The following is a 115,343-nucleotide window of genomic DNA, read 5'->3' on the forward strand; positions in this document are numbered from 1 at the left end:
GTTGAGTCGCCGGAACTTTAACCCCTCTACAGGGCATGGAAACACTGGGAAGCAGCGGAAGAAATGCCACACAATCTGTCCACTTACCCTAGAGCTAACAGGCCATCTCACCCAGCCGACACGAAAACGGGGACCACGCTAGCGCGATCCCCGTTTTTAAGTTGTTCGGCAGGTGTTTACTGACCGAAACCAGCGAAGCGCTGGTTGAACTTCTCAACACGACCAGCTGAGTCGAGAATACGCTGCTTACCGGTGTAGAACGGGTGTGAAGCGCTTGAGATTTCAACGTCGATCAGCGGGTAGGTGACACCGTCAAGCTCAATGGTCTTGTCGCTTGTCATTGTTGAACGGGTCAGGAATGTCTCACCTGAAGCGAGGTCGCGGAATACGATCGCCTGGTAATCCGGGTGGATATCAGTCTGCATAATAATCCTTATAAGTTGTGAATTGGTTTTTGCCAATGCCTAAGTCTTGCGAATACTCGCACAAACATCAACTCTAGCAGAACAACACGATAAATTGCTAACCAAACAGCCAGTGTGTTTTAATCCGCGCGAGCGAAAGCTCATCCGCCTAAGCGAAAGCCCATCTGCTACTTACTAATGTGCTGCAAAACCGCCAGCTGTCTCGCCTCGTAGATCTTCGCACTAAAGTGCACTGCGCAAAGGCAGCTGAGCACCGCAACCACCACGCTGTAAGCGCAGCCGCCGACAATCAGCGCGAGGTTCCCCGCAGACACGAGAATCAGCAGCGCTGCGGGCAGCATCACAAGCGGCATCACAATAATCGTGATCAGCATCACAATCAGGCTGTGAATACCGCCGCTGCTCCCCTTCCCAAACGGGCTATCGTCAATGCTCGGGGCGGATCCCGGAAAGATCGGGCTGAAGAACAGTCCAAGCGCGAGACCAACGGCGACGAAGGACACTATCACAATCAGCGCCGGCACAAAGTGTGCCCACTGCTGTGTCACCGCAGCGATAATCAGTGTCGCCAGCGCTGCCATCGGCAGATAGAGTGTGAGCAGAGCGAGCAGCCTACCCTGACGGTCAGTTTTGCCTTTGACACCGACAGCAATATCATACGTCAGACTCTCGCCGTCATAGGCGAACTCGAGCAGCCCTACACTGGTGACGGTCAGCACCATCAGCAGCGGGAGATAGACAAAGAAATCGTTTGCCGGAAAGATCCCGAGGAAATAGTAGAAAAGCCCGAGAGCTACCGGCAGTAGGAATGTCACAATAGCGTTTAGTCGCTGCCGGTTATCTCGCAGCTGATAGATCAGTTTCCGCGTCGCAATTGCCCCCACCGGTGTTAGCGGGAAGATCCGCTGCACAAAACTATCGTGTTTTATATCCTTGCTGGCGGCGGTGAGGCGTGGTGAGGTGAGTCTGCTCGCCACTCCCCTCGACCACAGCACGTAGGCGCCGACAATGTAGAGCCCGCTAAGCAGCAGGTGCAGCACGGCCAGTGTGAAATTACCCTCGGCAACCTGCATCACGAACGCGAACGGCGAGGCAAACGGGATCCACTGCACATAGCCAGCGGCGCTGTGCACAGCGTTCACTAGCCCCTCCGGGTCGTCCGCAAAGTTAAACACAGCGTCAGCGATAAGCTTGCTGACAAACCCCACGATCAGTCCGCCGAAGCTGAGAGTGACCATCAAAACCAGCGTAATCAGCTCTTTTTTACCGCGGTCAACGTTACCGCCGTTGAGCGCGTCAGCGACCAGCCGTGACAAAAGCACCCAGAGCAGCAGCGCAATCGGTGTCGCGATCACCGCGGCAATCAGGGTGATCACGGAGTGGCTCCAGATGATCCAGGTTGTGACGAGGGTTAGCGCGATGGTTATCCCGGTGACACTGCAAATGTTGGCGAGCAGGATCCCCGTGCTGAGCTGCCTCCTGGTGAGCGGCAGCAGCGCGAAACGTTCCGGTTCAATCGCCGAGTCGATGCCCTTAACCAGCCCGACAATAATCCAGATAATACCGATCACAGCCGCGGCAAACACGGTGATGCTCGCTGACAGCTGCAGGTCAGCGGTGATCCGCAAACCAATTGCCGCTAAAAAGAAGCTGACGATAATAAACAGCCCGTAGAGGGCGCCGAAAACGGTTCCGACAATCGCCCAGACGTTGCCGCGCAGCCGGTTAAAGAGCAGCCGCCAGCTCAGTTTCGTGATTATCCAAGCCATGACAGTTCATCACCAACCTGTGTAGCGCCGCCAACCAGCTCAACAAAACGGTTCTGCAGGCTGATACCGCCGCTCACCTCGGCAACCGAGCCCTGCGCGATAATCGTGCCCTGGTGAACAATCGCAACGCTGTCGCACAGTTTCTCAACCAGCTCCATGACGTGGCTGGAGAGCACAACGGTTCCGCCGCGCACAACCACCTGGCGCAGAATCCCGCGAATCGTCTCGGAGGAGACAGGATCCACCGCCTCAAACGGTTCATCGAGAATAATCAGTTTCGGATTGTGGATCAGGGCCGCTGCCAGCTGAATCTTCTTCTTCATACCGGCGCTGTAGTCGGTGATCAGCTTGTTGCGTGCCTCCGTTAGCCCGAGCAGGTTCAGCAGTGAATCGCTGCGTTCCTGTACCTCGTGAAGCGGCAGACCGCGCAGCTGTCCAGTGTACCTGAGCAGTTCCGCGCCAGTCAATCGGTCGAAGGTGCGGATGCCGTCGGGCAGCACCCCGATTAGAGCCTTGATGGTGAGTGGATCCGGCCAGACACTGTGCCCGAGCACCGAGATCTCGCCCGCCGTTGGCTGTAGAAGCCCCGTGATCATCGACAGTGCGGTGGTTTTACCGGCACCGTTCGGGCCAACAACGCCAAACATGCTCCCCTGCGGCACCCGCAGATTAAAGTTGTGAACGGCAGCTTTCTGACCGAATAGCTTTTGCAGCTGGTTGGTTTCAATCGCGATTGACATACTTGATCCCCCCTCTATCAAGTGTAAATAGGGCTAGATTGCTGAGGCGCTAAACCTGCCATTGAGCTGGTGCACCCCGAGACGCACGCCAAATAGATTGCTTAAGTTTTCACCGGTCACAACCTCGTTAATCGACCCCTGCGCGAGCACACTGCCGTCCTTATTGAGCAGCAGCGCGTGCGTAAACCCTGGCGGAATCTCCTCAACGTGGTGTGTCACCATCACCATCGCTGGTGAGAACGGTGACGAAGCAAACCCGGAGAGGGTTTTAACGAGCTCCTCACGCCCGCCCAGGTCGATGCTCGCTGCGGGTTCATCAAGCAGCAGCAGCTCGGGATCCGTCATCACTGCTCTTGCGATCAGGGTGCGTTTCTTCTCCCCGTCGCTGAGCGTGCCGAAACTGCGCTCTGCGAGAGAGTCAACACCCCACTCGCTCATAACCCGCAGTGCCCGTTTTTCGTCGAGCTCGTCATAGTACTCGTTCCAACGACCGGAGACACCGTAGGCCGCGGTCATCACAACGTTAAGTGCCTTCTCCCCCGCCGGGATCCGCCTCGCTGACTCGCTTGTCACAACCCCGATGCTCGGGCGGAGCTCATTAATGTCGACTCGCCCGAGGCGTTTGCCGAGCAGCTCAACCGTTCCTGAGGACGGGTAGTCAAGCAGCGCCAGCATCTTCAAGATGGTTGACTTACCAGCACCGTTTGGGCCGATAATAATCCACCGATCAGAGCTATCAACTTCCCAGTTGAGGTTCGAGATAATTGTGCGACCTGCGCGCACGTAGTTCACATCACTGCACTTAATCACCTTGACCATGCAATTTAATTTACTTGATAGCGCTGGAAAACAACAGAAGCCCCGCCAATAAACGGGTTATTATGGTTTACTATGACTGCGATTAAATCACTTGTTGTGCTTGACTGTGACTCAACAACCATTGCCGAAGAGGTTATTGAACTGATCGCCGACGCGGCGGGAACACGTGAGGAGGTTGCGCGGATCACCACACTGGCGATGGAGGGACGCTACGATTTCGCGGAGAGCCTCAACGCACGGGTTGCAACGCTTGCGGGGGTTAGTGACAGTGTGTTCCAGCGGGTTGCCTCCGCTATTACTCTCAACCCCGGTTTTGCAGAGCTGGTGGACGCTGTAAAAGCGCGCGACGGTAAGATCGGCGTTGTCTCCGGCGGCTTTATGGAGGTTTTGGATCTTTTCCTCCCCGGGACAGGTGTTGATGTTTGGCACGCAAACACCCTGGAGATCGAAGGCAACAGTCTCACCGGCAGGGTTGTGGGAGAGATTGTCGATGCCGCAGCAAAGGCTAAATACTTGCGTGCCTGGGGTGAGCAGTTTGGGATCCCGCCAGAGCACACAATCGCGATCGGCGACGGCGCAAACGATCTGGAGATGATGCGGGCCGCGCGCTTCGCGGTCGGTTTTCGGCCTAAGCCGATTGTTCGCGAGGCCGCTGACCTGGTTGCGGAGCACTCTCTCGCGGAGGCTATCAGCCTGCTCGACAAGCTCTAGGCCAAGCTCAATTCTCGACTGCGCAAGGCCACTCTGGCCTCCGCAGACGCTGGCGGAAAGCGCTCGGCGGCGTGTGCAGCAAAAACGGCCCAGACCGCTTAAACAGTCCGGGCCGTTTGTCAGCTCTTGGCTGCTAACTGCGCCCTAGTGGCCCATGCCGAGGCCACCGTCAACCGGGATCACCGCGCCGGAAATGTACGAGGCATCATCGCTTGCGAGCCAGGCAACAGTTGCGGCAATATCTGAAACACTGCCGAACTTGCCCGCTGGGATACTCGCTAGATACTGCTTCTGCTGCTCCTCCGGGAGCACCGCGGTCATATCGGTTTCAATAAAACCAGGCGCAACCACATTGGCGGTGATGTTCCTGCCGCCCAGCTCACGAGTGAGAGAACGCGCAAAACCAACGAGCGCCGCCTTAGATGACGCGTAGTTGATCTGGCCGGGTGACCCGTACAGGCCGACAACGCTGGAGATCAGAATAACGCGGCCGAAGCGCGCCTTCAAAAGACCCTTGGTTGCGCGCTTCACAACGCGGAAGGTGCCTGTCAGGTTGGTGTCAATAACCTCGGCGAAATCCTCCTCGGTCATGCGCAGCAGCAGCGTGTCCCTGGTGATGCCGGCGTTAGCCACAACAACCTCAACGTTGCCGAGCTGCTGCTCAACCTCGGTGAATGCCGCGTCAATGCTCGCGCTGTCGGTAACGTCTGCGTGTACGGTCAGAGCGCCCTTGGGTCCTTCACCGGAGCGCGCGGTAACAGCGACACGGTGACCCGCCGCGATCAGGTGCTCAGCAATGGCACGGCCAATACCGCGGTTTCCGCCGGTGACTAGCACGGTGCGCGGGGTGAATTCGGTCATATCTGCTCCTTTGATCTGTTGAGCTGGTATTGCAGCTAAAGCGGCTTAGGTTACCCGCCTATCCTACCGTTTAACCCTCTGACACAGCTATTAGCGCGCAGCAGCCAACCGCGATACGCGAGTCTAAACAGCAAGTCAGCGGCTCTGGGTTTTCAGGGTGCGGCTCTCAGCGCGGGCGCGGTAGACTAGCTGTGGAGGTTATCGGTGGCAGAAGCGTACGACATCACAAGCGCGGGGATTAACCCGGCTGAGGATCGCGCCTACCGCTTTCGCAGCTACGTAATCGCGATGTCAATGCGTGTTCTCTGCCTGCTCTCGCTGATCTGGGTGCGCGGCTGGTGGATGCTGATCCCGGTTATCGGCACTGTAGTGCTCCCCTATTTTGCGGTGATGGTCGCAAACGCTGTTGCTCCAAGCCACACAACCTCCAGACCCGACGAGGTAACCCCGCTCTCACTAACCGAAGCGGAGAAACCGGAACCGCAGGCCGCCCCGATTATCGTTATTGATGCACCGGCGGATCGCAGCCAGAGGGGTGAACGGATCCACGATGATTAACCTGCTCGCGGGCGAGATGCCGCACCGTTTCACCTGCTCGGCAGCTGGCTGCACAGCCGAGGCAACCGTTGCGCTGCGCTGGCAGAACCCCAAGATTCATCGCGGTGACCGGTACAAAACCTGGCTGAGTTGCGGGATCCACCGCGACAGCCTCTACAGTTTCCTCGCCGACCGTAATTTTGCGATCTCCGTCATAGGGGTTGATGAGCTGTGACGCGCCAGGAAAACGACTATCAGGGTTGGCGCTTCCTCTACTCTAGGCGCTGGCTCGGCTACTACGCGATGCTGCTGATCTTCGCGATCGGCTGTGTGCTGCTGTCAAACTGGCAGTTCAGTCGCCGCGAGGAGGCGCGCGCTGAGATCGCGAGAATCGCCACCAACTACGATCGCGAGCCGCAGCCGCTGACGGAAATAGTTACCGATCACGAGCGTTTTGATGAGGACGCGCAAAAGTGGCTGCCGGCTTACGCAACCGGCCACTACACGGGCGAGGCGGTGCTGGTTAGAAACCGTCCCGGGGCAAGCGGCACCGGATCCGACCTGCTGCAGGCGTTTCAAATAACCAATGGGCCGGTTATTTTTGTGGATCGCGGCTGGGTCGACTACGGGGCTGGTGACAGCGCCGGTGACGCCGCCGCCCTCGACAGTGAGCTGGCGAAACAGCCGCTTGCTAAAACCGACACCCAGGTGACCGTCACCGTGCGCCTGCGCGCTAGCGAGCCGATTGTTGCGGGCAGGGAGTCCACAAAACACACCGCGGGCAGCATCCACGTCCCGGAGTTGAAAAAACTCGCCGGGCTAAAAGACAGCACCGAGCTGATTACCGCGAGCTACGGCATGCTGATCAGTGAGGACCCTGAGATGCCGCACGGCGAACTGCCGAAGAAACCAGAAAAGGACGAAGGCCCGCACCTCTCCTACGCGCTGCAGTGGGTTGTGTTTATTGCGATCGCGCTCGGCGGTGTCGGTTACGCGGCAAAGCAGGAGTTTAGGAACTTTAACCGCGGATCCGCTCAGGTGAAGCGAATGGACGAGAAACGGGCAGCGAGAAAGGCGCGCCGCAAAGCTAGTGACGCCGAGCTTGAGGATGCCTGGCTGGACGCGAACTAGCCTCTCGGGTGGCGGATCCCGCTAGTCTTCCCCTCCTGCGGTGGATCCTGCTACCGTCTCCCGTGGCGGATCCCGCTACGCGAGCTCGATCAGCTCCAGATACTCGGCGGTGAAGATATCCTCGGTTGCGTCCGGCATAATCAGCACCCGCTCCGGGTTGAGCGCGCTCACCGCGCCAGGATCGTGACTGACCAGCACAACCGCGCCCGTGAATCCGGCAAGCGCGGAGAGAATCTCCTCGCGGCTGGCCGGGTCAAGGTTGTTGGTTGGCTCATCAAGCAGCAGCACGTTCGCGCTCGAAACCACCAGCGTGGCAAGCGCCAGCCTGGTTTTTTCACCGCCGGAGAGCACGCCAGCGGGTTTGTGCACGTCATCACCGCTGAACAGGAACGAGCCGAGCACCCTGCGCGCCTCCGTCTCGGTCAGGTGCTGGGATGCGGAGAGCATGTTTTGCAGAACCGAACTTTTGACGTCGAGCGTTTCATGCTCCTGCGCGTAGTATCCGAGTTTCAAGCCGTGACCGGTGATTAACTCCCCCGTGTCGGGTTTTTCTACGCCCGCGAGTAACCGCAGCAGCGTGGTTTTGCCGGCGCCGTTGAGCCCCAGCACAACAACCTTTGAGCCGCGGTCGATAGCAAGATCCACACCCGCAAAAATCTCGAGTGAGCCGTAGGATTTGCTGAGGCCAGCCGCCTGCAGCGGGGTTTTACCGCAGGGCGCGGGATCCGGGAAGCGAAGCTTGGCGACGCGATCCACCTGCCGCTCCTGCTCTAGCGAGCTGAGCATCTTCTCGGCACGGCGCACCATCTGCTGCGCGGCTGCCGCCTTAGAGGCTTTCGCGCCGAAACGAGCAGCCTGGTCACGCAGGCTGTCCGCCTTCTTAATCGTGTTGGCGCGCTCCTTCCGGCGCCGCTCCTCGTCGGCGGCGCGCTGGCGGAGATACTGCTTCCAGCCCATGTTGTAGATGTCAATCACCTGACGGTTTGCGTCAAGATAAAACACCCGGTTAACGGTTTCATCAACGAGATCAACATCGTGGCTGATAATGATCAAGCCGCCGCGATAGGAGCGTAAAAAGTCGCGCAGCCACATAATCGAGTCCGCGTCCAGGTGGTTGGTGGGCTCGTCAAGGATCATCGTGTCGGCGTCGCTGAACAGGATCCGCGCGAGCTCAATGCGGCGGCGCTGACCGCCCGAGAGTGTTTTCAGCGGCTGGTTTAACACCCGGTCAGGCAGCCCCAGATTGCTTGAAATGGTTGCCGCCTCCGACTCTGCGGAGTACCCGCCGAGCGCGTGGAACCGGTCGGTGAGGTTGCCAAAGCGCTTCATCGCTTTTTCGGCGACAAGCGGATCCGCATCCGACATCTGCTCGGAGGCTCTTGCGATCTGCTGCTGCAGGGTGCCGAGGCCGCGGGCGTCAAGGATCCGGTGCCGCGCCAGCTGTTCGGGGTCGCCGCTGCGGGGATCCTGCGGCAGGAATCCGAGTTTGCCGTTGATTCTGACACTGCCCTCGCTCGGACTGAGCTCCCCCGAGAGGACCTTTGTCAGCGTTGTTTTACCGGCGCCGTTGCGGCCGACCAGCCCGACCTTGTCACCCGGGTTGATGGTGAACGAGACCCCAGACATGAGGCGGCGGGCGCCAACGTCAATCGCTAAGTCCTGTGCTTGAATCAAAAGAAAAACCTCGTTGCGGCTGTTAAACAAAAGTTGAGTGCCACAGCCTAAGAAACTGTGGCACTCAAGGAAAGAGACTGGCTAGATGCTGAACCCGAGGGCGCGCATCATATCGCGGCCGTCCTCGGTGATCCGCTGCGGAGTCCAGGGCGGCATCCACACCCAGTTGATGCGGAACGCCGCAACCAGCCCGTCAAGCGCCTCAGCGATGTCGTTCTCGATCACGTCGGTGAGCGGACAGCCGGCGCTTGTCAGTGTCATGCTGACCACGAGCGCATCGTTTGCCTGATCGTATGCGAGATCATAGATCAGCCCGAGATCGACGATGTTAACGCCAAGCTCCGGGTCAGAAACGTTCTTCAACGCCTCCATCGCCTGCTCACGGAACTCAGGGTCAATTGTCTGCATTGTCGGCTGTGAACTCATCTAAACCATCCTCTGCTTACACGTACCTGTTGCTGCTTAGCTATTCTAGCCCTGTGCCGGCTGAATATCGAGGTAGCGGTCGTAACCCTCAGCCTCAAGCCGCTCAGCGAGCTCAGGACCGCCCTGCTCAGCAACCTTGCCGTCAACAAACACGTGCACAAAGTCTGGCTTAATGTAGTTGAGGATGCGGGTGTAGTGGGTGATCAGCAGCACGCCCATGTCGTTGTTGTCGTGTGCGCGGTTAACGCCCTCGGAGACGATGCGCAGCGCGTCAACGTCAAGGCCGGAGTCGGTCTCGTCGAGCAGCGCAAACTTTGGCTTCAGCAGCTCCAGCTGCAGGATCTCGGCGCGCTTCTTCTCACCGCCTGAGAAGCCCTCGTTAACGTTGCGCTCCATGAACTCGCCGCCCATGCGTAGGTTCGCCATCGCGGCTTTCACGTCCTTCATCCACTCGCGGATCGGAGGCGCGTCACCGTCGATAGCGGTTTTTGCGGTGCGCAGGAAGTTCGCCATGGTCACACCCGGAATCTCAACCGGGTACTGCATCGCCAGGAACAGGCCAGCCTTGGCGCGCTCATCAACCTCCATCTCAAGCACATCTTCACCGTCGAGGGTGATGGATCCGCCGGTCACCTCGTAGCTTGGGTGGCCAGCGATGGTTGATGCGAGGGTTGATTTGCCGGAGCCGTTTGGGCCCATAATCGCGTGGATCTCGCCGGAGTTGATGGTCAGATCAACGCCCTTCAGGATCTCTTTAATACCTTTGTCTGTCTCAACCTGTACCTGCAGGTCACGGATCTCTAGTGTTGACATTAGTCGTCTTTATCCTTATAAATCGGAGTCGGGTCTATAAAAATTTCGTCGTCGGTTATCTCAACCGCGTAAACGGGAACTGGTTCGTAGGCGGGAAGGTTTTGTGGCCAGCCGGTTTTCAGAGAAAACCTGGAACCATGTGCCCAGCACTCTAGCGTGCAATCCTCCACAAAACCCTCACTGAGTGAGATTTCGCCGTGTGTGCAACTGTCGCCGATCGCGTAAACATCGCCGGCGGAATCGCGCACAACCGCAATTGCTTGGCCAGCAATCTCGATGCGTTTCGGTGTGTCAACCTGCACCTCTGCGGCCGGGCAAACCCTCACAAATGGCACCGCTACTGCCCCACTCCCGCGGCGATTGCGGCGTCGGACCGCGCCAGCTCAGTCTCCAGCTTCGCCTCCAGCTCAGCGGCGATCTCCTCGTTGTCGATCTCCTGCACAATCTCGTTCAAGAAGCCGTGCACAACCAGGCGACGAGCGGTGAACTCGTCAATGCCGCGAGCCATCAGGTAGAACAGCTGATCCTCTTCAAAACGGCCGGTCGCTGAGGCGTGACCCGCTCCTTCAATATCGCCGCACTCAATCTCCAGGTTCGGAACAGAGTCGGCTTTCGGGCCTGATCCGAGAATCAGGTTGCGGTTCTCCTCGTAGCTGTCGGTGCCAACAGCCTCCGGGCCGATCAGCACATCGCCGATCCACACGGTGTGTGAACCCTTGCCCTGCAGCGCACCCTTGTAGTTAACACGTGAGCGGCAGTTTGGCGCCTGGTGGTTGATCCACACCTGGTGCTCAAAGTGCTGACCCGGGTCAGCGAAATAGAGGCCGAACAGCTCGGCGTCGCCGCCCTGGTTAACCAGGTGGGCTGACGGGTTGAGTCGCACAAGACCACCTGTTAGGGTGACTGCGATGTGCTTCAGGAAGGCATCGCGGCCAATCTTGGCGTGGTGCGCTGAGACGTGCTTGGCGCTGTCGTCCCACTCGGCGAGAGTGACGAAGGTTAGCTTTGCGCCGTCGCCGACGTTAATCTCGACGGTTTCTGTGAGTTTTGCGTTGCCCTCGTATGCGAGGATGACGAGTGCCTGCGCGTGTGGTTTCACATCAACAAAAATGTGACCTGCTGCAGCGGCATCACCGAAATCAGAGAGGCGGATCACGGCCTGTTTCTGCTCTTCGCCGCTAACCTCAATCAACAGCGCTTCATCGAAGCTGTTCCACGCCCGCATCGCGGCGAGATCCTCGGGAGCGTGGGTGCTGCCGAGACGGCTGTCGTCGCGGCCAATCCAACTGATTTCAACACCCGCGGTTTTCGGGTCAGCGATCGCGGGTTTAGCGCTCACCAGCGGACCGTCAAGCAGTTCACTAATCTGCTTCACCGGGGTGTAACGCCACTCTGCCTCGCGGCCGTTAACCGGTTTGAAATCACTGAGGTCGAATGACGCTGGCCGCTCAGAACGGGTCTGGACGGGAACAAACTTCTCAACGTTGTGGTTAATACCCATGTTTAGCCAACGGATCCTTCCATGCTCATGTCAATCAGCTTGTTTAGCTCGAGAGCGTATTCCATTGGCAGCTCTCTGGCGATCGGCTCAATAAAGCCGCGCACAATCATGCTCATCGCCTCAGTCTCCTCCAGGCCGCGGCTCATCAGGTAGAACAGCTGTGCTTCACTAACCTTTGTAACGGTTGCCTCGTGGCCGAGCTGCACATCATCAACCCGAATATCAATCGCCGGGTAGGTGTCGGAGCGGGAGATCCGGTCAACCAGCAGCGCGTCACAGATAACCGAGTTGGCTGAAGAGTGTGCGTTCTCTGCGATCCGCACCTCGCCACGGTAGCCTGCGCGACCGCCGCCGCGGGCGATCGACTTCGAGATAATCGATGACTGGGTGTGCGGCGCCAAGTGGATCATCTTCGCACCAGCGTCCTGGTGCTGTCCAGGGCCTGCAAACGCAACCGACAGGGTCTCACCCTTGGCATGCTCACCTGTTAGGAAGATTGACGGGTACTTCATGGTAACTTTTGAGCCGATGTTGCCGTCAACCCACTCCATGGTTGCGCCCTCTTCCGCGATTGCGCGCTTGGTCACCAGGTTGTAAACGTTGGTGGACCAGTTCTGGATTGTTGTGTAGCGGACGCGAGCGTTCTTCTTGACAATGATCTCAACAACCGCGGAGTGCAGCGAGTCGGTTTTGTAGATTGGGGCGGTGCAGCCCTCAATGTAATGGACGTAGCTGCCCTCGTCCGCGATAATCAGGGTGCGCTCGAACTGCCCCATGTTCTCGGTGTTGATGCGGAAGTAGGCTTGCAGTGGAATCTCTACGTGAACGCCCTTCGGGACGTAGACGAAGGATCCACCAGACCAGACAGCGGTGTTGAGTGCGGCAAACTTGTTATCGCCGGACGGGATAACGGTGCCGAAGTACTCCTCGAAAATCTCCGGGTGCTCTTTCAGCGCGGTGTCGGTGTCGAGGAAGATAACGCCCTGCGCCTCAAGATCCTCACGAATCTGGTGGTAAACCACCTCAGACTCGTACTGCGCTGCAACACCGGCAACCAGGCGCTGGCGCTCAGCCTCGGGGATACCGAGTCGCTCGTAGGTGTTTTTAATGTCCTCTGGCAGGTCTTCCCAGGTTTGTGCCTGACGCTCGGTTGAACGCACAAAGTATTTAATGTTGTCGAAGTCGATATCAGAGAGGTCAGCGCCCCAGCTCGGCATCGGCTTGCGATCAAACAGCTGCAGCGCCTTCAGGCGGCGTTTCAGCATCCACTCTGGTTCGTTCTTGAGACGTGAGATGTCGCGAACCACATCCTCGTCTAAACCGCGTTTCGCGCTAGCGCCGGCACTGTCAGAGTCGTGCCAGCCGAACTCGTAGTTGCCCAGATCCTGTAGCTCCGGACGATCAATGAGCACGTCTGTCATCGCATCCTCCCCCTTCAACGCAACAATTGCAGCCTAAAGTTTCGGGTAGATTTCTAGTCACAGTGATGATCTCAACCACGGTTAGGCGCAACAGTGCAGTATTCTTTAAATAAGTGATATTTCTTGTTTTGCAATTCTACCGGTAAATCGAGCTGAACTTTAGTAAGGTTTACCTTGGCTTGTTGCAACACCAATCAGAAACTACTTAAGGATCGGTAATCTTGTCTGACTATGCCGGCACGATAGCACCTGAAAATAAAAAACAGTGGTCGCTTTTAAAGGTTGCGGCCTGGGCTTCAATGATCGCAAACACGGTAATTATTGCGACCGGCGGGGCGGTGCGATTGACCGGATCCGGGCTCGGCTGCCCAACCTGGCCGCTGTGCACAGCCGACTCGCTGGTGCCAACCAGTGAACTCAGCTGGCACAGCGCGATTGAGTTCGGAAACCGCTTGATGACCGGTGTTCTCTGCCTGATTGCGGGCGCCGTGATTGTGCTGGTGTGGCGCTGGCGGAAACAGCGACGTGACCTGTTTGTGCTCGCCCTCATCGTGATCGGCGGGATCCTGCTGCAGGCGGTTGTTGGCGGAATTACGGTGTGGACGGGTCTTAACCCGGTGATTGTCGGGATCCACTACGTTGCCTCAACGGTTTTGGTGGCCGTTGCATCCGCGTTTATCGCTGTTATGCCATACCCGCCGGGGCCGCGTAAAAAGGTTGTGCCGGAGTCGTTCTTGATGCTTTTGCACCTGGTTTCTGCGCTCGTTGGCATCACAATTATTATCGGTGTGCTGACTACCGCGAACGGCCCACACTCCGGTGACGCGAACGTGCTGCGCAACGGTATTGATGCACAACTGCTCGCCCACTTCCACGCCTGGCCGGGATACGCGCTAGCGGCGATGGCGCTGATCGCGCTGCTCTGGGCGCTGTTCGCGAAACTGGTTGTGTGGCGTTACCTGGTTGCGCTGGTGCTGGTGATTATTGTGCAGATCGCGGTTGGTGTCTACCAGGCGAGGTTCGGTTTACCGCCGTTTGCGGTCGGTGTGCACATGGTGCTCGCCGCTGTTACCGCGTCAATTACCGTGTTTGCCTTAATACGCTGTAAAAAACCGGTCAGCGTGAAAGAAAAAGCAATAAGATTGCTTGCAGACGACTAATTAAAACACTCAATACATAGGAGAAAATATGACAACGAGAATGCACGACAACTCTGCATTTTCTGAGCACATTGTTGATTTGGTGCTCGACTATTCCAAGCGACGATTGCTCGCAGACGATATCCCCATCGACCGTGGCTCAACCGAGCGTGAACTGCAGCGGCTTGCAGGAAAGACTATTACCGCCGATGGTATCGGCACAGCCAGGGCGCTGGGACTCTTCGAGCACGTGCTCGCTCCCGCGTGTGTGACAACCGAGCATCCGCGCAACCTCGCTTTTATTCCGAGTGCTCCAACCAAGGCCGCTGCGGCGTTCGACGTTGTGGTTAGCGCCAGTTCAATCTTTGGTGGATCATGGAAAGAAGCATCCGGGGTTGTGCACGCCGAAAATGAGACGCTCGCCTGGCTCGCTAAGGAGTTTGGGTTCCCCGAAACCGCCGGTGGCGTGTTTGTGCAGGGAGGCACAGTAGGTAACCTCAGCGCGCTTGTTGCGGCGCGTGAGAAGGCGCAGCGTAAGAACCCTAACTTCACCGGTCGCTGGAAGATTATCTGCAGCAAAGAGGCCCACAGCTCAATCAAGTCAGCCTGTCACGTGATGGGCGCTGAGGCGGTGCTCGTTCCCGGAGATAAGAACGGTAAACTGCGCGGCGACGCTGTACGTGAGGCGCTAACCGAACACGGTGAGGCGGTGTGCGCGGTTGTTGCAACCGGTGGCGCAACCAACTTCGGAATCGTTGACGCAATCAACGAGGTTGCTGAGCTGAAGTCTGAGTTTGATTTCTGGCTGCACGTTGATGGCGCCTACGGCCTCGCCGCGGCCCTCACCGATATTCGTCGCGACAAGTTCGCTGGCCTCGAGCACGCTGATTCGGCTATTGTGGATCCGCACAAGTGGCTCTTCTCCCCCTACGATGCCTGCGCCCTCATCTACCGTGACCCGGAGGAGGGTCGCCGCGCGCACACCCAGAAGGCGGAGTACCTGGACGTGCTCACCGAGACCGTAGAGTTCAACCCGTCCGACTACGCGATCCAGCTGACCCGCAGGGCGCGTGGCTTGCCTACCTGGTTCTCACTGGCTGTTTACGGCACCGATGCTTACCGTGAGGCGATCAGCCACTCGATTGAGCTCGCTGACCGTGCCGCAGCAGAGATTAAAAAGCGCAAGGAGCTTGAGCTGGTGCGCGAGCCAGAGCTGTCGGTTGTTGTGTTTAAACGTCGCGGGTGGAAGCAGGAGGACTACGATCGCTGGTCTGATGAGCTGCTTGCCGACGAGGTTGGTTTCGTGGTTCCGAGCTCCTTCAACGGTGAACCGGTTCTGCGCTTTGCGCTGATCAACCCGCGCACAACCTTCGAGGACCTGCTGTTGATCCTCGACCGACTGAAGTAGTCGCGAGACAGGCTGTAGAAAACCGCTCTGGCGCAGATTGCGCCGGGGCGGTTTTTAGTGTGCGCGGCAAAATCGCCGTGAGCTGACAGCTCTGCTATCGGGTTGTGTTGGGCTAGCGGGGTTTAGCTGCGGGCGTTTGCCTTGGGCGGATCCGCTTAAGAAAACCGCTTAGAAAGGCAGCAGCGGATCGATTGCGATCGCGAGCGACAGCACGGTCAGGTAGCTGATGGATCCGTGGAACACCCGCATCGGCTTCCCCTCGCGGCCGTAAATTGCGTGGTGGTAGAGCAGGTGTGACTCGATAATAAAGTAGGCACCGGAGAGGACCGCGAGCACCGTGTAAACAATGCCCATGTTTGCAACTGGGATCAGCAGCAGAGAGCACGCAACCGTCGCCCAGGTGTAAAGAATAATCTGCAAACCTACGGTGATTCTGCCGCGCACAACACCCAGCATCGGGACACCGGCTGCCGCATAGTCCTCACGGTATTTCATCGACAGCGGCCAGTAGTGCGGCGGCGTCCAGAGGAAGATGACAAGGAAGAAGATCCACGCACCCCAGTCGAGATTGCCGGTGACGGCGGCCCAGCCGATAAGCACCGGGAAGCAGCCTGCAATGCCACCCCAGATAATGTTTTGTTCGCTGTGGCGCTTCAGCACAATCGTATATATCACGACGTAGAAGAAGATCGCGAGCAGCCCAAGCAGCGCAGCCAGCCAGTTGGTTGTCAAGAGTAACCAAACGATTGACACAACACCCAGCACCCAGGCGAAGATCAGCGCGTTACGGTCTGAAATCTCACCGGTGACGAGGGGTCTGCCGCTTGTGCGACGCATTTTGCGATCCATATCGCGGTCGATATAGCAGTTGAACGCCCCCGCGGAGCCCGCGCTCATCGCGCCGCCGATCAGGGTTGCAAGCACCAGCCAAAGGTTGGGCAGGCCGTTTTGCGCGAGGATCATCGCGGGGACCGTCACAACCAGCAAAAGCTCCATAACACGGGGCTTTGTCAGCGAAATATAGGCCGCAATGGTTTTTGAGAGGGGTCGCTTCACCGGAGCCGCTGCACCGTGCTGTTGTGCTGCCGCACCGTCTTGCTGTGCCGCTGCACCCGGTTGCTGTGCCGAAGCTCCCTGCTGCTGAACTGAAAAAGCGCCTGTAGACATCACGACCAAGTTTAGACTAATTGTCTGATGTTTTGGTTGAAATACTCTCAGGAATGCCAGCCGTTTTATTTCTAAAAAACAAGTCGATGCTTTAGGCTTGTAAGGGTAGTTTGATTTAGCTGATGCGAGGCAGGAACAGTATGCAACCTTTCGAGTGGACAAAACTCGACGAAAAAGCGGTTAACACGGCAAGAATCCTTGCTGCTGATGCGGTAGAAAAGGTCGGCAACGGTCACCCCGGCACCGCAATCAGTCTCGCCCCGGTTGCTTATCTGCTCTATCAAAAAGTGCTGCGGTTTGACCCGAGCGACACCAACTGGCTCGGCAGGGATCGTTTTATTCTGTCAATCGGTCACTCGTCACTAACCCAGTATGTGCAGCTCTACCTCAGCGGTGCTGGGCTGGAGCTCAGTGACCTGCAAGCGCTTCGCACCTGGGGTGCAAAAACCCCTGGTCACCCGGAGTACGGTCACACTGACGGCGTTGAGATTACAACCGGCCCGCTCGGCCAGGGGCTTGCTTCCGCGGTTGGTTTCGCGTACGCGCAGCGCTACGAGCGTGGACTGTTCGATCCGGCTGCAGCAGACGGCGACAGTCCCTTCGACCACTTCACCTATGTGCTCGCCGGTGACGGCGATATTCAGGAGGGTGTAACCGCTGAGGCGGCATCACTCGCCGGCCACCAGCAGCTCGGCAACCTGATCGCGATCTACGACGCCAACCAGATCTCGATTGAGGACGACGTTGATATCGCCTTCTCCGAGAATGTTGCGGAGCGCTACCGCTCCTACGGCTGGGAGGTGCTGGAGGTCAACTGGCGAAACGCCGACGGCTACAACGAGGATTTGCGGGCGCTCTATGACGCAATCGGTCAGGCACAGCAGAACCGCACACAGCCGACGCTGATTATTTTGCGCACCATTATCGGCTGGCCATGCCCGAACAAGCAGAACACTGGCGGGATCCACGGCTCAGCTCTAGGCGCGGCAGAGCTTGCCGGCCTCAAAGAGGTGCTCGGGTTTGACACCGAGGAGTGTTTTGCGGTTGCTGACGAGGTGATTAACCACACTCGCAAGCAGGCAGCCGAGCGGGCTCGCGAGCTGCGCGATAAGTGGCAGCAGCGCTTTGATGCCTGGGCTGCACATAACCCTGAGCAGCTGGCACTGTTTAACCGACTGGAATCGGGCGAACTGCCCGAGGAGACACTGACCGCCCTGCCAAGCTTTGAGGCGGGTAGCTCGGTTGCAACCCGCGCGGCTAGCGGCAAGGTGCTTGGCGCCCTCGGTGAGGTGCTGCCAGAGCTGTGGGGCGGATCCGCCGACCTCGCCGGTTCAAACAACACAACCATCGCGAACGCCGTCAGTTTTGTGCCCGAACAGCACAGCACCGCGACCTGGAAAGGCAACGAGTACGGCCGAGTTTTGCACTTCGGGATCCGCGAACACGCTATGGGAAGCATTCTCAACGGCATTCAGCTGCACGGCAAAACCCGCAGCTACGGCGGCACCTTCCTGATCTTTAGCGATTACATGCGGCCCGCGGTTAGGCTTGCGGCACTGATGAACATCCCGAGTATTTTCGTGTGGACACACGATTCGATTGCGCTCGGTGAGGACGGCCCAACCCACCAGCCGATTGAGCAGCTGGCGACGCTGCGTGCGATCCCGAACCTCGCGGTTGTGCGCCCAGCGGACGCGAACGAGACCGCGATTGCCTGGCACGAGGTGCTGAGCCGTCAGGCAGGGCCGACCGGGCTTGCGCTAACCAGGCAGAACGTGCCTGTTTTCCCGCGCGGCGTTGACGGTTTTGCTGACGCGGACGGTGTCCGAAAGGGTGCTTATGTGCTCATCGACTCCCCCACCGACAGCGTTGATGTGCAGCTGATCGCAACCGGTTCCGAGGTGGAGCTCGCTGTTTTAGCTCGTGAGCAGCTCGCCGCCGAGGGAATTGGCGCGCGGGTTATTTCAGCCCCGTGCCTGGAGTGGTTCAACGAGCAGAGCGAAGACTACCGGAACAGCGTGCTGTTGCCGGAGGTGAAGGCTCGCGTCTCCGTTGAGGCGGCGGTGTCGCTCGGCTGGCACCGCTATGTCGGTGATACCGGTCGCTGTGTCTCCATTGAACACTTTGGCGCCTCCGCGGACCACAAAACCCTGTTTGAGAAGTTTGGAATCACCGCAGATGCCGTTGTTAGTGCCGCAAAAGAGAGCATCCAGGCGCAATGACCCGGGCAACACAGCAGCTCTCTGAACTGGGCGTTAGCGTGTGGCTTGATGACCTGTCTCGCACAGCCCTCAACAGCGGCGAGCTAGATCGCCGTATCACCGAACTCGACGTTGTTGGTGTAACTACCAACCCAGCGATTTTCGCGACCGCAATCACCTCCGACAGTGCCTACCGGGAGGGCGTGCTAGCTGCCCGAGGCGAGGGCTTAAACGCTTCTGAGACCGTGTTCCGGCTCGCGAGTGAGGACGTTGCCCAAGCCTGCGACCTGCTGGAGCCCGTCTACCGCAAATCCGGTGGCCAGGACGGCAGAGTCTCCATTGAGGTGGATCCGAAACACGCCAACGACCGCGAGGCCACCGTCCAGCAGGCCACCGAGCTGTGGAACAGTATCAACAAACCTAACCTGATGATTAAGGTCCCCGCAACCGAGGCGGGCATTGTCGCAACCGCTGATCTGCTCGGCCGTGGAATCAGTGTTAACGTCACCCTGATCTTCGGCATCACCCAGTATCGCCGGGTGTTAAACGCCTACCTGACCGGGCTAGAACAGGCGCGTGCCAGAGGCCTCGACCTTGCCGGGATCCACTCGGTTGCCTCATTCTTTGTTTCCCGGTTCGACACGCTGGTGGATCCGCTGCTCCCCGCCGACAGCGAGCTGCGCGGCAAGGGTGCTATCGCGAACGCAAACATCGCCTACACTGTCTGGCAGCAAACCTTCGAGTCGGCCAGGGCCAAGACGTTGCTGGCGCTCGGCGCGAACCGGCAGCGACTGCTGTGGGCATCAACCGGTGTGAAGAACGACGCCTACCCGCAGGACCTCTATATTACGGAGCTGATCGGGCGCGACACCGTTAACACGCTGCCGCCGGCAACCCTTGAGTTCTTCGCGGAAACCGAGCAGCCGCTCAGCGTTAAACTCGGTGAGAACACGGTCACCAGCAAACACGTGCTCGATGAGATTGCGCGTTCCGGCATCGACTACGGTGAGACGGTTGCGCAGTTGCTTGACGAGGGTCTGGAAAAGTTTGATACGGCGTGGCTGCAGCTGTTGCAGACTGTGGAGTCGGAACTAGCGAGGACGGAATGACGCTCAGGGTTTCTTACGGTGCAGGGTTTGGTGAGGCCCAAACAATTGTTGAGGAGCTTGTAGAGGCACGGATCGCATCAAGAATCAGCGCCTTTGAGAACACACTGTGGGGTGAAGAAGCGGCCGCTGAGGCCGTGATCCGCCTCGGCTGGCTTAACGCCCCCGAGCGGGCGCAGGCGGTTATTAGCGAGGCACAGGCGCTCCGGAAAGAACTCGCAGCCGCCGGCATCAACCGCTTTGTGCTCTGCGGCATGGGCGGATCCTCGCTCGGCCCGGAACTTTTAGACGTTGCGCTCGACAAAGCACACCCGGGAGCGCAGCTACTGCTCTGCGACTCAACACACCCCGACCAGCTGGCACCGCTGTTTAACGCGGATCCGCAAAACACCGCCGTCATCGTCGCCTCCAAATCCGGTTCAACGGTTGAAACACTCAGCCACATGCGCAGTTTTGAGAGGGTTTTTACCGATCACGGCATTAACGCTGGTGAGCGGCTAATCTTTATCACCGATCCGGGATCCGAGCTCGCGAAATACGGTGAGCAGCAAAACAGCCGGGTTTTTTACGCGGATCCGGAGGTTGGCGGCCGCTACTCGGTCTTGACCGCGTTCGGGCTGGTGCCGGCGGTGCTCGCTGGCGCAGACGCGGGCGAGCTCATCGCAGACGCGACCGCGGCGCTTGCGGCGGTGACCGTCGACAGCCTCGAAAACCCGGCATTGCAGTTGGCTGCGTCACTCGCAGCGAACCTGCCGAAGCGCTACCTGATTGCGCTGCGTGCCGGATCCGCAACCGAGATCGCTTTCGCCGACTGGGTTGAGCAACTGCTCGCCGAATCAACCGGTAAAGACGGTAAGGGTGTGCTGCCGTACACAACCCACAGCGGCGAGTTTAGTGATAGACCCTTTGACAACACGGTTGAGGTCGCGTTCGCGCTCGACGCCGCAGACGAGCAGCTCGGCTCCCACCAGCTGACTGTCTCCGGCTCGCTCGGTAAGCAGCTGGTGCTCTGGGAGTTTGCGACCGCGGTGCTCGGCTACCAGCTGGCGCTTGACCCCTTTGACCAGCCGGATGTTGAATCAACGAAGGTTGCTGCCAGGCGGATCCTCGCCGGTGAGATCGCAATGCCGGATCAGGCGGCGGACTTTACGCAGGCGGCGGTTGACGAGTTTGCGGCCTCTCTCCCGGCAAACGGTTATCTCTGTGTGCAGGTTTATGGCGATCGCAGTGCGGAGGCTGTTTCGGCGGTTGAGGCGTATCGCAGCGGCCTGGAGGCGCGGTTTAAGATTCCGGTTATTGCCGGTTTTGGACCGCGCTTTTTGCATTCCACCGGGCAGTTCCACAAGGGAGGCCAGCCGCTTGGCGCTTTCCTGCAGGTTTTGATTGCGCCCGTAAACACCGTCGCGATCGGCTCCGGGCCAGACACCTTCAACGACCTGATCGCGGCGCAGGCGGGCGGTGATCGGGAGGCGCTGAAACGGCGTGATCTTGCCGTGCTGAGCCTTAACGCGCCAGCCGTGAAAATCCTCACCGCGGGCCTAGCTGAGCCGCTTAACAAATAGTCAACCAGCCTTAAGAAAGAGTCTGATTTGAACGCGCCGCACAATCCACTCCGCAGCCCCGACGATGTTCGACTCCCCCGCCCCGCGGGTCCGAGCGCGCTGGTGCTTTTCGGTGTGACCGGTGATCTTGCACAAAAGAAACTGCTGCCCGCGATCTACGACCTGGCAAACCGCGGTCTTTTACCGCCCGGTTTCAGCCTGATCGGTTTCGGCCGCCGCGACTGGAGCGACAGTGACTTCACCGAGGTTGTTCGTACCGCCGTGCTAAACCGGTCACGCACCGGATTCAACCCCGATGTCTGGGAGCAGTTCAGTCAGGGTTTGAGGTTTGTTAGCGGATCCTTCGACAACGCCGCCGCCTACCAGAATCTCGGCGAAATCTTAAAGGGACTAGAGCGATCCCGCGGCACAGAGGGTAACGTTGCCTTCTACCTGTCGGTTCCGCCGGCCGCGTTCTCGGAGGTTTGCTCACAGCTGCGCGATGCGAAACTAGCGACCAAAACCCGCGGTTGGCGCCGCGTGGTTATTGAAAAACCGTTCGGTCACGACCTGGAAAGCTCGAAGCGCTTAAGCAGCGCGGTTAACGCGGTGTTTGAACCGCACGAGATCTTCCGTATCGACCACTATCTCGGCAAAGAGACGGTGCAGAACCTACTAACGCTGCGCTTCGCCAACGTGCTTTATGAGCCGATCTGGAACAACCGCTACGTTGATCATGTGCAGATCACAATGGCGGAGGACATCGGCGTCGGCGGCAGGGCCGGCTACTATGACGGGATCGGCGCGGCACGCGATATTATTCAAAACCACCTGCTGCAGCTGTTTGCCCTAACCGCAATGGATCGCCCGAAAACCCTCACCGCGGCAGATTTGCGATCCGCCAAAGAAGCTGTGCTCGCGGCAACCGTGCTGCCGGACGATCTGGTGGCAACAACCGCTCGCGGCCAGTACGGTCCCGGCTGGCAGGGCGGTAAACAAAAACTCGGGTTCTTAGAAGAGGAGGGGATGAACCCCGACTCAACAACCGAAACCTACGCGGCGATAACGCTCGGTATCGACAACGACAGGTGGCGGGGTGTCCCCTTCTATCTGCGCAGCGGTAAACGGCTCGCAAAGCGGGTTACCGAGATTGCCGTGGTGTTCAAAACCCCGGAGAATAACCTGTTTACCGGTCAGCAGCTGCAACAGAACACAATCGTGATTAGGGTGCAGCCGGACGAGGGTGTAACAACCAAGTTCACCTCGAAGGTTCCGGGCATCGGCCACCAGGTGCGCGATGTGACAATGGATTTCGGCTACAGTCACGCCTTCACCGAGGACAGCCCGGAGGCCTATGAGCGACTGATTCTTGACGTGCTGCTTGGTGATCCACCGCTGTTCCCTGGCCAGAAAGAGGTTGAGCTGTCGTGGCAGATCCTCGACCCAATTGAGGCGGTCTGGGCGGATCTCGGCAGACCCGAAGAATACGCTCCGGGCACCTGGGGTCCACCATCGGCCGCGCACATTCTGCGGCGCGACGACAGAGTTTGGAGACGACCATGATCGAACAGCTGCGTGAGGTGACAGTAAACCAGATCGCGAAACGGCTCGTGCTGATCCGCGCGGCAGGTGGCGCAGTAACCCTCGGCAGGGTCTTAACCCTCGTGATCCGCGCAACCGAGCAGGGTCTGGAGACGGCGCTGAAGGCATCGCTTGAGGCGTCGAAGGAGCACCCGATGCGGATTATCGCGGTGATTGAAAACCGCGGAATGAACGATGTTGTGTCGCGTGGGCCGTCACGCAGCGCTGACGGGCTGGATGCCGAACTGCGAATCGGTGAGGACGCCGGTGCGAGCGAGATTATTATTCTGCGGCCGCGCGGTGAGGCGGCTTCGAACATCCCCAACCTGGTTTCGAGCCTGCTGCTGTCTGACACACCGCTTGTGCACTGGTGGTTTGATGTATGGCCGGATGCCGACTCGAACATTCGCCGGACAGCGCTGCGGCAGATAACCGACTCCAGCGCTCACCCCGGCAGGGGCAGACACCACCTGATGCTGCTCTCCGAAACCTACCGTGAGGGTGACACAGATCTGGCGTGGGCGAGGATCACGCTCTGGCGCGCACAGCTTGCGGCGCTACTCGACAACCTCAGCCACAGCACGGTGCGGGCCGTCACGGTTAGCGGCACCCCCGACTCCCCCAGCACACTGCTGCTCGCCGCCTGGCTGCGGTTGCAGCTCGGTGTCAGGGTGAAAACCGTGGAGATGCCGTTCGACACCAGCGTCGCCTGGGGTCTGCACAGCGTCACCCTCGAGTTCGACAACGGCACCGCCGCGGTTATCGCGAGAAGCCACGGCCCGTTCGCGAGCATAACCCAGCCGGATCACCCGGTGCTGGAGGTGCCGCTGCCGCGCCGACCACTCTCCGAGTGCCTGATTGAGGATCTGCGGATGCTCCGTCACGACCAGCTGTTCGCCGCCGTGATCACCAAGGGACTGCCACTGTTAATCGCCGAGTCTGAGGAGTCGTAAGGCCGTGACGCTAACCCTGCAAACCGCAAGCAGCGCTGAGCAACTTTCTGAGAAACTCGCTGCTGAGCTGTTTCAATTGCTCGCCAACAAACTCGCTGTAAAACAGACTGTCACGGTTGTTTTAACAGGCGGCACAATGGGTATTTCACTGCTTTCTTCGTTAGCGGATCACCCTCGCCTGCTGACTCTCGACTGGCACCGTGTCAGGCTGCTCTGGGGTGATGAGCGCTGGGTTCCCAAGTCCCATGCGGATCGCAACAGCCTGCAGGCTGAGCAGGCACTGCTCAAGAAACTGCTACTGAAACCCGAGCTGGTGCTGCCGGTTCCCGCGAGTGACAGCGGGCTGACGATCGCCGCTGCCGCCGAACAGTACGCGGCAACCGTCTCTAACGTGATAGCGGGTGACGGTGTTGACCTGGTGTTGTTGGGTGTTGGGCCAGACGGTCACATTGCCTCAATCTTCCCCGACCATAAAACCCCCGACCAGCCTGCGGCGTATCCGGTGCTTAACTCCCCCAAGCCACCGGCGGAGCGAATCACCCTCAGCCTGCCCGCGCTGCGGAGCGCCGCCGATGTTTGGTTGCTGTTTAGCGGCGAGAGCAAGCGGGATCCGCTGGAGAAAAGCCATGCGGAGCTGCTGCGCTCTGCCGGCTATTTGAGCGAGGGGAATCTGAGCGAGTGCGATTTGCCGAGTGAGCCGCTGCCGGTCGCCAGGGTCTCTGGCAGAGAGCGGACGGTTGTTTTCGCAGACGCGGCGGCTCTCCCGCCCACGGGCACAGCCTAGCACGGCAAAACCCCAGCGGTTTTTACGCGCTGGGGTTTTAGTGCCTGAGAGCTAGTCGGTTTTGCCGCGGCGGTGACGCATCTTCTGCAGCGCCGCCTCCAGCAGTTCCTCTGCCTCCTCGGGAGTGCGACGCTCCTTAACGTAGGCGAGGTGGGTTTTATATGGCTCGTTCTTGGTCTGCACCGGTGGATTGTCGCGATCCCTGCCCGCTGGCAGACCGGAGTGCGGTGAGTCGATCTGCTCTGGAATCTCTGACGGGTCAACATCCGCCGCAAAATAGCGGACGGTTTCGTTGCCCTCAGCATCCCAGTACGACACCGCAATGCGATCCGCGCGGGCACCGTGATCAAGCTCACCCATCGGGCCGGAACCAACCCGGGCGCCACGAATAGCGTGGTTACTTGCCATTACAGTCCCCTCTTAAATGAGTGCAAAGCGGGCGATCAAACCAAGCCCAACGATTGACAGGAACCACACGATTGAGACAACAACCGTGATGCGGTTGAGGTTTCGCTCGGCAACACCGGAGCTGCCGAGGTTAGAGGTGATTCCGCCGCCAAACATGTCAGAGAGACCGCCACCGCGTCCCTTGTGCAAAAGGATAAACAGGGTGAGCAGCAGGCTGGTCAGCACCAGCAGCACGGTGAGTATGATCTGTACGATCTGCACGATTGCCTTTCAAAATAGTTAGCGTTTAACGCATATACCCAAACAAGTATAGCCGCTATTGCCGAAAATTACCGAGATTTACACTGTGATGTGCTTCTGGAACTGCGCAATCTTGGTGAACTCTTCAACCTTCAGGCTGGCACCGCCAATCAGCGCGCCATCAATATCCGGCTGTTTCATAAACTCCGCAATGTTCTCACTCTTGACGCTGCCGCCGTAGAGGATGCGGGTTTTTTCACCAAACGCCTCTCCCCGCAGCTCGGTGATTTTTTGGCGGATCGCGCCACACACCTCCTGAGCCTGTGCTGCGGTCGCTGCCTTCCCGGATCCAATCGCCCAAACCGGTTCGTAGGCGATAACCACCTCGGGGTTCTCCGGCAGTTCCGCGAGCACAGCGGTGACCTGCTGCAGCGGCACTGCGGCAGCGCCGTGAGCCTCAAGATCCTCAGCCGTCTCCCCCACACAGATAACCGGGGTGATTCCCTGGCGGAGGGCGGCAGCTGACTTTTTGCCGATCAGCTCGTCACTCTCACCGTGGTAGCTGCGCCGCTCGGAGTGGCCGGTGATAACATACTGCGCCCCGAGCTTCTGCAGGAACTCGGCGGCGATCTCACCGGTGTAGGCGCCCGGCCCGTGCTGAGAAACATCCTGGGCGCCGTAGCCGATGCGCAGTTTATCGGCGTCCACGAGAGTCTGCACCGACCTGAGGTCGGTAAACGGTGGGAAGATAACAATCTCAACGTTCTCAAGATCGTGTTTAATGTCGTTGAGGCTCCACCCGATCTTCTGCACAAAGGCTAGCGCCTGCAGGTGGTCGAAGTTCATTTTCCAGTTGCCCGCGATCAGCGGTTTCCGTACAGTGGTCATTAGCGCAGCACCTCCAGACCCGGGAGGGTTTTACCCTCAAGGAACTCCAGGCTTGCGCCGCCGCCCGTTGAGATGTGACCGAACTGGTCGTCTTTAAACCCAAGCTGGCGGACAGCAGCGGCCGAGTCGCCACCGCCAACAACGGACAGACCGGAAACCCGGGTTAGTGCCTCAGCAACCTCGCGGGTGCCGTGAGCGAAGGCTGGCATCTCGAAAACACCCATCGGGCCGTTCCAGAAAACAGTTTTCGCACCGCTGATGGTCTCGGCAAACTTCTTTGCGCTCTCAGGGCCGATGTCGAGGCCGATACCTGCCTCACCGAAGCGTGACTCGGCGATTTTATCGGCGGCAACGGTCTCGTGCGCTGCATCCGGCGCGAACTTCTCAGCGACAACCACATCAACCGGCAACAGCAGTTCAACACCGAGCTCTTTTGCCCGCTCCAGATACTTCTGACAGTTCGGGATCTGGTCACTCTCGAGCAGGCTACTCGCAACACTGTGACCCTGCGCGGCAAGGAATGTGAACAGCATACCGCCGCCGATAACGAGCTTGTCAACCCGCTCCAGCAGGTGATCGATAACTCCGAGCTTGTCTGAAACCTTTGAGCCACCAAGCACAACAACGTAAGGCTTTTCGGCGTCAACGGTTAGTTTCTCCAGCACATCAACCTCGGCGGCGACAAGCCTACCGGCGACACTCGGGCGTGCCTTTGCGAGCTCGGTAACGCTCGCCTGACTGCGGTGTACAACACCGAATCCGTCGAGCACAACAAAGTCGGTGTGTTTGCTGAGCTCAGCGGCAAACGCCTGCCGCTCAGTCTCGTCCTTCGATGTTTCCTGCGGGTTGAAGCGCAGGTTCTCAAGCAGCAGCACCTCACCGTTGTTTAGCGCCTGGATCGCCTGATCCGCCGCCTCGCCAACGCTCTCGGAAACAAAAGCGACCGGGCTGCCGATAATCTCGCCGAAGCGCTCAGCGACCGGGCGCAGTGAAAACTCTGGCTTCACCTCACCGCCGGGGCGGCCGAGGTGGCTGCAAACAACAACCCGCGCCCCCTTGTCGCGGAGTTCTGAAACGGTCACCGCTGCGGCGCGGATCCGCCCATCATCGGTGATTACGCCGTCTTTCAGCGGCACGTTGAGGTCGCTGCGGACTATCACGGTTTTGCCGGCTAGCTCGCCGAGTGATTCGAGTGTGCGCATACAAAGCCCTTTCTAAAACAAAGAATGCGAATCAATTCTATCGACTGAAACCCCAAAATAGGCGGAGAAACCAGCCAAAAAAGCACAGCGCCAGAATTGCATCTGACGCTGTGCTGTGTCTGTGTGTGACGCGGTCGCTAGAGTTTTCCGGCGACGAACTCGGTCAGCTTCACCAGCTGGCAGGTGTAGCCCCACTCGTTGTCATACCACGCGGAAACCCGGACGAGCGTGTCCTGGACGGCTGTCAGTGCCGAGTCGAAGATCGACGGGTGTGGATCCTGCACAATATCGCTGGAAACCAGTGGCTCCTCCGAGTACTGCAGGATGCCCGCGAGCGGACCGGATTCGGCAGCGGCGCGGTAGGCGTCGTTGATCTTTTCAACCGTCAGATTCGGGGTTTTTGTGACAATGTTGAGGTCAACAATTGACCCAACCGGCACCGGCACCCGGTATGAGGAACCGTCGAGTTTACCGTCAAGCTCTGGAATAACCTTGCCGATTGCGCGTGCCGCACCTGTTGAGGTTGGCACAATGTTTTCTGCTGCCGCCCGCGCACGACGCAGGTCAGAGTGTGGCGCGTCCTGCAGCCGCTGGTCTGCGGTGTAGGCGTGAGCCGTCATCATAAAGCCCTCCTCGATGCCGAAGGCGTCGTTAAACACCTTCGCGAGCGGGGCCAGGCAGTTGGTTGTGCATGATGCGCCGGAGATAATGTGATCCGTCTCCGGATTATATTTATGGTTGTTTACACCCATCACAAACATTGGTGCCTCGCCCTTTGCGGGAGCGGAGATAATCACCTTTTTTGCGCCAGCTGCAAGGTGCGCCGCTGCAGCGGAAACCTCGGTGAACTCACCGGTTGACTCAATCACAATGTCAACACAGAGCTCATCCCACGGCAGGTTAGCGGGGTCTTTTTCACTGTAAACCGCGATGCGGTCGCCGTTTACGGTGATGCTGTTGTCGTCGTTGGTTACGGTTGCGTCAAACTTGCCGCCCACTGTGTCTCTGCGCAGCAGGTGTGCGAGTGTTGCCGTGTCGGTGAGGTCGTTGATTGCCACAAAATCAAAATCGAGACCGCGCTCTACGCTGGCTCGAATGAAGTTGCGGCCGATTCGACCCAACCCGTTAATTGCGATACGTGTGCCCATCACGTGCCTTTCAATAAATTAAGCCGGGGCAGATACAGGGATCAACCGCTATGCTCTACCCCGGCTATTTTCAGCAGCTGTTTACTGCTAAACAGCTGACTAATCGCGGTGCGATTAGAAACCTAGATCAGGTCTTTGGTCTGTGCTGCTGCGCGCTCAAATCTCGCTGCAACATCCTCCCAGTTGACGATGTTCCAGAAGGCGTTAACATAGTCACCCTTCACGTTTACATAGTCAAGGTAGAAAGCGTGCTCCCACATGTCTAGCATCAGCAGTGGCACGGTGCCAGCTGGCAGGTTTGCCTGCTGATCGTAGAACTGCACAATGTTGAGGCGCTGGCCGAGTGAGTCCCAGCCGAGCACGGACCAGCCGGAGCCCTGGATGGTGAGCGCGGTGTTGTTGAAGTGCGCCCGGAATCCATCGAATGATCCGAAGAACTCGTCGATTGCGCTGTCGAGTTCACCGGTTGGTTTGTCGCCGCCGTTTGGTGACAGGTTCTGCCAGAAGATGCTGTGGTTGACGTGCCCACCAAGGTTGAAGGCGAGATCCTTCTCCAGCTTGCTGATGTTGCCGTACGCGTTGTTTTCACGGGCCTCAGCGAGCTGCTCTAGCGCGGTGTTTGCGCCGGTTACATATGCCTGGTGGTGACGGTCGTGGTGCAGCTCCATAATCTTGGCGCTGATGTGTGGCTCCAGCGCCGCGTAGTCGTATGGCAGCTCAGGAAGTGTGTAAACAGACATTGTGTCTCCTCCTTTTTGGAAGACTGGTTCGGGGATAAAAAACAGTGGATAGTGAAAAGCTTAGTGGCTGTTAGTCAAGATCTGCTGGGAGGTTTGCCTCGGTGCCGGGGATCCCCAGCTCGCTGGCACGCTTGTCTGCGTTGGTTAGCAGGCGACGGATCCGCCCCGCAATTGCGTCTTTTGTTAGCGGTGGATCCGCTTTCGCACCGAGTTCGTCGAGGCTCGCCTCACGATATTTGAGGCGCAAAAGTCCCGCATCTCGCAGGTGTGGCTGCACCGAATCGCCGAGGATTTCAAGGGCGCGCTCAGTGCGTGCACATGCGGCAACAGACGCCTGTGCGGACCGACGCAGGTTCGCGTCGTCAAAGTTGACGAGACGGTTTGCGGTGTTCTTTGATTCGCGTTCTGTGCGCTGCTGCATCCACTCCTCCTGTTGTTTAACCGCTCCCATTTTGCCGAGCATGTCCGCAATCGCGTCGTTGTCTCGGATTAGCACCTTTACCTGACCACGGATTTCACGGTTTTTTGCCGGCACTCCGATCCGGGCTGCTGCACCAACCAGCGCCATCGCAACCTCGGTTGTTGGGCAGGTGATCTCCAGGCTCGCGGAGCGGCCCGGCGCGGTTAGCACACCGCGTGCGAGGAACGCGCCTCGCCAGATCGCTGCGAGCTCGTCAGGTGAGCCGGTTGTGAGGCGGTTCGGGAGACCGCGGATGGCGCGTCGTCTGGCATCGAGCAGACCGATTTGGCGGGCGATTGTTTCGCCGTCTTTTACCCGCACCAGGAAGATCGGGTCACCGGGTTTGCCAGGTGGCAGCTGTTTTGCCTCGCTCATTACCGCGTAGAGTTCGACGAGGTTTTTGCGCACCCGCTGCACAATGTGCGGGGTGTGCAGTTCAGCCTCAAGCGCGATGCGGTTGTTGATTGTGTGGAGACCACCAGCAAGGCGCAGCGTTGCCGCAAGCTCTGCGTTACGAACGCCGTATGTATTTGCCTCAAACTTTACAAGTTCTTTTTTAACTTGAGCGGTTGTTGCTGCTACTGGCGCAGGTGACACGTGATGGATTCCTTTCGAGCAAAAACACTATGTGCAGTCACCTAGTTTAGTGGGTAAACAGGTGCTGTTTTAACAAAACTACAAAATTATTCTCGTCCCAGGTCGCGGTGCTTTAGATTAACCTGCACGCCGGGTAATTTTGAGAGCCGGTCAGCGAGTTCACGAGCGACCGCAACCGAGCGGTGTTTCCCACCGGTGCACCCGATTGCGAGGGTTGCGTGGCGCTTGTTTTCCCTCTGATAACCGGCGAGCACCTGTTCGAGCGCCTGTGTGTAGTTGTCGATGAACTCCGCTGCACCCTGGCGGCTCAGCACAAAGTCGCTAACAACCGCTTCAACACCGGTGTGGTTTCTGAGTTCTGCCTCCCAGAACGGGTTTGGTAAAAAGCGCATATCCGCGATCATGTCTGCGTCGTTTGGAGTGCCGTATTTGAAACCGAAGCTTTGCACAACCAGCTGCAGTCTTGGGGCATCCTCGGCCAGGAACAGTTCCCTGACGTGCATCGCGAGCTGGTGGACGTTGAACCTTGAGGTATCTACCACGAAGTCGCTGATCGCCCGCAGTTCCATTAGGCGCTGCCTCTCCAGTTGGATACCGTTGAGCAGGCTACCGTCCCCCATCAGCGGGTGTGGTCGCCTAACGGCCTCGTAGCGTCGCACCAGCACGTCATCGGTTGCGTCGAGGAAGATGATCCGCACCCTCGCTTTGCTTGTCAGCTCGGCGAGTGTTTCACGCACATGGTCGAGCAGGTCTCGGCCTCGCACATCAACAACGGCGGCGATCTGTGGCAGTGCGCCGTCGGTGCGATCGGCCATGTCGGCGAGGGTTGTGAGCATCCGCAGCGGGAGATTGTCGACAACATACCAGCCAAGATCCTCTAGCGTGTTGGCAACAGTGCTTCTGCCGGCACCGCTCATGCCGGTTACGATCAGGATTTCTTGCTGTTGGGAGTTTGCCTCTGCCATTTTGTCTCTCTCAGCTAGGTTTACCTACCAGTCTACCGCAGCGCCTTCGCGATTGCCGCTGCGGTCACTGTGCCGATCCCGGGAACCGCGGCGATCTCCTCCTCGCTCGCCGCCGCCAGGCGCTTAACAGAGCCGAAGTGTTTCAGCAGTGCGTTGATCCTCGTCTGGCCAAGCCCCGGGACATCATCGAGTCTTGTGCGGATCCCCTTGCTGCGCTGCTGCCGCTGGAAGGTGATGGCGAAGCGGTGTGCCTCATCCCTCGCCCGCTGCACTATATACAGTGCCTCCGAGTTGCGCGGCAGGATCACCGGGAACTCGTCGTCTGGCAGCCACAGTTCCTCTAGCCGTTTTGCGATTCCGCACAGCGCAATATCGGTTATTCCGGCCTCGCTAAGCGCTCTCGCAGCGGCCGCAACCTGCGGTTTACCGCCGTCAACAATGAGCAGTTGTGGCCGGTCACGGTATCTGCCGAGCTCTTTTAGTGCAAGCTCGTCCTGCGCTGCGAGGATCTGTGCGGCGCGGCGTTTTACAACCTGGTAGATGCTGTCGGTGTCGTCGGTTGTGGAGGCGATTTTATACTTGCGGTAGGCGCCCTTAGCTGGCAGGCCGTCCTCGAAAACAACCAGTGAGGCGACAACGTTTGTGCCCTGCAAGTGACTGACATCGATACACTCGATGCGCAGCGGCGGCACCTCCATACCGATCGCCGCCTGCAGTTCCGCCAGGGCGTCGGTGCGACTGGTGAGGTCGTTGGTGCGTTTCAGCCGGTGCCTTGTCAGGTTCTCCCCCGCGTTTTTAACCGCGGCGTTGAGCAGCCGCAGCTTGTCGCCGCGCGCTGGCTGTTTGATACTGACTTTGCCGCCGCGTGGACGCTTGTCTGCGAGCAGCTGCTGCACCGCCTCACCGTCTGCGGGCGGCAGTGAGACATAGATTTTCTTGGGTGGCTCTCGGTCCGTGTAGGCGGTCTGCAGAACCGCGCTCATCAGGGATTCTTGACTGTCGGCAGCGTCGAGGTCGACAACCCAGCTGCGCTCCCCGAGGATCCTGCCCCCGCGGACAATAAACTGGTGCACCGCCGCAGCAAATTCGTCGCCGTAGAGTCCAAACAGGTCGGCGTTGGTGTCGAGCGAGAGCACAACCGAGTTCTCCTCCATTAGCTGCTGTAGCGCCTGCAACCGGTCACGGTAGATAGCCGCTCGCTCAAAGTCGTGTGCTTCTGCGGCGGCGAGCATTTCGCGCCGAAATTTCTTTGCGAGCCCGGGGTTTGGTGAGTTGAGGAACTGCAACAGCTGTTGAACCATGTCACGGTGTTCAGCAACCGTTACCCGCTGTGAGCAGGGGCCGTTACAGCGTCCAATCTGCCCGGACAGGCACGGTTTTTTGCTCTCAATCGCGCGTTTGTAGTCTGCATCGTTGCAGGTACGGATCGGGAACACCTGCTGTAGCAGCTGCAGGGTTTGTTTTAGCATTCTGACTTTTGGGTAGGGCCCAAGATATTTGGCACCGCGGATCTTCTCATTCCGCGTGACTATCAGCCTCGGCGCTTCACTCGCGAGGGTGACAGCGAGGTAAGGATAGCTTTTATCGTCCTTGAACACCACATTGTAGGGTGGTTTGTAGCGGGTTATCCAGGTGTGTTCGAGCAGCAGCGACTCGGTGTCGGTGCTAACAACAGTCCAGTCGATGGCGGCCGCTAAACGCAGCATCTGCTGGGTGCGCGGCTGCAGTCTCTCGAACGGCTGAAAATAGTTGCTGACCCGGTTTCTTAGGTTTTTCGCTTTGCCGATGTAGAGCACTCTGCCGTGTCTATCGCTGAAACGGTAGACGCCGGGGCTGGTCGGAATCTCACCTTTTGCGGGTTTAAACGCTGCGCGATTGTCATCAGCGTTAACCGTGCTCATTGCCATCGCAGCCAAACCTATTTGGCGGGGTGCTGCGCGAGCACCTCTGCCAGGAATCTACCGGTGTGGCTCTCCTCAACCTTGGACACCGCCTCAGGGGTTCCGCAGGTGATGACGGTGCCGCCGCCGGATCCGCCCTCGGGACCAAGGTCGATAACCCAGTCTGCTGAGCGGATCACGTCGAGGTTGTGCTCAATTGTGATAACCGTGTTGCCCTTCTCAACGAGCTCGTTGAGCACGAGCAGCAGTTTACGCACGTCCTCAAAGTGCAGGCCGGTGGTTGGTTCGTCGAGCACGTAGACGGTACGGCCGTTGGAGCGTTTTTGCAGCTCGGTTGCGAGTTTTACACGCTGTGCCTCACCGCCGGAGAGGGTTGTTGCGCTCTGCCCGAGTTTGACATAGCCGAGCCCAACATCGACGAGGGTTTTCAGGTAGCGGTGGATGCTGCTGATCGCGCTAAAGAACTCTGCCGCCTCGGCGATTGACATCTCCAAAACCTCGGAGATGTTTTTGCCCTTGTATTTGATCAGCAGGGTTTCACGGTTGTAGCGTTTACCCGCGCACACCTCACAGTCGACGTAAACATCCGGCAGGAAGTTCATCTCGATTTTGATTGTGCCGTCACCCGCGCACGCCTCGCAGCGCCCGCCCTTAACGTTGAAGCTGAAGCGGCCGGGAAGGTATCCCTTCGCCTTTGCGTCGCTTGTTTCGGCGAACAGCGTTCTAATCTTGTCAAACACGCCCGTGTAGGTTGCGGGGTTTGAGCGCGGGGTGCGCCCGATCGGCGCCTGGTCAACGTGCACAACCTTGTCGAGGTGTTCAAGCCCTGTCACTCGGGTGTGTTTACCGGCAACCTGGCGGGCGCCGTTGAGTTTGTTGGCGAGCACCCGGTAGAGGATGTCGTTAACGAGGGTGGACTTGCCGGATCCGCTAACGCCGGTAACCGCGGTGAGCACACCGAGCGGGAACTTCACGTCAACGTTTTTGAGGTTGTTCGCCTTCGCGCCAACCACGTGCAGCTGTCGCTTCTTATCAACCTTGCGTCGCTTCGCCGGGGTCTCAATCGCCATCTCACCGCTTAAGTATTTACCGGTGATTGATCGCTGGTTTTTGTGTAGGCTGAGCGGTTCACCGGAGTGGATCACCTCGCCGCCCTCAACACCCGCCCCCGGGCCGATATCAACGATCCAGTCGGCGGCGGCGATGGTTTCTTCGTCGTGCTCCACAACGATCAGGGTGTTGCCGAGGTTTCGCAGACGAATCAGTGTCTCAATCAGGCGGCGGTTGTCTCGCTGGTGCAGACCGATTGACGGCTCATCGAGCACATAGAGAACACCGGTGAGACCCGAACCGATCTGGGTTGCCAGGCGGATCCGCTGTGCCTCACCGCCAGACAGGGTGCCCGCCGAGCGGCCGAGCGTGAGATAACCGAGGCCGACCTGGATGAGGAAGTCGAAGCGCAGGCGAATCTCCCTCAGCACCTGCGCGGCGATCTCTGCCTGCCGCTCCCCGAGCACCAGTCGATTAAAGAAGTCCTGTGCGTCGAGCAGGCTGTGCTCGGTGACATCCGCGATTGACAGCCCTTCAACGGTGACAGCCAAAACCTCGGGCTTTAGTCGTGCGCCGCCGCAGGCGTGGCACGGGATCTCCCGCAAAAACTGGCTGTAGCGTTCTTTTTTCCAGTCCCCCTCGGCCTCGCGATACTGCCGTTCAACGTTTGCAACAACGCCCTCAAAACCGGAGGTGTACTCGATTGTGCGGCCGAAACGGTTGCGGAAACTGACATCAACCTTGTAGTCCTGACCGTAGAGGATGATCTCGCGGACACTCTCGGGCAGTTTCTGCCACGGGGTGTCGAGGGAGAAACCGTGATCCTTTGCGAGCCCGCGCAGCAGCTGATTGTAGTACTTGTATAGCCCTTTGCCCTGGGTGGACCACGGGATCAGAACGCCCTCGTTAATCGAGAGCAGCGGATCCCCGACAATTAAATCCTCATCAACGCTCATTGAAACGCCGAGGCCGCCGCAGGCACCGCAAGCACCGAAGGGTGCGTTAAAGGAGAAGGTGCGCGGCTCAATCTCGGTGAGCTCAACCGGGTGTTGGTTGGGGCAGCTGCGGTTTTCGCTGTAGCGTACCGTGCGGCTCGGGTGGTCTGCTGCTAGATCCACCAGCTCGATCTCGACGGTGCCGCCGCTCAGCTTCAGCGCCGTCTCAACCGAGTCGGTGACGCGCGAAATATTCTCTGGTTTGGCAGTGAGCCGGTCAACAACCACGGATATGTAGTGCCACTCTTGTTTCTTCAGCTTTGGCGGGTTGTGCAGCTGCACCAGTTCACCGTCAACAACCGCGCGGCTGTAGCCGGCCGCCGCAAGCTCCGCAAACAGCTCAACAAACTCGCCCTTCTTTTTCACAACCAGGGGCGCGAGGATCATAAACCGGGTCTTTTCTGGCAGCGCGGTGACACTGTCTGCGATCTGCTGCGCTGACTGCGCCTGGATCACCTCACCGCAGGTTGGGCAGTGCGGGATGCCAACGCGCGCCCACAAAAGACGCATGTAGTCGAAGATCTCGGTGATGGTGCCAACGGTTGAGCGCGGGTTGCGGTTGGTTGACTTCTGGTCGATAGAAACCGCGGGGCTCAGGCCCTCAATAAAGTCAACGTCCGGGCGATCAACCTGCCCGAGGAACTGCCTCGCGTAGGCGCTCAGCGACTCAACATAGCGGCGCTGCCCCTCGGCGAAGATGGTGTCAAACGCGAGACTGGATTTACCGGACCCGCTGAGGCCGGTAAACACAACCAGACTGTCACGCGGGATCTCAAGATCGACGTCTTTTAGATTGTGGACGCGGGCACCCCGCACCCGAATCTCGGCGTGTGCGCTTGAGGATCTGATGACGCTGTCTGTTTTATTCACACAACAAGTCTAACCCGATGGCAGCTCACAACACGCCAAAAATCGAAGAATTATTCGATTTTCTTGTGGGGCGGTTTTGGCGGTCGCAAGCGACGGTTAGTAGCAACATGTGGCGGTGCGCCTGGTAGCGGCAGGAGGTCACAGACTGTAGCCTCTGGCGGCGCCTGCAGGCCACAGAAAATTACAGGTGTCCTGCCTGCCGCATCTGCCGCAGCTGCTGTTTCAGCTCCGCAACCTCGTCCCGCAGACGCGCTGCGAGCTCAAACTTCAGATCGGAGCTGGCGGCCAGCATCTGCTCGGTCAGCTCCGCGATCAGTTCCTCAAGCTGTTCGGCGCCTGAGCCCGCAACCGCGTTTGCCGCGGCGGATCCCTTGCTCGCCCGCTTCGCGGACTTCCCCTTGCCGATGCCCGAGGTGTCTGCCGCCTCCCTCGCGAGCAGCTCGGTGATATCCGCAATTTTCTTGCGCAGCGGCTGCGGATCAATCCCGTGTTCACGGTTGTAGGCGAGCTGAAGCTGCCTGCGCCTCGCGGTCTCATCGATTGCCTGCTGCATTGCCTTGGTGACGCGATCCGCGTACATGTGCACCTCACCGGAGACGTTACGGGCCGCACGCCCAATTGTCTGAATCAGCGAGGTTGCTGAGCGCAGGAAGCCCTCTTTATCTGCGTCGAGGATCGCAACGAGTGAAACCTCCGGCAGATCGAGGCCCTCGCGCAGCAGGTTAATACCGACCAGCACATCAAAAACACCCGCGCGCAGCTCAGTTAAGAGCTCAACCCGCTGCAGCGTGTCAATGTCCGAGTGCAGGTAGCGCACCTTCACACCCGACTCCTCCAGGAAGGCGGTCAGCTGCTCAGCCATTTTCTTGGTGAGGGTTGTGACGAGCACGCGCTCATCGCGATCCACCCGCTGCCTAATCTGTTCAAGCAGGTCGTCGATCTGACCGGTTGACGGTTTTACGATAACCTCCGGGTCAACAAGCCCGGTCGGCCTAATAATCTGCTCAACCACGCCGTCGGCTCGCTCTAGTTCGTAGCTCGCCGGGGTTGCGCTCAGGTAGACAATCTGTCCGACCCGCTCCTGAAACTCGGCAAACTTCAGCGGCCGGTTGTCCATTGCGCTCGGCAGCCTGAAACCGTGCTCAACGAGGGTGCGTTTCCGGGAGGCGTCGCCCTCGTACATCGCGCCGATCTGCGGTACCGTAACGTGTGACTCGTCGATAACCGTCAAAAAATCGTCCGGGAAATAGTCGAGCAGACAGTGCGGTGCTTCCCCCGCCTCTCTGCCGTCCATGTGACGTGAGTAGTTCTCAATGCCGGAGCAGAAACCGATCTGCTCCATCATCTCCAGGTCGAAGGTTGTGCGCATCCGCAGGCGCTGCTCCTCAACCAGCTTGTTTTGCTGTTTCAGCTCCCGGCAACGCTCCTCCAGTTCCTCGCGGATCTTCGAAATCGCCCGCTGCATAACCTCGGTGCTTGCAACATAGTGGGATCCGGGAAACACCGCGACCGTGTCAACGTTTCTGATCACCTCACCGGTGACCGGGTGGAGATAGCTGAGCGCCTCAATCTCGTCGCCGAAGAACTCGATCCTGATCGCGAGCTCCTCATACATCGGGATGATTTCAACCGTGTCGCCGCGCACCCGAAAGTTACCGCGGACAAACTCGATGTCGTTTCGCTGATACTGCATATCAACGAGTTTCCGCAGCAGCACATCCCGGTCAAGCTCGTCACCGACCGCGAGCGGCAACATCGCCTCGTAGTACTCTTCCGGTTTACCGAGACCGTAGATACAGGAGACGGTTGACACAACCACAACGTCGCGCCTGCTTAAAAGCGCGTTCGTTGTTGAGTGCCGCAGCCGTTCAACCTCCGCGTTAATGCTGGAGTCCTTCTCAATGAAGGTGTCGGTCTGCGGCACATACGCCTCGGGCTGATAGTAGTCGTAGTAGGAGACGAAATACTCGACGGCGTTGTTTGGCAGCAGCTGCCGAAACTCGTTAGCGAGCTGCGCGGCGAGGGTTTTATTGTGCGCCAAAACCAGTGTTGGGCGCTGCACCTGCTCAATCAGCCAGGCGGTTGTCGCCGATTTACCGGTGCCGGTTGCGCCGAGCAGCACAACATCGGTTTCACCAGCGTTTAGCCTTGCGGCGAGCTCAGCGATCGCGTGCGGCTGATCACCGCTCGGCTGATACTCGCTGATCACCTCAAAGGGTTTAATCTGCCGCGTAAGCTCCATAGTTAACCGCTAGCTAACCGCTAAAGTGTTTTAGTTACCGAACCAGAGAGCGAGCTCACGCGCCGCCGACTCGGGGCTGTCACTGCCGTGCACCAGATTCTGCTGCACCTTCAGACCCCAGTCGCGACCCAGGTCACCGCGAATAGTGCCAGGCGCGGCGGTTGTTGGATCCGTTGTGCCAGCGAGCACACGGAACCCGGCAATCACCTGGTCACCGGCAACACGCACAGCAACAACCGGCCCGGAGCCCATAAACTCGAGCAGCGGCTCATAGAATGGCTTACCGGCGTGCTCCTCATAGTGTGCCTCCAGCAGCTCGCGATCCGGGGTGAAAAGCCGCAGATCCTCGATAACATAGCCCTTCTGTTCGATCCGCCTGAGAATCTCACCGGTTAACTGACGTCGCACAGCATCGGGTTTCAGCAGCACAAGTGTTGCCTCGCTCAAGAGCACCTCCGTGGTTGTAAATAAAGTTCAAGGGATAATTCTGTAGTGATTCAAGAATAGCGGAGTTTGCTGAGTGTGCAGGTAGCCCCGCAGCACTACAAAATCGATGCAAAATCATACTCTGGTTCGATTACCCGACGCCGCCAAAATCTCTATAGTTGATGACTATGACAACCACAATCAGGAACCAGAAACCAGTCGGCTCCCCCCGCGTTGTCGCACTCGATGTTCTGCGAGGCATCGCGATTATTGGAACACTCGCAACCAACATTTGGATCTTCGCGCTTGCTGGCCAGGACAGCAGTGTCGCCGTAGACGGTGAGATGAATCCGAGCCTGTTTCAGCAGCTGACCAACCTGGTCACAGACGGTAAATGGATCGGGCTTTTGACGATTATGTTCGGCATCGGCCTTGAGATCCAGCGTCAGAGCGCGATCCGCCGCGGCCAAAAATGGCCAGGCAGATACCCGTGGCGTGCGGCGCTGTTAATCCTTGACGGACTGCTCAACTACTTCTTCATCTTCGAGTTTGATGTGCTGATGGGCTACGGTCTAACTGCCCTGGTGGTCGCGGCTGTGCTCGCGAGGGGTGAAAAGGCGCAAAAGATTTGGATGTGGGTTTGTGTCTCCGTGCACCTGCTTGTGCACGTCGCAGCAGGGATTGTCGTCACACTGCTCAGCTCTGGCGAGGAAAGCATCTATGAGCAGCAATCTGAAGACTACGAGGAACCGCCAATCGACAGCTACTGGGCTGGCGTCGTTTACCGTTTCACCAACTTCTTTAACGGTCGGATGGAAATCCCGATTATGTTCCTGATGGGGCTCGGGCTGTTCCTGGTGGGTGCGAGACTGTATCGCGCCGGTATTTTCGCGCCAGAGGGTAAGCGGATCCGCCGCATCACCATGCTGCTGTAATTCGGTATCGGGCTCCCCATCGACTGGGGTCTGAGACCGTTTGGCCCGGAGGCGTTTGGTTCGGTGACACGCTATGTCACCTCCACGATGGTGTCGTTCGGTGTGCTCGCGCTCGTTGCAACCTGGTACGCAAACCGGAACCGTACCGGGCCGGTCGGTACGTTCTTCACCGTCATCGGCAGGACCGCTCTCAGCTGCTATGTGCTGCAGAACCTGCTCGCCTCGATTGTGTTCTATGACTGGGGCTTCGGACTGTCGCGCAGGCTGTCAGAGGAGAACCTTAACTGGGTGACGGTGATTGTCTGGGCGCTGCTCAGCCTGATACTGTTTGGCTTCGCGTGGCTGTGCCTCAGGTTCTTTGGCTGAGGACCGCTGGAGGCGCTGTGGCAGGTGTCCTTTAAGGGAATCAACACGGCGCTTGATCGCCGCGCGAACCGCCGGGCAGAGCGTCACGCGCAAAAGGGCGGCGACGTGGCGGCCACAGCAGAGCACAGCACAGCGGTAAGCACTGACAGCGCAGCTGATGCAGCCGCAGCAGAGCGGTAGCTTAATCAGTGGGCGGCTCGGCCGCGCGGCAATTACTCAGTGGGCGGCTCGGCCGCCCACTGCGCCTTCATGCGGTCGATCTGGGCGCCCTTAAACAGGCAGAAAACCCACAGGCCACCGAACATTAGCGCGACGATAAGCACACCCGGCAGCCAGATAGCGCAGGCAAACAGCAGAATCTGCACAATCCAGCCGATCACAATTCCGAGGTTCGAGCGGCGCATAAACGCCAGCGCGAGCACGCAGAGCAAACAGAGAACAGCTCCGGCGATTAGGCCCGCCTCCTTCGGCTGAAAAACATTCAAACCAAACAGTGTCAGCCCGACAAGGAAGAGGATCACCAGCTCAAACCCGAGCGTGATCGAAGCGAGAGCCTTCTGGGTGGATCCGCCCTGGCCCGCCCTGCCGCCTGAGATGCGGGTGGCGCTGTTGAACGCGATCCGCTCGGAGGGAGAGAGCTTCAGCTCGTCGTCGTCTTGCCGCTGAATAGCCACTAGTTAAACCACCCCTCTGCTTTTGCGACACTGATTGCCTCGCCCGCGAGCAACACCGAGCCGATAACCAAAACACCGCGGCCGTCTTGCTCCCCCGCCCACTGCCGAGCCGTCGCAAGCGCGTCAGCAACCGAGTCGGCGACCGTGTTTGTGACACCCGCGAAACACTCATCTGCGTAAGCCCACAGCGCATCCTCTGTCAGTGAGCGTTCACTGTTGATCGGGGTGAGAACCGCGAAGTCTGCAACAGCGGCGAGTTGCCCGAGAACGCCCGCAGCGTCCTTCTCCGCGAGCACACCGCAGACAACCGCGAGCTCGGCAAACTGGAACGCCTCCCGGAACGCGGAAAGGCTCGCCCTGATACCGTGCGGATTGTGGCCGGCGTCAACAATAACCGTCGGCTCGTGACCGATCAGCTGCAGCCTGCCCGGCGAGGTTGCCGCGGCAATACCGGCGGCAACGATTTCCTCACCGAGCGGTTTTTCGGCGCCAAAGAACGCCTCAACAGCGGCCAGCGCAAGCGCCGCATTCTCGGCCTGGTGGCTGCCAAACAGCTGCAGCAGCAGGTCATCGTAACTGCCGCCAATCCCCCGAACGGTCAACTGGCGACCCCCGACGGCCGCCTGATCAGCTGTGACGGCGAAGTGCTGGTCCGCAAAATAAGCCGGTGAGCCGGTGTTTTCTGCAGCAGCCGCAATCGCCTCAGCGGCTGCCGGATCCTGCGCCGCGCTAACAACAACGCTGCCGGGTTTAATAATGCCCGCCTTGGTTTGTGCGATCTCTGCGATGGTGGATCCGAGAATCGCGGTGTGGTCGAGGTCGATAGGTGTGAAAACAGCGACGGCGGCGTCCGCAATATTGGTTGCGTCCCAGGTGCCGCCCATCCCCACCTCTAGCACAGCAACATCAACGGGCGCGTCCGCGAACGCGCACAGCCCGAGCACAACCAGCGCCTCAAAGAAGGTTATCGGGCCCTGGTCCTTAGCGGCGAGCTCCTCGTCAACAATGTGGATCAGCGGCTCCAGCGCGAGCCAGCTCGACAGCAGTTCAACGCCGTTAATCGGCTCCCCCGAAACCTCGAAGCGCTCCGTGAAACTCGTCAGGTGCGGGCTCGTCATCAGCCCGACTGTTAAGCCGTGCTCCCGCAGCAGGCTCGCGATAATCCGGCTCGTCGAAGTTTTGCCGTTGGTGCCGGCAACCTGAATAACCGGGAACTGCTGCTGTGGCGCGCCCGCGTACTCGGCGAGTCGCCTCACCGGTTCGATACGCGGCCGCGGGTTTGCCTCACCGGTGCGGGTGAGCAGTGCCTGATAGACCCGCTGGGCGGCGCTGTTTCCCTCCGCGCTGATCAGCGAGTCGGTGATTTCGTCGTAGGCCGCCGCAAGCCGTGACGGCGCATAGTTTTCTTCACTGTCATCGGCTGTTTCGTCATCGAGTAGCGGGTTTAGCAGGCGCATCGCCTCCGCTGCCTCCGCTTTCGCGTGCTCGGTTGTAAAACCGGCTGCCTCGTTCGCCTGATCCCACGGATCCGGTGTGTTTAGCGGTTCACTGTCGTGCTGTTCTGGTTCCATCTGGCACCTGCTTATGCGTCGGCTGCTGCTGAGGCGGTGAGCGCGATCTGCAGCGGTGATTTCGCGGCGCCGAGCGCCTTCTCAACGGTTGTTTCAAAGGCGTTAGCGAGGCCGTGCCGGCCTGCAGCCTCGGCGGAATCGGCTATCTCGATGCTGGTTGCGAGTGTTTCGGCCGCGATCAGCTCACTGTGCTCTCGCAGCGCTGCGGCAAGCTCAACCCCGCCGTCAGCTGCTCCCGCACCACCCGCGGCCGCAGCGGCTGGCGCGTGCAGCACCAGCGCGATCCGGTCGCTAACCTGCAAACCGGCTGCCTTACGAGCCTCCTGCACCGCGCGGATCGCGTCACGCGCAATACCCTCGGCGCTCAGCTCCGGGGTGATAGCGGTGTCGAGGATCACGAACCCACCGCCGGCGGTTAGCGCCAGCGCGGAGTCGGTTGCGGTCTCTTCACCAGCGACGAGGGTGAGCTCGTACTCGTGCGGTTCCAGCGCGATCCCACCGGCAACAACCTCGCCGTTTGTTTCGCTCCAGTCGCCCGCCTTTGCGGCCTTAATCGCCTGCTGCACAGCCTTACCGAGGCGTGGACCCGCGGCCCTCGCGTTAACTGTGAGAGTTGAGGTGACACCGTATTCAGCGCCAGATGACTCGGTTAGCCGACTGAACTCAACCTGTTTAATGTTCAGCTCCTCGCGGAGAATGTCGTCGAACTGCCTGAGCTGCTCCGGCTGCGCTGTTACAATGGTGAGTTTAGCGAGCGGCAGACGCACACGCAGCTGCTGCTGTTTGCGCAGCGACAGCGCCTGTGAGGTGATCTGACGCAGCTCGTCCATTGCGTTCTCCAGCTCAGGTTCACGCGCAAAAACGCTGCTGTCTGGCCAGTCGGTAAGGTGTACGGAGCGGCCGCCGGTGAGGGCTCGCCAAATATCCTCGGTGACAAGCGGCGCGAGCGGCGCGGCAACCCGGCAGAGTGTCTCCAGCACCGTGTAGAGGGTGTCGAACGCTTGCCTGTTTTCTGGCCTGCCGTTCTCGCCGTCGGTTCCCTCCCAGAAGCGGTCGCGTGACCGGCGCACATACCAGTTCGTCAGCACCTCCGCGAAAACCCTGAGGTGTGCAGAGGCGGTTGTTGTGTCGAGCTCGTCGAGCGCGGTTGCAACATCGTCCACCAGCGCACTCAGTTTGCTGAGAATGTATTTATCGAGCGGATCGCTCGGGTTCGGGTTGAACTCCGGTTCAACACTGTCCGCGTTGGCGTAGAGGGTGAAGAAGTACCAGGTGTTCCAGAGCGGCAGCAGGAACTGTCTAACGCCCTCGCGGATCCCCTCCTCGGTGACGATCAGGTTACCGCCCCGCACAACCGGCGACGCCATCAGGAACCAGCGCATCGCGTCGGATCCGTCACGGTTAAAGACCTCGTTAACGTCCGGGTAGTTGCGCAGCGACTTCGACATTTTATTGCCGTCACTGCCGAGCACAATACCGTGGCTGATGACGTTCTTAAACGCTGGGCGACCAAACAGCGCGGTTGATAGCACGTGCTGCACATAGAACCAGCCGCGGGTTTGCCCGATGTACTCAACAATAAAGTCAGCGGGCTGGTGGGTTTCGAACCATTCCTGGTTCTCGAACGGGTAGTGCGCCTGGGCGAACGGCATGGATCCGCTGTCGAACCAAACATCGAGCACGTCCTCGATCCGGCGCATAGTTGCCGCGCCCTCCGGTGCGTCCGGGTTTGGGCGGGTGAGGTGGTCAATGTATGGGCGGTGCAGGTCTACCTCACCGGCCTCGTTAACTGGCAGGCGCCCAAAATCCCGCTCGATTTCGGCGATGGATCCGTACACATCAACACGCGGGTACTCGGGGTTGTCACTCAGCCACACCGGGATCGGGGTGCCCCAGAACCGGTTGCGGCTGATGGACCAGTCACGCGCACCCTCCAGCCACTTACCGAACTGGCCGTGTTTCACGTTCTCCGGCACCCAGCGGATCTGCTCATTGGCGGCGAGCAGCGCGTCTTTGATCTCGGTGACGCGGATAAACCAGCTGGAAACAGCCTTGTAGATAAGCGGTGTGCGGCAGCGCCAGCAGTGCGGGTAGGAGTGCACATAGCTTGCCTCGCGAACCAGTCTGCCGTCAGCCTTTAGTCGCCTAATGATTGTCCGGTTTGCCTCAAAGGCATGCACACCAACAATGTCGGCGAGCGGGCCGCCGTTAAACAGCGGCAGGAACTCGGCGGCATCGTTGAGTGACATAACAACCGGGATGCCGTAGCGGGCGTTAACGATCTGGTCGTCCTCACCGAAGGCTGGTGCCTGGTGAACGATGCCGGTGCCGTCCGCTGTCGAAACATAGTCGGCGACGGTGATAATCCAGGCGTTTTCGGTGCCGTAGGTTTCGGCATCCGCGAAGGTGTCCCACAGCGGCTGGTAGCTGATGTGCTCCAGCTGGCTGCCGGTAAAGCGCGCGCTAACAGCCGCCTCCGCGTCCTCCGCCGACTCGTAACCGAGCTCCCGGTGGTGGGCGGCGAGACGGTCTGCTGCGAGCAGATACTCGGCGTCTTGCACACCGTGATCCCGCAGATCAGCGCCACCTGCCGGGCCGGCTGGCACCTTCACATACTCAATCTCAGGGCCAACAGCAACCGAGAGGTTGGTTGGCAGCGTCCACGGGGTTGTTGTCCAGGCGAGCATTCTGACATCGGTGAGGCCAAGCTCAGCGGCTTTTTCGCCGTGGATCGGGAAGGTCACCGTCACGGACGGATCCTGCCGATCCTGGTAAACATCGTCATCCATGCGCAGCTCGTGGTTAGACAGCGGGGTCTGGTCACGCCAGCAGTATGGCAGAATCCGCTGCCCCTCATAGGCGAGGCCCTTCTTGTAGAGCTCGGCAAACGCCCAAATAACGCTCTCCATGTACTCAACGTTGAGTGTTTTGTAGTCGTTTTCAAAGTCGACCCAGCGTGCCTGGCGGGTGACATAGTCCTGCCACTCGCGGGTGTACTGCAGAACAGACTCGCGAGCTTTCGCGTTGAAGGTTGCGATGCCCATGTCGAGGATTTCACTCTTCTCGGTGATGCCGAGCTGCTTCATCGCCTCCAGCTCAGCGGGCAGGCCGTGGGTGTCCCAGCCGAAGCGGCGCTCCACCTTGCAGCCGCGCATGGTCTGGAAGCGCGGGAAAATATCTTTGGCGTAACCGGTTAGCAGGTGACCGTAGTGCGGCAGACCGTTTGCGAACGGCGGGCCGTCATTAAACACCCACTCGGGAGCGTCCTGGCGCGCAGCAATCGAGTCGCGGAAGGTGTTATCTTGCTCCCAGAAACCAAGCACCCGCTGTTCAAGCTCGGGGAAACTGGGGGAAGCAACAACCTGGCTAGTGCCGCCTGCCTGGCTGGTGCCGTCGGCCTGGTTTGTTACACCTGCAGGGTTGACGCTGTCAGCTGCTGTCGCGGGGGTTGTTTGCTTGGGATAGTTAGCCATCGAATCCTCTTGTGCTAGTTTGAACAAAACCGCACCGGGACGAGAATAAACCCGCGGTACCACCCGACTTGACTGTCTGCTCTAACCGGGGTTAAAAGCCAGAAAGCCCACTCAATTATGGCTGTAACGTGCCAACACGTTCGGTTCTAGTGAGCGGATAAGCCGCCGTTCTTCCGAAAACTCCCCGGTGATTGCCGGATCACAGTCCTAAGTATTATACCCCACCCGGCCGTCAGCAACCCTAAGCACCCGGTCAGCGATCGCGTTCAGTGACGCCAGCTCGTGTGAGATGATCAGCATTGGGATGCCGGTCTCCGCCTTGAGTTGCTGCAGCAGTTCCACAATCTGCCAACGCAGAGAGGCATCGAGCGCCGCAACCGGTTCATCGAGGATCAAAACATCCGGCCGTGAGAGGATTGCACGGGCAATTGCAACGCGCTGCGCCTGCCCTCCGCTGAGTTGGCGGATCCGCTGCTGCAGCACCTCCGGGCCGAGCCCGACACTCGCGGCGATCTCGCTCAGCGCCTGCTCGCTGGTGGATCCGCGGCCTCCCCGCTGCACCTCCCGTAGCACCTGGCGCACCCGCATCCGCTGTAGCATTGACGCCTTCGCGTTCTGCGGCACAACGCCGTACTTTAGACCCTCTGTAAACTCCCCAGCAAACACCCTGGCGCCGCCGGTGAGGGCAGCGGTCAGGGTTGTTTTTCCGGCTCCGCTCGGGCCGACCAGCCCCAGCACCTCTCCCCTGTGAAGACTTAAGTTAACCCCGGTGAGAACGGGTTTGTGTCGGTAGCCGACGGTGAGGTCGGTGACCCTAAGCACACAGTCGGTGTTGCGTACTGTGTGGTCGCTGGTGGATCCGCTAGCCTCACCGTCACCGGTTAGTAGCTGCAGTGAGTCAACCAGCGCCCTTGTCACCGGGTGTGTTGGGCCCGCGAGCACCGCGGCGGTTTTGCCGCTCTCAACGATCTCGCCGTCGCTCATCACAATCACCCGGTCAGCGATCTGTGCAACCGCGTTCAGGTCGTGGGAGATGAGGATCATGCCCGCTCCCCTATCAACATAGGAGCGCAGCACGTTAAGCACGCGCTCACCCGTGTCGGGGTCGAGCGCGGTTGTTGGTTCGTCGGCGACCAGCAGCTCCGGTTCGGATGCCGCCGCTCCAGCGATCAGTGCACGCTGACGCATTCCGCCGGAGAGCTCGTGCGGGTAGGAGCGGAGCAGCTGCCTGGTCGGTTCCAGCTGCGCCCCGGTTAGCGCGTTATTGACCCGTTCCGGGATCTGCGCCCTGGACAGTTTTTGTAGGCGCAGCACCTCAGCAACCTGCGGCGCAACCCGCTGCAGCGGATCCATCGCGCTCAGCGCATCCTGGTTGATGTAGCCGATGTGGTTTCTGCGGATCCGCGCCCACCGCCGCTGCTGTTGCTCGCTGCGTCGGGCACCCCCGCCGGAAGAAAGCCTTGCCGTTTTTGTGGTTTTTGCTGCCGTTGTCGTTCCCGCGGCGCTCGATCCAGCTGCGCTGCCGGGCAGCAACTCGCCCGCGATGCTTGATGACTCGCCGAACTCCGCCAGTAGCTCGGTCGGTAGAATCCCGAGGCTCGCCTTCACCAGCAGGGACTTTCCGGCGCCGCTGTTGCCGACGATCGCGAGACACTCGCCCGGCGAAACCTGGAAGGAGACGTTTTTTACCAGCCGTGTCTGTTTTCTGCCCGCGCGGTCGCGTGTGTAGACGGAGCAGTCGGTGATCCGCAGCAGGTCGCGCGGCTGTGGGGTGCCGAAGGCAGCTATTTTATCGTTAGTCATGGAGTGTTCGCCTCTGTATCTTTCGGCCCCAGATGTTTAGCACAAACACCGCGCCGATTAGCGCGATACCGGGGAACACAACAACCCACCAGCCCTTTGTCACATAGGTTTTGCCCTGGCTGAGCATCGCGCCCCAGTCCGGATCCGGTGCCTGCAGACCGAGCCCTAAGAAGGTCAATGCCGCAATCGCCATAACCGCCGTTGCAACACCGAGCACCGCGATCCCGAGAATCGGCCGGAGCGCGGCCGGCAGCACATAGCTGCACACGCGGCGCAGGCGGGAGATGCGGAGGGTCTTCGCGGTCTGTGCGGCGTCGCTGATAATCGCGGCGCGGGCGCCCACCGCCGCGATCCTGGCATAACCGGGGACAACGGCTACCGCAACCGCGATTGTCACCGACCAGAATCCGGGTCCCAAAAACGCCAGCAGCAGCAGCGCGAGCAGGAAGTCTGGCAGCGCCATTCCGATCTCGGTGAGCCGCAGCGCAAAGGCGCGTTCCCAGCGTGGACCGAAAGCGCTGAGGGTCCCGAGCAGTGTGCCCGCGCCTGCCCCGAGCAGGGTTGCGAGGATCCCCCCGCCGAGCGTTGTGAAGGCGCCGTGAATAATTCGAGTGTAGAGGTCGCGTCCGCTCTGGTCGGTGCCTAGGATGTGCTCGGCTGACGGCGGCTGCAAAATCGCGGAGGTGTTGGTTTTTAGCGGATCCAGCGGCGCCAGCAGCTCCGGGAGCGCGCACATCGCCAGATACGCCACGGTTACCAGCACTAAAACCCCGGTGCCGATTCGTTGTGCTGTGACGCTGCGATTGTTTATCATCGTCGTAACCCTTAACTGTTACCGCTGGCGTGGATCCACCAGCGACACAAAAATCTCTAACAGCACCCCGAGCAGCGCAAACACGAGCGTTGAGAAGAACACGAAACCGAGAATAACCGGCATGTCTCGCATTGTGATCGCGTCCAAAACCACTTTACCGAGGCCGGACCTGGCGAACACTGTTTCAACCAGCACCGCTCCGCCGAGCAGACTGCCAACGATGTTGGTGACCAGTGACGCAGTTGGGATCGCGGCGTTCTTGAGCCCGTGTTGTAGCGCGTAACTGCCGCGCGTCATTGATTTTGCGTAGCTGGTTAGCGCGAACGGTTTGAGTTCTGCGGCATCAAGTTCAACGCTTAAAACCTGCCCAAGATAGCCTGCGACCGGGATCCCGAGCGCCAAACCGGGAAGAACTGCTGAGCGGATCCCCTGTCCGGCGCTGCTCGGAAACAGGCCGAGGCCGAACGAGAACACCATCAGCAGCAGGAACCCGAGCCAGTAGGTTGGCACGGCAACAGCCAGCAGGTTGAAAGCGTCGACGATGCGGCGGCGCAGGGTGCCGTAGCTACCCCAGGGTGTTTTCGCGCGCAGCAAAAACTGCCCGAGCGTCACAAACACAACCGCGAACAGCAGCGCAATCACCGAGATTTCAACGGTCGGTCCGATGCCGCGGCCGATAATCACGAGCACGTCCTGGTTTTGCTGGTAGGAGTTGCCGAGATCGAACTGTAAAAGGCCCTGCAAATAGTTGAAGTATTGCACGAGCAGCGGATCGTTCAGCCCCAGACTCTCTCGAATCTCAGCCTGCCGCTCCTTAGAGACGTTGGTGATCGGGCCGAGATAGGCGGAGACGGGATCCCCGGGCAGCATTTTTACCAGGAAGAACGAGATAGTGGCTGCTGCCCAAACAGTTATTAGCGCGTTCAGGACCCGCAGCGGGATACGCCAGACGGCTCTGTTGGATGATTTTAACAGAGCCGTCTGGGCAGTTTGGGTCTTCAAGAGCGGTGACTATTTTTTGCCAACGTTGAAGAACTGTGGGTAACCGAAGGCATCGTATTCGAGGCCGGTGACCTTGCTGCTAACCGCGGTGGTTTTGCTGTTCTGGTGGATTGGCAGGATGTAAACCTGGTCTGCGTTCCACTGCAGCAGCTCATCGTAGATGCGGGTGCGCTCGGCCGCGTCGAAGGTTGCCGCAGCGGCATCAATCTTGGCGTCAATCTCTGGATCCTGCACGTGAGGGGCGTTCTGGAATCCCTCTGAGTGCAGGTGGTTACGCAGAATATCAGCGTCTGTTGATGAGTATCCCCAGTCGGTGATGTCGTATTTACCCGGTTCGTAGAGCGCGTTGTACTGCTCTGGCTCCAGCACCTCATACTTCACGTCGATGCCGATCTCCTTCCAGTCAGCGATCAAAAGCTCGCTGAGGGTCTGGTTTTCGTCAGAGCGTGGGGTCCAGGCGATGTATGACAGCTCCAGCTTGTTGCCGCCCTTTTCGCGGATCACGCCGTCTGCTGGGCGAACCCAGCCAGCCTCGTCGAGCAACTGTTCAGCACGAGCCCTGTCGAACTTGTTAACACCCTCCAGTTTGTCGCCGGTTGTGTTTGGGGTGTTTGGCGCGAGTGCGCTCCACGCGCGATCAACGTGGTCGCTGTAAACTGCCTTCACTGCCTCGTCGATGTTTGCGCCGAGCACGAGTGCCTGGCGAACCTTCTGGTCAGCGAGGTGGCCGTTTGCCTGATTCAGGTAGTAGGAGTATGGGATACCCGGTGAAGGCTGTGAGTGCAGACCCTCTTCAACGCTGTCGGCGCTGTTCGGAGTGACCTCACTGACAACGTCGGTCTCACCGGAGCTGAGACGCTTAACACGTAGCTCATCGTCCGGCACAACGCTCACCTCAAGCTGTTTAGCGAGGTTTTTGCTGAGGTCGTAGCCTTGCGGAGCCCACTTGTAGTCGGCGTTACGCTCGTATGAGATTGAGGTGCCTGACTCCAGCTTGGTGAGCTTCCATGGGCCGGTGCCGACTGTGACGTCAGCGCCGCCAGCGCTCAGCTTGTCCTGGCCAGCCTGCAGCGCCTTTGGTGAGTAGAATCCGAGTGAGGCGCGTGAGGTGTTGTTGAGGAAAGGCGCGTTCGGGCGGCTGAACTTCACCGCAACGGTGTAGTCGTCAACAACCTCGGTGCCCTCGTATGCTTCACCGCCGAGTAGCAGGTTTGCCTGCGCTGAGTCGGTTTCCTCGGCCATGATGTGCTCGAAGTTAGCCTTCACAGCCTCAGCGTTGAACTTTTCACCGTCGTGGAAGGTGACATCATCGCGCAGCTTGAAGGTAACGGTTTTGCCGTCCTCACTGGTCTCCCAGCTCTTTGCTAGCCACGGGTGCAGCTCGCCCTTGTCGTCAAGGTAGGTCAGTGAGTCAAGTGACAGGCGACCGATCATCTCGCTCGCGTCAATCTGGCTCTTGTGCGGATCAAAATGCCCGTTAAACAGGTTGTTTGCACGCACTGTCCAGTTGATTGTCTCCGGTGAAGCAGCTCCCCCACCGGCTTCCCCACCGGTCTGGGAGCAGCCGGTGATCAGCAGAGCTGCCGCTGACACAACAGCCGCTGCTTTAAATATTTTCTTTATTGGTGTCATTTCTTCCCTTGTTGTATTTTACGACAGTGTCATAAAGGAATAGCGTCAAGTAAATTCGTTTGCTAATATATCATGAATGGAAACACAAATAAGGCGCGGTCGCGGAAGACCACCAATTACCGACTATCGGACGCTGCGAGAGGCTGCCTTCGAGCAGTTCCTGCTGCGCGGCTACGACAACATCAACATCCTTGATATTACTAACTCCTGCGGGGTTAGCCGCACAACATTCTTCAACTACTTCGGCCAGAAGAGTGATGTGTTCTGGTACGAGATTGATGAGGCACTGCTTGTGCTCCCTGAACTATTCGCCGAGGTGTCTGATGTGGAGGATCCACTCGACGCAGTTGCTGCGGCGCTTGGCAAGCTGGTTGCTGATTGGAACAGCTCTGATGTGCCGTGGGTGCTAACCCAGTTTGAGGTTATCGGCAGCCCCAGCTCGGTGCTTGGCAGCGCGGCTGACAGACTAGCGAACCTGCAAACACAGATCCACGGCTTCTTTATCAACCGTGCGCACGATAACGGCGACAGTATTCAGTTGCAGGTTGCTGCTGCGTCCTGTGCGGCCGCGATTGGTGTGGCGGCTGCCGCCTGGGCGGTTGCCGGGCCGGAGCGCGAGCACCTTAGCCACTATATTGCTGAGGCGTTAACCCCGCTAAAGACCGGACTGAGCGCAATTATTCGCTAAGATCTATTGCAGTAACAATTGATATCGGTACCGATACGGAGCATATTTCAAGATGAAGCAAATCCCTGAAAAACCAGCGCTTGAAGGCATTGAGTCGAAGTGGGGTGAAATCTGGGAAGAGCAAGGCACATACCTGTTTCCACGTGCCGGTGCAACCCGGGAGTGCGTCTACAGCATCGACACTCCTCCCCCAACCGCCTCAGGTTCTTTGCACGTTGGCCATGTGTTCTCGTACACCCACACCGATACGATTGCGCGCTTCCAACGGATGCGCGGCAAGCGAGTGTTCTATCCGATGGGGTGGGACGATAACGGCCTGCCAACCGAGCGCCGCGTCCAAAACTACTACGGTGTGCGCTGCGATCCATCACTGCCCTACGACCCCGATTTCACTCCCCCGCAGCGGGGCGGCGACAACAAGAGCTCGAAGGCCGCAAACCAGCAGCCGATCTCACGCCGCAACTTTATTGAGCTGTGTGAGGAGCTAACCGAGGCCGACGAGAAACAGTTTGAGCAGCTGTGGCGCACCCTCGGGCTGTCGGTTGATTGGACGCAAACCTACCGCACCATCAGCCCTGCGGCGATCCGCACCTCGCAGCTTGCCTTCCTCGGTAATCTGCAGCGCGGTGAGGCGTATCTCGCGCAGGCTCCAACCCTCTGGGATGTTACCTTCCGTACCGCGGTTGCGCAGGCTGAGCTGGAGGATCGCGAGATGCCGGGTGCCTACCACACGCTCGTGTTCAAACACGAGAGCGGTAAGGATCTGCTGATCGACACAACCCGCCCGGAGCTGCTGCCCGCCTGTGTTGCGCTGGTTGCCCACCCTGATGATGAGCGCTACCAGCCACTGTTTGGCTCAAAGGTGACAACCCCGCTGTTTAACGTTGAGGTGCACGTTCTCGCTCACCGTCTCGCGCAGCCTGACAAGGGCACCGGTATTGCGATGATCTGTACCTTCGGTGACGTTACCGACGTTGTTTGGTGGCGGGAGCTGCAGCTGCCTAACCGCAATATTCTCGGCTTTGACGGCCGTGTTTTGAGTGAGACACCGGAGTGGATCACGGATCCGCAGGCGCAGGAGCGTTACGCGGAGCTCGCGGGCAAGACCGTGTTCAGCGCGAAAGAGGCGGTTGTGAAGCAGCTGCAGGCTGCTGAGCTGCTGGTTGGCGAGATCCGCAAGATCACCCACCCGGTGAAGTTCTTCGAGAAGGGCGATAAACCGCTTGAGATCGTCTCAACCCGCCAGTGGTACATTAAGAACGGTGCCGCCGATGAGGCGCTGCGTGACAGGCTGCTGGAGCTCGGCGGTGAGCTTAACTGGGTGCCTGACTTTATGCGCGTGCGCTACGAGAACTGGGTGTCTGGCCTGAGCAGCGACTGGCTAATCTCCCGCCAGCGGTTCTTCGGTGTGCCCATTCCGGTTTGGTACCCGCTAAACGAGCACGGCGAAACCCAGTTTGATTCCCCGATTGTTCCTGACCCGAGTACCCTGCCGGTGGATCCGTCAACCGACGTACCCGATGGCTTCACCGCTGAGCAGCGTAACCAGCCTGGCGGTTTTGTCGGTGAGGTTGATGTGATGGACACCTGGGCAACCAGCTCGCTCACCCCGCAGCTCGCTGGCGGCTGGCAGAGCGACGATGAGCTCTACGGTCTGGTGTTCCCGTATGATCTGCGTCCGCAGGGTCAGGATATTATCCGCACCTGGCTTTTCAGCACCCTGCTTCGTTCCCAGCTTGAGTCGAATCAGCTGCCGTGGCGCAACACCGGCATTAGCGGGTGGATCCTGGATCCTGACCGCAAGAAAATGTCGAAGTCGAAGGGTAACGTGGTCACCCCGCTCGGCCTGCTTGAGCAGCACGGTGCTGACGCTGTGCGTTACTGGGCGGCGAGCTCGAAGCTCGGCGTTGATGCAGCGTTTGATCCGCAGCGGCCAACCCAGATTAAGATCGGTCGCCGGCTCGCGATTAAGGTTTTGAACGCGGCAAAGTTTGTGCTCAGCTTCAACGCTGCAGGTCTCGGCGATGACCTGTCTGAGGTCACTGAGTCGCTTGACGCTTCTATGCTCGCGCAGCTTGCGGAGGTCACGGAGGCTGCAACTGCCGCGTTTCAGGATTATGATCACGCGAAGGCGCTCGACCTGGTTGAGAGCTTCTTCTGGATGTTCTGTGACGACTACTTGGAGCTGGTGAAGCAGCGCGCCCACTCGGAACCGTCTGCTGCGCAGCGGTCTGCTGTGCAGGCGTTGCGTGCCGCGCTGAGCGTGCTGGTGCGTCTTTTGGCACCGTTTATCCCTTACGCAACCGCTGAGGTTTGGTCTTGGTTTAACGACGATTCTGTGCACACAGCCGCCTGGCCTACCGCTGCAGAGCTCGCTACCCCGGCCGCTGCGGCTGACGCTGCTGTGCTGAGAGCTGTTAGCGCCGCTATTATCGGCGTGCGTGGCGCTAAGAGTGAGGCGAAGGCTTCGCAGCGCACCGCGGTGAAATCCGCTGTGATCAGCGGCTCTGACGCTGAGGCTGAGCTGCTGCGTCTCGCGGCCGACGATATTGCCGCGGTTGGTCGTATCGCCGAGCTTCAGATTGTGGGCGGATCCGACCAGATCGCTGTTGCGCAGATTGAGCTCGATCTGGCTGAGGAATCTGCCTAGCAGTTAGGGATTGTGATGCAGCTTGGGAGGCGTTGGCGGTTCGGTGAGACACCACCCGCGTCTCTCACCGCTCGTTTTGGTGTGCTCACTGAGCATCTGGCGGCTTATGAGCAGCGCGCATCCGCGGTGTCTGATGGTGTGTCTGATGCTGGGTTTGATGCTGCAGCCGATGCTGCTGTTTCGGCGGGGTTTTGGACGCTCACCTGGCTTGAGGGTTTACCGCGTGTTGCTGCCCCCAACGGCGATATTTTGACGGTGGATCACGCTGGTGAGTTTGTTTTGTTGCGCGACTGGCAGGCTGGTGAGGCTCGGCTTGACCCGGTTAGCGGTTTCGGGTGGAGTAGCGCCGACTCATCGTTCTCTGAGTTTGCGGACGATGATGACGACTGGCTCAGTGACAGCTAACGCGAACTGGCTTGATGACGCCACCTAGCACCGGCTGTCTGCGCGGTTTGTAGCGCGGTGATGGCTGACGGCGTTAGGCGCTTTTGGCGCGTTTTTTCACGCGCAGTACGCGCGGCTCGTCAATGCCCTTGACCGCGTCAGCTGTGACGAGCACCTTGGCGATGTCTCGCTCTGATGGCGCGTGGAACATAATCGGTGTTAGTGCCTTCTCCATAATGGAGCGGAGGCCACGGGCACCGGTTTTACGCTCGAGTGCGAGCTCTGCGATGGTTAGCAGGGAGTCGTTTGTAAATTCCAGCTCGATGCCGTCGAGTTTGAACATGTACTTGTACTGTTTCACGAGCGAGTTCTTTGGCTCAACGAGCACGCGCACGAGTAACTCTTTGTCGAGCGGATCCACAGAGGTGATAACCGGTAGACGACCAATGAACTCGGGGATAATGCCGAATTTTTGGATGTCTTCTGGCTGCACCTGCGCGTAGAGGTCTGCCTCGCTGATTTTTTCGGGCACCTCGGAGCCGAAGCCGATGCCGCCCTTGTTGAGTCGCGCGGAGATTATCTCCTCCAGGCCGGCGAAGGCTCCCGCAGCGATGAACAGAATGTCTTTTGTGTTGAACTGGATGTACTCCTGTGACGGTTCTTTTCTGCCGCCCTGCTGTGGTACGGAAGCAACCGTTCCCTCCAGGATTTTCAGCAGTGCCTGCTGCACTCCCTCACCGGAAACGTCTCGGGAGATAGAGGGGTTTGCCCCGCCCTTGCGGGAGATTTTGTCGATCTCGTCGATGTAGATAATCCCCCGCTGCGCTTTCTCAATGTCGTAGTCTGCCTCGCGCAAAAGCCCGAGCAGAATACTCTCAACATCCTCACCAACATAGCCGGCCTCGGTGAGCGAGGTTGCGTCAGCAACATAGAAAGGAACACCAAGCTTCCGCGCGAGTGACTGTGCCAGATAGGTTTTCCCCGATCCGGTGGGCCCGAGCAGCAGCACATTGGATTTTGCCAGCTCAACACTGTCGTCATCGTTTAGCTGCGCTGTTTCTGTGCCCTCACCATCATTAGCGGTTAGCGCGGCAGTCGCAGCTGCGTTGATACGCTTGTAGTGATTGTAAACAGCGACTGCGAGAGCCTGCTTTGCCCGCTGCTGGCCGATCACATACTGGTCCAAGAAAGCAGCTGTCTCTTTTGGTGTTGACAGCTTAACGGTGCTGCTCTCAACCTGCTCGTCTTTAGTCTTCTCAGCGATGATCTCGCTGCTCAGCTCAACACAGCCGTCACAGATATAAACATCGGGGCCTTGAATCAGCTGGCCAACCTCGTTGCGACTCTTGCCGCAAAAAGAGCATTTCAGCACAGACCCACTGTCGCGAAGGTTTGACATTACTACTCCTGATCTGGTCGGGGTTAAAGTCTACTGCAGCCTGTTTAAGTTAACACTACGATGTTAGACCTGGCGACGGACATTTTTGTACTCACGCGCCGCTTCCGGCACAACACACAGCATTAACAACTAGCCCCCGTAACCGGCCGGAACGGCTAGTCACGAGGGCTAGTGTGCTGGTTAAGACACGGGTGGGAGCTTGCTGGTCACGCTTTACGCAGCGGGCATGAAGCAGCGTAACCACCCGCAAAATACTAGCTGCGCGAAGTCTTGCGGCTCTGCAGCACCTGGTCGATCAGGCCGTACTCGAGGGCCTCTTGGGCGCCGAGGATTTTATCGCGGTCAATATCCTCGTGCACCTGCTCAACGCTGCGGTTGGAGTGCTTCGCGAGGGTCTCCTCAAGCCACTCACGCATACGCATAATCTCTTTCGCCTGAATCTCGATGTCGCTCGCCTGGCCGCGGCTCGCCTGGCCGGTTGCAGGCTGGTGAATCAGCACGCGGGCGTTTGGCAGCGCGAGACGCTTACCTGGGGCGCCGCCTGCGACCAGCACAGCGGCAGCTGAGGCAGCCTGACCGAGGCAGACGGTCTGCACCTCCGGTTTAATGTACTGCATGGTGTCGTAGATCGCGGTCATCGCGGTGAATGAGCCACCCGGTGAGTTAATGTACATGACAATGTCACGCTCCGGATCCTGGCTCTCCAGCACGATCAGCTGCGCCATAATGTCGTCAGCGGAGGCGTCATCAACCTGTGTACCGAGGAAGATGATGCGGTCCTCAAACAGCTTGCTGTACGGGTCCTGGGTTCGCACGCCGTAGGCGGTGCGCTCCTCGAACTGCGGCAGAATATAGCGTGCCTGGGGCATCATCAGTTTTGTTGCTGGGTTCATTACTGTTATCCTCTAAATCTTTAAAAACTAACTGGTTGGCGCGTCAGGCTAGTGGGCCTCTGTGCCACCTCCGCCGTGGACGTCGGCGGCTGACTCGCGGATGTAGTCGATGAAGCCGTACTCGAGCGCCTCCTCAGCGGTAAACCAGCGGTCACGGTCGCCGTCCTCGTGGATCTGCTCAACGGTTTTACCGGTGTTTGCGGCGGTAATCTCCGCCAGACGGTTTTTCATTGAGACAATCAGCTGGGCCTGTGTCTGGATATCGCTCGCGGTGCCGCCGAAGCCACCGTGCGGCTGGTGCAGCAGCACGCGCGCGTTCGGTGTGATATAGCGCTTGCCTTTTGTGCCGGCGGTGAGCAGGAACTGCCCCATTGAGGCGGCCATGCCGATACCCACGGTAACAATGTCGTTTGGCACGAACTGCATGGTGTCGTAGATTGCCATGCCAGCGGTGATGGATCCGCCGGGTGAGTTGATGTAGAGATAGATATCCGCCTCGGGATCCTCTGCCGCGAGCAGCAGAATCTTGGCGCAGATCTCGTTGGCGTTATCGTCGCGCACATCCTCGCCAAGCCAAACAATGCGATCCTTTAGCAGTTTGTCAAAAACTGAAGAGCTCTGAGGCTTTTCTGACATTACAACTCCGTTCTAACTGGTTACAGTTATAGAGATTACCCGGTTATTAGCCCCTTGTCGTGCTTGTTCGCCCTCGGCACACGAGACACCGCCGCAGCACGCAACAGGGCTCCCGATCGGAAGTGACCGGAAGCCCTGTTTTAGTTTGCTTGCCTGTTTTCACGTGTGGATCACGCAAGGCCAGCCGCTGTGTAACTCCCCAATCTCGCTGGTTGGGGCCGCGGCCGCAGCCTGTTAGGCGTCTGACTCTGGCGCGTCAGCTGCTTCCTCAGCAGCCTCGTCCTCGCCGGTGTCTACGCGAGTGAACTCGCTAAGATCCACCTCGTTGCCGTCCTCGTCAACAACGGTTACCTTGTTGAGGGCAACAGCGAGAGCCTTGTTGCGTGCAACCTCACCAAAGATTGCGTTCATCTGGCCGCCCTGGCTGAGCAGCTGAATGAACTGTGCTGGCTCCATACCGTACTGCTGAGCAGACTGGAAGATGTACTGGCTGAGCTCGTTCTGGGTTGGCTCAACCTCTTCAGCCTCGATGATTGCGTCGAGCAGCAGCTGCAGCTGGATCTGCTTTGCGGTGTTCTCGGTTACCTCTGCGCGGTGCTCGTCATCGTCCTGACGACCCTCCTGCTCGAGGTGGCGATCAACCTCTTCTTTCACCAGCTCGTCAGAGACCGGGATGTCTGCTTTGTCGAGGAGTTTCTCGATGAATAGGTCACGAGCCTGTGCACCCTGCTTGAAAACGGCGTTGCGAGCAACCTGCTGCGTAAGATCCTCACGCAGCTCAGCGAGGGTGTCGAACTCGCTGACCTGTGATGCAAACTCGTCGTTTGCCTCAGCCAGCTCGCGCTCCTGCACGGCGTTAACGGTGATGGTGATCTCAGCATCCTGGCCCTCGTACTCGCCGCCGAGCAGCTGTGAGCTGAAGGTTGTGCTCTCGCCAGCGGTCAGTGTCTCGATTGCCTCGTCCATACCTGCGAGCATGTTGCCTGCGCCAACCTGGTATGACACGCCCTCTGCGCGATCCACCTCGTTGCCGTCAATCTGGGCAACCAGGTCGATCTCAACGTAGTCGTCTTTAGCTGCAGCGCGGTCGACGGTTTGCAGATCGCCGAAACGCTCACGCAGTTTGTTGAGCTCTGCCTCAACAGCGTCGTCGCCGGTTTCGGCGTTGTCGACGGTCACCTTCATCTGGCCGTACTTTGGCAGCTTGAACTCTGGACGAACCTCAACCTCGAACACGAGTACGAGCTCGCTGTCTGGGTCTTTTGGATCCAGCCACTGCTCAACATCGGCGGTTGGGCGACCCATTGGGCGCTCGCCTGACTCCTCAAGCGCTGCCTGGAAAAAGTTGTCGAGTGAGGCGTTTACGGCCTCCTGGATTACAGCCTCGCGGCCGACCCGCTGATCGATCACAGGAGCGGGAACGTGACCTTTGCGGAAGCCTGGGATTGAAACCTGCTTCGAGATGTTCTTGTAAGCGGTTTCGAGATACGGCTTAAGATCTGCTTCTTTCACAGCCACGCTGAACTTAGCGCGTGTTGGATTCAGCTTCTCAGAAGTGATAGTCGGCAATGTGGCCTCTCCTAATATATTCGTGTGCTTTGGCCCCAAAAATGGAGCAACGCTGTTTCTGTCGGGATGACAGGATTCGAACCTGCGGCCTTCCGGACCCAAACCGGACGCTCTAGCCAAGCTGAGCTACATCCCGTATCGCCGGAAAAGACCGGCTGAAACAGCGCCGCGAAGCTTTACCTTTGCTTCACGCAACCTGATTAAGTTTACCTGAAACTCGCTCAAAGCGCGAAGTAGAACCAAAAGTCTTGCTTCACACACACGAAAATCAGAAGAGTCTCTGACATTCGTGGCTCCCCCGGTTGGACTCGAACCAACAACCCTCCGGTTAACAGCCGAATGCTCTGCCAATTGAGCTACAGGGGAATGTTTGACAACAGAAAAAACTTTATAGCAAGTTTTGGCTAAACACAAATCAGAGTTTTGAGCGTGTCGCACGGCCAGCGATCATCACAAGAAAATCACCGGCAAGTCAAGCAAAGCACGCCGGTGACGCTCCCGAAATAACCCGGCAAACACAGTGCGGGGCGGATCCGCTTTACCTCCGAACCCGCCCCGTTATTTACTGTCTGATTGGCTGTTTAACCCTTATGCGCCGAGGTGGCTGTAGAGGAACCAGCGGTCCTTGTCGAGCTGCTGGGAAATAGCGATTGCTACGTCCTGGCTGGCAAGGTCGATGTCATCGAGCTGGTCGATTGCGGTGCGCACTGACGCGATGGTTGCATCGAACTGCGCGAGCATCTCGGTGATCACGGTCTCGTACTGCATGAAGCCCTCTGGGAGAGAAGGGGTTGTGCTCTCAGCGGCAACGGTTGCGATGCGAGCGTCAACCGGCAGGCCGAGTGCGACGATCCGCTCTGCAGCGGTGTCGTAAGCCTCAATCGCGTTTTCGTGCACGGTATCAAGGAACTCGTGCAGTCCTACGAAGTTTGCGCCGCGCAGGTGCCAGTGCGCCTGCTTTGCGTTAACTGACAGTGCGATCAGGTTGCGCACTACAGGGGTGAGGAGCTGAGCTACGCCAGCTGCTACGTCTGGTGAAACAGCGGTTGCTGCAACGGTTTTGGTGTTCATGATTTTGGCCTTTCTGCTAACTTACTAACTAGCGTAGTCTTTTTTCCAGGCTTTTCAAGCAAACTAAGCCTAACCTCATATGTCTTCACCGGTTAGCGGGTGGATCCGTGACTCAACGCCCTTCGCACTAAACACGCCCTACTCCCCCGCTATTTACCATCTCACCAGAAAATGGTGTAGAGTATATTTCTGTTCGGTTCGCCGACACGCGGGTGTAGCTTAATGGTAAAGCCTTGGTCTTCCAAACCAATGACGCGAGTTCGATTCTCGTCACCCGCTCCAATTTCTTCTGATAACTCACTGTGTATAGCGCTGACCGGTTTATAAAACCTCTTGCACATGTTTGTATCGCCTGCTACTATGTTTTACACACTAGCTATAGAACAGGAGGTCAGATGGCTGAGTCACAGCTCCGAAAGGGCGCACTTGAGCTGATCGTTTTAGGTCTGCTCGCAAAGCAGCCCTCCTACGGCGGCGAGCTGCTTGACCGTTTTGATAACGAGGTTGGGCTTTTAGTCTCCTCTGGCACGGTCTACCCCCTGCTGACGCGCCTCAGGAAAGCAGGAGCACTAACAACGCGCTGGGAGGAATCAGCTGTCGGTCCCCCGCGCAAAATCTACGAGGTTACACCCGCCGGACTGTCACAGATGGCTGATCTGCTGCGCGAGTGGGATCGACTTGATGAGGCAGTCAACAAGGTAAAGAAAGGCGGACACCGATGAAGTTCTTGAAGAAGGACGAAAACAACGTCAAGCGCATTGGGGGGATCCCCGTCGGCTCCCTGTGGAGGCCGGATCCGGAGCGAACGCTACAAACTTTTGAACCGGAGAACCCGTCACTGTTAACCCCGGGTGCAACCGGTGTCGGTTGGGATTTAAACACCGGAGCTATTGCGGCGAAGCTTGGCTTGATCCGCCCCGATGACTCGCTGCCCGATATGGAGCAGTATATTCCCAAGGGGTACAGGCGGGCGCTGCGCTATCTGCCGTTTGCGGGGCTCGGCGTAATCGGTTTGCTCGCGAAGTCGGTATCTCGTCACGAGCACGTTGCTAGCAACTGGTCAGCATCCGGCTACCCTAATACCTACGGTAGCGGGAAGCTCGCTGCCGGAACCTTGTTGGCGGTTGGCGCTATCCCGCTTCTGGTTATGCGGCTTGCGCGGGAAACAAACGGCAGCTCAATCTCCGACTACTCAATCTCGGGCAGGATGGCGAAGGCTAAGCGCCAGGCTGCGGATTCCAAGTTGCCAGCGGGTGGATCCGTTAGCGCCAGTGTTATCGCGGGTGCGAACGCTGTTGGGGTGCAGACACTCACTGAGCTCGCCGGTGCCGCGATGCTGCGCGAGCTGAAACACCGGGGTAAGCGGCAGCCGTTGATTCTGTTGGCGCCGATCAGTTTCCCGCTTGTTACGCTCGGCATCCTGATCGCGGTCGTGAAAAGCACTCTATCAAACATCAATAAGTCGCTGCGCCGCCAACGGCAGAAAAGTTAAGGGGTTGTGATGATTAACACAGACATCAGTGTCCTCTGGGAACTGCCTCCCGGACTGTTGATAACCATCGCGATTCTAAGCCTTGCGCAGATTGTGCTGTTGACGATCTCCTTCGTGGCTCTCGCACGGTTCACAGGCAACCAGATCGCTGGACTGTCAAAGGGCACATGGATCGTGATTATTCTGTTCGGTCAGTTCATCGGCACAACAGTTTTCCTGGTGATGCTCAGCCGCGAGCAGTCAGCTGAACAGCTGCGTCAACAGCTCACCGCCCAACAGAGCGGCGCACACGGACCGGCTGTCGCCGAAACCGTCTCAAACCTTTACCAGTGACTAAGGTTAGCCAGTTGAATGAGAGGAAATCTACACAGTGAGTGGGGCTACTAAACAAATGATTGTGTCAACAAACGGCCTGACAAAAAGCTACGGCGGTAGAACCGTCCTAGACAGCGTTGATATTCGCGTACCGGAGGGAGCAATCTACGGTTTTATCGGAGCAAACGGCGCCGGTAAGACTACAACGCTGAAGATTCTAATGGGGCTGATTTCAGCAACATCAGGTGAGGCGACGGTTATGGGGATGGAGCGGGGCAGCCTGCCGGTTAAACCGCTTGACGGAATCGCCTATCTCCCCGATGTTCCTGAGATCAACTCGTGGCTGACTGCGAGGGAGGCGCTGCTGCTGTTTGGCAGTATCTCCGGCGTAGACAGGAACACCGCGCCGGATCGCGCGGAGTCGCTGCTGAAACTTGTCGGGCTTGAAAACACCCAGCTGAAAGTCGGCGGTTTTTCTCGCGGTATGAAGCAGCGCCTCGGCATCGCGGTGGCTCTGATGGGAAGCCCCCGTCTGCTAATCCTCGACGAACCAACAAGCGCTCTCGACCCCATCGGCAGGGCGCAGGTGCTGGAGATTATCGAGTCACTGCGGGGTAAAACAACAGTGCTGTTCTCCTCCCACCTGCTCGCTGATGTGCAGCAGGTTTGCTCCCACGTGGGCATCCTAAACCGCGGGCAGCTGCTCTCGCAGGGCACGCTTGAGGAGGTTATCGCGTCTGCCCCGCAGCCAGAAACAAGTATCCGGTTGAGTGGCCAACAGGCGAGCATCGTCAGGGCAAGAAACCTGCTGGAACGGGAGCTGCCCGAAATCACTATCCAGTCACAAGCGAACTCACTGCAGAACGCCTACACTCACCTGGTGAAGGGAAGGAACTCATGACAACAGTTGTTAGGCAACCAAGCATCGCCGGCACATCATTCACCGGTTTTGGGAAGCTGCTGCTGCTCAGCCTGCGGGGGTTGACGCGATCCACAAGCACCTGGGTGCTGGTCGCAATCGTGGGCTTCACCGCTGTCACTGCTGCTCCCCTCGCGCAGTACACGCCAGCGATTATTGCGGGGCTGCTGGATCCGGCTGCCGCCACCGCCCTGGAGGGTACCCTGCCGGAGCCCTCATGGCAGGAGGCTTTCGCGAACTGGGCGAAAAACCTTATCCAGATGGCAACGTTCGCGGTGATCATTATCGGAGCGATTAGTTTCCACGCTCACCTCGCTGGAGGCAGTGTGCCGCTGATCCTCACCCGATTTGTTGGCAGAAAAGCGTATTTGAGCGCGCACTTTATCGCGTTCAACGTGGTCACCTTCGTAACACAGCTGGTCGCCGCGCTTGTTGCGGTTCTGATCTCTTTGATCTTCTTCAGCGACACCGTGATAGCTGCGTTCTTTTACTCGGGTCTTGTCTGGTGGCTTTTCACCGTGTTGCTAACGGCTACGATCTGCCTCGTGGAGTCGCTGCGACTGTCGCTCGGAGTCTCGCTAGCCTCCGGTCTGGCTGTCTTCTTTGCTCTGTTCATCGGGGGTATTTGGTCCTGGGGTGCCGCTTATACTCCCCTGGGTTTAATGAATCTGATTGGCAGTATTGCAACGCAGCCGCTTAATCCGCTGCTGCCGGTTGTGACCACGGTTGCGACTGTTGCGGTGCTGGTTATGCTCAGCCTTCGAGCTTACGATCGCAAGAACATTGAATAGTGATGCTGTGAGCTAGCTCTGTAATAGGGTGTAACGTTCATGCTTTAGCATGTTTATTTAGGCTGTCTGCGTTATAATCAGATTGCACTAATTACCCTATGAATGTGAGCAAAAATGTCTGATCAGCAAGATCCAAAGAACGTAAACGATGCCGCCGCTGAGCCTGCAGAGGCACCAGCTGCTGAGGCACCGGCAGAGCCTGCTGTTGCGGCTGAGCCGGTTGCAGAGCCCGCAGCAGAGCCAGTGGTTGCTGAGCCTGCTGTTGCAGCGGAACCAGCAGCGGCAGAGCCTGTTGCAGAGCCAGCTCTCAGCCAAGCTATGAGGCACCAGCACAGCCAGTTGCCGAGCCTGCTCAGCCTGGATACGAAGCTCCTGCGCAGCCGGTTGCCGAGCCTGCACAGCCAAACTACCAGGCTAACTACCAGGCACCATCTCAGCCACAGTACGCTGACAACCAGCAGGCAGCTTACCCAGCTCCTGGCGCACAGCAGGCTCCTCCTGCATACGGTCAGCCTGTGCAGGCACCAGTGCAGCAGAAGTCTAAGCTTGCTGCCGGTCTGCTCGGTATCCTGCTCGGCACCTTCGGTGTGCACAACTTCTACCTCGGCTACACCGGTAAAGCTGTTGCGCAGCTGCTTATCTCAGTGCTGTCACTCGGCTTCCTCGCTTTCGTATCAGCGATCTGGGGCCTGATCGAGGGTATTCTGATCCTCGTTGCACAGCCTGGAACAGCACACAGCGTTGACGCGCGCGGAGTTCCTCTCACACAATAGCTGACACCAGATAAAACATAACCGTTCGGCGCGGTGGCCCCAAGCTACCGCGCCGAACTGTGTTTCTGGCTGGGCAGCGTGATCCACCAGCAAACAAATAGGAAACAAAGACAAGGGGTATTACATGACAAAGATTGCCGTTATCGCTGGATCAAGCCGTGGCGCGCGAATCGGACTGCAGATAACCGAGTGGGTGAAAGCGGTCGCAAACAACCCAGCGGTTGAACTGATCGACCTGGCTGAGGAGAACCTGCCGTTCTTTGACGAGCCCGCCTCCCCAAAATCGGGTAACCCATACCAGCACAATCACACAAAGCGCTGGGCTGCAAAGATCGCTGACTATGACGGTTTCGTGTTCGTTTTCCCCGAATACAACGGCAGCTACCCCGCAGTTTTGAAGAACGCGGTTGACTACCTCTACCCGGAGTGGAAGAACAAGCCGGTAAGCTACGTCAGCTACGGTTTCGGTGCAGGCAAACGAGCGGCTGCGGCGTTTAGCGCGCTGGCTGAGAACGTTGATCTGCAACTCACCGAGCAGGTCGCTAACCTGACACTGCGTCCCGAGATTTTCGCCGCAGACGGCAGCATCCAAGACCCCGACGTCGCTTTTGCGAGCGAAGCCGAGGCCGTCACAAACGCAGTCGGCAGTGTTGTTGCAAAGGCCCAGGCGAGCTAGCGCGACTAGTTCGCTGGCTGCTCGAAGCTGAACACCACGCTACCGCGGGCAATCACGTGCTCACGCAGCATAAAGTGGACGCGCGCCGCAGTCAGGTCAGCCGGCAGGTCAAGCACCGTGTCAAGCGCCTGCACAGTGAAGAAATACCTGTGCGGGCCGTGACCGGCCGGCGGCGCAGCCCCAATAAACTCGCGCCCGAGCGCCTCGTTGTACCCGGAAACGGCGGCGGCTGGCAGACCCTCGCCGCCCGCGGATCCGGCGCCCTCAGGCAGCTCGTTAACATCGGCTGGAATGTTATATACAACCCAGTGCCAGAATCCACTCAGGGTTGGCGCGTCAGGATCGTAGCAGGTAACCACGTAGCTTGCTGCTCCCGCAACCGGCTCCCAGCTGATCGCAGGTGACAGCTCCTCGCCGCCGTGGCTTTTCCCGACGTGCGCAAGCGGCAGTTCACTAACCGCTACGTCACCGCTGTATCCTGCGTTGCTGGTTGTTACACCGGCAACGGTGACCGTCAGCGGCTGTGTTTCACTCAGCTGCTCGTACGGGTTATTCTGTGGCAGTTTTGCGTTGGACACTGTGCCCTCCTTCGCTTCTGTTCTTCTCGGTTTAAATCTGTTGGGCGGATCCGCTAGTCCGTCGCGAGCTTTCGTTCGGCGCTCTCGTCATACGCCGTTGCCCGCAGTGCGGCCGCCAGCTGCTGCACATAACGGTGCTCACTCTCGCGGAAGATTGTGTTGATGTTGCCCGCTCCCACTGTCTGCCCCTGCTGCAGGATCAGCACCTCCTCGGCGAGCTGTTCCAGCGCCGTAATATCGTGGCAGATCAGCAGCATTGTGGTTGTGCGCCTCGCACTAAACCACTTCAGCAGCTCAACAATCGCCGGCCTGGCGGTAACGTCTATACCGATCGTTGGCTCGTCGGCGATGAGGGTGTGCGGTTCGAGCATCAGGGAGCGCATCACCGCGATCCGCTGCCGCTGCCCCTTTGACAGTTCGTGTGGCATCTTCTGCAGCATCGTCAACGGCAGCTGCACAATATCGAACATTTCCGTCACAAACTGCCCGACACGGGTTGCGTCATAGCGTTTAAAGTTCTCTCTGACCGGTTGCATTAAAACGTCTGCGATGGTTAGTTCGGGCGGCAGTTTCGCGCCGTCGTCCTGCGCGAGATAGCCCACCTCGCGCTGCAGGATTGTGCGCTGTTTGCGATTCAGCGAGGCAATGTTTAAACTCCTGACGGTTGCGGATCCACCAACAATGCGCACCCGGTCAGACTTGCTCTGCGCGTCTTGCCCACGGCCAGCGAGGGTTCTTGCGAGGGTACTTTTGCCGGATCCGCTCTCACCCAAAAGCGCGAGCACCGCCCCGGGTACCAGGTTGAAACTAACCCCGTGAACAGCGGTGTGTGCCCGTGCCCCATCGTGCGGCGGATATTCAAGTGTCAGATCAGAGACACTGATTTCGTACTTGTTTTCAGTCATTGATTCTCCGGTCGTAGGGAACGCCTCGCGCGCTCGATCATGTCCATCTGCTGCTGGTAGGCAAGCGATTGAGGGTGTGAGGCGTCGCCGATTCTGAGCATCCGCAGCATCATCTCCCGTTTCAGGCTGCGCAGGTCACGATCAAGCAGCGCCACAATAATGTCGCGACAGTACCCCGGCAGCCGGTCAGGGCGGGTTTGCTGCAGCGGGGCGATCGCGAGCTCACGCAGCAGGTCACGCAGCGGTTCCGGTGTGTTCTGCAGCACCAGCTGCAGCCACTGCGGGCTGTTGGCGAGAACCGCCGCCGTCTGTGAGCTGCGCGTTTCTGCGGCGGCCTGCTGCGAAGCGGCGTCGACACCACTGCCCGGTTCGCTGTTGGATCCGCTGCCCGCCCCGCTGGTTAGCGCGCTAAGGGTTTGCGCGATTGCGTCGCGGATCCCCGCAAGCGGCGCCAGATCCACCCGCGCCGTAACCGCCTGGGTTAAAAGCTGCTCACCGATCAGATCAGGGTGCTGCAGCATCGCCATCATCGCGTCACGCTCTAACCGTGTGTCCCCTGTGTGTGGCAGCTGCGCAAGCCTGGGCACCTGTTGCACTGGCTGCGCAGGCAGAGCGGGGGCGGGAGGCTCGGATCCACCCGCTGTATTGCTGCTTGCAGAACCGTTGACGGCGCGCTGCACCTCCGCTATGTCGAGCCCTAAAAGCCCTGAGAGTTCGCGCACATAGCCGGGACGCAGCGCACTGTCGCGAATCCCCGCAACAACCGGGGCTGCTTTGCGCAGCGCTCCGACGCGACCCTCAACCGTGTTCAGGTCGAAGTCGCGGATAACCTGGCGCATCGCAAACTCAAACAGCGGCACCCGCTGGTTAAACATTTCGGCGAGGGCCGCATCACCGCGGTGCTGGCGCATATCGCTCGGGTCGAGCCCCTCAGCGTTAACAACCGCGTAGGTTTGGGCGACAAACTTTTGTTCCTGCCCGAAGGCTTTCAGCGCGGCGTTTTGGCCGGCGGTGTCGGGGTCGAAGGTGAAAATAACCTCAGCGCCAGGAGAGTCACCGAGCATTCGGCGGAGCACCGTGATGTGGTCGGCTCCGAAGGCGGTGCCACAGGTTGCGATCGCGTGCGGCACACCCGCCAGGTGGCACGCCATCACATCGGTGTAGCCCTCAACGATGATCACCCGCTTGTCCTGGCCGATAGCGCGCTTCGCGAGGTCGATGCCGTAGAGCAGCTGTGACTTGTGGTAGATCGCCGAGTCGGAGCTGTTCAGGTATTTCGGCCCCTGGTCGCTCTCCAGCAGTTTACGGGCACCAAAACCAACAACCTGACCGCTCGCGTCACGGATGGGCCACATAATCCGACCGCGAAAAGCGTCGTACACTCCCCTGTTGCCCTCTTTTACAAGGCCAGCGGCGAGCATCTCAACACGGTTGAAGCCAAGCCCGGTCAAGTGTTTAATCAAGCCGTCCCAGCTGTTTGGTGAGTAGCCAACCCCAAACTGTTGAAGGGCGTGAGCATCGAATCCACGCGCCGCCATAAAATCAACAGCCTGCCTGCCAGCGGGTGTGGCCAGCTGCGCAACATAGAAGTCAGCGGCGGCCTTTGCGGCGGCGTAGAGCCTGGTTTTGCTCGGGCCACGGTTGGCGTTGTCACCGTCTTCAACGGTTAACTCCATACCCGCACGAGCGGCCAGCCGCTCAACCGCCTCCGAAAAACTTAAGTGGTCAAGCTTTTGCACAAAGCTGATCACATCACCCGACTCACCGCAGCCAAAGCAGTGGTAGAAACCGGCGCTCGGCCTGACGTGGAAGCTCGGTGAACGCTCATCGTGGAACGGGCAGAGCCCCTTCATCGAGTCGGCTCCGGCGCGTTTTAACACCAGGTAGTCGGCAACAACATCAGCAATATTGACGCGCTGTTTAAGCGTCTCAATGTCTCTCGGGCTGATCCTACCTGCCATGCTTCAATTTTAGCGGGTGGCTGCTGTTAGAAAAGGGGGACGTCACAAAGTCGTTTCCACCAGCTGAGCGCCGACTGATCGGTGAGGCAGGCAACCTGATCCACAATCGCCCGCCTCGCAAGCGCCTCATCCGGCGCCGACATATAGTCGGCGTAGAAAGCGGGTTCGAGATGGATAGGATCCGCCCACAGCGCCTCAAGCACCTCGGTGAGCAGATCCCGCTGTTTCTGGTAGGTTGGTTTGCGTCTGCCGCTGGTCATCACAAACGCCGCAACAATGCCCTTTAGCACCGCGATCTCGGCGGCAATATCGCGCGGCACAATAATCGTTGCCCCGTACCTGGCGAGTTTTGTGGACGCCGCGTGCTCACGGGTTGCGGTGATTGCCGCGCCCGCGAACTTGCCGATAGTTTCGCTCGTGAAGTTCTTTAGTTTAGCCTGATCGAAACGGCTGCCGTCCCAGCGGTCAAGCCACTTGCGGGAGCGCGCCAGGTTCTCAAACGCCGCCCCGATCTCGTCACCGCTGAAACTGTCGCCGCTCCACTCAACCACCTGCCGAATCAGCGAGTCATGCCCCGACTTGGAGGTGAGAATCTCCGGGTCGATGTAGCCGCTGACGATCGCGTCCTCAAAATCGTGCACCGAATACGCGATGTCGTCACTGAGATCCATCAGCTGCGCCTCAACACACTTGGTGCGGGGTGTGGATCCCTCGCGCAACCACTGAAAAACCGGTTCGTCATCGAGGAAGTACCCGAACTTTTTAACCGGTTTAGCATCAGGATCCGCTCCGTCAAGGCGCGGCCACGGGTATTTACAGCTGGCGTCGAGGGTTGCACGGGTGAGGTTCAGGCCAACACTCTCACCGTCCCGGGTAAAGCGTTTCGGTTCAAGCCGGGTGAGGATCCGCAGCGTCTGCGCGTTCCCCTCAAACCCGCCAAAGTTTGCCATCCAGTTATCGAGCGCTGTTTCACCGTTGTGGCCAAACGGTGGGTGCCCGAGATCGTGGGTTAGGCAGGCGGTGTCGACGAGATCCGCTGAAACACCCAGCGAGTTAGCAAGCTCGCGCCCAATCTGTGCAACCTCCAGCGAGTGAGTCAGCCGGTTGCGGGCAAAGTCAATGCCTGCGGTTGGGCTTAACACCTGTGTTTTGGCGGCGAGCCTGCGCCAGGCAGAACTGTGAATCACGCGCGCCCGATCCCGAGCGAAGGCGGTGCGGGCAGCGGTGTGCTGCTCGGGAACGAACCGGGCTATATCAAACTCGCTGTAGTCGCTGTGACCTGCGTGTTCCAAGTTGATCATTGCTAATATCCTATGGCATGAGAAGCAGCTTGGCTGGGTGGTGCAGTAAACGAACTGCGTTTCACCGGAATCCGGCTGCGTCTAGCCAAACCTGTCGGGTCGCGCCTAACCGCCGCTGTCGTCCCGCTCGGCGTCCGCGAGCTCGGTGAAATCAATGTTGTCGGAGCTGCGCGACTCCAGCCAGCCGTCCGGCAGGTGCGGGCGTTTTGCCCTGCCTGCGCGCCCGCGCGGGCCCTCGGCGCCCTGCTCAGGATACGGCAGTGAGCGATCCATCTGCGCAAAAATCTCGTCCATGTGGGCAAAATCTAAAACCCCAGCAAGCGCCCGCCTGACATCACCGCCGACACTGTAGCCCTTAAAATACCACGCCATGTGCTTGCGAATATCACGGTGCGCGTGCGCCTCATCACCGCCGAAGAAATCAACCAGCAGCTCCGTATGACGCCGAACCGCGTCCATTACCTCACCGAGCGGCGGAGCGGCCGCGGCCGCGTTCGCCTCCTCCCAGCTGATCTCCCCCGCGCGCGCCTTAAAAGCGGCGGTCAGGTCGCCAAACAGCCAGGGCCTGCCGAGACAGCCGCGCCCAACAACAACCCCGTCACAACCGGTGTGTTCAACCATGCGGATCGCATCAGCCGCCGACCAAATATCGCCGTTGCCAAGCACCGGCACCCCGTTAACCGCCTGTTTCAGTTCCGCAATCGCGTCCCAGTCGGCCTTCCCGGAATAGTGCTCAGCCATTGTGCGACCGTGCAGCGCAATCGCGGCAACACCCGCGTCCGCCGCCATCTTTCCGGCGTCGAGGAACGTCAGGTGATCCTGGTCGATCCCCTTACGCATTTTGATGGTCAGGGGCAGATTACCCGCCGCCTTCACAGCCTGTTTCACAATCGCCGCAAACAGATCCTGTTTCCAGGGCAGGGCGGATCCACCCCCCTTGCGAGTCACCTTGGGAACCGGGCACCCGAAGTTGAGGTCGATGTGGTCCGCGAGATCATCGTCAACAATCATTGTCACAGCCTGAGCAATGGTTTTCGGGTCAACCCCGTAAAGCTGGATTGAGCGGGGTTTTTCAGACTCGTGGAACTGGATCAGCCGCAGCGTGTTCGGGGTGCGCTCAACGAGGGCGCGGCTGGTAATCATCTCGCTAACAAACAGTCCCTCACCGTATTCGCGGCACAGTCTCCGGTAGGCGGTGTTTGTGATCCCCGCCATCGGCGCGAGCTCAACCGGCACGGGCAGCTCAATATTGCCGATCCGCAGTTTTTCTGCAGTCACAGCTGTGGGTTTTAGGGACTCTATCATAGGGCGTCTGCTCTCGCTAGCTCGGCTGGTCGGTTGCGCCGCCGAAACGGCGATCGCGTTTGGTGTAACTGTCAATGCACTGCCAGAGGTCCTCGCGGGTGAAATCTGGCCAGAGGGTTTCTGTGAACATCAGCTCCGCGTAGGCGCTCTGCCACATCAAAAAATTGCTTGTCCGCTGCTCTCCGGAGGTGCGGATCATCAGGTCAACGTTCGGCATCTCGGGCACATACAGGTGTTTTTCGATTGTCCGCTCACTTATGCGTGAAGGGGTTAGGGTGCCCTCGGCAACCTCGGCGGCGATGCTGCGAACCGCGTCAACCAGTTCGTTGCGGCCGCCGTAGTTAACGCACATGGAGAGGGTTAAACCGGTGTTGCCGCGGGTGCGCTCCTCGGCAACCCTGAGCTCTTTTAACACGCTCAGCCACAGCCGCGGCTTCCGGCCAGCCCAGCGCATGCGGACGTTCCAGCTGTGCAGCTGTTCCCGGCGATCGCGTAAAACCTGACGGTTAAAGCCCATTAAAAAACGCACCTCATCGGGTGATCGCCGCCAGTTCTCGGTTGAGAAGGCGTAAACGCTGAGGTGTTTAACCCCCGCTTGGACAGCGCCGGCAACAACGTCGAGCAGCGCTTTTTCGCCCTGTTTGTGACCCTCAACCCGGGTGAGGCCGCGCTGGTTTGCCCACCTGCCGTTACCGTCCATCACAATCGCGATGTGCTGGGGCACCTCACCGACAAACTGGGATGGCCTAACGCCGGTCCAGTCGACCGGTAACAGCTCAGTAGCGCGCTTGGGCATACCCCTCCTAACTCAACCTGTAATTTTAGTGCATTACCGTGCTATACGATTTTAAGCCGCGCTCAAGCTGCCATTTTACGTGCGCGGCAACAATCGCCGCCGCCTGGTTCGCCTCCCCCTGGGTTGCGTTCACGGTCTGTTGCCAGTCACCGCGTGAGAGGGCGCGAAGCAGCAGCATAACCTCCTTTGTAACCGCTACCGCACCGGGTTTGTGGCAGTTAGCACACAGCACCCCGCCGTGAGCAACAGAGAAATAGGCGAGATCCGCCCGTGAGCCACAAACAACGCAGCTGTCATAGTTGAGCGCCCAACCCGAGAGCGCGAGGGCCCGCAGCAGATATGAGTCGCGGATCAGGCCGGTCGGCGCCAGACCGCCTGCAAGCGCCTTTAACCCACCGGCGAGCAGATGAAACTGGTGGGCTGAGGCCTCAACCTCGGTGAGCTGCGCGGCCGTTTCAACCATAATGCTCGCCGCTTGATAGCTGCTCAGCTCGCCGCTGAGCGCGGGCGCGTAGAGGGCGATGCTCTCAACCTGTGTGATTGTGTCGAGGCTCCTGCCATGAAAGCACATAACGTCAATGTGCGAGAAAGGCTCAAGTCGTGCCCCAAACTTTGATGCGGTGCGTCTAACGCCTTTAGCAACCGCGCGAACAAGCCCGTGATTCGGCGTGAGCATTGTGATAATGCGGTCTGCCTCACCGAGTTTGTGGGTGCGTAAAACCACTGCCTGATCCCGATAGCTCGCCACCTGTTTACCCGTCCGTTAAACTATCTGCTTTAACTATCTGCCGCCCGAACGGCGCGCGTTCTTGCGTCGTTTGCCGGCGCGCTGCTCAGCGGCCGCCCACACCTGCTGGGCGGGGGTGAGAGATCCTGCCGCGCTCCTCACGGCGGGGTTTGCGGATCCACCCGCGCCCGCTGCTGCGGCGTTTAACCCGCCGGTGAACCGGTCGCGGTTTTGGCGCGCACCCGCGGAGGTGGCGCCCGCTCCGGTTACCCTCGACAGATGGTAGGCGTGGGTTAGCGCAAGCGCCAGCGCGTCGGCGGCGTCAGCGGGTTTCGGCGGTTTCGCGAGCCCGAGCATCCGGGTGACCATCGTCGCAACCTGGGTTTTATCGGCGGCGCCGTAACCGGTAACCTGCATTTTCACCTCGTTTGGGGTGTAGAGCGTCACCGGAATCTCGCGCTGCGCGGCAAGGAACATAACAATGCCCGAGATTTGCGCAACGCCCATAACACTCGGCAGGTTCTGCTGCGCAAAAACCCGTTCGAGTGCGACAGCGGCGGGTGGATCCGGCGAGTCCAGGATCCGCGCGATTGCAGACCCGAGCATGTTGAGGCGCTGCTGCAGTGGATCATCGGGTGAGCTCTGCAGCACCTCAACGTGCTCAAACTCTACCCGGCGACCTCCGAGAGCGCGCACAACCCCGATCCCACACCTTGTGAGACCGGGGTCGATGCCTAAGATCCGAGTCATTGGCTAACAGGATCCGACGGTTAGCTGTCCTCTGCCAGCTCCGCCATAACCTCCGCAGACAGGCTGAAGTTTGAGTAGACGTTCTGCACGTCGTCCTGGTCTTCCAGTGCCTCGATGAGACGGAAAACCTTGCGAGCGGTTTCAGCGTCAATCTCAACCTTCAGGTCGGCAACAAACTCAACCTCGGCTGAGTCGTAGTCGATTCCCGCGTCAGTGAGTGCCTGGCGTGCAGCGTTCAGATCGTTGGGCTCGGTGAGCACCTCGAAGGCTTCGCCGTTTGGGGTTTCAGCAACCTCTTCTGCGCCCGCCTCCAGCACCGCGAGCATCACATCGTCCTCGCTTGTGTCTGCAGCACCGACGGTGATTACGCCCTTGCGAGCAAAGTTGTATGACACACTGCCCGGATCCGCCATGTTGCCGCCGTTGCGGCTGACCGCGGTGCGCACCTCGGTTGCTGCGCGGTTGCGATTGTCAGTGAGACACTCAATCAATAGAGCGACACCGTTCGGGCCGTACCCCTCGTACATAATCGTCTCGTAGTTAACCGCGTCTCCGGTGAGGCCGGCACCGCGTTTAATCGCGCGATCAATGTTGTCGTTCGGCATCGACTGCTTCTTTGCCTTGTGCACAGCAAGCTCAAGCGCCGGGTTACCCTCAACGTCTGGTCCACCGATGCGAGCAGCAACCTCGATGTTTTTGGCGAGCTTCGCAAAAATGTTTGCGCGCTTCGCGTCAAGCGCTGCCTTCTTGTGTTTGGTTGTGGCCCACTTGGAGTGACCTGCCATATTGTTTCCTTCTTATCGCTGTGTTCTGTTTAAAAAGCTGTTAAATTCTATCCCAGGCTGCTGCGAGTTTCTCGCGAACCTCACCGAGCAGCTGCGGCACTGCTTTTGTGCGCGCAACAATCGGCAGGAAGTTTGCGTCACCGTGCCAGCGTGGCACAATGTGCTGGTGCAGGTGCGCTGCAATCCCGGCACCGGCAACCTCTCCCTGGTTCATGCCGATGTTGTAGCCGTGGCAGCCACTCACTTCTTTTAACACCTCCATCGCCCGCTGGGTTAGCTCCGCAATCTCGGCGGTTTCTGCAGCGGTTGCCTCCGTGTAGCTGGCAATATGCCGGTATGGGCATACCAGCAGGTGTCCGCCGTTGTAGGGGTAGAGGTTTAGCAGCACAAAAGCGGTTTTGCCGCGCGCAACGATCAGGCCGCGCTCGTCCTCGCCCGCAGGCGCTGCACAAAACGGGCAGTTGCTCTCGTCCGCCTGCGTGTGGTCGCCAACATAAACCATGCGGTGAGGAACCCACAGCCGGGAAAACCCGTCGGGGGCTCCGGCAGCGAACTCCGCTTCGCGGTGGATCAGCGGATCCGCCCCGCCCGTCTCGTGCTCAGCCATACTAGATTCCCGATCAGTTAGCTTCACTGTTGTTAACTTCGCAGTCCGCTAGTCTTGCCAGGCGGTGTTGACCTGCTCGTGCGATTTGATCGCGTTAACGATCCGCTCAATCGCCTCAGCAACCGGCACACCGTTAAGCTGTGAGCCGTCACGGAAGCGGAAGCTGACCGCGCCAGCGGAGCGATCATCCTCACCGGCGATCAGCTGGAACGGCACCTTAGCTTTGGTGTGGGTGCGAATCTTCTTCGGCATCCGGTCAAAGCTGTGGTCAACCTCGGCGCGCACGCCACGCTCCCGCAGCTGCGCGATAACACCGTCAAGATACTCTCCGTACTCCTCAGCTACCGGGATGCCAACAACCTGCTGCGGCGCTAGCCAAACAGGGAAGGCTCCCGCGTAGTGCTCTAGCAGAATCGCAAAGAAGCGCTCAATCGAGCCGAGCAGGGCGCGGTGGATCATAACCGGCCGCTTCCTGGTGCCGTCGGCGGCTGCATACTCCAGCTCAAACAGCTCCGGCTGGTTGAAATCAAGCTGCACGGTGCTCAGCTGCCAGGTGCGGCCGATTGCGTCGCGCGCCTGGACCGAGATCTTCGGACCGTAGAACGCTGCGCCGCCCGGATCCGCCACCAAATCAAGACCGGATTCTTCACCAATCTTTTGCAGCATCGCCTCGGCTGTCTCCCACTGCTCAACAGAGCCGACAAACTTTTCTGGATCGCGGGTTGACAGCTCCAGGTAGAAGTCGCTGAGGCCGTAGCCGCGCAGGGTCTCAAACACGAACTCTAGCTGGCGTTTAATCTCGTCGCTCACCTGCTCGTCGGTGACGTAGATGTGTGCGTCATCCTGGGTGAGGCCGCGCACGCGGGTGAGGCCTGCGAGGGTGCCGCTCTTTTCGTAGCGGTAGACGGTGCCGAACTCCGCGAGCCGGAGCGGCAGTTCACGGTAGCTTCTAGCGCGTGCCCGATAGATCAGGTTGTGGAACGGGCAGTTCATCGGCTTCAGGTAGTAGTCCTGACCGGGCTTAATCACCTTACCCGCGTCGTCCTTCACCTCGTCCAGGTGCATCGCCGGGAACATTCCATCTTTGTACCAGTTGAGGTGCTGGCTGGTTTCAAACAGCTGACCCTTGGTGATGTGCGGGGTGTTAACCAGCTCATAGTCTGCCTTCAGCAGCTGCTCACGCAGGTAGTTCTCCATCTCGTGGCGGATAATGCCGCCCTTCGGGTGGAACACGGCAAGGCCAGAGCCGATCTCGTCGGGGAAGCTGAACAGGTCAAGCTCGACACCGAGTTTGCGGTGGTCGCGCTTCAGCGCCTCCTCCAGGCGGGTCTGGTAGTCGCGCAGCTCTTCCTTGGTTGGCCACGCGGTTCCGTAAACACGCTGCAGCTGCGGGTTCTTCTCACTGCCACGCCAGTATGCGGCGGCGGTGCGCATCAGCGCCCAGCCGTTACCGATCAACCGGGTGTTTGGCAGGTGCGGCCCGCGACAGAGGTCCTTCCAGCAGACCTCGCCGGTTTTTGGATCCACATTGTCGTAGATGGTTAGCTCAGCGCCGCCAACCTCAACGCTCTCGTTATCGTCACCCGGGTTGCTGCCTTTTAGACCGATCAGCTCCAGTTTGTAGGGCTCGCTGGCGAGCTCAGCGCGTGCTTCTTCCTCGGTGACAACCCGGCGAACAAACCGCTGCCCCTGTTTGATGATGCGCTGCATCTCCTTAGTCAGCGCCTTCAAATCCTCCGGGGTGAACGCCTCCTCCGGGTCGAAGTCGTAGTAGAAACCGTCTTTAATCGGCGGACCAATTCCGAGCTTGGTTTCGGGGTTGATGTTCTGCACCGCCTGCGCGAGCACGTGCGCAGCGCTGTGCCTGAGAATGTCTAGTCCGTCAGGCGAATCGATTATTACAGGTTCAACAGCGTCACCGTCGGTCACGGTTGCTGCAAGGTCTTTCAGCTCACCGTTAACACGCATCGCAACGACGTTGCGGTCAGAAAACAGTTCAAAACCGTCTGCCACCTGGATCTCCTAGCAAAGAAAATTTACAATTTAACCCTACAAGTTTACAGGCGTAAGCTAGGCTTGTCTCTGTGAACACCGCAGAGAACAGCAACAGAAATTTGAAGCGACTGGTTTTCGCACTCTTCGGCGTTGTCGTGGTTTTGGCCGCGCTGCTGATTGTGCAGCTCACTCGCCAGTCTCCGGCAACACTAGAAAACCAGCCGTCAACAGGCACAACCGCGGATGCCGCGAAGGGTGATAGCGCCAGCGGCGGCAATGCCGGGCAGGTAAGCACACACCCCGCAGCGATGACTATCGGCGACCCGGACGCACCGGTTGTGCTGCGGGAGTGGGTTGATATGGGCTGCCCTTACTGTGCCCTGTTTACCACCGACACGCTGCCAACACTAATTTCCGAGTATGTTGACACCAAGCAGGTTCGCATCGAAGTGAATGTTGTTTCCTTCTTCGGCGAGGGATCCGACCGCGGCGCCGTGGCTGCCCACGAGGCCGCTGACCAGGGACGTTTCAAGGAGTTCCTTGACGTCGTGTACGCGGCAGCCCCGGAGGGTAAACACCCGGATCTCACCGAGGCAGAACTGGTTGAGTTCGCGAAACAGGCTGGGATTAAAGACATTACGGCTTTTGAGGCGGCGCTTGCGGATCCTGCAAACCTGGCACGTGTGCAGAAAGAAACCGCAGCCGCCCAAGCTGTCGGTGTCACCAGTGTGCCGTTCTTTGCAATCGGTAATCAGGGAATTGCTGGCGCGCAGCCGGTCAGCGTGTTCCGTGATTTTATTAGCTCACAGGGCGGCAGTTAAACCGTGCAGCTGACACTGCTCGGTGCTTTCGTGGGCGGGGTGCTAACGCTGTTAAGCCCCTGCTCGGCGATGCTGCTACCCGCGTTTTTCGCCTACGCCTTTAACGCGCCCGGCAGGCTGGTTCAGCGAACCCTCGTGTTCTTTCTCGGGCTCTGCACAACCCTTGTGCCGCTCGGTGTGCTCGCTTCATCGCTCGGCGCGCTGCTCAATCAGCATCGTTTCCTGCTGGTGAATCTCGGCGGTGCGCTGTTAATCGTGCTCGGTCTGGTGCTGCTTTTTGACATTCAGCTGCCGATAATCGGCAGGCTGTTTGGTGCGAGCAGATCACAGGTGAGACAGGGAACGGGTGCCGCCGCCGTGTTTGCTCTCGGCACAATCTACGGGCTCGCGGGCGTTTGCGCGGGTCCGCTTCTCGGTGCCGCACTCACCTTCGCGGCTTTCTCCCCCAGTGTGTTCAGCGGTGCGCTGATCCTTGCGGTGTTCGCGCTCGGAATGACCGCGCCGTTGCTGCTGCTCAGCCTGCTGTGGCAGCGGGTGCCCGCGATCCGCGACCTGGTAAGGCCTAGAGAGATTAAAATCGGGCGTATCCACACAACCCTGACCGCTGTAATCGGCGGGCTTCTAACCATCGCCGTGGGTGTTTTAATGATTGTTTCCCGAGGCACAACCGCGCTCGGCGGACTGCTGCCAACGGCAACACAGTCGCAGCTTGAAAACTGGGTGCTGGAGCACACAAACGCCGCACCGGGCTGGCTGTTCCCGGTTATTGCCGCTGCTGTTTTGCTTGGCTATTTTGGGTCGCGGATCCTTTACAAGCGGCGCCTTGTAGCACCTGACAAATAACGCATCAATTCCCCCGCTGCTCTATTTAAAACTACGGGTCAAAGCGGTTTTTAGTTTCTTCCTGGGCTCTCTGTTTGTTAGTATTTAACCAGCGTGCTAACCGCTGTTTACTGTGATGTTAACGCCGGTTAAAACGTAATGGTTACAGTGTGGTTGTCATTACCAGGAAGGAACACCTTGAAAACCCGATCCCTATCTCAGCGGCGTGCAGCCGCTGTCACCGTGGCGGTTACCGCTACCCTCTGTGGCGCGCTGGCACTAAGCCCCGCTGCCGCCGCGGCAACAGAACCCGTGCCGCCGACTGACCCGTCAACCGCAGCCGGTGCAGCGACAGCGGGCGAAACCCCGGCAGTTAGCGAGGCTGCCCCAGCGCCCGCTGCGAACCCGAACGGCGCACCAGCTAGCGGCTCTGCAGCAGTAGCAGCTCCGGCTGACGCGGCCACCCCAGGAGCGCCAAGTGGCACACCAGACACAGCACCAGACAACCCAGGCGCTAACAACCCGGGTGCCACCGGGGTGAGCCCTGGGGATCCGGGGGTTAATGACGGCGGCGGTAGCGGATCCACCGACGCAACCGCGGCAGAAAGCACTGCGCCGCAGCCTGATCCCGCTCGCGATCTAAAGAATGTTGATACGCGGATCACAAACGTGGTGCTGGGGGTAGGATCCACCAACTCGGAACGCTACCTGGTTTGGTACACAGACCTTGCCCACTCTACCGCGCCGGTTGTTGAGGTGATCCGCCACGACCAGCTTGTTAACGGTCAGTTCCCGGAGGCTGGGGCGACCCGGTATGACGGTGCGCAGATTGTTTCGATCCACTCTGGGCAGGGTAAATCGCGCGGATTTGAGGCGTTCAGCAACAAAACCGTGTTGCGTGATCTCGCGCCGGACACCCGCTACAGCTACCGTATCGGAGACGGTAGCATCTGGCTCGGGCAGTGGAGTTTCACTACCGAGGCGATTAAGAACGATTGGAGTTTCTTCTACTTTGGTGACGCGCAGATCGGCGCAAAATCCGGTTATCGGAACGCTAATCCGATGGAATCAAGCCTGCAGGGTGACGCCGACGGTTGGCAGCAGACCCTGAACGTGGCAACCGAGAAATACCCGTGGATCCGCACCATGGTCTCAGCCGGTGACCAGATCGAATCGACCAACAAGATCAAACAACACGAGTATGACAGCGTTAAGAACCCGACCGAGCGGGAATATCTCGGATACACAGCGCCAAATCAGCTCAAGGAGCTGCAGCACGCAGTAAGTCATGGCAACCACGACTGGTACTACGGCGCCGAGGATACATACACTGAGCACTGGAACATTCCTAACTACGATGAGCAGACAATGAACTATTGGTGGGGGCAGAACAACGTACTATTCCTACATCTAAACACAGAGTTCAATCGCGAACAGCACGCTCCGCTTCATGATTCATGGATGCAGAAGATCATCGCCGAGCAGGGCAGCAAGTATCAGCACATCGCGGTTGTGATGCACCGCCCGCTCAACTCGGTTGGTGACTTCCACTCGGTTTCACCCGCAACCGATCGGGTGCGGCGAGTGTTTGGGCCGCTCTTGAAAAAACACGGGATCAACATTCTTTTCACCGGTCACGACCACACCTATTCGCGCTCACACCCGGTAGATAACTACTACCCTGGTGTCTTTAAGGACGGCGAGTGGACCGGTGCAACAGGTAATTATTACAACCTTGGAACAGGCGATAACGCGCCCAAGGAAATCTATCTAACCGGTGACCAGTTCGTGTCGATTGTGGCAAACTCCTCGTCCGGCTCGAAATACTACGATGTGCACCAGACCGCAAACCACGTCTACACCGCGGTTATTAACCAGGACTATGTTCCCGAGTACACGGTTGTTGATGTCACCCAGTGCTCACTCACCTACCGCACGCACCGCGCCCAGGCGGTTGGTGCGCACGCGCTGCACAGCATTGTCGACGAGTTCAAGGTCTACCTGCCGTATGCTCGTCCAACCCTGGCAGCAATGCCGGACATCACCGTCACCCAATCTGAGGCAGCACGTCTGAACCTCACCGCTGATGTCACAAGCAGTGTCTGCTATCCCGAAAAATACCCGGTTGTTGTCTCCGGCAGCATTAACACCGAGCTGTTGAACACGCCGCAAACCGTCGAGTACGCGATCGCCCCGGGCACACCGTGGGAGGTTAAACAGAGCCGCACCGTGACGGTTGTGGCGGATCCGCTGGCCCCGACAACCTCGCAGACACCTGCCTCAGCACCCACTGCCGCAGCACCCGGCGAGTCTAGCGTCGAGACGGTAACACCGCGTGCTGCTGAGCCCGGCGTCACGGCAGCCGTGAGCGCTGGCGGTGAGGGCGCGGATGCGCGCCCGGCAACCAGCGGCAGCCACAGCGCCTCACAGCCTGCTGGGCTGGCAAAAACCGGCGCAGCAGCTGGCGATGTAACACTCGCGGCTCTGGTTGCCGCGGCACTGACTGTTCTCGGCGCAGGCTCGCTTTTGCGGCGACGCCAGCAGCAGGGCTAGGCAGCCGCAGTAAAATCAACGCGATCCGACACGGAAAGTCTGACGGGGTGGCACACTGGATAACCGGTGTGTCACCCCGCTGCTACGACAGCGGGTAGCGCAGCCGGAATCGCTCAACAACAATTGGTACAGCAGGGGGCAGCTCCGGCAAAGCGCGCCTAGCAGCAGTCCAAAACTCTGCAACCGCCTCGGCGGTGTGTGGATCAGTGTTGTCTGTCACGGTTAAACTCCCCTGTTAAAACCGGGAACACCAAAAGAGCCTTTCAGCCCGGGTGTTTTGGAAGAAGTGGTGGGCGATACTGGATTCGAACCAGCGACCTCTTCCGTGTCAAGGAAACGCGCTAACCAGACTGCGCCAATCGCCCTAAAAAGGAGAGGTGGCGACGGGATTCGAACCCGTGTATACGGCTTTGCAGGCCGCTGCCTCGCCTCTCGGCCACGCCACCGCAGTGGTTGCCACTACATATTGGTTTTAGAAAACCAGAGCGGATGACGAGACTCGAACTCGCGACCCTCACCTTGGCAAGGTGATGCGCTACCAACTGCGCTACATCCGCATTTCATCGCGGGGCTGTGCCCTGCAACTTCATCTACTATAGTGCGGTTTTTTCAGATTCTCAAATCTCCGCAAAGGGGCGGCGTGTCGAGCGTGTTTTCACCGTCTTTTCACGCCGCTCGCAAACAGTCCTTGACCGCCCGATTTTGCGTACCGGGGCGACACCGGAGAAAGAAATTAACAGCTACCTGTGGCAGCTTCCATAAACATTTAAGAATTACAGTGCAAACTAGGTTATATGAGTTCAAAAGTGCGCAAGGTAATCAAACGCGCCTTTTGGCTGACCCTGGTGAGCCTGCTTATCGCCTCCGGGGTTATTGCTTACATCAACCGGGTTGAGATCCAAAACCGCATCAACGCGGCAAACTATCACCCAGACGAGGTGATGTTAAACGTCATTGAGAGTATTTCCCTAACCGACAAGGGCGATCTGCTGATCCGATCCACCCACCCGAATATCACCGACGGCGAAAACTTTAGAAACAACTGCTCCAAGGTGGACCACTCGGAGAACGGGCACATTCTCGGCTGTTACCTGCCGGACAGTCACGAGATCCACCTGCTGCTCGTCACCGATGAGCGCCTGAAGGGCATCGTTGAGGTGACGGCCGCTCACGAGATGCTGCACGCCGCCTGGGCGCAGATGCCCGACAATTTCCGGCACCGGCTCTCGAAGCGGATCAAAAACTACTACGACGGCATCAAAGACAGCAACCCGGTGCTCGCCGAGCGGATGCAGGTGTATGAGCATCTGAAACAGCGCGACTTCGTCAACGAACTGCACAGTGTGCTCGGAACCGAGGTTGCGGAACTGCCCGACTGGCTGGAGGAGCACTACGCGCAGTGGCTGAAGAACCGCAAACAGGTTGTTGAGCTCTACGAAAACTACCGCCAAATCTTCGTTGACCTGCAAAACGAGGCGGACGAGCTGCAGCGGCAGATGAAGGAGCAGCGCGCGGACATTGAGGCGCGCTCAGAGGCATACAAAACCGCGGTCGCAGACTTTAACGCGGCGGTTGTGACCTTCAACACCGACGTCGAAAACGGCCGGTACGACAACGACCGCGATACCCAGCGGCGGATCGCAAACGACCTCACCCAGCAAAAGACCGCGCTGGAGGCAACCGGCGAGGCGATTAACAGTGACATCGCCGACTACGAGGAGAAACGGCAGCGCCTGCTGGAGATCAGCGAAATCTCCGGTGAGCTCTACCGCAACCTCGACTCAATCGACTAGATGGCGACGCCAAATCCCCTAGGGCCGCAAAATCGCCTAGCGCCACAAGCCTCGACCCCTAGAGCTTTCGACCGTGCACAGCGGAAACAGCCTGCAACGCCTGCTGATACTGCTGCAGGGTGACAAGATCGCCCTCGCGTCGCATCCCGTGCGTTGTGACGCGCAGCAGCCGCTCCGGGTTCAGGTAGCTGTCGCGGTTTTGCGGATCCCATCCCCCGCGCCCGATCGCGGCAAAACCCTGATGATACTTCGAGGAGAGGTAGCAGGCGGCAACGCTTGTGTCGTCAATCCGACCGAGCACCAGCACCGGCCGATCCTTCCCGCGTCCGTCATTCTCGGCGTAGGGCACCCAGGTCCACACAACCTCGCCCGGATCGGGGTCACCGTCGGGGTTTGGGGCATAACCGGTGCGGATCCGAGAAAGCTCCGCCGCGCTCAGATCGCGGGTTGCGGTGCTGCCATAGCGGCCGGGGGTTTCTGAGGCGAGGACGGTGGATCCACCAGCGCGCTCGCCGTTTTGGCCAGCGCCCCTGGAACCACTGTTTGTGTTACCGGACAGCCCACCGAGCACCTGCTCGATGGTGCTCTGAATACCGCCGAGACCACCGCTGTTGCTACTGCCTGAACCGTAGCCGCCGCGAGAGGACTGTGAACCGCTGTTGCCTCGGTTGCGCATATAGTCGGTGACAATACTCTTACCGATTTTGAACAGCATACTCTTCAGACTCATGGACCTCTCCAGGGGTTAGTCAGGACGTTTACGCGACAAGTTTGCTAGATCAGCTTATGATTCGGCTGTGAGAGCGTTTGCGCGTGACATGCAGCGCAGGTATTTCTTGCGGTAACCGCCGTCGAGCATTCCGCCGCCAAAGATCATGTTCAGTGGCACACCCGAGGAGATAATGGGGATTTGTGCGTCGTAGACACGGTCGATGAAGGCGACAAAGCGCAGAGCCGCTGACTGGTCGGTGAGCTCAAAAACGTCGCTCAACGCGATCGTTTCAACACCGTCAAGCAGCGCCGCGTAGCTTGACGGGTGCACTGTTTTCAGGTGGTCGAGCAGCTGCTCGAAACCGTCATTGCTGACGATCTTGCCGTTCTCGGCGGCGGTAGAAACAGCGTCCGCAAACTCGGCGTCGCCGTAAACCTTTGCTGCACCCTCCAGGTGGCGCTGCCGATAGTCTTGACCGTCGATTCTCAGGGTCACAAACTTATCGCTCATCGCCTGAATCTCCCGCAGGAAGTCGGCGGCGGCAAAGCGTCCCTCACCGAGCGCGTTGGGCGGGGTGTTGGAGGTTGCGATAATCTTCGTGCCGGACGAGGTGAGATCCTTAATCAGACGGGTCATCAGCATTGTGTCGCCCGGATCATCGAGCTCGAACTCGTCAATGCAAACCAGCTTCGCACCGCGCAGCGCGTTAACCGCGCCGTCATAGCCGAGAGCACCAACCAGCGCCGTGTACTCAATAAAGGTGCCGAAGTATTTGCGACCGGCCTGGCTGTGCCACGCAGCAGCCAAAAGGTGGGTTTTACCAACACCGAAACCACCGTCGAGATAAACACCCGGCTTGGTGATCGCCGCTGAGCTGTCCTGCGCCGCGCTCGCCTCAGCCGCAGCCGCCTTCTTCTTACGCCCGAAGCCGAAGAATCCGCCGCCACCACTCGGCTGCGCAGCTTTAGCGCCGCTTGTGAACTTGCGCAACAGATCCCGTGCCTGCCCCTGCGAGGGGTGATCGGGATCCGGCCGATAAGAATCAAAGGTTGCCTCGGCAAACTGCGGAGGCGGGGTCATCATAGCTACGAGCTGTTCGCCAGAAACACGCGGGTTTCGCTCAACGATCCTGATAGTTTTAGTCACTCAAACAAGTTTATACCCCGCCAGCGTGAAGCAAAACAACCACCGTGAAATCGCCCCGCGGCGGGCACAATCTAAAATGGCGGCGTGGCTAGAGCATAAATTAAGCCGCGCTGGTCATACTGTGTTTGTGACCACAACCCACCAACTACTGCCAACCGCCTTTGTGGCGGCGAGCGAGCGGATCCGCACCGCCAAGATTCGTAGCGAGCTCAGCGTCCAAGAGATTGCGGCCCCGGAGCAGATCGCTCCCCACGCTATCGCGCTCGGTGCCGGTGTTTCACTCACCGGTGAGGAGGCAAGTCTCGATTCTGTGCACGGGGCGGGACGGCTGATTCTGCTGCACGATCCGAAAATGGCCGCTGAGTGGGGCAACGAGTTCCGGTTTGTCTGTTACGCGCAGGCTCCTCTGGAGATTGAGATTGGCACGGATCCGTTTATCGCGGATGTTGCCTGGTCGTGGCTAACCGACGCTCTCGACGACCGCGGCGTGAAATATACAGCGATCGCCGGCACCGCGACGAAAACCATTTCAACCGGTTACGGGCAGCTATCACACCAGCCAGACGGCGCACAGCTGCAGCTGCGGGCATCGTGGACACCGCTGGAAACAGACTACGAGAACCACGTTGAGGCGTGGTCGGAGTTGCTCTGTTTAATCGCCGGTCTCCCCCACGATGAGGGGCTGACCTCGCTTGATGCGCACCGCCACAAACAACAAACACAACACTAGAGACTAGAGACAATAAGGGATTTATGAGACAGCAGTCTGATCTCAGCTTCAGCTGGCAGCTGATTACAACACAGCAGCAGCTGGATGAAGCGATCCGCGATTTGGCGGGCGGATCCGGTCCCCTCTATGTTGATACGGAGCGCGCCTCCGGGTTCACCTACTCTAACAGCGCCTGCCTGATCCAGATCGGCAGGAAGGGCGCACCAAATCTGCTGATTGATCCCTTCCAGATAAATAATTTTGGTGGGCTTGCCGAGCTATTTGCGAGCAGCGAGTGTGTGCTCCACGCCGCCTCCCAGGATCTCCCCTGCCTCGCCGAGCTCGGCCTCACCCCTGAACTCCTCTGGGACACAGAACTCGCTGCCAGACTGCTCGGTTTAGAGACCGCGTCACTCGGCGGACTGTGCGAGCTGCTGCTTAATCTCGAGCTGGAGAAAGCATACTCGGGGGTTAACTGGTCCACCCGCCCGCTGCCCGAGGAGTGGCTTGAGTATGCCTGCCTCGATATTGTTGTGCTGCCGGAGCTGCATCACGCGCTCGCGAGCGAGGCGGTAAAGCAGGGGAAAACAGACCGGCTAACGCAGGAGTTTCAAAACGCCCTGACGAAGAAACCGAAACCGCCGAGGGCTGAGCCGTGGCGGCGGGTGAAGGGGCTTGGTTCGCTAACGCTTCCTCGAAGCAGGGTGATTGCGCTGGAGCTGTCCCGTGAACGGGATGCTTTTGCTCGCGAGTTTGATATTGCGCCGTCCCGGGTGCTGCCCGACTCATCGATTATTGTTGCGGCGCAGGCTCTTCCCCGGTCGATCGAGAATCTGGAGCGGCTGCGTGGTTTCCGTGGCGCCTACAGCAAAAGCGAGATTGCTCGCTGGTGGCGGGCAATTCTGCGCGCAAAGAAAGCACCGCTTGACAGTTTCAAGCGGGAGCCGCTGCGTGGACACTACAGCGGTGAGCTGACTGAGACGGCCGAGGACGGATCCGCACCCCGCCAGATACCACCGCAGGTGCAGTGGGAGCGACGCAACCCCGCCGCCCTCAAGCGCCTGCAGCTGTTACGCGAGGAGCTTAATCAGGCCGCCGAGTCTGAGGGCATTGAGGCGTGGCTGCTGCTGGACGCGCAGACGCAGCGTGAGGTCTGCTGGGAACCCGCCGGTGTCAGTGTTAACGCGATCACTGAACAGCTGCGTGACCTCGGGGCGCGCGACTGGCAAATCACCAGGGTTGCCCCAATTATTTCGAGAGTTTTCAGCAAGATCGTGGCAAAATAGTAGTACGATTCACAGTCCCGGCGCACACCCGCGCCACAACACACATAGGAGGCAAAGTGGCCAGCTCACGAAAGGTAGTTTTCGTTGATGGAGTGCGCACGCCGTTTGGTCGTGCGGGCGAAAAGGGAATGTATTGGCAGACCCGCGCAGACGATTTGGCGGTGAAAGCCACACAGGGGCTGCTGCAGCGCAACCCGGAGCTCCCGCTCGAAGAGATCGACGACGTCGGCATCGCGGCAACTACCCAGCAGGGCGACCAGGGTCTCACCCTCGGCCGCACCGTTGGTGTGCTCGCCGGGCTGCCACTGTCCGTCCCAGGTTTCGCGCTCGACCGAATGTGTGCCGGCGCGATGACAACCACGGCGCTGCTGAGCGGATCCATCGCCTCCGGCATGTATAACGTTGCGCTCGCGGGCGGTGTTGAGCACATGGGCCGTCACCCGATGGGCTTTGATGCGGATCCAAACCCCCGCTTTGTTGCGGAGAAACTCGTTGCGCCTGACGCGCTGAACATGGGAATCACAGCGGAGCGTCTGCACGACCGCTTCCCGCACCTGACCAAGCAGCGGGCGGACCAGTTTGCGATGGCGAGCCAGCAGAAGGTGCAGGCCGCATACGACCGCGGCGATATTCAGCCTGACCTGGTGCCGGTTGCGATCCGCACAGCTAACGGCTGGGGTCTTGCAACCGAGGATGAGGGTCGCCGCCCAGAGACAACGCTTGAGGGTCTCGCCGGTTTGAAGACCCCGTTCCGCCCGCACGGTCGAGTCACCGCGGGTAACGCTTCCCCGCTGACCGACGGCGCAACCATGGCGCTGATCGCTGGCAGCGACACCGCCAAGCAGTTCGGGCTTGGCACCAAGATGATCCTGCGCAGCTGGGCGTTCGCCGGTGTGCAGCCGGAGGTTATGGGTCTCGGACCTGTTCCGGCAACCGAGAAGGCGCTGAAGCTCGCAGGTCTTGACATCACAGACATTGGACTGTTTGAGCTGAACGAGGCGTTCGCCATCCAGGTGCTGTCGTTCACCGACCACTTCGGTATCGACGATGACGATCCGCGCGTTAACCCGTGGGGTGGCGCAATCGCTCTCGGTCACCCGCTCGCATCAAGCGGTGTGCGCCTGATGATTCAGCTGGCACGCCAGTTTGAGCAGCGCCCAGACGTACAGTTCGGTGTCACAGCAATGTGTGTTGGTCTCGGACAGGGCGGATCAATGATCTGGGAGAACCCACACTTTGACGGCAAGAAGAGAAAGTAACGGGCAATGACTGACTACACAAAGATTGACTTCTCTGGACTGGTTGCAGCCTCAGCGGATGAGGTTGTTACCGAGGCGCTCAGCCAAGACATTAAGCTGCCATCCGGTGCGAAGCTGCTGTTGATAACACTCGACAACGGCCGGGATCACAAGCGTCCCAACACGCTCGGCCCTCGCAGCCTGGAGTCACTGCAGAACGCGATTAACACCGCTAGGGAGCGTGCCGCGGCGGGCGAGATTCAGGCGGTTGCTGTCACCGGTAAACCGTGGATTTTTGCGGCCGGCGCTGACCTGTCAAAGGTGAGCACCCTTGCAACCCGCGATAACGCACTGCTGATGGCACAGTACGGTCACCACGTGCTCGGCCAGCTGAGCAACCTCGCTGTGCCGTCGTTCGCGTTTGTTAACGGCCTGGCACTCGGCGGCGCAATGGAGATCGCGCTCAACTGTAACTACCGCACGGTTGACGAAACCGCTGCCGCGCTCGCCTTCCCCGAGGTGTTCCTCGGCATTATCCCCGGCTGGGGTGGCGCAACGATTGTGCCGAACCTGATCGGAATCGAAAAAGCGATCGAGATTATTGTCTCGAACCCGCTGAAGAACAACCGGATGCTGAAGCCTCGCCAGGCGTACGAGCTTGGCCTGTTCGACGAGATCTTTGGCGCGGCAAGCTTCCTGGAGCAGTCGCTTGCCTGGGCGGATCGCGTTATCACCGGTGAAATCAAGGTTAAGCGCAGTAATGAACCGGGTAAGCTGGAGCGTCTGACCAAGTGGCCGCTCGCGATTAAAATCGCCCGCGATACACTGCGCGGCAAACTCGGCACCGCGGCTAAAGCACCGTATGTTGCGCTTGACCTGCTCGCTGCCGCCAGTGACGGCAAGATTGAGAAGGGCTTCGAGCGTGAGGATCAGGCACTCGCTGAGCTGATCTCCAGCGACCAGTTTAAGGCGTCAATCTACGCCTTCGATCTGGTGCAGAAGCGCGCAAAGAACCCGGCGGGCGCACCTGACAAGTCGCTCGCGCAGCCGATTAAGAAGGTCGGCATTATCGGTGCCGGTTTAATGGCGAGCCAGTTCGCGCTGCTGTTTGTGCGGAAACTGCGTGTCCCTGTGCTGATCACCGACCTGGATCAGGCTCGCGTCGATAAGGGCGTCGCCTATATTCACGGTGAGATTGACAAGCTGCTCGGCAAGGGCCGTATCGACTCTGACACCGCAAACCAGTTGAAGGCGCTTGTGCACGGCACAACCGACAAGTCTGAGTACGCGGACTGTGGCTGGGTTATTGAGGCTGTTTTCGAGGAGCTCGGCGTTAAACAGACCGTCTTTAAGGAGATTGAGCCGATCATCTCCCCGGAGGCGATTATCGCAACCAACACCTCTTCCCTGTCAGTTGCCGAGATCGGTTCGGTGCTGAAGCACCCTGAGCGACTGCTCGGCTTCCACTTCTTCAACCCGGTTGCGATTATGCCGCTGGTTGAGGTTGTGCGCGTCGATTCAACAAGCGATGAGGCGCTTGCAACCGCCATGAATGTTGCAAAACTGCTAGGCAAGAGCGCCGTTATTACAGCGGATCGCCCAGGCTTTGTGGTTAACCGGCTGCTCGCCAAGATTATGGGTGAGCCTGCTCGCGCAATCGATTTTGGCACTCCGATGGAGACTGTTGAGCGCTCACTTGACCCGATCGGCCTGCCGATGGGACCGTTTGAGCTGATCGACCTTGTCGGTTGGAAGGTTGCAGCCCACGTGCAGGACACAATGGTTGCCGCCTTCCCGGAGCGTTTCTACGCAACCGAGAGCCTGCACAGGCTCGCCGAGGTTGAGGATCCGCTGGTGAAGAACAAGCACGGCAAGGTTGAGGCGTTTACAAGCGCCGGCGCTAAAGCCGTGAAAACCGAGAAGTCGCCGCTCACAAGCGAGGAGATTCAGCAGCGTGTTGAGGATGAGCTCGCGAAGGAGATCAAGATTATGCTCGACGAGGGCGTGGTCGCGGCAGCTGAGGACATTGACCTCTGCCTGATTCTCGGCGCTGGCTTCCCGTTCCAGGCCGGTGGCATCACCAAATACCTGGATCGTGTGGGTGCTTCAGAGCGGGTTAACGGTAAGAAGTTCCACGACGAATAAACCCGTCTAAAACACTAAAAAGTGGGAGTGTAAAGCAATTTTACACTCCCACTTTTTGCTTGCCCCGGGCCTCGCGCGGGCGATGGCTGCACCGGCCGCCACCGGTCACTGTCAGCCACCGCACGGGCCGCCAGTCAGTGCCGGTCGCGGCACCGCCCGGCTACTAACCAGCTGCGGTGCCGCGCGGCTTTACCGGCTAGACGAGTGAGCGCAGCACATACTGCAGGATGCCGCCGTTGCGGTAGTAGTCTGCCTCACCCGGTGTGTCGATGCGAACAACCGCGTCAAACTCGGTGACGGTGCCGTTCGGGTGGGTTGCTTTCACGCTAACGGTTTTTGGTGTGCGTCCCTCGTTCAGTTCGGTGATACCGCTGATGTCGAAGGTTTCGGTGCCGTCAAGCCCGAGCGAGTCTGCGCTCTCGCCTGCCGGGAACTGCAGCGGCAAAACACCCATACCGATCAGGTTTGAGCGGTGGATCCGCTCGTATGACTCGGTGATAACCGCGCGCACACCGAGCAGCGCGGTGCCCTTTGCTGCCCAGTCACGGGATGAACCGGATCCGTACTCTTTACCGCCGAGCACAACCAGCGGAATACCCGCAGCACGGTAGTTAACGGCTGCGTCGTAGACTGCCGCCTGCTCTCCCCCGTTGGTGAAGTCGCGGGTGAATCCACCCTCAACGCCGTCAAGCAGCTGGTTCTTGATGCGAATGTTGGCGAAGGTGCCGCGGATCATCACCTCGTGGTTACCACGACGTGAACCGTAGCTGTTGAAGTCCTTCGGTGAGACACCGTTCTCGGTGAGGTATCGACCTGCCGGGGTGTCGGCGCGGAATGATCCAGCCGGTGAAATGTGGTCGGTTGTTACCGAGTCGCCGAGCTTCAAAAGCACCCGAGCGTTTGCAATATCGGTGACAGGAGTGGTTTCGACTGTCATACCCTCGAAGTATGGCGGTTTGCGGACGTAGGTTGAGTCCTGATCCCAGGCGAAGGTATCACCGAGCGGGGTTTCAAGGTTCTGCCAGCGCTCGTCACCGTCGAAGATGGTGTCGTATTTGCTCTTAAACATCTCGGTGTCGATTGACTCGTCGATGATCTGCTGCACCTCACCCGAGTCTGGCCAGATCTCACGCAGGTAGACGTCGTTACCGTCTGGATCCTGCCCGAGCGGTTCAGTCTCGAAGTCGAAGTCCATTGAACCGGCAAGCGCGTAGGCGATAACCAGCGGCGGTGACGCCAGGTAGTTCATTTTCACGTCAGGGTTGATGCGACCCTCAAAGTTGCGGTTGCCCGACAGCACAGCGGTTGCCGCGAGGTCGTTCTGCTGGATCGCCTGTGAAATCTCGGCCTCCAGCGGGCCAGAGTTACCGATACAGGTGGCACAGCCATAACCGACAGTGTAGAAGTTGATCGCCTCAAGGTCCTTCAACAGACCGGACTTCTCGTAGTAGTCGGTAACAACCTTTGAGCCCGGTGCGAGCGAGGTTTTAACCCACGGCTTTGAGGTCAGTCCGCGCCTAACCGCGTTCCTCGCGAGCACACCGGCCGCAACCATCACTGACGGGTTGGAGGTGTTGGTGCAGGAGGTGATTGAGGCGATGGAGACGAGGCCGTGGTCGATCTCGAACTCCCTGCCGTCGGCGGTGGCTACCGGGATCCGCTGCGAAGGCCGCCCGATGCCCTTAACGTCGCTGCTGTCTGAAACATAGTTGACCAGGTCGCTGCGGAACTGCTCCTTGGAGCCGCTCAGCTCGATCCGGTCCTGCGGGCGTTTAGGGCCTGCGATTGACGGCACAACGGTTGACAGGTCAAGCTCCAGGTACTCAGAGTAGTGTGCTTCCTGCGATGGATCGTGCCATAGCCCCTGCTTCTTAGCGTACTCGCGCACCAGCTCAATCTGCTGTTCGTCACGACCGGTGAGGCGCAGGTAGTCGAGGGTGACCTCGTCGATTGGGAAGATCGCGGCGGTTGAACCAAACTCGGGGCTCATGTTACCGATGGTTGCGCGGTTTGCGAGCGGCACAGAGCCTACGCCCTCGCCGTAGAACTCAACAAACTTGCCAACAACGCCGTGCTGACGCAGCATCTGGGTGATGGTCAAAACAACGTCGGTTGCGGTTGCGCCCGCCGGGATTTTACCGGAGAGCTTGAAGCCAACAACGCGCGGGATCAGCATCGAAACCGGCTGGCCGAGCATCGCAGCCTCCGCCTCAATACCGCCAACACCCCAGCCGAGCACGCCGAGACCGTTAACCATGGTTGTGTGCGAGTCGGTTCCCACACAGGTGTCTGGGTAGGCGCGAAGCACACCATCAACCTCGCGGGTCATAATAATCCGAGCCAGGTACTCGATGTTAACCTGGTGGACAATACCCATGCCCGGCGGCACAACCTTAAAATCATCAAACGCGGTCTGGCCCCAGCGCAGGAACTGGTAGCGCTCACCGTTGCGCTGGTACTCAATATCCATGTTGCGCTCTACGGCGTTGGCGGATCCAAACACATCGATCTGCACGGAGTGGTCAATAACCATCTCAGCCGGGGCGAGCGGGTTGATGCGCTTCGGGTCACCACCGAGATCGGCGACTGCCTCACGCATGGTTGCAAGGTCAACAACACACGGCACGCCGGTGAAGTCCTGCATAATTACGCGGGCAGGGGTGAACTGAATCTCGGTGTCTGGCTGGGCGTTAGGATCCCAGTTGCCGAGCGCCCGAATGTGTTCGGCTGTGATGTTGGCACCATCCTCGGTGCGCAACAGGTTCTCCAGCAGCACCTTCAGGCTGTATGGAAGCTTTTCTGAGCCAGGCACCCTGTCGAGGCGATAAATCTCAAAACTATTACCAGCGACGCTCAGCGTGTCTTTAGCATCAAAGGTGTTTACCTTGCTCATCTGTATCTCCGTTTTCCGTTGTGGGGTTGCAAGCTGTAACAGCGACACAACATATTTTGATGTCAAGATAATTCTACACCCGTTTTGGGTGGTCACTTGACACCTCAGATCAGCGTGTTTTCAAGCGAAACCCGGGATACATCTGATGAAGGCGCGGCTAACTTAAAAGTTAAAACCGTGGCCTGTTTAGCGCTTCTTCAGCGCGCTCGCGAAGATTTGCCAGGTCGCGAGCACAAACAGTGCGTAGAGCGGCACACCCATCACCAGGCGTGCAACGCCCAGCGCCTCAACCGCGCCGGCGTAGTAGAGCGGTAACTGCACAGCGAGTCTCGCCGCAAACAGCAGGATCCACGCGAGAGTGCAGATAACCGAGGTTTTAAAGATCAGCCGGTCTTTGCGCCAGCCCTTATAGTCACCGGTGAAAGCCCCGACGATAACACCGAGCAGCGGCCAGCGCACCAGCAGTGAGACGGTGAGGATCGTGATCCACGCCGCGTTAATCCAGAAACCAGGCTCGTAGTAGGCGACCGCGTTGCCGTTCCAGAGCATCCACACCGCACAGAAAACCACCGCGATAACCGCCGAGATTGCGGGCATCAAGGGTTCTTTGCGGATCAGCCTGACCAGCAGCAGCACAAGCGCAACAGCGCCAGCAGCAATTGCGCTCCACAGCGCCTGTTTAGTGAACGAGTAGCTGAGCAGGAAGAGAATACCCGGCGCCGAGGTTTCAATAAAGCCCCGCACACCCCCGACCATTGCAACAACGTCGGAGGTGTTTGCCTGTTTGCCTGCCATCGCCTCGCCGACGGCGGCAGCAACGCCGGATTTTGGTTTCTCAGCCATGCTCTGTGTTCTTTTGCTTCTTATGCTTCTTAGCTCTCGATTGCGGTCTCAGCTGTGTCACCCTCTGGTTTTCCAACCGCGGCCGGCACCTTCAGCGGCAACAGCTCACTCGGCGGCATCGGGTTCTCACCGCGCACAACCACGGTGTCACGGAAGATCGCAGAGATTGCGGCGGCCTTTTGCGGATCCACCGCAGCAGGCCCAACAATAACGCCGCGCAGCATCCAGCGCGGGCCGTCAACACCAACAAAGCGCACGGTCTGCGCCTGGCCGTTTTCACCCTGCTGGGCGGCAACGAGCAGCTCCGGGCCGAACTCGCCCTGCTGCTCCTTCACGGTTGCGTTCTGTGCGCGCAGTCCCTGCTGCAGCTGCTCACGCACCGAGTGCCAGAGACCCTTCGATTTGGGGGCCGCGAACGCCTGCAGCTGCAGAACTGAGCCGTCAAAGTCGAGCGACACGGCCATCACCCGGTTGGTGCTCTGGTCAACATCGAGGCGGAGCCCGAGACCCTCGCGCGGCACAACCTTGATGCTGCCGAGATCCACGTACGGACGCATCTGCGGGGTTTCGGAGGCATCGTATGGGCCGTTCTCAGCGCGATCCTGCGGAGCAGATTTTGCCTCTTTCGCCGCGGCCTGCGCCGCTGCATCCTCGGCTGAGCTGTTTGCGAGCTCGCTTCCCGCTGACTTGCTGTCAACAGACTTCTTAGCGGTCGCCTTCTCGGCTGCCTGCTCTTGTTTACGTTTCTTGCCAAACATTCTTATTTAATCCTTACCTCTATACAGTCTGCCTGCAGGGGCAATAGCTATCTAATCGTACCGAATTGTGAGACCGGTGGCTACGCGGTTTGCGGATCCGTGTCAGTCACCGAGCATCGGCGGTTTTGCCTCGGCGGCTAAGGGCTTGCCTGCCTGGCTTTACCGGTTTATACACCGGTTGAGCCGAAGCCACCCTCTCCCCGATCGCTGGTCGGCAGCTCTGTCACGCTGATGAAGTTCACAGCGGGAACAGCCATAACCACCAGCTGCGCGATCCGGTCACCCTTTTTAATCTCGAAGGCGTGCTCTCTATCGTGGTTAATCAGCGGCACAAAGATTTCACCGCGGTAGCCGGAGTCAACAACGCCGGGAGCATTAAGCACCGTCACACCGTGTTTCGCTGCCAAACCGCTGCGCGGCATGACAAACAGCGCGAAGCCCTCCGGCAGCGCAACCCGCACACCGGTTGGCACAAGTGCCCGGTCACCGGGCTGCAGAACAAAATCCGCTGCCGCCTTCAGATCGGCTCCCGCGTCACCCGGTTTTGCGTAAACCGGCGCCTCCTCGGCAACCAGTTGAATATCTACTGAATTAGTCACCATCACAGCCTAGCTGATAACGCTCAGCTTTCTCTGTGATTCGACTTAGATAATTGGTTCTGTGAATAACAGCAAAACCCTTTATAAAGAGCGCCTCTGGGCAACCCCCTGGCTTTATGTGATCACGCTGCTGTTAGTGCCAGCTGTTGCGTTAATGCTGATGCCACTCAACCGCACACTCGGGCTGGTGCTTGCGCCGCTTGTCTATGCGATTGTGGCTGTTTTATTAACCGTGTCAGCGCCGCGAGTTACTGTTACAGAAAAAGAGTTCACCGCAGGTTACGCCAATATTCCCGTGACGTACCTCGGTAATATCACCGTGCTAAACCGTGATGAGCGGCAGGTTGCTATCGGCCCGGGCGCCGATGCCCGTGCGTTTATGCTGCTGCGCAGCTGGATACCCACCTCGCTGAAGATTGAGAACACGGATCCGACGGATCCAGCCCCCTACTGGCTTATTTCAACCCGCAAGCCAGAGGAGCTGCGAAGCGTTTTAACAAGCGCCGCTGCGAACGCGGCAAAAACCCGCTAGCGCGGTTGACGCTTTAATTAGGCTGCGCCGCCCTAGAAAACAGGCTGCGCCGTCGTGGCGCGCACTCGCGTAAATCAGTTGTGTGCGGTTAGGCTGCGCACTCGCGGCAGACCGGGCCGAACTCGCCCTGGTGATCGAGCTGTGACTGGTGTCGAACAATAAAGCAGCTCATGCAGGTGAACTCGTTGTCCTGCTGTGGCACAACAACCACGTCCAGCTCAACGTTGGAGAGATCGGCACCGGCAAGCTCGAAACCGCTGTTGTCGGATTCGTCAACATCAATTGAGGTTGCCTGGTTGTCGCTGCGGCGCTCCTTCAGCGCCTCAATTGAGTCAGTCTCATCTTCGGCTGATTTACGTGGGGCATCGTAGTCAGTCGCCATAAAATTTCCCAATTCTCTCGTGTTTAGCAAAACTAAGGTATGCCGCCATATTATTACCGACTATTTTTCAAAATGCAACTTTGACACTGCTTGACCGTAATCTTTATCCGCGAAACAGACTGCATTTTTGCTCAATTAATCCTCACAGTTTGGCGCGTTACCCAGACAGTCACAAGAAAAGCTGTAACACTTATTTATAGATTAACCGGCTAAAGAGAGTGGGACATGGCAATGGAAGAACTTGGATTTGACCGCCGAGAGGGAAACACACTCATCTTCTTTGACGCTTCAGGAACCGAGTTTGAACTGGTCGCCGACGAGGCGCTGCTGCACGAGGTTCGTGCCGCTGTGCGAGCAAACCAGGCACCGAGTTCCGTCAGCGCCGCACAGGTGCAGGCGCTGCTGCGTCAGGGTAATAGCCGAGCCGAGGTTGCTCTGCAGCTGGGCTGCGATCCAGCCGATGTTGAGCCGTATGAGCACCCGGTGATCGCCGAAATCGAGTTCACGGTTTCGCGCGCCAAGCAGGCGCAGGTTCGTGTCACCGGTCACGGAGCCGACGCAACCCAGGAGTTCGGCGATGTGCTCACCGACCGCCTCCGCAAAATCGGTGCCGACCAGATTAACTGGACTGCCCGCAAAGACCTGGAGCTCGGCTGGCAGGTGCTGCTCGAGTTTGTTCTGCAGGGTCAAACCCGCACCGCTATCTGGAACTTTGAACTGCCAACCCAGACTCTCACCCCCGCAAATCAGGACGCCGTTTCCATCACCAAACAGGGTAACGTCGCTGACGCGCTCATCCCGAAACTGCGCGCGATTAACACCGACCAGGTTGATGGCGAGGCTGCCAGCGGCGGCGCTGACGGATCCACCGCGGAGAGCGAGGAGGACAGCGCAGACGACGCTGACGGGTTTCAACCCGACGAGCACGACACACTAGATTTCCCACAGCTTGATGAGCAGCTGCTCGACCACACCAAACGCCTGGTGCAGCAGTCGGCAACCAGCAACGCCGAGAACGCTTTCGGTGATGCCGCAACCGGCAGGGCTGGTGAGGACCGCGCCGCCGAATCATCCGAGACACAGGATCTGCTTGATGCGCTGCGTCGCAAGCGCGGCGGCCGGGCGGGTGGATCCGGGCACCCCGCAGCTGGTCACACCGATGCCGAAATTGCTGAGACACCGCTGCCGAATCCCGACTCGCTGCCCGAGTTTAGGGAGGCGCAGCAGGCCGCTGCTCAGGTATCTGATGTGCAGCCCGAGCTAGACAGCGCTTTTGCCGGTGCTAACAGCGGCGAGGCGTTCAGTGTTTTCGACGAGTCAGAGTTTGACGACTCCGAGTTTGAGCCGTGGAACATCACCGGTGTGAACGGTAACACTGCCGAAAACGGCGGCGATGGATCCGTTAGCCCGCAGACCCCGGGTAACTCAACCGCCGAAATATATCTGGAGGGTACAGCGGTTACGGAGCCGCCGAGTGACGAGCCCGCAGCCAATCAGCCAGCCCCGGATACAGCAGCAGGAGCGGGCTCTGGCGCGGGCGCTAAAGCAGACGGTAACGCGGGCTCGGCAGCTAAGAAGCGCCGCCGCAAGGCGATGCCGAGTTGGGACGATATTCTCTTCGGCACTCGCAGCGACGAGGATCCGAGCTAACCCCGAAGGACCTAAGCTAGCCTAAAACTGCCCCGGCTGAAATGCCCCGGCGGTTATCACGGGCACGCCGCGCTCAACATCATCAAAACCGCCGTGGTGGCCGAGCAGATTAAACATGCCCGGCTCCTCCTGGCGTGTCATATAGAGAATCCGTTTCCGCGGAACCAGCACAACATCGCCGATCCGGCGAGCCACCTCGTCGGCGACACTCCCCCACAGGCCCGTGCTGATCCAGTCCTGTCTTGTGCCAACCCAGGCGTTTTTCCTCTCGCTGTTTCGCAGCCGCTCAGTCACCTCAGCGGCGTCTGCCGGATCCGCCAAATAGAGCATTCTAAACCGAGGCTCGCCGCCAACCTTCTCAACGCCCTCGGTTAGTCCCTCATCCTCGAGCACCCTGCCAGTGACGGCGGGGTCTAACTGCAGCATACCGTGATCGGCGGTGATTAAAACTCCGATGCCGCCCGGGAGGCTGCGCAAAAAATCGCCGAGGGCGGTGTCAAACTGTTCAAGCCAGTAAGCCCACTCATTACTGTCGGGGCCGAACTTGTGGCCTGCGCGATCCAGCTCGTCAACATAGAGGTAAATGAGTTTACTGCCGTCCTGACGCACAAGCTCGCTCGCCTCGGCAAAGCGATCGGTTATCGTTGCCGCTGGCAGGTAGTGTGCGCCGGTTAAAACCGCCCGGGTAAAACCTCCGTGAGCGTGATTGGGCCTGCCAATCGCGTATGCGTTTACATCTTGCTCAGCCGCCCGCTCGAACACAGTTTCAGCAGGCTGCCAGTCCCTCACCCGCTCAATCTCACCCCAGTCGCTTAAACACTTGGTGATTGTGCCAGTGCTGGGATTTTTGATGCGATAGCCGATTAACCCGTGCTGCCCGGGCAGAACGCCGGTTGTGAACGCGGTGATCGCGGCGCAGGTTGTGCTGGGCGCAACCGTCTCGATCCGTTTGCGACTCAGCTGACGCAGGTTCGGGGCGTGAGCGAGCCGGTCTTTCAGGTTTGCCCACCCGAGACCGTCAACAACGATCATCACCGCCGTTTTCACCTCACCGCTAACAACTTGCTGCAGAGCGGTTTCGCTGAGCGCGGCTAGTCTCTGCCCGTTATCTGAAATCACAGGTAGCATATACATATCGTATCGATCATAACTGACAGGAACTAGCAGAGTTTGACCAGCACAACAGCAATCACACCGGCTGATGAACGCATCGAGGATATTGACATATCCTCAGAACTCGAGACCTCGTTTCTAGAGTACTCGTACTCGGTTATTTACTCCCGTGCTCTGCCTGACGCGCGCGACGGCCTGAAGCCTGTGCAGCGGCGGATCATCTACATGATGGGTGATATGGGGCTCCGCCCAGACAAGGGTCACGTGAAAAGCGCCCGCGTTGTCGGTGAGGTGATGGGTAAGCTGCACCCGCACGGTGACAGCGCCATCTATGACGCGCTGGTTCGGCTCGCACAGCCGTTTGCGATGCGCACCCCGCTGGTTGACGGTCACGGCAACTTTGGTTCCCTGGATGACGGCCCCGCGGCATCTCGTTACACGGAGGCGAGGCTCGCTGCGGCGGCGCTGGAGATGATCCGCGACCTCGATGAGGACGTTGTTGATTTCGTCCCAAACTACGATGATTCGCACCAGCAGCCCGCGGTTTTGCCGAGCGCCTTCCCCAACCTGCTGGTTAACGGCGGCAGCGGTATCGCGGTTGGTATGGCGACCAATATGGCGCCGCACAATCTCGCGGAGGTGATTGCCGGGGTCCGCCACCTGATGGCCCACCCGGACGCAACCCTCGACGCGGTTATGGAGCACATTCCCGGCCCCGATTTCCCGTCGGGCGGTGTGCTAACCGGTTTAGAGGGTATTCGTGAGGCATATGAGACGGGGCGTGGATCCGTCCGGGTGCGTGCCCGCGCCAATATTGAGGCGATAAATCCCCGCCGCAAAACGATTGTGATAACCGAGCTGCCCTACCAGGTTGGGCCAGAGAAGGTTATTGAGAAGATTAAACAGGGTGTGCAGGCGAAGAAGATTGAGGGCATTAGCGACCTCAACGATTTCACGGATCGCAAAAACGGCCTGAAGCTGGTTATCACCGTGAAAAGCAGTTACTCACCGGAGGCTGTTTTGGAGCAGCTCTACCGGCTCACCCCGCTGGAGAGCAGCTTTTCGATTAACAACGTCTGCCTGGTTGACGGCCAGCCGCAGACGCTCGGGCTGCTTGACCTGTTGCGTGTTTATATTGATCACCGGATCAGCGTTTTTCGCCGTCGCAGCGAGTTTAGGCTGAACCGGGCACAGGCGCGCCTGCACCTTGTGACCGGTCTGTTAATCGCGATCGCCGACATTGACGAGGTTATTCAGGTTATCCGCAGCAGCGACAACTCGGAGAGCGCGAAATCTCGGCTGATGCAGATTTTCGACCTGTCAGAGGCGCAGGCGGAGTACATTCTGGAGCTGCGACTGCGCAGGCTGACAAAGTTCTCGCGGATTGAGCTTGAGGCTGAGCGTGACGAACTGGAGAAGAGCATCGCGCACCTGACACAGCTGCTCGCGAGTGAGGAACTGCTGCGGCAGACCGTCAGCGATGAGCTCGCTGAAGTTTCAGAGAAGTTTGCGGACGACCGCCGCACAACCCTGTTAAACGCGCTGACCGGGCAGACAACCGGTAAGCAGCAGCTCGGTGCGAGCCTGCGGGTTGCCGATAATCCCTGCACGGTGCTACTCTCCGCAACCGGCAGACTGCTGCGGGTTGACGCGACCCCAGAGGCAGGCGGCGATGCAGCCGGTGACGCAGTGGGCGCAGGCGCAGCGGGTGGCGAATCCGGCGCTGCCGGTGGTGACGCTGCCGGTGTGTTTGCGGGTGCCCGCCTGATCGCGCCTAGCCGCCGCACCAAACACGACGCAATTATCGGTCGCGTAAACACAACCGTCAGGGGTGAGATTGCGGCGCTAACCGAGAGCGGCCGGGTGCTAAAGTTCAGCCCCGTCGACCTGCCGAGCGCCGCACCAAACTCTGTGCAGCTCGCGGCCGGGGCAAAAATCGCCCAGTATATTGACGGCCTTGGGAAGCAGGAGCGGGTTGTTGCGCTGCTCAGTGAAGCGGATCCACGCCCCCTCGCGATTGCAACCGCGCAGGGTGTTATCAAACGGGTGGCGCCGGGTGACTGGGCGCGCGGCAATGATTTCAGTCTGATCAGTCTGCGTGACGGTGACCAGATTGTGCACGCGGCCTACGCAACAGACGATTCTGAGCTTGTGTTTGTCACCTCAAACGCGCAGCTGCTGCGCTTCGGCGCCGAACTGGTTCGGCCACAGGGCCGCGGTGCGAGCGGCATGGCGGGTATTAAGCTCGCGCCGGGCGCTGCGGTTATCAGCTTCAACGTGGTTGCCGCAGAGCAGGAGTGCCTGGTTGCGACCTTCGCTAAAGAGGCCGCGACCGCGAACGAGACACTGTTTGACACAGCGGGCCGCGTCGGCAGCATCAAGCTGTCATCTCTCGCTGAGTTCCCGCCTAAGGGCAGGGCAACCGGCGGCGTTCGGGCACACCGGTTTACCGCTGGTGAGCTGGAGTTGACGGCGGCATGGGTTGGATCCGCACCTCGCGCCCTCGGGAAGGATGGCTCGCTCAGGCAGCTGCCAACCGAGCTGGCCAAGCGTGACGGATCGGGTGAGCCGGTGCAGCAGCTGTTTGAGTGCTTCGGTGACGCAATCGCAACCGAGCAATAGCGCTAACTGAGCTCCTTGCGAGTTAGCGCCAGCCGCGTGCCAGCTAACGAGCTAGGCGTCGATGTTGGCGGCCGAGATCTGGCTGCTGCCGGAGACAATAAAGTCTCTGCGCGGCGGCACCTCGCGACCCATCAGCAGGTCAAAGACTTCTTCGGCGCGCTCCGCGTCTGCAACGGTGACACGGCGCAGCAGTCGCTTGGAGCGATCCATTGTTGTCTCCTCCAGCTGTTTCGCGTCCATTTCACCGAGACCCTTGTAGCGCTGAATCGGCTCCTGATATTTCTTGTTGCTGCGCTTCAGTTTCGTAAGCAGCCGGTTAAGCTCCGCCTCCGAGTAGGTGTAAACCACCTCGTTGGGTTTTGATCCCGGGTTGATAATCACCACGCGGTGCAGCGGCGGAACGGCAGCAAACACGCGCCCGGCCTCAACCAGCGGCCGCATGTAGCGGAAGAACAGGGTTAGAAGCAGCGTCCGAATGTGGGCGCCGTCGACGTCGGCGTCGCTCATCAGCACAATCTTGCCGTAGCGCGCTGAGGAGAGATCGAAGCTGCGGCCGGATCCACCCCCGACAACCTGGATAATGTTTGCGCACTCGGCGTTGGCGAGCATCTCGGCAACCGTCGACTTTTGCACGTTTAAGATCTTGCCTCGGATCGGCAGCAGCGCCTGATAGCCGGAGTCGCGAGCGAGTTTCGCGGTTCCGAGAGCGGAGTCACCCTCGACAATAAACAGTTCACTCTCGTCGACATTGTTACTGCGGCAGTCAACAAGTTTCGCGGGAAGCGAGGAGTTTTCAAGCGCGTTTTTGCGGCGCTGTGTATCCCGCTGGGTGCGGGCCGCGATCCGCGATTTCATCTCATTAACAACCTTCTCGAGCAGTCTGGCGGTCTGCGCCTTGTCTGCTTTGCTGGTTGATTCGAATCGCGCGAGCAGTGCCTCGCTGACAACCCTTGAAACGATCTGGCGGATCGCAGCGGTTCCGAGCACCTCTTTTGTCTGCCCCTCAAACTGCGGCTCCGGGAATCGCACCGTCACAATCGCTGTCAGGCCGGCGAGCACATCGTCTTTTTCTGGCCGGTCGCTGCCCGCTTTAAGCTTGCGGGAGTTTGCCTCAACCTGCTTCCTAATGGTTTTCAGCACAGCCTGCTCAAAACCGGCGAGGTGGGTGCCGCCCTTCGGGGTTGCAATAATGTTGACGAAGCTTTGCACCTTGGTTTCAAAACCGGTGCCCCAGCGCAGCGCAATATCGACGCTGCAGTCACGGGTCACCTCTCGCGACTCCATTGTGCCGGTTTCCTCGTTTTGCACCGGCACAGTCTCTTTAAACTCGCGGTTGCTCTGGATCCGCCAAATATCTGTCACTGCGTCATCGTGTGACAGGTGGTCAACAAACTCGGAGATGCCGCCGTCAAACTTGAAACTGTGGGTGCGGATCTCGTCCTCACGCTCATCGGTGATTACGATCTCAAGACCCGGCACCAAAAAGGCGGTCTGTCTGGCTCTGTTGAGCAGTGCCTGTGTCTCAAACTCTGCCTCTTTTAGGAAGATCTGCGGATCCGCCCAGTAGCGCACTCGGGTTCCCGTGTTTGCCTTGGCAACCCGCTTACCCTTTTGCAGAGCGGCCCCCGGTTTGCTCGGGGTGAATGGCGCGTCTGCTGCCTCTCCCGCAAACTCGCCGGGAACTCCGTGACGGAACGACATCGTCCAGGTTGCGCCATCGCGGCACACCGTCACATCGAGACGCTGCGAGAGCGCGTTCACAACGGAGGCACCAACGCCGTGCAGACCACCGGCGGAGCCGTAGGAGGATCCACCAAATTTGCCGCCCGCGTGAAGTTTTGTAAACACCAGCTCAACACCGCTGAGCCCGGTTTTTGGTTCTTTATCAACCGGCACGCCACGGCCCGAGTCGGCGACGCTGACGCTGCCGTCACGGTGCAGGGTTATGTCGATCCGCTCACCAAAACCGGCAAGCGCCTCGTCAACCGAGTTATCGATAATCTCCCAGAGGCAGTGCATCAGACCGCGCGAGTCGGTTGAGCCGATATACATGCCGGGGCGTTTGCGAACCGCCTCAAGCCCCTCTAAAACGAGCAGGTTCTTTGCTGAATAGTCTGATTGCGCCATTTTAGCCAGCCCCTTTTAGTTTTCTTTCTCGCTTGTCTGCGCCGCAGCAACGGTTTTTTCGCGCGGATCCAAAGCCCGCGGATCCTCGCCGGCAATCGCCGCTCTCACCGCCGCTTGTTCGTCGATTGTGATGGTGCCCGCGCCGCCCGCTTGGATCAGCGTGTTTTGGTGGCCGATGCCGGTGATTAGCACGGTGTCGCCGAACTGTTTTGCCCGGGCAACAGCCTGCCCGATCGCGTCCCAGCGGTTTGGCACAAGCTGCCAGTCGGCGCCGTCAGTGTTTAGCTGATCGCTCGCAACCCTAAAGCACTCTTCCAGGGTGCTCTCTTTCATATCGTCCTCGGTGAGGATAACGTGATCGGCTGTTTCGGCTGCGGTGTGCGCGAGACGCCGCCAGCCCGCCTCTCCCCTGTCACCGGGCACGCCAAACACCAGGGTTAGCGCGTTGTTGCTGAGCGCTTTCAGCGAGCTTACCGCGGTTGCGATCGCGTCGGGCGTGTGCGCATAGTCAATAAAAATGTGCAGTCCGGCGCTGTTTGCAACCGGTTTGGTGCGGCCGGGAACAATGTCGGCGACCGCGAGAGCATAGAGTGCGTCACTTTTTTTGATGCCGAGCAGGTCAGCAACAACCAGCGCGAGCAGCGAGTTACTGATGTTGTGAACACCCAGCCAACTGGTTTCTGCCCCGGCGTTTTCACCGGTCAGCTTGTTTACAACGGTGAACCGGCTGCCGTTTAGGTCGGTTGTTATCTCGGTTGCGATTGTGTCCGCCGCGGGTGAGGCGTGCGCGGAGGTTGTAATCACCCGCCGTTCCGGGTTTTCTTCGCGCAGTTCTTTCGCGAGCCGCGCACCATATTCGGTGTCAATGTCGATCACCGCGGGGGTTTCCGGGTGTTCGCTAAATAGCTGTTTCTTGGAGAGATAGTAGCTCTCCATGGTGCCGTGAAAATCGAGATGTTCCTCGCTGAGGTTCGTAAACACCAGCGCACTGAATCTAACGCCGGTGACGCGGTGCAGGTCGAGCGCGTGTGAGCTCACCTCCATTACGGTGTGGGTGGATCCGTGATCCGCCACCCGTTTCAGCTCGCGCATTAGCGTGGTTGCTTCGGGGGTTGTGTTGCCGGTGTAGTTGATGTTTTTGCCGTCATCAACCCCGAGTGTGCCGATAGTTGTTGTGTTCTTCCCCGCTGCCCGCAGCAGGTTGCTGAGCAGATAGGCGACGCTTGTTTTACCGTTTGTCCCGGTGACACCAATAATCTGCTGTCCGCTGTCGGGTTCGCCATAGATTCTGCGGGCGATTGGCCCGATCACGGCTCGCACGTTTTTTACCCGTAGAAAGTTGACGGCCGGATCCAGCTGCTCAGGCAGCTCTTCGCAAACCACCGCAACGGCTCCCGCATCGATTGCGTCGGCGATAAAATGGCGGGCGTCCTGTTTGAATCCGGGTACGGCAAAGAACAGGTCTCCCGGCTGCACTCTGCGAGAGTCGTGGGTTGCGCCGGTTATTTCAGCGTCTGGGTTACTCTCGACCAGCTGCTCCGGGAGAATATCCTGTATCGCACTTCTGATCTGCACTGTTTACTCGAGGTAGTCCCGCAGCTGCTGTGACCGTGATGGGTGACGCAGTTTCGCCATCGTTTTTGACTCTATTTGGCGGATCCGCTCACGGGTGACCCCGAAGGTGTCACCGATCTGGTCGAGTGTTTTTGGCATACCGTCGCCGAGCCCGAAGCGCATTTTAATCACGCCTGCTTCACGCTCTGACAGGGAGTCGAGCAGCTGTTCAAGCTGCTGCTGCAGCATCGTGAATCCTACAGCCTCTGCCGGAACGATCGCCTCGGTGTCCTCGATCAGGTCACCGAACTCGCTGTCGCCGTCCTCACCGAGCGGGGTGTGCAGGGAGATTGGCTCGCGGCCGTACTTCTGCACCTCAACAACCTTCTCAGGGGTCATGTCGAGTTCGAGGCTCAGCTCTTCCGGGGTTGGTTCACGGCCAAGATCCTGCAGCATCTGCCGCTGCACTCGGGCGAGCTTGTTAATCACCTCAACCATGTGGACCGGGATACGAATTGTGCGCGCCTGGTCGGCCATCGCACGGGTGATCGCCTGCCTAATCCACCAGGTTGCGTAGGTGGAGAACTTGAAGCCCTTGGTGTAGTCGAATTTTTCGACGGCGCGGATCAGACCGAGGTTACCCTCCTGGATCAGGTCGAGGAACTGCATTCCACGGCCGGTGTAGCGTTTCGCGAGCGACACAACCAGACGCAGGTTCGCGCCCAGCAGGTGCTTTTTGGCTTTCTGACCGTCACGGGCAACCCACTTCAGCTCACGGACGAGCTTCCGCGGCAGGTCTTTCTCGGTCGCGAGTTTATCCTCGGCAAAGAGACCCGCCTCGATCCGCTTCGCCAGCTCCACCTCTTCGGCGGCGTTGAGCAGCGAAACCTTACCGATCTGTTTCAGGTAGTCCTTAACCGGGTCCGCTGTTGCACCGGGGATTGCGGTGCTCTGCAGCGGCACGTCCTCCTCATCGGTGGAGCGAATAACCATCGCCCCGCTGCTGGCTTTTGCGTCATCCTCAATCGCCTGTTGCGCTTCTTCGGGTGCGTCGGTGGATCCGCCATCAGCCGAGTCATCAACCTCGTCAGTTGCGACATCGAGCGCCTCTTCGAGGCCCTCGTCCTCACTCTTCTTTGCCCCACGCCCCCGCTTCGCGGTTGTTTTGCTCGCGGTTTTTGCGGTGGACTTAGCGGCGGTTTTCGCTGTCGCCCGCTTGGTTGTCGACTTGGCCGCGGTTTTTGTACTCTTTGCCGCGGTCGGTGCTGCCTCGGTCTGCTCCTCAGCTGTTACCTCAGCAGCTGCTGCGTCGCTCGCCTTGGCGCGGCTTGCCTTCGCCTTGGCTGCGGTTGTTTTTGCAGCAGTAGATTTTGCTGCTGTGGTTTTGGCAGCGGTTGTCTTTGCTGCTGTGCTCTTAGCGGTTGCAGACTTAGCCGCGGTGGTTTTCGTCGCTGCTGACTTACTCGCTGCTGACTTGGTCGCTGTTGATTTTGCCGCAGTTGATTTAGCTGCTGTGCTCTTGGCAGTGGTTTTCTTAGCGGTGCTAGCCTTGGCAGCGGTTGTTTTAGCCGAGGTGGATTTGGCTGCGGCTGTTTTACTAGCCGTCGACTTAGCGGCGGTGGATTTGCTCGCGGTTGTCTTAGCAGCGGTTGTCTTAGTTGCCGCTGATTTCGCAGCGGCGGTTTTAGTCGCGGTGCTCTTCGCAGCGGCGGTCTTAGTTGCGATGCTCTTCGCAGCGGCGGTCTTTGACGCAGCTGTTTTTGTTGTTGTCTTAGCAGCGGTTGTTTTCGCCGCAGTGGTTTTCGCGGTCGCGGTTTTAGCGCTGCTAGCTTTTGCAGCGGTCGTCTTGCTTGTTGTTTTTGCCGCCGCTGACTTAGCGGCCGCTGTCTTGGTGGTCGGTGCTTTTGCCGCGGCTGTCTTTTTGGTCGCCGCAGCAGTCTTTCTCGCTGGTTTTTCAGCAACTGCTGAGTCTGTCTTTACCGACTCCGCAGCTGTGGCCTTTTTTGAAGTTGCCACGCAACCGCCTCTCTATAAAATAACCCGAAAAGTTAGCCGGCAAGTCCCGCTATCCAAAACCGGCAAACACATCTCTAATGCGCCGCTAGCCCTGCACACCCGCAATGCCCAAATAGTCAGTTTGCTAACACATAAGCTAAGCAAATTAACTAGCAGCGCATCCCAAAAAAACTTGCGTAACTGGATTAATCCCGTGTCAAGTGCCCAAGAAGGGCGCCCGCACGGGAAGCTAGATACATTATACACACACGGCGAAGCGACCCAGCCGTAAATACGCTGTGTCAACCAACTATTTCAACCCTTTCAGCTACGGAAGCTAACCAGCTGAGGGCCTAGAATGCCTGATCGTCGCCGGTGTCGGGATCCGCCCCACCCTCATCTGAAATAGCGGCAGCCAGATACTGCTCAAACTCGTCTGCGATCTCATCGGCTGACGGGATGCTCTCGCCCTCGCCGAGGATTGGGCTGAGACCGCTGTTTTCTTTCTCGTGCTGCAGGGCGTCGAAACGCTGCTCGAGGGAAATAACCATTTCGCGGTGCTCGTCATTCTCGGCGACCTGGCGATCCACCTGCTGATTAAAGCGCTGCGAACGCTCCAGCAGCTCCTCGGTTGCGAAGATTAGGCCGGTGATGCTCGACAGCACCGAGATCGCGGCGAGCAGGCCGTCAGGGTACTCGGTTGATGACAGATAGTGTGGCAGCGAGAGTGTGCAACCAACAACAGGTTTATTAAGGTTGGTGAGCTGGAACTCAAGCAGGTGAACGATTGACGCTGACAGGCGTGTGTCGGGGTTCCAGTCGGAGAATTCCTCGATCAGCTCCGGTTTTGTACCACTAATTGTTTTTACGAGCGGACGAGTGTGCGGAACCGGCATCGGCAGCGCCTGCACCCAGCTGGTAACGGAGACATCGAGCTCGCGAATCAGCAGCAGCACAACCTCGGTGAAACGCTCCCAGCGGTAGTCTGGCTCGAAACCGCTGAGCACCAGGAATTGCGCACCAAGCTCGTCGGTTGCCAGGGCGAGCACCAGCTCGTCAGGCTCGTAGGCGGTGAAGCGGTTGCCCTCAAACTTCATCAGCGGCCTGCGTGAGCGGTAGTCCAGGAGCAGATCAGGTTTGAAGCGCAGCACAACTCGTGGATCGCAGTTGTCCCAAATATACCTGTCGAGCCCGCCAACTACGCCGCCGCTGTCGCTTGCGCCGAGCATGGTGATGATCAGGGGCAAGCCCCTGGGCACCTCTTTACCGAGGTCTTCCACTTCTAGACTGAACAAAGATACAGGCACAAGTACAGTCTATTAAATTTCGGCTGACTGTGTACCCCAGTTTCGCTCAAGGTGTAATGACATTTTTCAGACAATCTCTAGTAGGATTAGACCCAAAGCAATTTATGCTTGTATTGCTGCGTAGCAGTCACATCAAGCAGCCCGATTGTGGTTCATCTATTTAACTCGCAACACCAGGGAGTATCTGTTGGCAGATCAGCAGTTTGACATCGTTGTTCTAGGCGGCGGAAGCGCCGGTTACGCAACAGCAATTCGCGCAACACAGCTTGGCATGACAGCGGCTGTAATTGAAAAAGACAAACTCGGTGGCACCTGCCTGCATCGCGGTTGTGTTCCAACAAAGGCGATGCTGCACGCTGCTGAGTTGGCTGATAACGTCCGTGAGGCGGGCAGCTACGGGATCCAGGCGCTGCTCACCGGCATCGACATTAATGCCGTTGCGGCTCAGCGCGACGGCATTGTTTCTGCCAAGTTTAAGGGCCTGCAGGGTCTGCTGAAGGCGGTCGGTGTGACCGTTATCGCAGGCGAGGGCAAACTGGTTGCACCAAACACTGTGCAGGTAGGTGAGGATCGCATCACCGGCAAAAACATCGTGCTCGCGACCGGATCCTACTCGCGCAGCCTGCCGGGTCTCGACATCACCGGTCGGGTTATTACAAGCGAGCAGGCACTGCAGCTTGATGTTATCCCGCAGCGGGTTGCAATCCTCGGCGGCGGTGTTATCGGCGTAGAGTTCGCGAGTGTTTGGCGCTCATTCGGTGCTGAGGTAACCATTATTGAGGGTCTCCCTCACCTCGTGCCGAACGAGGAAGAGTCCATCTCTAAACAGCTGGAGCGCGCCTTTAAGAAGCGCGGCATTGGCTACAAACTCGGTGTTCGGTTCCAGTCTGTAACCCAGGACGCTAACGGTGTCACCGTAACCCTCGAGGACGGTTCAACCGTTGCCGCAGACTACCTGCTCGTTGCTGTCGGTCGCGGTCCCGCAACCGCTGGCATCGGCCTGGAAGAGGTTGGTGTAACAACCGATCGCGGCTTCGTGCTCACCAACGAGCGTCTACAGACCAACGTTCCTGGCGTTTGGGCGGTTGGCGACATTGTTCCTGGCCTGCAGCTTGCTCACCGCGGCTACCAGCAGGGTATTTTTGTTGCCGAGGAGATCGCGGGCTTAAACCCGATCGTTGTCGCTGACACAAACATTCCAAAGGTCACCTACTGCGATCCAGAGATCGCCTCTGTCGGTCTCACCGAGGCTAAAGCAAAAGAGCAGTTCGGTGTGGATCGCGTCACCAGCTACGAATACAACCTTGCGGGCAACGCCAAAAGCTCAATCCTCGGCACTGCCGGATCCGTTAAGGTTGTGCGCGAGGTTGACGGCCCGGTTCTTGGTGTTCACATGATCGGCGCCCGCGTCGGTGAGCTCGTCGGTGAGGCGCAGCTGATCGTCAACTGGGACGCCCAGCCTGAGGACGTTGCGCCGTTTATTCACGGTCACCCAACCCAAAATGAGACAATCGGTGAGGCGATGCTAAAGCTTGCCGGCAAACCACTTCACGGAATTTAAGCTTTACCGCACAGGAAACGGAGATTAGATCATGAGTCAGGAAGTAACCCTTCCAGCCCTCGGCGAGAGCGTAACCGAGGGAACAGTCACACAGTGGCTAAAAAACATTGGGGACACAGTAGAGGTTGACGAGCCACTGCTGGAGGTTTCAACTGACAAGGTTGACACCGAGGTTCCTTCACCGTTTGCGGGCGTACTCGAAGAGATTCTCGTGCAGGAGGACGAAACCGTCGAGGTTGGCGGCGTGCTCGCACGAATCGGCGACGGATCCGGTGCTGCTGCGCCGGCCGCTACCCCAGAACCTGCTGCGGAACCAGAACCAGTTCCAGAGCCTGAGCCAGCACCGGCACCAGCTCCTGAGCCAGCGCCAGAGCCTGCTCCGGCGCCTGCGCCAGCTCCCGCTCACGCTGCTCCTGAGCCACCCCTGTCACCGGCCGCTGTTTCCAGCGCCGCTGCCCCTGCACAGGCGTTTGACAAGCTTCCGGATCCACCAGCAGCTCCTGCAGCACCAGCTGCCCCTGCGGCTCCGGCAGCACCGGCTGCTCAGCCAGCGGCTGCCCCAGCTGCTGCCGCTGGTGGATCCGGTTACGTCACCCCGATTGTGCGCAAGCTCGCCTCTGAGCTCGGCGTTGATCTGAGCAAGGTGGTTGGCACCGGCATCGGTGGCAGGATCCGCAAAGAAGATGTTAAGGCAGCAGCCTCACAGGAGCAGCCAGCTGACGCACCAGCACCGCTTGAGGTTTCACCGCTGCGCGGTACAACCGTCAAGATGAGCCGCCTGCGCAAGGTTGTTGCCGAGCGCGCTGTTGCCTCAATGCAGCAGACCGCACAGCTGACAACCGTTGTGAAGGTTGATGTCACCAAGGTTGCGCAGCTGCGTGCTGCAAAGAAGGAGGAGTTCCTGGCAAAAACCGGCAACAAACTATCGTTTATGCCGTTCTTCGCTGTTGCCGCAACCGAGGCGCTGCAGACCTACCCGATTATCAACTGCACCGTTGACGGCGACAGCATTGTCTACCCTGCGAGTGAGAACATCAGCATCGCGGTTGACACCGAGCGTGGTCTGCTCACCCCGGTGATTCGCAACGCAGCTGGCAAGAACATTGCCCAGTTCGCTGCTGAGATCGCTGACCTGGCTGAGCGCACCCGCAACAACCAGCTGAAACCAGACGAGCTCGCTGGCGGTACCTTCACACTGACCAACACGGGTTCACGCGGTGCTCTGTTTGACACCCCGGTTGTGTTCCTACCACAGTCTGCAATCCTCGGCACCGGCGCTGTTATTAAAGAGCCCGGCGTTGTGAAAACAGACGAGGGTGAGACAATCGGTATCCGTTCCTACGTCTACCTTGCGCTGTCATACGATCACCGGATCATTGACGGCGCGGACGCTGCTCGCTTCCTCTCACAGATCAAGCAGCGTCTTGAGGCAGGCCAGTTCTCAAGAGATTTGGGAATCTAACCCCGCTTAAAACCACTAAAATCTAGGCGGCTGTGGCGCAGAAAACCTGCGTCGCAGCCGTTTACTTTTACCCCAGGGTCGTAGAGAGCCTCCAGGGCCGCTGGGAATGTTCAGGGCCGCTGTAAGAGCACGGAAAACAGCCACTTTTCACGGCCGGTAAACCGTTGTTAACAGCCCGGAAAACTGCCGCAGTTGACAGCAGTTTTCCACAGTTTGAAGCAGCCCTCACCGCCATGGCTCCCCCGCTGCCATGATTGGGCTATGAAACACAACAACCCACAGCAAACAAACAACTGGCGATGCGCCCACGTTGCCTGGCTGTTACTGCAGCTTACCTCGGCCGCAGAAAACAGTCGGCTACCGCAGCAGACACTGCGGCAAGCAGACCTCAGCCGTTTACGCTACCGAGACGGCAAACTGCAGCTCATCCTCAGCGAACACCCGCTGGCAAAACTGGCGAGGTTACGGCGCCGGCGCGCTGACAAGAACCGCGAGTCCACACTCCCCACCAGAGCATTCGCGAAACGCCTCTATAAACAGCAGCTTCCCGCTCTGTTAAAACAGCCCGGTAGCTACCAATTACTGCAGGAGGCGGTGAGCGATACAGAAACCTTCCAGCGGCAGGCGGCGAGGGGCGGATCCGCTGGCTTAGCCACCAGGCAGCGGCGATACACAACCGCGACTGTTTTAACGGCTGAGATAAACGCCCGAATCACACCACAAAAACCGGAGTGGATCGAGAAACTCCCTTGCTTGAGAAGCAGGTTGCTGTGCTAACATTTCGCAAGTCTGTCCGGTGGATCCACCTGCGCAATCACGCTGTTAGCTAACATGCGGCAAAAACCAGCAAATCAGTTACATAAAACCCAAAGCTACAGGGTATCCTAGAAAACATGGCGAAAGAGAAGCAGCAGAAAGAACCCGGCCGCATCAAACAAATGGTGCAGGTCTATAAGACTACGAAGGCACACGACAAGAACCTGACGCTGATGATGCTGTTGGCGTTCCTGGCGCCAATTCTGGTTGCTACGCTGCTCGCGGTGCTGCTGCCGGGAGGGATTGTTGCCTACATCCTGTGGCCACTCACCGGTGCTTTAGTCGGCGTTTTGCTCGCGACTATTGTGCTCGGTCGCCGCGCCGAGAAGGCCGCCTACGAGCAGATTGAGGGTCGCCCCGGTGCCGCAGGCGCTGTTGTTTCTGGTGGACTTCGCAGGTCATACCGCGGATCAGAAAAACCGGTCGCGATTGAGGCTCGTAGCCAGACCTATGTTTACCGCGCGGTTGGTCGCGGCGGCATTGTGCTTGTTGCGGAGGGCGCGAGCGCCAAGGCGAAGGACCTAATGGTGAAAGAGGAGAGGCGGATCCGCCGCTCTGCAGCGCTCAGCAACATCCCGGTGACGAAGATCCACGTTGGTCGTGAACCAGATCAGACTCCCCTGCCGGAGCTGCCGAAAACCATCTACAAGATTAAGCGCAGCCTTAACCGCGCAGAGGTGCAGGAGGTTTATAACCGTCTGCAGACGCTGAAGCAGGAACCGCTCGGCATTCCAAAGGGAATCGACCCAATGCGGATGCGGCGCCCAAGCAGGCCACGCTAAACACGCACCGGCTGGCCAGCCTGACGAACAGGCTGGCTAAACTAAACTCAGCAGTTGGCCAAAATAGGTTAAACGCGAACCAGCACGGTTCCCGGGATTTTATCGTGGAAGGCGCGCTGGTCTGAGTCCCAAACAAGCACCGGCACAACAATGCACAGCAGTAGGGTTCTGGCCAGCGCCTTCAAGAAACCGGCAGATTGGCCGCTGAGGGTTATAACCCGCAAGCCAAACATGTAGTGACCCGCGGATCCGCCAATAAAGGTGATAAACAGCACCTGTAAAACAGCGAAAATACCGAGCGTGCCAAAAGATGTCCACGGTGCGGGGATAAAAAACATTGAGATAACCGAGGCGATCAGCCAGTCAACACAGATCGCGAGCACCCGCCTACCGAAACGCGCAACCGACCCTGGGCCGGACTCTGGCAAACCTAAACGCTCACCGGGAAACTTACTCGGCTCTAGATCCCCGAATTTAATCTGCTGTTGGCCTGTCATGCTAACAATTCTAGCAGCGCAGCCACGCCAGGCTGGCCGGTAAAAACCCGCTTTAAGCACGAAGTTAGCGGTGAATTTAGCGGGAATGACAACAAACCCAGCCGCGGCAGCGTAAAATTAGATTGTGCGTGTTAACCGGCAGGCAGTGCCGGGCACCATTTCAAGTTTTTGCGCCATGAAGGAGTTTCATGTTTAGTACACCGCAGGAGATGCTTGACTACATCGCCGAAAACGATGTCAAGTTTGTAGATATTCGCTTCACAGACCTTCCGGGTGTGCAGCAGCACTTTAATATTCCCGCCGCGTCCGTTGACGAAGACTTCTTCACCAACGGTCAAATGTTTGACGGCTCATCAATCAGGGGTTTTGTCGGAATTGCTGAATCAGACCTGCAGCTGATCCCCGACGTCACAACCTGTTACATTGATCAGTTCCGCGCCGAGAAAACCCTAATCGTTATCTGCGACATCTACAACCCGCGGACCGGTGAAATCTTCCACAAGGATCCACGCCAGGTTGCTAAAAAGGCAGAGCAGTACCTCAGCTCAACTGGCATCGCCGACACCGCTTTCTTTGCACCGGAGGCAGAGTTCTACATCTTCGATTCGATTAAGGTGCGTAACCTGCCACAGGCGACAGGCTACGAGCTAAACGGCGAAGAAGCTCCGTGGACCGCCTACGACAGCGAGCTCGGTGACGCTAACCTCGGCCACAAAACCCCGGTTAAGGGCGGTTACTTCCCGGTAACACCAACCGACAAGCAGGCTGACCTGCGCGACGATATCTCACTGCGTCTCATCGACGCGGGCCTCACCCTTGAACGCTCCCACCACGAGGTTGGAATCCCCGGTCAGGCAGAGATTAACTACCGTTTCAACACAATGGTTGCAGCAGCCGATGACGTGCTGAAGTTCAAGTACATCGTGAAAAACACCTGCGAGCAGTGGGGCAAAACCGCTACCTTCATGCCGAAGCCTGTGCAGGGCGATAACGGCTCCGGTATGCACACCCACATGTCACTGTGGGCAAACGGCGAGCCACTGTTCTACGACGAGAACGGCTACGCTGGCCTGTCAGACACAGCACGCTGGTTCATCGGCGGTATTCTAAAGCACGCACCGGCTGTGCTCGCGTTCACAAACCCAACCATTAACAGCTACCGTCGCCTGGTGAAGGGCTACGAGGCGCCGGTTAACCTCGCCTACTCAGCTGGCAACCGCTCTGCTGCGATCCGCATTCCAATCACCGGCTCAAACCCGAAGGCGAAGCGCATCGAGTTCCGCGCACCAGATGCTTCAGGCAACCCGTATCTCGCGTTTGCCGCGCAGCTGATGGCCGGCCTCGACGGCATCAGAAACCGGATTGAGCCGCTCGCACCAATCGACAAGGACCTTTACGAGCTGCCACCGGAGGAAGCAAAGAACATCCCGCAGGTTCCGGGCGATCTCGCTGAGGCGCTGGAGGCGCTTGAGGCGGATCACGAGTTCCTGCTGCAGGGTGGTGTGTTCACCAAGGAGCTGATCGACGCCTGGATCGAGTACAAGCGTGA

102 protein-coding genes and 6 tRNA genes (1 of these 108 running past the window's edge) are annotated in these 115,343 nt (G+C 58.9%); 42 read left to right on the forward strand and 66 right to left on the reverse strand.

Annotated features, from left to right (window positions below):
• Positions 1–176: 176 nt before the first annotated feature.
• From EII30_RS03660 to EII30_RS03675, 4 genes are all read right to left on the reverse strand, one after another.
• Complete coding sequence (locus tag EII30_RS03660) at positions 177–425, reverse strand: type B 50S ribosomal protein L31 (protein WP_124885983.1); 249 nt, start codon at positions 423–425, stop codon at positions 177–179.
• 167 nt (positions 426–592) lie between these two features.
• Positions 593–2,194: a hypothetical protein gene (locus EII30_RS03665; RefSeq protein WP_124885984.1), complete on the reverse strand. Its 1,602-nt coding sequence runs from the start codon at positions 2,192–2,194 to the stop codon at positions 593–595.
• Positions 2,182–2,934: an ABC transporter ATP-binding protein gene (locus tag EII30_RS03670; protein ID WP_124885985.1), complete on the reverse strand. Its 753-nt coding sequence runs from the start codon at positions 2,932–2,934 to the stop codon at positions 2,182–2,184. Before EII30_RS03670 ends, EII30_RS03665 begins: the two co-directional genes overlap by 13 nt.
• Positions 2,935–2,967: 33 nt before the next feature.
• On the reverse strand, positions 2,968–3,753 hold the full coding sequence (locus EII30_RS03675; RefSeq protein ID WP_124885986.1) for an ABC transporter ATP-binding protein: 786 nt from the start codon (positions 3,751–3,753) through the stop codon (positions 2,968–2,970).
• Between the two features lie 72 nt (positions 3,754–3,825).
• Between EII30_RS03675 and serB the strand changes: the two genes are divergently transcribed.
• A complete protein-coding gene (serB, locus tag EII30_RS03680) occupies positions 3,826–4,464 on the forward strand; it encodes a phosphoserine phosphatase SerB (protein WP_124885987.1) in 639 nt (212 codons plus the stop codon).
• Between the two features lie 144 nt (positions 4,465–4,608).
• On the opposite strand, the gene EII30_RS03685 is transcribed toward serB, so the two are convergent.
• Complete coding sequence (locus EII30_RS03685; RefSeq protein WP_124885988.1) at positions 4,609–5,325, reverse strand: beta-ketoacyl-ACP reductase; 717 nt, start codon at positions 5,323–5,325, stop codon at positions 4,609–4,611.
• 204 nt (positions 5,326–5,529) lie between these two features.
• Between EII30_RS03685 and EII30_RS03690 the strand changes: the two genes are divergently transcribed.
• Genes EII30_RS03690 through EII30_RS03700 form a run of 3 tightly spaced genes read left to right on the forward strand, consistent with a single transcriptional unit; the run spans position 5,530 to position 6,993 of the window.
• Complete coding sequence (locus tag EII30_RS03690) at positions 5,530–5,883, forward strand: DUF3099 domain-containing protein (protein WP_124885989.1); 354 nt, start codon at positions 5,530–5,532, stop codon at positions 5,881–5,883.
• On the forward strand, positions 5,876–6,097 hold the full coding sequence (locus EII30_RS03695; protein WP_199731557.1) for a hypothetical protein: 222 nt from the start codon (positions 5,876–5,878) through the stop codon (positions 6,095–6,097). Before EII30_RS03690 ends, EII30_RS03695 begins: the two co-directional genes overlap by 8 nt.
• Positions 6,094–6,993 carry an SURF1 family protein gene (locus EII30_RS03700; protein ID WP_233569265.1) on the forward strand — a complete coding sequence of 300 codons (900 nt, stop codon included), beginning with the start codon at positions 6,094–6,096 and terminating at the stop codon, positions 6,991–6,993. The genes EII30_RS03695 and EII30_RS03700 overlap by 4 nt, the downstream gene beginning before the upstream one ends.
• A 75-nt stretch (positions 6,994–7,068) precedes the next feature.
• On the opposite strand, the gene EII30_RS03705 is transcribed toward EII30_RS03700, so the two are convergent.
• From EII30_RS03705 to sufB, 6 genes are all read right to left on the reverse strand, one after another.
• Positions 7,069–8,619, reverse strand: a complete 1,551-nt coding sequence (locus tag EII30_RS03705; protein WP_370266968.1) for an ABC-F family ATP-binding cassette domain-containing protein — start codon at positions 8,617–8,619, stop codon at positions 7,069–7,071.
• A 129-nt stretch (positions 8,620–8,748) separates the two neighbouring features.
• A complete protein-coding gene (locus EII30_RS03710) occupies positions 8,749–9,093 on the reverse strand; it encodes a metal-sulfur cluster assembly factor (protein WP_233569266.1) in 345 nt (114 codons plus the stop codon).
• A 45-nt stretch (positions 9,094–9,138) separates the two neighbouring features.
• The gene (gene sufC, locus EII30_RS03715) at positions 9,139–9,906 is read right to left on the reverse strand and encodes a Fe-S cluster assembly ATPase SufC (protein WP_124885991.1); all 768 of its coding nucleotides are present in this window, start codon (positions 9,904–9,906) and stop codon (positions 9,139–9,141) included.
• Complete coding sequence (locus EII30_RS03720; protein WP_124885992.1) at positions 9,906–10,241, reverse strand: non-heme iron oxygenase ferredoxin subunit; 336 nt, start codon at positions 10,239–10,241, stop codon at positions 9,906–9,908. Before EII30_RS03720 ends, sufC begins: the two co-directional genes overlap by 1 nt.
• A gap of 2 nt (positions 10,242–10,243) precedes the next feature.
• Positions 10,244–11,407: a Fe-S cluster assembly protein SufD gene (gene sufD / locus EII30_RS03725; RefSeq protein ID WP_124885993.1), complete on the reverse strand. Its 1,164-nt coding sequence runs from the start codon at positions 11,405–11,407 to the stop codon at positions 10,244–10,246.
• A 2-nt stretch (positions 11,408–11,409) separates the two neighbouring features.
• Entirely contained in the window at positions 11,410–12,828 is a 1,419-nt protein-coding gene (gene sufB, locus EII30_RS03730; RefSeq protein ID WP_124885994.1) for a Fe-S cluster assembly protein SufB, read from the reverse strand.
• Between the two features lie 221 nt (positions 12,829–13,049).
• On the opposite strand from sufB, the gene EII30_RS03735 reads away from it, so the two are divergent.
• Together EII30_RS03735 and EII30_RS03740 are read left to right on the forward strand one after the other, a co-directional pair.
• On the forward strand, positions 13,050–13,988 hold the full coding sequence (locus tag EII30_RS03735) for a heme A synthase (RefSeq protein WP_233569267.1): 939 nt from the start codon (positions 13,050–13,052) through the stop codon (positions 13,986–13,988).
• 28 nt (positions 13,989–14,016) lie between these two features.
• Positions 14,017–15,375 carry an aminotransferase class V-fold PLP-dependent enzyme gene (locus EII30_RS03740; RefSeq protein ID WP_124885995.1) on the forward strand — a complete coding sequence of 453 codons (1,359 nt, stop codon included), beginning with the start codon at positions 14,017–14,019 and terminating at the stop codon, positions 15,373–15,375.
• A gap of 168 nt (positions 15,376–15,543) precedes the next feature.
• Here the strand turns inward: EII30_RS03740 and EII30_RS03745 are convergent, their stop codons facing one another.
• On the reverse strand, positions 15,544–16,542 hold the full coding sequence (locus EII30_RS03745) for a heme o synthase (RefSeq protein ID WP_124885996.1): 999 nt from the start codon (positions 16,540–16,542) through the stop codon (positions 15,544–15,546).
• Between the two features lie 140 nt (positions 16,543–16,682).
• Here EII30_RS03745 and tkt point away from each other — a divergent pair, with 140 nt between their 5' ends.
• Genes tkt through pgl form a run of 6 tightly spaced genes read left to right on the forward strand, consistent with a single transcriptional unit; the run spans position 16,683 to position 24,708 of the window.
• Positions 16,683–18,764: a transketolase gene (gene tkt, locus EII30_RS03750; protein ID WP_124885997.1), complete on the forward strand. Its 2,082-nt coding sequence runs from the start codon at positions 16,683–16,685 to the stop codon at positions 18,762–18,764.
• Positions 18,761–19,852, forward strand: a complete 1,092-nt coding sequence (tal, locus tag EII30_RS03755; protein WP_124885998.1) for a transaldolase — start codon at positions 18,761–18,763, stop codon at positions 19,850–19,852. The genes tkt and tal overlap by 4 nt, the downstream gene beginning before the upstream one ends.
• The gene (locus EII30_RS03760; RefSeq protein WP_124885999.1) at positions 19,849–21,411 is read left to right on the forward strand and encodes a glucose-6-phosphate isomerase; all 1,563 of its coding nucleotides are present in this window, start codon (positions 19,849–19,851) and stop codon (positions 21,409–21,411) included. The genes tal and EII30_RS03760 overlap by 4 nt, the downstream gene beginning before the upstream one ends.
• A 27-nt stretch (positions 21,412–21,438) precedes the next feature.
• Complete coding sequence (zwf, locus tag EII30_RS03765; protein ID WP_124886000.1) at positions 21,439–22,953, forward strand: glucose-6-phosphate dehydrogenase; 1,515 nt, start codon at positions 21,439–21,441, stop codon at positions 22,951–22,953.
• Positions 22,950–23,924, forward strand: coding sequence for a glucose-6-phosphate dehydrogenase assembly protein OpcA (locus EII30_RS03770; RefSeq protein ID WP_124886001.1), 975 nt, complete (start codon positions 22,950–22,952; stop codon positions 23,922–23,924). Before zwf ends, EII30_RS03770 begins: the two co-directional genes overlap by 4 nt.
• A gap of 4 nt (positions 23,925–23,928) precedes the next feature.
• The gene (gene pgl / locus EII30_RS03775; RefSeq protein ID WP_158608648.1) at positions 23,929–24,708 is read left to right on the forward strand and encodes a 6-phosphogluconolactonase; all 780 of its coding nucleotides are present in this window, start codon (positions 23,929–23,931) and stop codon (positions 24,706–24,708) included.
• A 51-nt stretch (positions 24,709–24,759) separates the two neighbouring features.
• Here pgl and EII30_RS03780 read toward each other — a convergent pair whose 3' ends face one another.
• The 12 genes from EII30_RS03780 to ndk all read right to left on the reverse strand — a co-directional run bounded on the left by EII30_RS03780 (position 24,760) and on the right by ndk (position 38,867).
• Positions 24,760–25,116, reverse strand: a complete 357-nt coding sequence (locus tag EII30_RS03780; RefSeq protein WP_124886003.1) for an RNA polymerase-binding protein RbpA — start codon at positions 25,114–25,116, stop codon at positions 24,760–24,762.
• A gap of 12 nt (positions 25,117–25,128) precedes the next feature.
• Positions 25,129–25,377, reverse strand: coding sequence for a preprotein translocase subunit SecG (gene secG / locus EII30_RS03785; protein ID WP_124886004.1), 249 nt, complete (start codon positions 25,375–25,377; stop codon positions 25,129–25,131).
• 78 nt (positions 25,378–25,455) lie between these two features.
• Positions 25,456–26,244, reverse strand: a complete 789-nt coding sequence (gene tpiA / locus EII30_RS03790; protein ID WP_124886005.1) for a triose-phosphate isomerase — start codon at positions 26,242–26,244, stop codon at positions 25,456–25,458.
• Positions 26,244–27,446: a phosphoglycerate kinase gene (pgk, locus tag EII30_RS03795; RefSeq protein WP_124886006.1), complete on the reverse strand. Its 1,203-nt coding sequence runs from the start codon at positions 27,444–27,446 to the stop codon at positions 26,244–26,246. The genes tpiA and pgk overlap by 1 nt, the downstream gene beginning before the upstream one ends.
• A 137-nt stretch (positions 27,447–27,583) precedes the next feature.
• Complete coding sequence (gap, locus tag EII30_RS03800; RefSeq protein WP_124886007.1) at positions 27,584–28,594, reverse strand: type I glyceraldehyde-3-phosphate dehydrogenase; 1,011 nt, start codon at positions 28,592–28,594, stop codon at positions 27,584–27,586.
• A 122-nt stretch (positions 28,595–28,716) separates the two neighbouring features.
• The gene (locus EII30_RS03805) at positions 28,717–29,334 is read right to left on the reverse strand and encodes a superoxide dismutase (RefSeq protein ID WP_124886008.1); all 618 of its coding nucleotides are present in this window, start codon (positions 29,332–29,334) and stop codon (positions 28,717–28,719) included.
• Positions 29,335–29,404: 70 nt separating this feature from the next.
• Entirely contained in the window at positions 29,405–30,391 is a 987-nt protein-coding gene (gene whiA, locus EII30_RS03810) for a DNA-binding protein WhiA (RefSeq protein ID WP_124886009.1), read from the reverse strand.
• Between the two features lie 86 nt (positions 30,392–30,477).
• Positions 30,478–31,356 (reverse strand): RNase adapter RapZ, encoded by an 879-nt coding sequence (gene rapZ / locus EII30_RS03815; protein ID WP_124886010.1) that lies wholly within the window; start codon positions 31,354–31,356, stop codon positions 30,478–30,480.
• 32 nt (positions 31,357–31,388) lie between these two features.
• On the reverse strand, positions 31,389–33,263 hold the full coding sequence (gene uvrC / locus EII30_RS03820; protein ID WP_233569268.1) for an excinuclease ABC subunit UvrC: 1,875 nt from the start codon (positions 33,261–33,263) through the stop codon (positions 31,389–31,391).
• Positions 33,264–33,274: 11 nt separating this feature from the next.
• Positions 33,275–36,172, reverse strand: a complete 2,898-nt coding sequence (uvrA, locus tag EII30_RS03825) for an excinuclease ABC subunit UvrA (protein ID WP_233569269.1) — start codon at positions 36,170–36,172, stop codon at positions 33,275–33,277.
• A gap of 181 nt (positions 36,173–36,353) precedes the next feature.
• Positions 36,354–38,414 carry an excinuclease ABC subunit UvrB gene (gene uvrB, locus EII30_RS03830; RefSeq protein WP_124886011.1) on the reverse strand — a complete coding sequence of 687 codons (2,061 nt, stop codon included), beginning with the start codon at positions 38,412–38,414 and terminating at the stop codon, positions 36,354–36,356.
• A gap of 30 nt (positions 38,415–38,444) precedes the next feature.
• Entirely contained in the window at positions 38,445–38,867 is a 423-nt protein-coding gene (gene ndk, locus EII30_RS03835; RefSeq protein ID WP_124886012.1) for a nucleoside-diphosphate kinase, read from the reverse strand.
• A gap of 161 nt (positions 38,868–39,028) precedes the next feature.
• On the opposite strand from ndk, the gene EII30_RS03840 reads away from it, so the two are divergent.
• Genes EII30_RS03840 through EII30_RS08875 form a run of 3 tightly spaced genes read left to right on the forward strand, consistent with a single transcriptional unit; the run spans position 39,029 to position 40,321 of the window.
• A complete protein-coding gene (locus tag EII30_RS03840; protein ID WP_124886013.1) occupies positions 39,029–39,775 on the forward strand; it encodes a DUF418 domain-containing protein in 747 nt (248 codons plus the stop codon).
• 30 nt (positions 39,776–39,805) lie between these two features.
• On the forward strand, positions 39,806–40,141 hold the full coding sequence (locus EII30_RS03845) for a DUF418 domain-containing protein (RefSeq protein WP_255409813.1): 336 nt from the start codon (positions 39,806–39,808) through the stop codon (positions 40,139–40,141).
• 24 nt (positions 40,142–40,165) lie between these two features.
• Positions 40,166–40,321: a hypothetical protein gene (locus EII30_RS08875; protein ID WP_158608650.1), complete on the forward strand. Its 156-nt coding sequence runs from the start codon at positions 40,166–40,168 to the stop codon at positions 40,319–40,321.
• A gap of 32 nt (positions 40,322–40,353) precedes the next feature.
• Here EII30_RS08875 and EII30_RS03850 read toward each other — a convergent pair whose 3' ends face one another.
• The 7 genes from EII30_RS03850 to EII30_RS03880 all read right to left on the reverse strand — a co-directional run bounded on the left by EII30_RS03850 (position 40,354) and on the right by EII30_RS03880 (position 51,110).
• A complete protein-coding gene (locus EII30_RS03850) occupies positions 40,354–40,815 on the reverse strand; it encodes a DUF4233 domain-containing protein (RefSeq protein ID WP_124886015.1) in 462 nt (153 codons plus the stop codon).
• Positions 40,815–42,386, reverse strand: a complete 1,572-nt coding sequence (locus EII30_RS03855; protein ID WP_233569270.1) for a folylpolyglutamate synthase/dihydrofolate synthase family protein — start codon at positions 42,384–42,386, stop codon at positions 40,815–40,817. The genes EII30_RS03850 and EII30_RS03855 overlap by 1 nt, the downstream gene beginning before the upstream one ends.
• 11 nt (positions 42,387–42,397) lie before the next feature.
• Positions 42,398–45,859 (reverse strand): isoleucine--tRNA ligase, encoded by a 3,462-nt coding sequence (ileS, locus tag EII30_RS03860; RefSeq protein WP_124886016.1) that lies wholly within the window; start codon positions 45,857–45,859, stop codon positions 42,398–42,400.
• A gap of 207 nt (positions 45,860–46,066) precedes the next feature.
• Positions 46,067–47,662: an ABC transporter ATP-binding protein gene (locus tag EII30_RS03865; protein ID WP_124886017.1), complete on the reverse strand. Its 1,596-nt coding sequence runs from the start codon at positions 47,660–47,662 to the stop codon at positions 46,067–46,069.
• Entirely contained in the window at positions 47,655–48,476 is an 822-nt protein-coding gene (locus EII30_RS03870) for an ABC transporter permease (RefSeq protein WP_124886018.1), read from the reverse strand. Before EII30_RS03870 ends, EII30_RS03865 begins: the two co-directional genes overlap by 8 nt.
• A gap of 18 nt (positions 48,477–48,494) precedes the next feature.
• Positions 48,495–49,478 (reverse strand): ABC transporter permease, encoded by a 984-nt coding sequence (locus EII30_RS03875; protein WP_124886019.1) that lies wholly within the window; start codon positions 49,476–49,478, stop codon positions 48,495–48,497.
• 9 nt (positions 49,479–49,487) lie between these two features.
• On the reverse strand, positions 49,488–51,110 hold the full coding sequence (locus EII30_RS03880; protein ID WP_124886020.1) for an ABC transporter substrate-binding protein: 1,623 nt from the start codon (positions 51,108–51,110) through the stop codon (positions 49,488–49,490).
• A 76-nt stretch (positions 51,111–51,186) separates the two neighbouring features.
• On the opposite strand from EII30_RS03880, the gene EII30_RS03885 reads away from it, so the two are divergent.
• The 3 genes from EII30_RS03885 to EII30_RS03895 are packed head-to-tail and all read left to right on the forward strand — an operon-like array spanning position 51,187 to position 54,853.
• Complete coding sequence (locus EII30_RS03885; protein ID WP_124886021.1) at positions 51,187–51,798, forward strand: TetR/AcrR family transcriptional regulator; 612 nt, start codon at positions 51,187–51,189, stop codon at positions 51,796–51,798.
• Positions 51,799–51,850: 52 nt separating this feature from the next.
• A complete protein-coding gene (gene valS / locus EII30_RS03890; RefSeq protein WP_124886022.1) occupies positions 51,851–54,448 on the forward strand; it encodes a valine--tRNA ligase in 2,598 nt (865 codons plus the stop codon).
• 15 nt (positions 54,449–54,463) lie between these two features.
• On the forward strand, positions 54,464–54,853 hold the full coding sequence (locus EII30_RS03895) for a hypothetical protein (RefSeq protein WP_124886023.1): 390 nt from the start codon (positions 54,464–54,466) through the stop codon (positions 54,851–54,853).
• 73 nt (positions 54,854–54,926) lie between these two features.
• Here the strand turns inward: EII30_RS03895 and clpX are convergent, their stop codons facing one another.
• The 7 genes from clpX to EII30_RS03930 form a co-directional block, all read right to left on the reverse strand.
• Positions 54,927–56,231, reverse strand: a complete 1,305-nt coding sequence (gene clpX, locus EII30_RS03900) for an ATP-dependent Clp protease ATP-binding subunit ClpX (RefSeq protein ID WP_124886024.1) — start codon at positions 56,229–56,231, stop codon at positions 54,927–54,929.
• 254 nt (positions 56,232–56,485) lie between these two features.
• Positions 56,486–57,124, reverse strand: coding sequence for an ATP-dependent Clp protease proteolytic subunit (locus EII30_RS03905; RefSeq protein WP_124886025.1), 639 nt, complete (start codon positions 57,122–57,124; stop codon positions 56,486–56,488).
• Between the two features lie 48 nt (positions 57,125–57,172).
• The gene (locus EII30_RS03910) at positions 57,173–57,760 is read right to left on the reverse strand and encodes an ATP-dependent Clp protease proteolytic subunit (RefSeq protein WP_124886026.1); all 588 of its coding nucleotides are present in this window, start codon (positions 57,758–57,760) and stop codon (positions 57,173–57,175) included.
• A gap of 234 nt (positions 57,761–57,994) precedes the next feature.
• Positions 57,995–59,329, reverse strand: coding sequence for a trigger factor (gene tig, locus EII30_RS03915; RefSeq protein ID WP_158608651.1), 1,335 nt, complete (start codon positions 59,327–59,329; stop codon positions 57,995–57,997).
• Positions 59,330–59,390: 61 nt separating this feature from the next.
• A tRNA-Pro gene (locus tag EII30_RS03920) sits at positions 59,391–59,465 on the reverse strand.
• Positions 59,466–59,619: 154 nt separating this feature from the next.
• Positions 59,620–59,695 (reverse strand) — tRNA-Asn (locus tag EII30_RS03925).
• A gap of 222 nt (positions 59,696–59,917) precedes the next feature.
• Positions 59,918–60,400, reverse strand: coding sequence for a Dps family protein (locus EII30_RS03930; protein ID WP_124886027.1), 483 nt, complete (start codon positions 60,398–60,400; stop codon positions 59,918–59,920).
• Positions 60,401–60,608: 208 nt separating this feature from the next.
• On the opposite strand from EII30_RS03930, the gene EII30_RS03935 reads away from it, so the two are divergent.
• The 8 genes from EII30_RS03935 to EII30_RS03970 all read left to right on the forward strand — a co-directional run bounded on the left by EII30_RS03935 (position 60,609) and on the right by EII30_RS03970 (position 65,366).
• Positions 60,609–60,682: transfer RNA gene (locus EII30_RS03935), tRNA-Gly, on the forward strand.
• A 113-nt stretch (positions 60,683–60,795) separates the two neighbouring features.
• Positions 60,796–61,122: a PadR family transcriptional regulator gene (locus EII30_RS03940; RefSeq protein WP_124886028.1), complete on the forward strand. Its 327-nt coding sequence runs from the start codon at positions 60,796–60,798 to the stop codon at positions 61,120–61,122.
• Positions 61,119–61,892 carry a hypothetical protein gene (locus tag EII30_RS03945; protein WP_124886029.1) on the forward strand — a complete coding sequence of 258 codons (774 nt, stop codon included), beginning with the start codon at positions 61,119–61,121 and terminating at the stop codon, positions 61,890–61,892. The genes EII30_RS03940 and EII30_RS03945 overlap by 4 nt, the downstream gene beginning before the upstream one ends.
• A gap of 9 nt (positions 61,893–61,901) precedes the next feature.
• Positions 61,902–62,225: a hypothetical protein gene (locus EII30_RS03950; protein WP_124886030.1), complete on the forward strand. Its 324-nt coding sequence runs from the start codon at positions 61,902–61,904 to the stop codon at positions 62,223–62,225.
• A gap of 64 nt (positions 62,226–62,289) precedes the next feature.
• Positions 62,290–63,108, forward strand: a complete 819-nt coding sequence (locus EII30_RS03955) for an ABC transporter ATP-binding protein (RefSeq protein ID WP_199731559.1) — start codon at positions 62,290–62,292, stop codon at positions 63,106–63,108.
• Positions 63,105–63,917 (forward strand): hypothetical protein, encoded by an 813-nt coding sequence (locus tag EII30_RS03960; RefSeq protein WP_124886032.1) that lies wholly within the window; start codon positions 63,105–63,107, stop codon positions 63,915–63,917. Before EII30_RS03955 ends, EII30_RS03960 begins: the two co-directional genes overlap by 4 nt.
• A 515-nt stretch (positions 63,918–64,432) precedes the next feature.
• Positions 64,433–64,690, forward strand: coding sequence for a TM2 domain-containing protein (locus EII30_RS08965; RefSeq protein ID WP_199731560.1), 258 nt, complete (start codon positions 64,433–64,435; stop codon positions 64,688–64,690).
• A 124-nt stretch (positions 64,691–64,814) separates the two neighbouring features.
• Complete coding sequence (locus EII30_RS03970; RefSeq protein ID WP_124886033.1) at positions 64,815–65,366, forward strand: NADPH-dependent FMN reductase; 552 nt, start codon at positions 64,815–64,817, stop codon at positions 65,364–65,366.
• Between the two features lie 5 nt (positions 65,367–65,371).
• Here the strand turns inward: EII30_RS03970 and EII30_RS03975 are convergent, their stop codons facing one another.
• The 11 genes from EII30_RS03975 to thrS all read right to left on the reverse strand — a co-directional run bounded on the left by EII30_RS03975 (position 65,372) and on the right by thrS (position 77,049).
• Complete coding sequence (locus EII30_RS03975; RefSeq protein WP_124886034.1) at positions 65,372–65,944, reverse strand: YbhB/YbcL family Raf kinase inhibitor-like protein; 573 nt, start codon at positions 65,942–65,944, stop codon at positions 65,372–65,374.
• A gap of 53 nt (positions 65,945–65,997) precedes the next feature.
• The gene (locus tag EII30_RS03980; protein ID WP_124886035.1) at positions 65,998–66,849 is read right to left on the reverse strand and encodes an ATP-binding cassette domain-containing protein; all 852 of its coding nucleotides are present in this window, start codon (positions 66,847–66,849) and stop codon (positions 65,998–66,000) included.
• On the reverse strand, positions 66,846–68,810 hold the full coding sequence (dnaG, locus tag EII30_RS03985) for a DNA primase (protein ID WP_124886036.1): 1,965 nt from the start codon (positions 68,808–68,810) through the stop codon (positions 66,846–66,848). Before dnaG ends, EII30_RS03980 begins: the two co-directional genes overlap by 4 nt.
• 26 nt (positions 68,811–68,836) lie before the next feature.
• On the reverse strand, positions 68,837–70,111 hold the full coding sequence (locus EII30_RS03990; RefSeq protein ID WP_124886037.1) for a deoxyguanosinetriphosphate triphosphohydrolase: 1,275 nt from the start codon (positions 70,109–70,111) through the stop codon (positions 68,837–68,839).
• 105 nt (positions 70,112–70,216) lie between these two features.
• Positions 70,217–71,416: a tRNA dihydrouridine synthase DusB gene (dusB, locus tag EII30_RS03995; RefSeq protein ID WP_124886038.1), complete on the reverse strand. Its 1,200-nt coding sequence runs from the start codon at positions 71,414–71,416 to the stop codon at positions 70,217–70,219.
• Between the two features lie 16 nt (positions 71,417–71,432).
• Complete coding sequence (locus EII30_RS04000; RefSeq protein WP_124886039.1) at positions 71,433–72,212, reverse strand: isoprenyl transferase; 780 nt, start codon at positions 72,210–72,212, stop codon at positions 71,433–71,435.
• A 25-nt stretch (positions 72,213–72,237) separates the two neighbouring features.
• Positions 72,238–72,960, reverse strand: coding sequence for a DNA repair protein RecO (recO, locus tag EII30_RS04005; protein ID WP_124886040.1), 723 nt, complete (start codon positions 72,958–72,960; stop codon positions 72,238–72,240).
• A 33-nt stretch (positions 72,961–72,993) separates the two neighbouring features.
• The gene (gene ruvC, locus EII30_RS04010; RefSeq protein WP_124886041.1) at positions 72,994–73,689 is read right to left on the reverse strand and encodes a crossover junction endodeoxyribonuclease RuvC; all 696 of its coding nucleotides are present in this window, start codon (positions 73,687–73,689) and stop codon (positions 72,994–72,996) included.
• Between the two features lie 20 nt (positions 73,690–73,709).
• On the reverse strand, positions 73,710–74,474 hold the full coding sequence (locus EII30_RS04015) for a YebC/PmpR family DNA-binding transcriptional regulator (RefSeq protein WP_124886042.1): 765 nt from the start codon (positions 74,472–74,474) through the stop codon (positions 73,710–73,712).
• A 40-nt stretch (positions 74,475–74,514) separates the two neighbouring features.
• Positions 74,515–75,081 (reverse strand): HIT domain-containing protein, encoded by a 567-nt coding sequence (locus tag EII30_RS04020; RefSeq protein ID WP_124886043.1) that lies wholly within the window; start codon positions 75,079–75,081, stop codon positions 74,515–74,517.
• 48 nt (positions 75,082–75,129) lie between these two features.
• Entirely contained in the window at positions 75,130–77,049 is a 1,920-nt protein-coding gene (gene thrS / locus EII30_RS04025) for a threonine--tRNA ligase (RefSeq protein WP_370266969.1), read from the reverse strand.
• Between the two features lie 116 nt (positions 77,050–77,165).
• Here thrS and EII30_RS04030 point away from each other — a divergent pair, with 116 nt between their 5' ends.
• The 3 genes from EII30_RS04030 (at position 77,166) to EII30_RS04040 (ending at position 81,272) form a co-directional block, all read left to right on the forward strand.
• Entirely contained in the window at positions 77,166–77,897 is a 732-nt protein-coding gene (locus EII30_RS04030; protein ID WP_124886045.1) for a thioredoxin domain-containing protein, read from the forward strand.
• Between the two features lie 3 nt (positions 77,898–77,900).
• Positions 77,901–78,740 (forward strand): cytochrome c biogenesis CcdA family protein, encoded by an 840-nt coding sequence (locus EII30_RS04035; RefSeq protein ID WP_124886046.1) that lies wholly within the window; start codon positions 77,901–77,903, stop codon positions 78,738–78,740.
• Positions 78,741–78,917: 177 nt separating this feature from the next.
• Positions 78,918–81,272, forward strand: coding sequence for a metallophosphoesterase family protein (locus EII30_RS04040; RefSeq protein WP_158608652.1), 2,355 nt, complete (start codon positions 78,918–78,920; stop codon positions 81,270–81,272).
• A gap of 82 nt (positions 81,273–81,354) precedes the next feature.
• Here EII30_RS04040 and EII30_RS08880 read toward each other — a convergent pair whose 3' ends face one another.
• From EII30_RS08880 to EII30_RS04055, 4 genes are all read right to left on the reverse strand, one after another.
• A complete protein-coding gene (locus EII30_RS08880) occupies positions 81,355–81,492 on the reverse strand; it encodes a hypothetical protein (RefSeq protein WP_158608653.1) in 138 nt (45 codons plus the stop codon).
• A gap of 67 nt (positions 81,493–81,559) precedes the next feature.
• Positions 81,560–81,637: transfer RNA gene (locus EII30_RS04045), tRNA-Val, on the reverse strand.
• A gap of 10 nt (positions 81,638–81,647) precedes the next feature.
• Positions 81,648–81,718 (reverse strand) — tRNA-Cys (locus tag EII30_RS04050).
• 38 nt (positions 81,719–81,756) lie between these two features.
• Positions 81,757–81,829 (reverse strand) — tRNA-Gly (locus EII30_RS04055).
• Between the two features lie 237 nt (positions 81,830–82,066).
• Between EII30_RS04055 and EII30_RS04060 the strand changes: the two genes are divergently transcribed.
• Complete coding sequence (locus EII30_RS04060; RefSeq protein ID WP_124886048.1) at positions 82,067–83,065, forward strand: hypothetical protein; 999 nt, start codon at positions 82,067–82,069, stop codon at positions 83,063–83,065.
• A 58-nt stretch (positions 83,066–83,123) separates the two neighbouring features.
• Here EII30_RS04060 and EII30_RS08970 read toward each other — a convergent pair whose 3' ends face one another.
• Together EII30_RS08970 and zapE are read right to left on the reverse strand one after the other, a co-directional pair.
• Positions 83,124–83,795, reverse strand: a complete 672-nt coding sequence (locus EII30_RS08970) for a hypothetical protein (RefSeq protein WP_199731561.1) — start codon at positions 83,793–83,795, stop codon at positions 83,124–83,126.
• A 54-nt stretch (positions 83,796–83,849) separates the two neighbouring features.
• Positions 83,850–84,923 carry a cell division protein ZapE gene (gene zapE / locus EII30_RS04070; RefSeq protein ID WP_233569271.1) on the reverse strand — a complete coding sequence of 358 codons (1,074 nt, stop codon included), beginning with the start codon at positions 84,921–84,923 and terminating at the stop codon, positions 83,850–83,852.
• Positions 84,924–85,050: 127 nt separating this feature from the next.
• Here zapE and EII30_RS04075 point away from each other — a divergent pair, with 127 nt between their 5' ends.
• From EII30_RS04075 to EII30_RS04090, 4 genes are read left to right on the forward strand one after another with little or no spacing between them, the layout of a single operon-like run.
• On the forward strand, positions 85,051–85,653 hold the full coding sequence (locus EII30_RS04075; RefSeq protein WP_233569272.1) for a DUF3000 domain-containing protein: 603 nt from the start codon (positions 85,051–85,053) through the stop codon (positions 85,651–85,653).
• A gap of 23 nt (positions 85,654–85,676) precedes the next feature.
• Entirely contained in the window at positions 85,677–86,918 is a 1,242-nt protein-coding gene (locus tag EII30_RS04080; protein WP_124886049.1) for an HRDC domain-containing protein, read from the forward strand.
• A 56-nt stretch (positions 86,919–86,974) separates the two neighbouring features.
• Positions 86,975–88,177: a thiolase family protein gene (locus EII30_RS04085; protein WP_124886050.1), complete on the forward strand. Its 1,203-nt coding sequence runs from the start codon at positions 86,975–86,977 to the stop codon at positions 88,175–88,177.
• 6 nt (positions 88,178–88,183) lie between these two features.
• Complete coding sequence (locus EII30_RS04090) at positions 88,184–90,301, forward strand: 3-hydroxyacyl-CoA dehydrogenase NAD-binding domain-containing protein (RefSeq protein WP_124886051.1); 2,118 nt, start codon at positions 88,184–88,186, stop codon at positions 90,299–90,301.
• Between the two features lie 196 nt (positions 90,302–90,497).
• Here the strand turns inward: EII30_RS04090 and acnA are convergent, their stop codons facing one another.
• The 4 genes from acnA to dut all read right to left on the reverse strand — a co-directional run bounded on the left by acnA (position 90,498) and on the right by dut (position 95,394).
• On the reverse strand, positions 90,498–93,194 hold the full coding sequence (acnA, locus tag EII30_RS04095; protein WP_124886052.1) for an aconitate hydratase AcnA: 2,697 nt from the start codon (positions 93,192–93,194) through the stop codon (positions 90,498–90,500).
• 186 nt (positions 93,195–93,380) lie between these two features.
• Positions 93,381–94,037, reverse strand: coding sequence for a DUF3159 domain-containing protein (locus EII30_RS04100; RefSeq protein ID WP_124886053.1), 657 nt, complete (start codon positions 94,035–94,037; stop codon positions 93,381–93,383).
• A 29-nt stretch (positions 94,038–94,066) separates the two neighbouring features.
• Positions 94,067–94,795, reverse strand: a complete 729-nt coding sequence (locus tag EII30_RS04105; RefSeq protein WP_124886054.1) for a DUF3710 domain-containing protein — start codon at positions 94,793–94,795, stop codon at positions 94,067–94,069.
• A gap of 167 nt (positions 94,796–94,962) precedes the next feature.
• Entirely contained in the window at positions 94,963–95,394 is a 432-nt protein-coding gene (dut, locus tag EII30_RS04110) for a dUTP diphosphatase (protein ID WP_199731562.1), read from the reverse strand.
• A gap of 61 nt (positions 95,395–95,455) precedes the next feature.
• Between dut and EII30_RS04115 the strand changes: the two genes are divergently transcribed.
• Positions 95,456–95,926, forward strand: coding sequence for a DUF3093 domain-containing protein (locus EII30_RS04115; RefSeq protein ID WP_158608654.1), 471 nt, complete (start codon positions 95,456–95,458; stop codon positions 95,924–95,926).
• Positions 95,927–96,014: 88 nt separating this feature from the next.
• Here the strand turns inward: EII30_RS04115 and EII30_RS04120 are convergent, their stop codons facing one another.
• On the reverse strand, positions 96,015–96,308 hold the full coding sequence (locus EII30_RS04120; protein ID WP_124886057.1) for a DUF4193 domain-containing protein: 294 nt from the start codon (positions 96,306–96,308) through the stop codon (positions 96,015–96,017).
• 231 nt (positions 96,309–96,539) lie between these two features.
• Here EII30_RS04120 and sepH point away from each other — a divergent pair, with 231 nt between their 5' ends.
• A complete protein-coding gene (gene sepH / locus EII30_RS04125; RefSeq protein WP_158608655.1) occupies positions 96,540–97,958 on the forward strand; it encodes a septation protein SepH in 1,419 nt (472 codons plus the stop codon).
• A 21-nt stretch (positions 97,959–97,979) separates the two neighbouring features.
• Here sepH and EII30_RS04130 read toward each other — a convergent pair whose 3' ends face one another.
• Entirely contained in the window at positions 97,980–99,086 is a 1,107-nt protein-coding gene (locus tag EII30_RS04130) for an alkaline phosphatase family protein (RefSeq protein WP_124886059.1), read from the reverse strand.
• Between the two features lie 42 nt (positions 99,087–99,128).
• On the opposite strand from EII30_RS04130, the gene EII30_RS04135 reads away from it, so the two are divergent.
• Positions 99,129–101,693, forward strand: coding sequence for a DNA topoisomerase (ATP-hydrolyzing) subunit A (locus EII30_RS04135; protein WP_124886060.1), 2,565 nt, complete (start codon positions 99,129–99,131; stop codon positions 101,691–101,693).
• Between the two features lie 51 nt (positions 101,694–101,744).
• Here EII30_RS04135 and EII30_RS04140 read toward each other — a convergent pair whose 3' ends face one another.
• From EII30_RS04140 to EII30_RS04155, 4 genes are all read right to left on the reverse strand, one after another.
• The gene (locus EII30_RS04140) at positions 101,745–103,820 is read right to left on the reverse strand and encodes a type IIA DNA topoisomerase subunit B (protein WP_124886061.1); all 2,076 of its coding nucleotides are present in this window, start codon (positions 103,818–103,820) and stop codon (positions 101,745–101,747) included.
• A 15-nt stretch (positions 103,821–103,835) separates the two neighbouring features.
• Positions 103,836–105,395 carry a Mur ligase family protein gene (locus EII30_RS04145; protein WP_124886062.1) on the reverse strand — a complete coding sequence of 520 codons (1,560 nt, stop codon included), beginning with the start codon at positions 105,393–105,395 and terminating at the stop codon, positions 103,836–103,838.
• 3 nt (positions 105,396–105,398) lie between these two features.
• Positions 105,399–107,099 carry an RNA polymerase sigma factor gene (locus EII30_RS04150; protein WP_199731564.1) on the reverse strand — a complete coding sequence of 567 codons (1,701 nt, stop codon included), beginning with the start codon at positions 107,097–107,099 and terminating at the stop codon, positions 105,399–105,401.
• 623 nt (positions 107,100–107,722) lie between these two features.
• The gene (locus tag EII30_RS04155) at positions 107,723–108,676 is read right to left on the reverse strand and encodes a proteasome assembly chaperone family protein (RefSeq protein ID WP_233569273.1); all 954 of its coding nucleotides are present in this window, start codon (positions 108,674–108,676) and stop codon (positions 107,723–107,725) included.
• A 187-nt stretch (positions 108,677–108,863) separates the two neighbouring features.
• On the opposite strand from EII30_RS04155, the gene lpdA reads away from it, so the two are divergent.
• From lpdA to EII30_RS04175, 4 genes are all read left to right on the forward strand, one after another.
• A complete protein-coding gene (gene lpdA, locus EII30_RS04160; protein WP_124886064.1) occupies positions 108,864–110,237 on the forward strand; it encodes a dihydrolipoyl dehydrogenase in 1,374 nt (457 codons plus the stop codon).
• A 31-nt stretch (positions 110,238–110,268) separates the two neighbouring features.
• The gene (locus EII30_RS04165; RefSeq protein WP_124886065.1) at positions 110,269–111,699 is read left to right on the forward strand and encodes a 2-oxo acid dehydrogenase subunit E2; all 1,431 of its coding nucleotides are present in this window, start codon (positions 110,269–110,271) and stop codon (positions 111,697–111,699) included.
• A gap of 261 nt (positions 111,700–111,960) precedes the next feature.
• Positions 111,961–112,476 carry a hypothetical protein gene (locus EII30_RS04170; RefSeq protein ID WP_124886066.1) on the forward strand — a complete coding sequence of 172 codons (516 nt, stop codon included), beginning with the start codon at positions 111,961–111,963 and terminating at the stop codon, positions 112,474–112,476.
• Positions 112,477–112,592: 116 nt separating this feature from the next.
• Positions 112,593–113,297, forward strand: coding sequence for a DUF4191 domain-containing protein (locus EII30_RS04175; protein ID WP_124886067.1), 705 nt, complete (start codon positions 112,593–112,595; stop codon positions 113,295–113,297).
• A gap of 68 nt (positions 113,298–113,365) precedes the next feature.
• Here EII30_RS04175 and EII30_RS04180 read toward each other — a convergent pair whose 3' ends face one another.
• Positions 113,366–113,794, reverse strand: a complete 429-nt coding sequence (locus tag EII30_RS04180) for an RDD family protein (protein WP_124886068.1) — start codon at positions 113,792–113,794, stop codon at positions 113,366–113,368.
• 188 nt (positions 113,795–113,982) lie between these two features.
• Between EII30_RS04180 and glnA the strand changes: the two genes are divergently transcribed.
• Positions 113,983–115,343: the 5' portion of a type I glutamate--ammonia ligase gene (gene glnA / locus EII30_RS04185; RefSeq protein WP_124886069.1), read on the forward strand. 67 nt of this gene lie beyond the right edge of the window; 1,361 of the gene's 1,428 nt are visible here — the first part of the coding sequence; it begins with the start codon at positions 113,983–113,985; its stop codon lies off the right edge, out of view.

This window comes from Leucobacter sp. OH1287, from assembly GCF_003859945.1.
In the GTDB taxonomy this organism is placed as follows: Bacteria; Actinomycetota; Actinomycetes; order Actinomycetales; family Microbacteriaceae; genus Canibacter.

Excerpts from the sequence above, each read along its gene's own strand:
- thrS (WP_370266969.1), bottom strand. The coding sequence starts at position 77,049 with ATGCGTGTTAACGGTGAGCTGAAAGACCTTGCAGCAACCGTGACCGAC.
- EII30_RS03880 (WP_124886020.1), bottom strand. The coding sequence starts at position 51,110 with ATGACACCAATAAAGAAAATATTTAAAGCAGCGGCTGTTGTGTCAGCG.
- tpiA (WP_124886005.1), bottom strand. The coding sequence starts at position 26,244 with ATGACCACTGTACGGAAACCGCTGATCGCGGGCAACTGGAAAATGAAC.
- EII30_RS04130 (WP_124886059.1), bottom strand. The coding sequence starts at position 99,086 with ATGCTACCTGTGATTTCAGATAACGGGCAGAGACTAGCCGCGCTCAGC.
- valS (WP_124886022.1), top strand. The coding sequence starts at position 51,851 with ATGAAGCAAATCCCTGAAAAACCAGCGCTTGAAGGCATTGAGTCGAAG.
- EII30_RS04120 (WP_124886057.1), bottom strand. The coding sequence starts at position 96,308 with ATGGCGACTGACTACGATGCCCCACGTAAATCAGCCGAAGATGAGACT.
- EII30_RS04060 (WP_124886048.1), top strand. The coding sequence starts at position 82,067 with ATGAGTTCAAAAGTGCGCAAGGTAATCAAACGCGCCTTTTGGCTGACC.
- EII30_RS03660 (WP_124885983.1), bottom strand. The coding sequence starts at position 425 with ATGCAGACTGATATCCACCCGGATTACCAGGCGATCGTATTCCGCGAC.
- EII30_RS04090 (WP_124886051.1), top strand. The coding sequence starts at position 88,184 with ATGACTGACTACACAAAGATTGACTTCTCTGGACTGGTTGCAGCCTCA.
- EII30_RS04175 (WP_124886067.1), top strand. The coding sequence starts at position 112,593 with ATGGCGAAAGAGAAGCAGCAGAAAGAACCCGGCCGCATCAAACAAATG.
- EII30_RS04105 (WP_124886054.1), bottom strand. The coding sequence starts at position 94,795 with ATGTTTGGCAAGAAACGTAAACAAGAGCAGGCAGCCGAGAAGGCGACC.
- uvrB (WP_124886011.1), bottom strand. The coding sequence starts at position 38,414 with ATGGAGCTTACGCGGCAGATTAAACCCTTTGAGGTGATCAGCGAGTAT.
- EII30_RS03895 (WP_124886023.1), top strand. The coding sequence starts at position 54,464 with ATGCAGCTTGGGAGGCGTTGGCGGTTCGGTGAGACACCACCCGCGTCT.
- EII30_RS03950 (WP_124886030.1), top strand. The coding sequence starts at position 61,902 with ATGATTAACACAGACATCAGTGTCCTCTGGGAACTGCCTCCCGGACTG.
- EII30_RS08970 (WP_199731561.1), bottom strand. The coding sequence starts at position 83,795 with ATGAGTCTGAAGAGTATGCTGTTCAAAATCGGTAAGAGTATTGTCACC.
- EII30_RS03670 (WP_124885985.1), bottom strand. The coding sequence starts at position 2,934 with ATGTCAATCGCGATTGAAACCAACCAGCTGCAAAAGCTATTCGGTCAG.
- dusB (WP_124886038.1), bottom strand. The coding sequence starts at position 71,416 with ATGATAGAGTCCCTAAAACCCACAGCTGTGACTGCAGAAAAACTGCGG.
- sufC (WP_124885991.1), bottom strand. The coding sequence starts at position 9,906 with ATGTCAACACTAGAGATCCGTGACCTGCAGGTACAGGTTGAGACAGAC.
- EII30_RS04080 (WP_124886049.1), top strand. The coding sequence starts at position 85,677 with ATGAGACAGCAGTCTGATCTCAGCTTCAGCTGGCAGCTGATTACAACA.
- EII30_RS04020 (WP_124886043.1), bottom strand. The coding sequence starts at position 75,081 with ATGGCTGAGCACGAGACGGGCGGGGCGGATCCGCTGATCCACCGCGAA.
- EII30_RS03685 (WP_124885988.1), bottom strand. The coding sequence starts at position 5,325 with ATGACCGAATTCACCCCGCGCACCGTGCTAGTCACCGGCGGAAACCGC.
- tkt (WP_124885997.1), top strand. The coding sequence starts at position 16,683 with ATGCAACCTTTCGAGTGGACAAAACTCGACGAAAAAGCGGTTAACACG.
- EII30_RS03855 (WP_233569270.1), bottom strand. The coding sequence starts at position 42,386 with ATGGAACCAGAACAGCACGACAGTGAACCGCTAAACACACCGGATCCG.
- EII30_RS03940 (WP_124886028.1), top strand. The coding sequence starts at position 60,796 with ATGGCTGAGTCACAGCTCCGAAAGGGCGCACTTGAGCTGATCGTTTTA.
- EII30_RS03990 (WP_124886037.1), bottom strand. The coding sequence starts at position 70,111 with ATGATCAACTTGGAACACGCAGGTCACAGCGACTACAGCGAGTTTGAT.
- sufB (WP_124885994.1), bottom strand. The coding sequence starts at position 12,828 with ATGACAGACGTGCTCATTGATCGTCCGGAGCTACAGGATCTGGGCAAC.
- EII30_RS04165 (WP_124886065.1), top strand. The coding sequence starts at position 110,269 with ATGAGTCAGGAAGTAACCCTTCCAGCCCTCGGCGAGAGCGTAACCGAG.
- EII30_RS04000 (WP_124886039.1), bottom strand. The coding sequence starts at position 72,212 with ATGCCCAAGCGCGCTACTGAGCTGTTACCGGTCGACTGGACCGGCGTT.
- EII30_RS03910 (WP_124886026.1), bottom strand. The coding sequence starts at position 57,760 with ATGTCAGAAAAGCCTCAGAGCTCTTCAGTTTTTGACAAACTGCTAAAG.
- EII30_RS04170 (WP_124886066.1), top strand. The coding sequence starts at position 111,961 with ATGAAACACAACAACCCACAGCAAACAAACAACTGGCGATGCGCCCAC.
- EII30_RS03805 (WP_124886008.1), bottom strand. The coding sequence starts at position 29,334 with ATGTCTGTTTACACACTTCCTGAGCTGCCATACGACTACGCGGCGCTG.
- sepH (WP_158608655.1), top strand. The coding sequence starts at position 96,540 with ATGGAAGAACTTGGATTTGACCGCCGAGAGGGAAACACACTCATCTTC.
- EII30_RS03780 (WP_124886003.1), bottom strand. The coding sequence starts at position 25,116 with ATGGCAAGTAACCACGCTATTCGTGGCGCCCGGGTTGGTTCCGGCCCG.
- tal (WP_124885998.1), top strand. The coding sequence starts at position 18,761 with ATGACCCGGGCAACACAGCAGCTCTCTGAACTGGGCGTTAGCGTGTGG.
- uvrC (WP_233569268.1), bottom strand. The coding sequence starts at position 33,263 with ATGGCAATGAGCACGGTTAACGCTGATGACAATCGCGCAGCGTTTAAA.
- EII30_RS03960 (WP_124886032.1), top strand. The coding sequence starts at position 63,105 with ATGACAACAGTTGTTAGGCAACCAAGCATCGCCGGCACATCATTCACC.
- ileS (WP_124886016.1), bottom strand. The coding sequence starts at position 45,859 with ATGGCTAACTATCCCAAGCAAACAACCCCCGCGACAGCAGCTGACAGC.
- ruvC (WP_124886041.1), bottom strand. The coding sequence starts at position 73,689 with ATGACTCGGATCTTAGGCATCGACCCCGGTCTCACAAGGTGTGGGATC.
- pgk (WP_124886006.1), bottom strand. The coding sequence starts at position 27,446 with ATGCGCACACTCGAATCACTCGGCGAGCTAGCCGGCAAAACCGTGATA.
- EII30_RS04015 (WP_124886042.1), bottom strand. The coding sequence starts at position 74,474 with ATGGCAGGTCACTCCAAGTGGGCCACAACCAAACACAAGAAGGCAGCG.
- EII30_RS03745 (WP_124885996.1), bottom strand. The coding sequence starts at position 16,542 with ATGTCTACAGGCGCTTTTTCAGTTCAGCAGCAGGGAGCTTCGGCACAG.
- sufD (WP_124885993.1), bottom strand. The coding sequence starts at position 11,407 with ATGGGTATTAACCACAACGTTGAGAAGTTTGTTCCCGTCCAGACCCGT.
- EII30_RS03695 (WP_199731557.1), top strand. The coding sequence starts at position 5,876 with ATGATTAACCTGCTCGCGGGCGAGATGCCGCACCGTTTCACCTGCTCG.
- EII30_RS03905 (WP_124886025.1), bottom strand. The coding sequence starts at position 57,124 with ATGAACCCAGCAACAAAACTGATGATGCCCCAGGCACGCTATATTCTG.
- EII30_RS03740 (WP_124885995.1), top strand. The coding sequence starts at position 14,017 with ATGACAACGAGAATGCACGACAACTCTGCATTTTCTGAGCACATTGTT.
- dnaG (WP_124886036.1), bottom strand. The coding sequence starts at position 68,810 with ATGGCAGGTAGGATCAGCCCGAGAGACATTGAGACGCTTAAACAGCGC.
- rapZ (WP_124886010.1), bottom strand. The coding sequence starts at position 31,356 with ATGGCAGAGGCAAACTCCCAACAGCAAGAAATCCTGATCGTAACCGGC.
- gap (WP_124886007.1), bottom strand. The coding sequence starts at position 28,594 with ATGGGCACACGTATCGCAATTAACGGGTTGGGTCGAATCGGCCGCAAC.
- clpX (WP_124886024.1), bottom strand. The coding sequence starts at position 56,231 with ATGTCAAACCTTCGCGACAGTGGGTCTGTGCTGAAATGCTCTTTTTGC.
- EII30_RS03865 (WP_124886017.1), bottom strand. The coding sequence starts at position 47,662 with ATGACTAACGATAAAATAGCTGCCTTCGGCACCCCACAGCCGCGCGAC.
- EII30_RS03675 (WP_124885986.1), bottom strand. The coding sequence starts at position 3,753 with ATGGTCAAGGTGATTAAGTGCAGTGATGTGAACTACGTGCGCGCAGGT.
- EII30_RS03945 (WP_124886029.1), top strand. The coding sequence starts at position 61,119 with ATGAAGTTCTTGAAGAAGGACGAAAACAACGTCAAGCGCATTGGGGGG.
- EII30_RS03885 (WP_124886021.1), top strand. The coding sequence starts at position 51,187 with ATGGAAACACAAATAAGGCGCGGTCGCGGAAGACCACCAATTACCGAC.
- EII30_RS04180 (WP_124886068.1), bottom strand. The coding sequence starts at position 113,794 with ATGACAGGCCAACAGCAGATTAAATTCGGGGATCTAGAGCCGAGTAAG.
- EII30_RS03930 (WP_124886027.1), bottom strand. The coding sequence starts at position 60,400 with ATGAACACCAAAACCGTTGCAGCAACCGCTGTTTCACCAGACGTAGCA.
- EII30_RS03705 (WP_370266968.1), bottom strand. The coding sequence starts at position 8,619 with ATGTCTGGGGTCTCGTTCACCATCAACCCGGGTGACAAGGTCGGGCTG.
- EII30_RS03710 (WP_233569266.1), bottom strand. The coding sequence starts at position 9,093 with ATGAGTTCACAGCCGACAATGCAGACAATTGACCCTGAGTTCCGTGAG.
- EII30_RS03770 (WP_124886001.1), top strand. The coding sequence starts at position 22,950 with ATGATCGAACAGCTGCGTGAGGTGACAGTAAACCAGATCGCGAAACGG.
- EII30_RS03970 (WP_124886033.1), top strand. The coding sequence starts at position 64,815 with ATGACAAAGATTGCCGTTATCGCTGGATCAAGCCGTGGCGCGCGAATC.
- EII30_RS03840 (WP_124886013.1), top strand. The coding sequence starts at position 39,029 with ATGACAACCACAATCAGGAACCAGAAACCAGTCGGCTCCCCCCGCGTT.
- serB (WP_124885987.1), top strand. The coding sequence starts at position 3,826 with ATGACTGCGATTAAATCACTTGTTGTGCTTGACTGTGACTCAACAACC.
- EII30_RS03665 (WP_124885984.1), bottom strand. The coding sequence starts at position 2,194 with ATGGCTTGGATAATCACGAAACTGAGCTGGCGGCTGCTCTTTAACCGG.
- EII30_RS03760 (WP_124885999.1), top strand. The coding sequence starts at position 19,849 with ATGACGCTCAGGGTTTCTTACGGTGCAGGGTTTGGTGAGGCCCAAACA.
- EII30_RS04100 (WP_124886053.1), bottom strand. The coding sequence starts at position 94,037 with ATGGCTGAGAAACCAAAATCCGGCGTTGCTGCCGCCGTCGGCGAGGCG.
- EII30_RS03980 (WP_124886035.1), bottom strand. The coding sequence starts at position 66,849 with ATGACTGAAAACAAGTACGAAATCAGTGTCTCTGATCTGACACTTGAA.
- EII30_RS03870 (WP_124886018.1), bottom strand. The coding sequence starts at position 48,476 with ATGATAAACAATCGCAGCGTCACAGCACAACGAATCGGCACCGGGGTT.
- acnA (WP_124886052.1), bottom strand. The coding sequence starts at position 93,194 with ATGAGCAAGGTAAACACCTTTGATGCTAAAGACACGCTGAGCGTCGCT.
- EII30_RS04140 (WP_124886061.1), bottom strand. The coding sequence starts at position 103,820 with ATGGCGCAATCAGACTATTCAGCAAAGAACCTGCTCGTTTTAGAGGGG.